The sequence below is a fragment of the Streptomyces sp. NPDC037126 genome (assembly GCF_055605965.1).
Window position 1 is genome coordinate 110,929 of the sequence record NZ_JBVJTD010000018.1, and the last position, 82,354, is coordinate 193,282.

Genomic DNA, 82,354 nt, shown 5'->3' on the forward strand with positions numbered 1-82,354 from the left:
TCAGGTCGCGCAGGTCGCTGAGGGTGAGGCGGCAGGCGATGTGGTCGGGGCGGGGGGCTAGGGAGACGATCCCGTGGCCGTACGGCAGGCTGAGCGTGCGCCGGTAGGCGCCCTCGCGCCACTCCTCGACGCCGGGTACGGCGGTGGCGGCGAGGTGGCCGAAGAGGTTGTCGGGGTTGAGCGGGGCGCGGAACGGCAGTCGCAGGCAGAGGGTCCCGGGGGTGCCGGCCGCACGCCCGGCGGGCACCCGGCCGCGCAGCTCGCTCGGGGACAGGGCGAAGACCTCGCGGACGGTGTCGTTGAAGGTGCGGATCGAGGAGAAGCCGGCCGCGAAGGCGATCTCCGCCATGGGCAGCGGGGTGGTCTCGATCAGCAGCCGCGCGGTCTGGGCGCGCTGGGCGCGGGCGAGCGCGAGGGGACCCGCGCCCAGTTCGGCGAGGAGCTGCCGCTCGACCTGCCGGGTGCTGTAGCCGAGCCGGGCGGCGAGTCCGGGCACGCCCTCGCGGTCCACGACGCCGTCGGCGATGAGGCGCATGGCGCGGGCCACGAGGTCGGCGCGCTGGTTCCACTCCGGGGAGCCGGGGCTGGTGTCCGGGCGGCATCGCTTGCAGGCCCGGAACCCGGCCTGCTGGCAGGCGGCCGCGCTCGGGTAGAACGTCATGTTCTCCGGCTTGGGCGGAACGACGGGGCAGCTGGGCCGGCAGTAGATCCGGGTGGTCAGGACCGCCGTGAAGAACCACCCGTCGAACCGTGCGTCCTTGGACTGCACGGCGCGTACGCAGTGCTCCCGGTCGATGTGCGTGGCTGTCTGCATACGTCCAGCATCGGCCACCCCCTGCCCCGCCCGCTGGCGAGAATCCGACACGTACCTGCCGGTGGCCAGGACCGCGGCCGGAGCCTTCGGCGTCAGCCGCGCGGGCGGAACCGGGTGATCCACTCCGACGTGGCCCGCAGTCCGCCGAAGGTGTAGAAGTGCACCTTCACCGCGCCGTGCCGGGCCGGGTCGTAGCGGTCTGCCAGGGCGTGCAGGAAGCGGTCCGGGCCGGTCGTACCCATCAGGTTGGTCAGCGAGAAGCCGTACTTGCGGGCCACGGAGGCGCTGGTGGCGACGCCGAACCGGGTGGCGTAGCCGAGCAGGCGGCGCACGCCGGCCGGGCCGGGCACGCCGATGCGGACGGGCAGGTGCACGCCCCGGGCACGGACCGCCTCCAGCCAGCCGAGCACGGCGTCGGCGTCGAAGCCGAACTGGGTGATGACGTCGCCGGTGAAGCGGCCGTCGCCGATGGCCGCCGCCTTGTCGGTGAGTGCCGACCACAGGACCTGGTCGGTTATCGCGGGATGGCCCTCCGGGTAGCCGCTGATGCCGATGTGGCGCACGCCGTGGTGCTGCAGCAGTCCGGTGCGGATGACGGCGAGGGCGTCCGCGTAGGGGCCCTCGGGCCGGGCGGGGTCGCCGCCGACGACGAAGACGTCACCCGCCGTGCCGTCTGCCGCGAGGCCGGAGAGGAACTCCTCCAGGGCCGCGCGGGAGGGCAGCCGACGCGCGGAGATGTGCGGTACGGGGACGAAGCCGAGCCGCTTGACCGCGCGGGCCGCCGCCAGCCGCACGGTGTGGTCCTCGCCGGCGAGGAAGGTGATGTTGATCCGGGTGCCCTGCGGGATGCCGTCGCGCGCCTCCTCCAGACCGGGCACGTCCTTGCCGGTCATCTCCAGCGAGAAGTCGTCCAGCAGGGCGGTGCCCACCGCGGCGGGTGCGGTGAGAGCGGGGTTCATCGTGCTCCTTGCGGCTGCGAACGGTGCGCCGGTGTACGGCTGGGGTCCTGGCCCCGGCCGATGATGTCACGGGCGCCCCGCGCACCGACCGCGGCCCCGGCGCGGTGCCGGGTTCACGGATCGCCGGGCCCGGGAGTCGGCGGCGGCCCCGGTGTGGGGGGTTCAGCGGATCGTCCACCGAGCCCGGAAGCCGGACGCGGCCCCGGCGCGGTGCCGGGTTCACGGATCGCCGGGCCCGGGAGTCGGCGGCGACCCCGGTGTGGGGGGTTCAGCGGATCGTCCACCAGGCCTGGGAGCCGGCCGCCTCGGCGGACGCGTCGAGGCCGGGGTCGAGTCCGCCGGCGGCGGCCGTGAGTGCGGTGAGGGCCGGGACGAGACCGGCGCGCTCCGGTGCGGGCAGCCGTTCGACCAGGGTGCGGATCTCGGCGCGGCGGTGGTTCAGGACACGGTCCACCAGGTCCTCTCCCGCGGTGGTCAGCCGCAGCACGACCTCGCGCCGGTTGTCGGGGTTGACCCGCCGGTCGGTGAGGCCGAGGGCCTCCAGTCGCTCGACCATGCGCAGCGCGGTGGACGGCGTGACGCCCAGCGTGGCGGCCATGGCGGCCAGCTTGATCGGGCCGCAGCTGTGCAGGGCGACCAGGGAGCGCAGTTGGGGCAGGGTCAGCGGCGCGTCGACGGAGGCGAGGGCGCGGGCGGAGAGGGCGACGATCAGCCGGGAGGCCGCCATCACGGCGAGGGTGACCTCCTCCGCCTCCCTGTCCAGCCCGTTCTCGTCGGCGCCGGACTCCGCCGGGCGGTGCTGCGGGCCGCTGTCCTGCTGGGCCATGGACTCCTCGTTCCCCTTGTCCTGTCCACCATGTGGATGCCCCCGGTCACCCGGGGTGACCATTGCAGACTGCAATGATAAGCTCCGGTCATGCCGGGCCGTGCGGGCGCGACGGCTCCGGTGCCGAGAGTGACGACGATACGCCGACGGTCGGTTGTCGACCGTTCGCCGTCGGCCGCTGACCACACCCTCCACCGACCGATCACCGGTGCCGACCGCCTGCCGTCCTCGGCGGTCGGCCGCCCTGCCCACGTACCCGTCTCAGACCCTTACGGAGCAGCCATGCGCTCGCAGACCTCCGCAAGCCGCCCCTCCCCCGCCCGGCATCTGCCACCCCTGAAGATCCCGCACCTCGGCGACTTCCACGTACCCCCGCGGGTCGTCCTGATCAGCGCGCTGGCGATACCCGTCGGAGCCGTGTCGGCACTGGTGGCCGCCGGGCTGCTGAAGCTGATCGCGCTGATCACCAACCTGTGCTTCCGCGGCCGGTTCGGGTTCGGTGCCGCCGTGCCCGCCGACTCCCCGCACCGCTGGCTGCTGCTGGTGATGCCGGTGGTGGGCGGCCTGGTCATCGGGGTGATGGCCCGCTACGGCTCGGAGAAGATCCGGGGCCACGGCATGCCCGAGGCCATCGAGTCGATCCTCGTGGGCGGCAGCCGGGTGCAGCCGCGCGTGGCCGTGTTCAAGCCGGCCTCGGCCGCGATATCCATAGGCACCGGCGGCCCGTTCGGCGCCGAGGGCCCGATCATCATGACCGGCGGGGCCGTCGGCTCCCTGCTCGCGCAGTTCCTGCGCGTGACGACGGACGAGCGCAAGGCGCTGCTGGTGGCGGGGTCCGCCGCCGGTATGGCGGCGACCTTCAACGCCCCTCTCGCCTCGATCCTGCTGGCGGTGGAGCTGCTGCTCTTCGAGTGGCGGCCCCGCTCCTACCTCCCGGTCGCCGTCGCCGCCGTGACCGCCACCCTGGTGCGCGGTCCGCTGCTCGGCACCGACCCGCTGTTCGGCGGCGCCCACGTGCCCTCCCGCATCGGCCTGCCCTCCTACGCGCTGTGCCTGGTCGCGGGCGCGGCGGCCGGTCTGCTCGCGCTCGGCGCCACCGCCCTCGTCTACTTCTCCGAGGACGCCTTCTCCCGGCTGCGCATCCACTGGATGTGGTGGCCCGCGATCGGCGGAGCGGTCATCGGCCTGGGCGGCCTGGTCGAGCCGCGCGCGCTCGGCGTCGGCTACGACGTCATCGGCGCCCTGCTGACCGGACACGCCACGACCGGGCTGATCATCGGCATCCTCGTGGTCAAGACCCTGATCTGGGGCCTGTCGCTGGGCTCGGGCACCTCCGGCGGCGTGCTGGCCCCCATGTTCATGGTCGGCGGCGCCCTCGGGGCGGCCGAGGCCATGGTCTTCCCGCACGTCAGCCCCGGCTTCTGGGCACTGGTCTCGCTCGCCGGGGTGCTGGGCGGTGTCATGCGCTCCCCGCTCACCGGCATCGTCTTCTGCCTGGAACTCACCCATGAGGTCAACGCGTTGATCCCCATGGTCATCACGGCGTCGACCGCCTATCTGCTCTCGGTGGTGCTGCTGAAGCGGTCGGTGCTCACCGAGAAGCTGGCGCGGCGGGGCCTGCACCTCACCCGCGAGTACTCCGTGGACCCGCTCGAGGTGCACCTCGTACGGCAGTTGGAGACACCCGTCGGGGTGTCCTTCGACGCGGGACGGGCGGCCGGCGAGATCACCGCGCTGCTGCGCGCCGCGCACGACGCGGGCGATCCGGAACGGCTGCTCGCCCAGCGCCTGTACCCGGTGCTGGGGCCGGACGGCGAGCTGAACGGCGTCGTGACGCGCGGCCAACTGGTCCACGCGGACGCCGCCGACCGCACCCCGCTCGGCGAACTGGCCCGGCCCGCGGTCGTCGCGCACCCCGACGAGACCCTGCGGGCGCTGGCCAACCGCATGGCGCGGCACGAGGTCACCCGGCTGCTGGTGGTCACGCGCGAGGCGGATCAGCGCGTCGAGGGCATCATCACCCTGCGCCATCTGCTGACGGCCCGCCGTATCGACCTGCACGAGGAGCACCACGCCGAGCGCGTCCTCACCCTGTGGCCCCGCCGCACCCCGGCCCCGGCGACGGCCACGAGCTGACCTGCCGGCGACCGGAACCCGGGCCGCCGCCGGGCAGGAGGCGATCACCTCGGTGCCGGCCGCCGCGGTGGAGCGGCTGGCCCGGGAGTTCGCGGACACGGCGGAGCGGAGCCGGGGCCGCTGCATGATCGTGATGGGCGCCGGCACCAACCACTGGTTCCATTCCGACACCATCTACCGCTCCTTCCTCACCCTGCTGCTGCTCACCGGCTGCCAGGGCGTCAACGGCGGCCGCTGGGCGCACTACGTCGGCCAGGAGAAGGTGCGCCCCTACGCCGGCTGGCAGCAGCTGCAGTCGGCCGCCGACTGGGTGCGCCCGTCCCGGCAGATGGCGGGGACGCCGTACTGGTACCTGCACACCGACCAGTGGCGCTACGACGCGCTGGGCGCCGACGCCCTCGCCGCGCCCACCGGCCGGGGCCTGTTCACCGGGCGGCACACGGCGGACCTGGTGGCCCAGTCGATGCGGCTCGGCTGGATGCCCACCGCCCCCGCCTTCTCGGCCAACCCCCTCGACCTCGGCGACGCCGTACGGCGCAGCGGGCACGAACCGGACGAGTGGGTGGCCTCCCAACTGGCGGCGGGTGAGCTGTCCTTCGCGTGCGAGGACCCCGACGACCCCGCCAACTGGCCCCGGGTGCTGACCGTCTGGCGGGCCAACCTGATCGGCTCCTCGGCCAAGGGCAACGAGTTCTTCCTGCGCCATCTGCTGGGCGCGAGCGACAACGCGCACGCCGAGGAGGCACCGCCCGGGGCCCGGCCGCGGGACGTCGCCTGGCGTCCCGAGGCGCCGCGCGGCAAGCTCGACCTGCTGCTCGCGCTGGACTTCCGGATGACGTCGACCACGCTGATGGCCGACCTGGTGCTGCCCGCCGCCACCTGGTACGAGAAGCACGACCTGTCCAGCACCGACATGCATCCCTATGTGCACGCGTTCTCCCCGGCGATCAGCCCGCCGTGGGAGGCCCGCACCGACTTCGAGGTCTTCCACGCGCTGGCCGCGAAGTTCAGCGAACTCGCCGCGGACCGGCTGGGCACGGCGTACGACCTGGTGGCCACGCCCCAGCAGCACGATACCCCCGGCGAGACCGCCCAGCCCGGCGGCACGGTGCGCGACTGGCGGGCCGGCTGGGCTCCCCGCCCCGGCGGCAACCTCCCGCACTTCACGGTGGTCGAGCGCGACTACGCGGCCGTCGCGGACAAGCTGGCGGCGCTCGGTCCGCTCGCCGAGGAGCACGGCATGACCGTGAAGGGCGTCACCGTACGGCCGGCCGCGGAGGCCCGCTGGCTGGCCGCCCGCTGCGGCACCGCGCACTCCGGGACCGCGCGCGGGCGCCCGCTGCTGGACTCCGACGTCAAGTTCTGCGAGGCGATCCTCGCGCTGTCCGGCACCACCAACGGGCGCCTGGCGGCCGAGGGGTTCGAGCGGCTCGCCGAACGCTGCGGCCCCGGCAGCGGCTTCGCCATGCTCGCCGAGGCGGTGCACGAACGGCGCGTGGTGTTCTCCGACACCCAGGACCGGCCGGTCCAGGTCGGCACCAGCTTCGAGTGGTCCGGCAAGGAGGCCCCCGACCGGCGCTACTCCCCCTTCACCGTCAACACCGAGCACCACAAGCCCTGGCACACCCTGACCGGCCGCCAGCACTTCTACCTGGACCACGACTGGATGGCCGAGCTGGGCGAGCAACTGCCCGTCTACCGGCCGCCGCTGGACCTGTCGGCGGGCGCGGACGCCGGTGAGCGCGAGGTGGAGGTGCGCTACCTCACCCCGCACTCCAAGTGGTCGATCCACTCGGAGTACCAGGAGAACCTGCTCATGCAGACCCTGGCCCGCGGCGGCCCGGTCATCTGGATGAGCGTCGCCGACGCGGAGACGATCGGCGCGGCCGACAACGACTGGGTGGAGGCGGTCAACCCCAACGGGGTGGTGGTGGCCCGCGCGGTGGTCTCCCACCGCATGCCGCCCGGCACGGTGTTCATGTACCACGTGCAGGAGCGGCTGGTGAACGTGCCGCGCTCGGCGGCCACCGGCAGGCGCGGCGGCGTCCACAACGCGCTCACCCGTGTGCTCGTCAAACCCACCCATCTCATCGGCGGCTACGGCCAGTTGTCGTTCGCCCCCAACTACTACGGCCCCACCGGAAACCAGCGCGACGCCCGTACCGTGATCCGCCGCCGCGCCCAGGAGGTGCAGTACTGACATGCGCTGTATGGCACAGGTCGCCATGGTCATGAACCTCGACAAGTGCATCGGCTGCCACACCTGCTCGGTCACCTGCAAGCAGACGTGGACCAACCGCAGGGGCACCGAGTACGCGTGGTTCAACAACGTCGAGACCCGGCCCGGACAGGGCTATCCGAGGGGACACGAGGACCAGGAGCGCTGGCGGGGCGGCTGGCGGCTGGACCCCCGGGGCCGGAGCACCTCGCCGGGGACCCGGTGCTGCGGCGGATGAACGAGCAGGTCCGCCTGGAGTACGAGCAGGCGTTCATGTTCCACCTGCCGCGCATCTGCGAGCACTGCCTCAACCCCAGCTGTGTGGCCGTGTGCCCGTCCGGGGCGCTGTACAAGCGGGTCGAGGACGGCATCGTGCTGGTCGACCAGGACCGGTGCCGCGGCTGGCGGATGTGCGTGAGCGGCTGCCCGTACAAGAAGGTGTACTTCAACCACGCCACCGGCAAGGCCGAGAAGTGCACCTTCTGCTACCCGCGGATCGAGGCCGGCGAGCCCACCGTGTGCTCGGAGACCTGCGTGGGCCGGCTGCGCTACCTCGGGGTCATGCTGTACGACGCCGACCGGGTGGGCGAGGCCGCCGCCGTGGCCGACGAACAGCAGTTGTACGAGGCCCAGTTGGACTGCTTCCTCGATCCGCACGACCCGGCCGTGGTGCGGGCCGCCGAGGAGGCCGGCATTCCGCACGACTGGATCACGGCGGCCCGTCGCTCCCCGGTCCGGGACCTCGTCATCACGTACCGGATCGCGCTCCCGCTGCACCCGGAGTACCGCACGATGCCGATGGTCTGGTACGTGCCCCCGCTCTCCCCCGTCGTCGAGGCGCTCACCCTCAGCGGCCACGACGGCGAGGAACCGGCGGCCCTGTTCGGTGCGATCGACGCCCTGCGCATCCCCCTCGGCTACCTCGCCGGGCTGTTCACCGCGGGCGACACCGCGCCCGTCGAGGCGGCCCTGTGCCGGCTGGCCGCGATGCGCGCGCACATGCGGCGCGTCAACCTCGGAGAGGAACGCGACCCCGCGATCGCCCGGGGCGTGGGCATGACGGAGGACGGCCTGGAGGCCATGTACCGGCTGCTGGCCCTCGCCAAGTACGAGGAGCGCTACGTCGTCCCGACCACCTACGTCGCCGGTGCCGGCACGGACGGCCCCGCCGGGGACGGCTGCAGCCTGGAGCACGCCGGGGGTCCCGGGATGTACGACGGGGCGGCCTTCCACGCGCCCCCCGTCCCCGCCGCGGCGGGCGCGGGGGCGGGCGGCGGTTCGCTGCGCGGCCGGGTCAACCTGCTCAACTGGAACGGCCGGGGCCGCCCGGGCGGTCTGTTCCCCGACCGGAAGGGCGAGGCCCGATGAGCCACTTGCACCGGGTGGTGCACCAGGCCGCCGCGCTGCTGCTCGACCACCCCGGCGAGGACTGGCCGGAACGCCGGGAGCGGGTCGCCGCCGCGCTCGGACGGCTGCCGGGCCCCGAGACGGAGCCCCTGCTGGCGTTCTGCCGGGCCACCGCCCACGTCCCGCCGCTGGACCTCTCGGCCCGCTACGTCACCACCTTCGACCGCAGCCGCCGCCGCACCCTCTACCTGACCCACTACACCGACGGCGACACCCGCCGCAGGGGCGCCTCCCTCGCCGCGCTCAAGGCCCGCTACCGGGAGCACGGCTGGGAACCGGCCCGGGGCGAACTGCCCGACTACCTGCCCGCGCTGCTGGAGTTCGCCGCGCGCTGCCCCGTGCCGGGCCGGGAGGTGCTGGCCGGGCACCGCGGCCCCCTCGACCTGCTCGCCCGGGGCCTCGCCGCCCACGGCAGCCCCTACCTCGACGTGGTCCGCTCGGTCCGGGCCACCCTGCCGGCCGCTCCGCAGGTCCGGGTCACGGTGCCGCCGCAGGAGGGCCCGGCGCCCGTGCCGTACCCGCTCGGACACGCCGAGGGCGACGAAGGAGTCCGCCGATGACGCATCTGCAGATCGCGCTGTGGGGCGTGCTGCCCTACCTCGCCCTGGCCGTACTGGTCGCCGGCACGGCCTGGCGCTACCGGTACGACCGCTTCGGCTTCACCACGCGCTCCAGCCAGCTCCACGAGTCCCGGCTGCTGCGGGTCGCCGGGCCGCTCTTCCACTACGCCCTGTTCCTCGTCGCGGGCGGGCACGTGATGGGGCTCATGGTCCCGGAGTCGCTGACCCGGTGGCTGCGGATCAGCGAGGCCCAGTACCACGCGGTCGCCCTGGCCATCGGCGGCGCGGCGGGCGTCGCCGCGGTCACCGGCCTCGGGCTGCTGCTGTACCGCCGGCTGCGGGTGCCCGCCGTACGCCGGGCGAGCAGCCGCGGCGACCGGGTGACGCTCCCGCTGCTCGCGCTCGTGCTGCTCGCGGGGCTGACCGCCACCGCCTCCTCGGTGACCAACCCCTACGACTACCGGCTGGGCGTCTCCGTGTGGTTCCGCAGTCTGTTCGCCCTCGACCCCGACGTCGGCGCCATGGCGCACGCGCCGCTCGTCTACCAGTGCCACGCGCTGCTCGCCCTGGCGCTGTTCGCGCTGTGGCCGTTCGGCCGCCTGGTGCACGCGTTCGCCGTCCCGCTGGGTTATGTCGTGCGGCCCTACGTCGTCTACCGCTCCCGGGGCCGGGCCGCGGTCACGGACCGGTGAGACGTCCCCGCTCCGGCCGCGGACCGGGGCCGGTCCTTCGGTGGTCGTCACCGAAGGGCCCGCCTCACCTGGCCGGGCGGCACAGGCCCAGTTGGGCCGTGAGGAGGTGGGCGTCGAGATGGGCGACATCGGCGGTGCGGGCGGCGCGGGTGTAGCCGGCCAGCATGCGCTTGGTGAGGACCAGTGCCTCGGGCGGCCGGCGCACGAGCGGCCTGACCCAGGCTTCGACCACCGCGTCCAGCCCGTCGCACGGCGCGACCTTGTGCAGCAGCCCGATCCGGTGGGCGGTGGCCGCGTCGAAGGTCTCGCAGGTGAGCATGAGTTCACGGATCCGGGCGGCCCCGGCCTCGGCGATCAGCCGGCCCATGGCGCCGCCCCAGGCGGGAGGCAGCCCCAGGCCGACCTCGGGCATGCGGAACCGGCAGTCGTCCGCCCCGGCGCGCAGGTCGCAGTAGGAGGCGAGCGCGAGCCCGGCGCCGATGACCCTGCCGTGCAGCCGCGCGACGGTGACCGCGTGGGTGTTCTCCAGGGCGTCGCAGACCCGGTACGCCTTGTCGGCGATCCGGCGCAGCGAGGCGCCGGAGGGGTCGTCCGCGAGCGCCGCCTGGTACTCGGTGCGCTCGGCGCCCAGGGAGAAGTCGTCACCGGCCGCCGTGAGGACCAGGACGCGGACGTCCGGGCGGTCGTGGAGGCCGTCGAGCAGGGCGAGGAGGTCGTCGAGGGCGGCGACGGTCAGGGTGTCGTCCTCGGGCGAGGCCCCGAGGCCGACGCGAAGGACGGGGCCGTCCAGGTCGGCGCGCAGCGCCTTGCAGGAGAACGGGCGGTAGGGGTCGGTCAGCTCGGTCATATGAGGGTGACGTCCAGGTTCAGCAGTCGTCGGAAGGCCACGCGCGGAGCCCAGGTCGGCCGGCGGACCAGAGTGAGGCGCGGGAAGCGCGTGACGAGGTGGTGGAGCAGGGTCTGGGCCTCCAGCCGGGCCAGGGGCGCGCCGAGGCAGTAGTGGATGCCGCCGCTGAAGGCGAGGTGGCCCGGCTTGCGGTGCAGGTTGAACAGCTCGGGGTCCGCGTGCCTGGCCGGGTCGCGGTTGGCCGCTCCCACCATCAGGTGCACCATCTCGTCCTTGCGGACCTCGACCCCGCCCAGCACGCGGTCCCGCGAGGAGACACGGCTGATCACATGGGTGGGCGGGTCGTAGCGCAACGTTTCCTCGACCGCGGCGGGCACCAGGTCGGGCTGGACGGCGAGCCGGTTCCACTGCCGGGGGTGCTCCAGGACCAGCAGGGTCATGGTGGACAGCAGCGTGGCCGTGGTCTCCAAGGCGGCCAGCAGCACGAAAAGGGCGAGGAAGTAGACCGCCTCGTCCGCCTTGTCGCGGTCGTTCTCCATGGTGTCCCACACCGTGATCCAGCGGGAGACGGGGTCGGCGCCGGGACGCGCGCGCCGCTCGCGCACCAGGTCGGTGAAGTAGCCGCGGAGTTCGGCGGTGGCCGCGTCGGAGAGTGCCAACTGGCTCGCGGACGGCAGCAGTTCCTGGGTGAAGACCTGGTCGTGCGTCAGCTCGCGCAGCCGTGGGAGGTCGGCGGTGGGCAGTCCCAGCCAGTGCCCGATGACGGCGACCGGCAGCTCCTCGCCGACCAGGGCGTTGAAGTCCGCCTCGCCGTCGTGCAGCCGCTCCGCGAGGCCGTCCAGGAGCCGGGAGGTGAACCGGGCGACCGTGCCCCGCAGTTGCTCCAGGGAGCCACGGTCGAACATGCCCGCCGAGCGGCGCGCCCAGGTGTGCTCCGGGGGGTTGAGCGCGGGCAGGGTACGGCTCATCTCCCGGGAGGAGGGCGCCGTCCAGCGGGTGCCGTCGCCCTGCCGCTCGCGCCAGCGCGTGTCCGGCTCCAGCCACTCCCTGCCGCGCAGCACCTGGTCGCAGAGGTCGAAGCCGGTGAGGAGGTGGCCGCCCCAGGGTGCGGCGGCGATGTCACCCCGGGAGCGCAGTTCCGCGTACACCGGGAACGGGTTGGTCTGACCTTTCGCCGTCCGCAGACGGGAGAAGAGGGAGACGGCGAAGCGTCTGTCGGCTGGCGTTGTCGCAGTCTCCACGACGGCCCTTTCTCGATCTAGGCATCAGCCGCCATGCATACCCTCCGCTTGACGCGTACATACAAGGTGTCGCTTCAACAAGAGAGTTGCCTTCGTCACTCTCCCCGGGTCCATGCCAGGAACCGGCTGAACAGGCCCGGCTTGTGCCTGGGGGCGCCGTGCGCGGCCGGCCTGGACGGGGCCGCCGCGGGGGTCGCGGGGCCCGCCGCCTGCGGTTCCGGTTGTGCCGCGGGCGCCGGAGCGACCGCGCGCGGGGTGAACCGGACCGGCAGCGCCACCAGGGAGCGGCTCCACGGGGCCGGGACCCAGCTCAGGTCCTTGAACGGCGCGCGGACCTCGACGTCGGGCAGCCGGTTCAGGAGGGACTCCACGGCGGTGACGGCGATCACGAACGCCGGGTCCTTGGCGGGGCACGCGTGCGGCCCGGCGCCGAAGGCCAAGTGGGCCTTGGCGCTGAGCTGTTCGCGGTGCTCGGCCAGCCGGGGGTCGGTGTTGGCCGCGGCGAAGGAGATCAGCACCGGGTCGTTCGCCCGCACGATCCGGCCGCCCAGCTCCACGTCGTGGGTGGGGTAGTGGGCGGCGTAGTTCGCGATGGGCGCGTAGTTCCACAGGACCTGGGTGACGGCGTCCTCCACCGGCAGCCCGGACTGCCACTCCTCGCCGAGGATCATCGCGCTGCTGGTGCCGATCACCGCGGACAGCGGCGCGGTACCCCCGGAGAGCAGGGTCACGAGCTGGTGCAGCACCTCCTCGTCGGTCAGCTGCGCCGAGTGCTGCATCAGCCGGGTCGTCAGGTCCTCACCGGGCGTACGGCGCTTGAGGGCGATCAGCTCGGCCAGCGCCTCGCCCAGCACCAGGTCCGCGCCGGCGGCGCCGGCGAAGATGCCGCTGATGCCGGCGATGACACGGTCGCCGATCTCCGGAGGGCAGCCGAAGAGGTCGCTGAAGACCAGCAGCGGCAGCGGCTGCGCGTACTCGGCCATCAACTCGGCCTGGCCGAGGCGCTCGGAGCTGAACCGGCTGATCAGGTAGTCGGCCGACGCCTGCGTCTGGCGCACCAGCTGCAGCTCGTTGACGGTGGCCAGGCTGTCGGTGACGGCCTGGCGCAGCCGGGCGTGCGCCGCTCCGTCGCTGAACAGCGCGTTGGGCCGGTACCCCATCATGGGCAGCGCGGGGCTGTCCTCGGGGACGCGGCCCTCGTTCAGCGCGTTCCAGCGCCGCGCGTCCCGGACGAACGACGCGGGGTTCTGCAGGATGTACAGGGCGGCGTCGTAGCTGGTGACCAGCTCGACCGGCACGCCCGGTGCGATGTCGACCGGCGCGCTCGGGCCGAGGGTGCGCAGGTACTCGTAGTGGCCGTCGGGGTCCGAGCCGTACTCGGGGCCGTAGAGCTGGACGTTGCCGTGCGCGGGGCAGCCGGGGGGTGGCCCTTGTATACCGGGTCGCTGCTGCATGGGCGGGGACTCCTAGTCGATGAGGGTGAGAAGGTGTCGCACGAGGGTGATGAGGGCGTGCGCCGCTGACTGCTGGTCGCGTACGTCGCAGGTGACGACGGGGGTGTCCGCGGACAGGTTCAGCGCCTCGCGCACCTCCTCGAGCGGGTAGCCGGGGGTGCCGTCGAAGTGGTTGACGCCGATGGCGTACGTCAGGCCGAACCGCTCGACCAGGTCAAGGACGGGGAACGACTCGGACAGCCGCTCGGGGTCGACGAGGACGAGCGCGCCGAGGGCGCCCCGGGACAGCTCCTCCCACATCTCCTTGAAGCGTTCCTGACCGGGCGTGCCGAAGAGGTACAGCACCACCTCGTCGTTGATGGTGAGGCGGCCGAAGTCCATGGCGACCGTGGTCGTGGTCTTGTCGGGGGTGCCCGACAGGTCGTCGAAGCCCTCGCTGGCCTCGGTGATCTCCTCCTCGGTCCGCAGCGGCTCGATCTCGGAGATGCTTCCGATGCACGTGGTCTTCCCGACCCCGAAGTGCCCCACCACGAGCACCTTCACGGCGGTGCGGACACCTGAATCCAGGTACACGAATCACGCTCCGAATCGGGCTCTGAGGCCGTCGAGCACGGCGCTCAGCACTTCTCGGTCGACACGTTCGGCGCGGGGAACGGGTTTCCGCGCGACGATCAGACCGCTCTCCTCCATCTGCGCCAGGAGAATCCGGACGACCCCCAGCGGCAGATGCGTGTGGGCGGCCACCTCGGCCACGGACAGGAAGCCGTCCATGACCAGTTCCAGAACCTGTCGGGCCTCCGGGGACAGCGTCCGCACCGCGGCCGAGGCGTGCTCGCTCGCGGACACCAGGGCCGTTCGCTCGTAGGCGTGTTCCGGGGGCAGGGACCGCCCGTTCGCGATCACGAAGAGCGGGACTAACGCGGAGGTCAGCTCAAATTCCTCTTCCGGCTCGTCGCTCACGTGCGGCTCGCCTCCCCGCGCGGGGCCGGCTCCGCGCTCAGCTGCGGCACGACCTGGTGCAGCCGGGTCGTGAACTCCTCGATGTCGGCGTCGTGCTGGGCCGCCGCGGCCAGGAAGGCACCGCGGCCGGCCGCGATCAGGAAGATCCAGCCGTGCTGGAACTCGATGACCGTCTGCCGCCAGCCCGCGTCCTGCTGCACGCCGGCGAACTGCGCGGTGGCCCGGCTGTACGCGTGGATGCCGGTCATGGCCGCGGAGATGGTGTCCGCGAGGTCCTGGCTCATGCCCGAGGTCGCGCCGCGCGGCAGCCCGTCGGCACCGAGCAGCACCGCGTGCCGGGCGCCGTGCACCTTGCCGATCACCTCGTCGAGGTCGGCGAGCGCGACCCCGGGACCCGCTCCGCCCGCCCCGCCGGCCCGGCCGCGCCCGGCGTGCTCGGCGGTGTCCTCGGCGTGCACCCGGGGCGGCGAGGTGAGGTTGTTGCCGAGCCGGGCGACGAGCCGGTGCATACGGAAGGAGATCTGCTGCATGTCGACGTCCGGCGCCGCGGCCGCCGCCAGGTAGGCCCCCTGCCCGGCGCCGATCAGGAAGATCCAGCCGTGCGAGAACTCGATGATCGTCTGGTTCCACTGCCTGTCCTTGCCCGGACCGGCGAAGTGGGACGTCGCCCGGCTGAGCGACTGCATGCCGGCCATGGCGGCGGAGATCGTCCGCACGTCCCCCCGGGCCATGCCCTCGGTCGCGCCGCGGGGCAGGCCGTCCGCGGACAGCAGGACCGCGTGGCGTGCCTTCGGCACGTTGGCCACGATGTCCTCGAGCATCCACGACAGGTCTGTGGTCATGCCTCATCCGACCCTTCGGACGGTGCCGCGGCGAGGTTGCGGCCCGAGAGCGTGCCGCGCTGGAAGGCGCCCAGGCTGCGGCCGGCCGCACGCCCGGCCTCCTCCGCCACCGGGGCGGGCGCGCCGGTGGCGTCCTGGTCGGGGACGCTGGCGATGGGCACCTGGCGCGCTCCGCGGCGCGGCAGGCCGCCCGCAGTGCGTGCCACGGGCTCGGGCCGGGCGGCGGCGCCGCGCACCGCGCCGGACTGGACTTCCTCCACCGGGGCCGTCTCCTCCTCGGTCCACAGCTCCTCCGGAAGGAGCACGACCGCGCGCACACCGCCGTAGCGGGACACGCCGGTCACGTCCACCCGGAACCCGTACTGCTGCGCCAGCAGGCCGATCACCGGGAAGCCGAACTTCGGCTGGTTGCCCAGCTGCGACAGCCGGGGGCGGTAGTCGCCGGAGAGCAGGGCGGTCGCCCGCTGCCGCTCCTCGTCGTTCATGCCGACGCCGGCGTCGTCGATGACGATGCACAGGTTCTTCTGCACCCGCTGGAACGTCACTTCGATGGGCGAGCCCTGCTGGGAGAAGCTGGCAGCGTTGTCCAGCAGCTCGGCGACGGCGAGCGCGACGGGCGAGACGGCCGACGCCTTCAGCGCGAGGCCGGTCTGCTGCATGATCTCCACGCGGCGGAAGTTGCGGATCTGCCCCTGCGCGCTGCGCACCACGTCGTACACGCTCGCGGCCATGCTGCGGCGGCCCAGCGGGGCGCCGCACATGACCGCGATGCCCTGCGCCTTGCGCGCCATCTGCGCGTTGGCGTGGCTGACTTCGAGCAGGTCGCCGAGCACGGAGTGGCCGCCGTACTTGCGCTGGATCTCCTCCAGCAGCGCCAGCTGTTCCGCGGCGAGGCTCTGCAGGAAGCGCGCCGAGCCCTTGAGGACGGCCTTGGTGCTGTCCTCCGCCGCCTCCTCGGCTTCCTGGATGGTCTTGGCGTGCTCGGTCCGGTGCTGGTGCAACTCAGCTCGTAAAATGGCCAGTTGACCGTCCGCCTCACCCAGCCGCTGGGTGAGGACGGCCTCGGTTTGGGCCTTCTTCGCCGCGATCGCCCTGGTGCGTCGACTGAGGACCAGGGCCACGGCGACGGCGATCGCCGCCACGGCAACCAGGCACCAGACAAGTGCGTCTTGAATCATGGAAACCTTTCCTGGCGTGTAGCCTGCGGCCGCTGGCGGAGGGGCACCGCTGGAACGGATCGACCTCGTCTTCCGCGATGCCCGAGCCGAGGGGACCAAGGTCACAGACGCGGGGATGCTATCACCCGCTTGAGGGAACCTTTGCACCCGAGATGAGCCCCAACAGCGCTGCTCACAGGGCGAATTGCCGTTGTTGTGCGCTGCTCGATCGGCAATTCCGGATTCGTGCCCGGCAGTTGCCCGGGCAAGCGACCGCAGACCGCCCGAAAAGCCCTCCGGATCAACCCGCCTGACGGGCGAACACCTCGTGGGCCCGCTCGTCGAAGAGCACGAAGCGGACCTCCTCGACGGCCGTCGGCGTACCGCGGACGGTGAACAGCGCGATCCTGGCGGCGTCCTCCATGGGCCAGCGGTAGACGCCGGTGGAGACGGCCGGGAACGCCACCGTGCGGGCGCCGAGTTCGTCGGCGACCCGCAGGGACTCGCGGTAGCAGGACGCGAGCAGGTCCGAGCGGTCCTCGTGCTCGCTGAAGACCGGGCCGACCGTGTGGATCACCCAGCGGGCGTCGAGTTCTCCGGCCGTGGTGGCGACGGCCTGGCCGGTGGGCAGGCCCTTGCCGTAGTGGGAGGCGCGCAGCCGGCGGCACTCCTCCAGGATGGCGGGGCCGCCGCGGCGGTGGATCGCGCCGTCCACCCCTCCGCCGCCGAGGAGGGAGGAGTTGGCCGCGTTGACGATCGCGTCGACGCTCTGCCGGGTGATGTCGCCCTGGACGAGGGTGATGGTGGTCATGTCTGTCTCAGTCTCCGCCAGACGGCCCTGGCCGCGTTGTGCCCCGACATGCCGTGCACACCGGGGCCCGGCGGGGTGGCCGAGGAGCAGATGAACACGGCTGGGTGGGGGGTGTGGTACGGGAACAGGGACAGTCTGGGGCGCAGCAGCAGCTGGAGTCCGGAGGCCGCGCCGCAGGCGATGTCGCCGCCGACGTAGTTGGCGTTGCGGGCGGCCATCTCGGCGGGGCCGGCGATCGCGCGGGCGAGCACGCGGTCGCGGAAGCCGGGGGCGAAGCGCTCCAGCTGGCGTTCCATCGCGTCGGTGAGGTCGCCGGACCAGCCGTTGGGCACATGGCCGTACGCCCAGAAGACGTGGCTGCCCTCGGGGGCCCGGGTGGGGTCGACCAGGCTGGGCTGCACGGTGATCATGAAGGGCCGGTCGGGGGCGCGTCCCTCGCGGGAGACCTGGCGCAGGGCGGTGCCGATCTCGGCCCGGCTCGCGCCGATCTGGACGGTGCCGGCGACGCGCGCCTCGGGCGCGGTCCAGGGCACGGGGCCGTCCAGCGCGTAGTCGATCTTGAAGACGCTCGGGCCGTAGCGGAAGCGGTCGTAGTACCCGCCGAAGCCGGCGATCCGGGCGAGCGCGGTGGGCGAGGTGTCGAAGACGTAGGCGCGCGCGGGCGGCAGGTCGTCCAGCCGCTTGACCTCGTAGTCCGTGTGCACGGCGCCGCCGAGGTCCTTCAGATAGGCGGCGAGGGCGTCGGAGACGGCCTGGGAGCCGCCGCGCGGCACCGGCCAGCCGCGGGCGTGCGCGGCCAGCGCGAAGACCAGGCCGATGGCGCCGGTCGCGAGCCCGTCGAGCGGGGCCATGACATGCGCGACCAGGCCGGCGAAGACGGTCCTGGCCCGGTCGTCCTTGAAGCGGCGCATCAGCCAGGTGGACGGCGGCAGCCCGGCCAGGCCGAAGCGGGCCAGGGTGACGGGGTCGCGCGGCAGCGCGGTCAGCGGCAGGGACATGAAGTCCCGTACGAGCGTGTCCCAGTGGGCGAGGAGCGGCTCGACCAGCCGGCGGTAGGCGCCCGCGTCGCGCGGTCCGAAGGAGGCCGCCGTCCGCGCCACCGACCGCGCCAGCACGGCCGCTGTGCCGTCCGGGAACGGGTGCGCCATGGGCAGTTCGGCGTGCAGCCACTCCAGGCCGTAGCGGTGCAGCGGAAGGGCGCGGAAGGCGGGTGAGTTGACGCCGAGGGGATGGGCGGCCGAGCACGGGTCGTGCCGGAAGCCCGGCAGGGTCAGTTCCTCGGTGCGCGCGCCGCCGCCCACGGTGGACTTCGCCTCGAACAGGGCCACGGAGAAGCCGCGCCGGGCCAGCTCCACGGCAGCGGTCAGCCCGTTCGGCCCCGCACCCACCACGACCGCATCGAGCATCGACGGCACCTTCGGACCCCCTCGTCAGCCGATGGCCACTCCGGGTCAGGATATGCCGGGGGACCGACACTCCCCGGGCCCGGGTGTCCGGACCGCGTGCGTCGCGCCCCGGGGCGCGTGCTCCCGGGTCAGGCGGACGGCGTCCGCAGCAGGCCGGCCACCCGGCGGGCGGTCGCGGCGTCGCGGGCGGCGGTGAACGGCAGTGCGTTACCCCCGGTCACCCGGAACGGCTCACCGCTGCGGGTGAGGTGCGCACCGCCCGCCTCCTCGACCAGCAGCAGACCGGCCGCGTGGTCCCATGCCGCCTCCCAGGAGAACGCGACCGCGTCCAACTCGCCCCGGGCGACGGCGAGATACTCCAGGCCGGCGGAGCCGCAGGGGCGCGGGGCGACACCGTCGGTCCACAGGGCGTGCAGCGCGCGCTTCTGCTCGTCGGTGGTGTAGTCGGGGTGGGAGGTGGCGACGACGAGGTCCCGGCCGGGTGCGGGCGGGCCCGCGAACAGCCGCTCGCCGTCGAGGTGGGCGCCCCGGCCGCGGACGGCGGTGGCGAACTGGTCGCGTGCCGCGGCGTAGGTCCAGGAGGCCAGGACGACGCCCCGGTGGGCGAGCGCGACCAGGGTGCAGAAGCCGTCGTCACCGTGCACGAACTGGCGGGTGCCGTCGACCGGGTCGACGATCCAGACCGGTGCGTCGCCCTGGAGCGCCCCGTACGTCGCCGGGTCGGCGTGCACCGCCTCCTCGCCGACCACCACGGAGCCGGGCAGCAGCGCGCCGAGCGCTTCGGTGAGCCGGAGCTCGGCGAGCCGGTCGGCGTCCGTCACCAGGTCGTGGGGGCCGCTCTTCTGGTCCACCTCGTGCTCGGCGAGACACCGGAAGCGGGGCAGGATCTCCGCCTCGGCCGCCTTGCGGACCGCTTCCTCCACGTCGGTGCCGCAACGGGTCAGAAACTCCTCGATGGTTTCCATCTGTTCGATCATGTGTCCATAAGAGCATGCCGCGCTGACATTCCCCGCCCGTCCGGTGCACACAGGGTGGAATCGGCATGAAGAACAGGGGCCGCCCGGTACGCCGCGACCGTGGGCGGACGTCAGCGGCCCACGGCGTACCCCTGCATGCCGCGCGGGTTCGCCGCCGCCGAGACCACACCGGTCTCCGGGTCCCGGGCCACCGCGCACAGGCGGCCCTCGGACCAGGCGGGACCGACGGTGACGTCGTGCCCGCGCCGGCGCAGCCCCTCGACCGCCTCCGGGTCGACGCGGGACTCCACGGTCACGCTGCCGGGGCGGCGGTCGCGCGGGTGGAAGGAGCTGGGGAAGCTGTCGTTGTGCCAGTTCGGGGCGTCGATGGCGCCCTGGAGGTCGAGACCGCCGCGGACGGGGGCGCGCCCGGCGGCGGCCAGGAAGAAGTGCAGCTGCCACTGGTCCTGCTGGTCGCCGCCGGGTGTGCCGAACGCCATGACCGGCGCCCCGCCGTGCAGCGCGAGGGACGGGGTGAGGGTGGTCCGGGGACGGCGGCCCGGGGTGAGGGAGTTGGGCAGCCCCTCCTCCAGCCAGGCCATCTGCAGGCGCGTGCCCAGCGGGAAGCCGAGTTCGGGCACGACCGGGTTGGACTGCAGCCAGCCGCCGCTCGGCGTGGCCGCGATCATGTTCCCCCAGCGGTCGACCACGTCGAGGTGACAGGTGTCGCCCCGGGTGCCGCCGTCGGCGGCCACCCGCGGCTCGTCCGGCAACCGGGCGACGGTCGGCTCGCCCGCGCCCATCGGGTCGAAGCCCCCGTCGCCGCTCCGCACGCGCGCGCGGGCCTGCGCGGGCAGCCGCGGGGCCCGCCCGGCGGGGCTGCCGGGGCGCAGCTCGTAGGAGGCCCTGTCCTCGACCAGGGCCCGCCGCCCGGCGTTGTACGCGTCCGACAGCAGCTCCGCGAGCGGCACGTCGGCGGCGTCCCCGTACCAGGCCTCCCGGTCGGCCATGGCGAGCTTGCAGCCCTCGATCAGCAGGTGCAGGTACTCGGCGGAGCCTTCGGCGGGCAGCTCCGGCGGGAGCAGTGCCAGCTGCTGGAGCAGGGCGGGGCCCTGGCTCCAGGGGCCGGCCTTGCACACCGTCCAGCCGTTCCAGTCGTACGTCACCGGGTTCTCGTAGGACGCCGACCAGCCCGCGAGGTCGGCCTCGGTGAGCGTGCCGGTGTGCCGCCGGCCGCTGGTGTCCAGGGTGGGCCGCCGGGACTGCCGTACCAGGGCCTCGGCGATGAAGCCGGAGCGCCACACCTCGCGCGCGGCGTCGATCCGGGCCTCCCGGTCGCCCGCCCGCGCGGTCTCGGCCAGCAGCCGCCGCCAGGTGGCGGCGAGGGCGGGGTTGCGCAGCAGCTCACCCGCCCGGGGCGCCCTGCCGCCCGGCAGGTACACCTGGGCCGACGACGTCCACTCCGTCTCGAACAGCTCCCGCACGCTCTCCACGGTCGCGCCGACCCTCTCCACGGGCGCGTGCCCGTGCTCGGCGTAGCCGATGGCGTACTTCAGGACGTCGTCGAGGGACTTGGTGCCGTGGTCGCGCAGGAGCAGCAGCCAGGCGTCGAAGGCGCCGGGCACGGCGGCCGCGAGCGGCCCGGTACCGGGCACGAGGTCGAGGCCGAGGGCCCGGTGGTGCGCGACGGTGGCGCCCGCCGGGGCCACGCCCTGCCCGCACAGCACACGCACCGCGCCGCCCGCGGGGGCCAGCAGGATCGGCACCTCGCCCGCGGGCCCGTTCAGGTGCGGCTCCACCACGTGCAGCACGAACGCGCCGGTCACGGCGGCGTCGAACGCGTTGCCGCCGGCCTCCAGCACCGCCATCGCCGACTGGGAGGCCAGCCAGTGGGTGGAGGACACCATGCCGAAGGTGCCCTGCAGCGTGGGCCGGGTGGTGAACACGGGCGGGCTCCCTCGGCTCGGTTACGTCGTCCGGGTGATCGTACGAACGTGATCGCAACCGGGGAACACCGTGCCGGTCCGCGCCGTTGATCTCCACAGGGGGAACGGAGGCCCTGACAGTGCACGGTGAGTACAAGGTGCCCGGCGGAAAGCTCGTGGTGGTGGACGTCGAGGCCGAGGACGGCGCACTGCGGCACGTGCGCGTGGCGGGCGACTTCTTCCTGGAGCCGGACGAGGCGCTGGACGCGGTGAACCGCGCGCTGGAGGGAGCCCCGGCGGACACCGACGCGGCCGCACTGGCCGCGCGGATCGAGGCGGCGCTGCCCCCGGGGACCGTGATGTACGGGCTGACCTCGGAGGGCGTCGGGATCGCGGTGCGCCGCGCCCTCGCGCACGCCACCGACTGGACCGACTACGACTGGCAGCTGATCCACGAGAGGCCGCAGCCCCCGGCCCTGCACATGGCGCTGGACGAGGTGCTGACGGCCGAGGTCGCCGCGGGCAGGCGGCCGCCGACGCTGCGGGTGTGGGAGTGGGGCGCCCCGGCGGTGATCATCGGCAGCTTCCAGTCGCTGCGCAACGAGGTGGACCCGGACGGCGCCGCCCGGCACGGCATCGCGGTGGTGCGGCGGATCTCCGGCGGCGGCGCGATGTTCGTGGAGCCCGGCAACACCATCACCTACTCGCTGTCGGTCCCCGAGTCCCTCGTGCACGGCCTGTCCTTCCAGGACAGTTACGCCTACCTGGACGACTGGGTGCTCGGCGCGCTCGGCGACATGGGGATCCGCGCCTGGTACCAGCCGCTGAACGACATCGCCACCGACCAGGGCAAGATCGCGGGCGCGGCGCAGAAGCGGATGGTCGGCCCGGACGGGGGCCCGGGCGCGGTGCTGCACCACGTGACGATGTCGTACGACATCGACGCCGACAAGATGGTCGAGGTGCTGCGCATCGGGCGGGAGAAGCTGTCCGACAAGGGGACGGGAAGCGCGAAGAAGCGGGTCGATCCGCTGCGGCGGCAGACGGGGCTGGCCCGTGAGGCCGTCATCGACCGGATGATCGAGTCGTTCCGCGCGCGGTACGGGCTGGTGCGGGGCGAGGTCACGGACGGGGAACTGGCACGCGCGCGGGAGCTGGCGCGGACCAAGTTCACCTCTCCGCAGTGGACGGCGCGGGTACCCTAGCCGCCGCCCGGGACGCGCGGTTCAGCATCAGGTCAAGGGATGCCCTCGCGTCGGCCGAACGGTCGTAATGGGTTCCGTGCACGTCCGGGCGTTCACCCTGGCACGGCCGGATTTGCACTCTTGCCCGCTGGCTACGGTGGTCGGGCCATGTCGGCCACGGAACCACGGGGAAGAGGTGGGGGCGCCGATACGTTCACGCCTGCTCGACTTCATGGAGCCCGAGGACCTGCCCGCCAAGGGCGCCTACCGGGACGCGCTCACCCAGGTCGACGACCTGGCGGCGACGTCGTACGACTGAAAGACGATGTGTGGCATGGCATCAAGAGCATCTTCTGAGGCCGCGGCCTCCCCGGCACCCGTCCGGATCCCCGAGCTGCCGGGGCTCGGCACGACCTGGTACGCACGCGGTCCGCGCTACTGGCTGCGCCGTACGGTCAACACGCTGTTCCTGCTGGCCGTCCTGGCGTTCCTCTGCTACATCGCGCTCGTGCTGTACTCGGGTGCCCCCCGCACCTATCTGCCGCCCGACGTGCGCCGGATCTGGGACGGCGCACAGATCGCCGCCTCGTGTGTGACGGTCGTCTGGGGCTGGGTGAGCCAACGCCGGAAGGTGCGCGGGCAACTGGCGGACCCGCCGGCACCCGGCGCGGTCCGTGCGGCAGGGCGTGCGGAGTCCCGTCGTGCGGTGTACTGGTCGCGGGCCGGCCTCATTCCGCTGCTGCTCGCGGCGCCGGTCCTGCCCCCGATCGTCGCGTGGTGCGTCGGCGCGATGGCGGCCATCCTCGCGGTCCGCGAATCCCCCAGCGAGGTCGGCGCCCGCCGCTGGCTGGAACAGCACGGCGGATGACCGGGCGAGGCGGTCGTCCGCCGCCTTCTGGAGGCGCATAAGGGGCGGAGCCGGTCACCGCGAGTGCCCCGCGGTGACCGGCCGCGCACGCAGCGCGGTGGCCCTTCCGCCCCACAGGCAGTCGTGTGAGACTGTCGTCCCCCGTCCACCATGCGGACCCCCTCCGCACCCTCCCCCACGAGAAGTGCGCCGTGCTTTCTCTGCCTCTGCCGCTCGCCCTCACCGCGCGTCTGACGCCGGTCGCGGTCCTCGCCTGCGCCGGCTGGGCCCTCACGTCCGGGCCCGCCGCACCGCCCGCGGCCGCCGGGCACCAGGCGCCCGGGAAGACGCCCACCCAGTCGTCCTCGGACCCGTCGTCCACCGTGGCGGCGAAGGCGTACACCGCCTCGCCCACCCCCTGCACCAGCGTGTCCGCCGCGAACATCAAGTCGCTCGTGCCCGGGGCGAGCACCCAGGGCAAGGAGATCCCCTCGACGGACACCAAACTGCGCCGCACCTGTTCCTGGAACGCGCTCAAGGGCTACGACTACCGCTGGCTGGACGTGTCCTTCGAGATCAGCGGCTCGGACCAGGAGGCGGAGCAGGAGTACCAGCAGAACGTCTCCGAGAAGACCGGCGGCGGGGCCGTCCCCGGGCTCGGCGACAGCGCCTACTCGGTGGTGAACCTGACCACGGAGGACAAGCAGCAGACCCGCGAGGGCGTGGTGGTGGTCCGCGTCTCCAACGCCCTGGTGGTCGTCACCTACAACGGCAGCGACTTCGAGACGAAGAAGGCGCCGAGCACGGACGAGATCAACACGGGGGCCATCAAGGCGGCGCGGAACGCGGTGTCCGCGCTGCAGGGCGGCCAGTCGGGCTGACGGTTCGGACCCACCCGCCGGGGCACTCGGCGGTGACGCAAGGCAGGTCGGAGGAGCAAGGGGGAGGCGCCCGCGGCCGTTCGCCGTCGTCCGGCCGGGGCCGGACCGGTGCCCAGGAGAGCTCTGGACGGCCGGACGGTCGTGGTGCCCGGGTGCGCGCTCAGCCGGACCTCGCGGCCGCCGGGGAGCTGCCGTCCTGGCTGGGTGACGAGGCCTTCCACCTGAGCCACCGGTCCGCCCTCGTCCGCAAGGACCCGGATACCTACGCCGACGCGTTCCCGGGCGTCCCGGCCGGCCTGCCCTGTGTCTGGCCGGCCTCGGACCGGGAACGCGACGGCGCCGCGGCTCCCCCGTGACGCGGCCGGTCACCCGGCGGCAGGCGCCGGCTCGCCCTCCTTCCGCCCGGTCAGCAGCGTCAGCGCCAGGTACAGCACCAGGGACGTTCCGAGGCCCACGGCCCAGCCGTAGTCGGCCAGGGAGGACAGGGCGGGGATGGGACGCCCGTCGATCAGGGGCTTGAAGCTGGCGCCGCCGATCGCGAGGACGCCGCCCACGAGGAACGCGGCGACCGCCCGCCAGTTCCAGCCGCCCGAGTACCAGTAGCGGCCGCCGGTGCGGTACAGGTCGGCGAGGTCGAGGCGGGTGCGGCGCAGGAGCCAGTAGTCGGCGATGAGGATGCCCGCGACGGTGCCGAGCAGACCGCCGACCAGGCCGAGCCAGGTGAAGATGTAGCCCTGCGGGTCGGAGTACAGCTTCCAGGGGAAGATGAGGACCGCGAGGACGGCGGTGATGAGCGCTCCGGTGCGGAAACTCACCTTCCGGGGCGCCACGTTGGAGAAGTCGAAGGCCGGGGAGACCAGGTTGGCCGCGATGTTCACCGAGAGGGTGGCCACCAGGACCGTGACGAGGGCGTAGATCAGACCCACCACGTTGTCCGTCTTCGCCGCCAGCTGTACCGGGTCCCAGACCGGCTTGCCGTAGACCGCCTGCGAGCCCGAGGTGACCAGCACCGACAGGAACGCGAACAGGGTCATCGTGGTCGGCAGGCCGAGGGCCTGGCCGCGGGTCTGCGCCTTCTGGCTCCTGCCGTAGCGGGTGAAGTCCGGGATGTTCAGCGACAGGGTGGACCAGAAGCCGATCATGCCCATGAGGGACGGCCAGAACAGCTTCCAGAACTGCCCGCCCCAGCCCAGCCTGGACGGCTGGTCGAACAGCGGGCCGACCCCGCCGGCCTTGCTGCTCATCCACCACAGCATCACGAACGCGCCGACGAGCACGAAAGGCGCGGCCCAGTTCTCGAAGCGGCGGATGGTGTCCATGCCCCGGTAGATGATGGCGACCTGGAGCACCCAGAAGATCGCGAACGACAGCCACATGGTCCAGGCGTAGCCGCCGATGTGCGAGGCGTTCGACCAGCTGTCGCCGATCAGTTTCCCGGCGAGGAAGTAGATGGCCTCGCCGCCGATCCAGGTCTGGATGCCGAACCAGCCGCACGCCACCAACGCCCTGACGACGGCGGGCAGGTTGGCGCCGCGCACGCCGAAGGAGGCGCGGGCGAAGACCGGGAAGGGGATGCCGTACTTGGGTCCCGCGTGCCCGGTGAGCAGCATCGGGACCAGGACGATCAGGTTGGCGAGGGCGATGGTGAACACCGCCTGTTTCCAGTCCATGCCGACGGCGATCAGGCCGGAGGCCAGCGTCCAGGAGGCCGTGTTGTGTGCCATGCCGACCCACAGCGCGGAGAAGTTGTACGTGGTCCACGTGCGCTTGCCGACCGGGACCGGCAGCAGGTCCTCGTTGGCGTAGGGGCCGCTGGGCTGCGGCGAACCGGGGGCGATCTCCACCCGGCCGTCGGCGAGGGTGACCTGGGCGGACGGGGGTATGGCCGTGGGAGCGGTGTCGGTCATGGGCAGGCCAATCAGGTGAGGTGGGTCGGGAGAGGCCGTGCGGTCACCAGCCCCTCCCCACGAGGACGGGGAGGGGTGACCAGAGGTGAGGGGGGTTGGGAGGGGCGGGAGGACGGTGAACGGGGGACGGAGGACGGGGAAGGGGAAGGGGAAGGGTCAGGCGTTGACGGCCGGGATCACCTGCGTGCCGTAGGCGTCGATGGTGGCCTCCTGCGCGTCGTGCATGTCGTACACCGCGAACTGGTCGACGCCCAGCGCGCGGAGCGCGTTCAGCTTCTCGATGTGCTTCTCGGCCGGTCCGACGAGGCAGAACCGGTCGACGATCTCGTCGGGCACGAACCGGGTGTCCGGGTTGCCGCTGCGCCCGTGGTGGGAGTAGTCGTAGCCCTCCCGTGCCCTGATGTAGTCGGTGAGTTCCTCGGGGACCTGCGAGGAGTGCTCGCCGTACTTGGAGACCAGGTCGGCCACGTGGTTGCCGACCATGCCGCCGAACCAGCGGCACTGCTCGCGGGCGTGGGCGAGGGCCTCGGGCGAGTCGTCGGCGGTGACGTACGCGGGCGCCGCCACGCAGACGGTGACCTCGGCGGGGTCGCGTCCGGCGGCCGCGGCCGCGTCCCTGACCGCCTTCACCATGTACTCGGTGAGGTACAGGTCGGCCAGCTGGAGGATGAACCCGTCGGCCTCCTCGCCGGTCATCTTCAGCGCCTTGGGCCCGTACGCGGCCATCCACACGGGGAGTTCGGCGCCCGGCCGGATCCACGGGAACTTCACGACCGTGCCCCCGCCGAGGTCGGCGGACTCGCCGCGGGCGAGCGCCCGGATGACCTTCATGGCCTCGCTGATCCGGGCCAGGGTGTTGGGGCTGCGGCCGGCGACCCGCATCGCGGAGTCGCCGCGGCCGATGCCGCAGACCGTGCGGTTGCCGAACATGTCGTTGAGGGTGGCGAAGGTGGAGGCGGTGACCTCCCAGGTGCGGGTGCCGGGGTTGGTGACCATCGGGCCGACCTTCAGCCTGGTGGTGTTCGCCAGGATCTGGCTGTAGATCACGAACGGCTCCTGCCAGAGCACGGCGGAGTCGAAGGTCCAGCCGTACGAGAAGCCGTTGCGCTCGGCCCGTTTCATCAGGCTGACGACGCGGGAGGCCGGCGGATCGGTCTGCAGGACGAGTCCGAAGTCCATGGCGCCACTCCTAGTTGAGGTACTGACAGGTGGAGCGCGGGGTGAAGACGCCGTGGCCGGCACGTCCGGCGTACTCCCGCTGGTCGATGACGAGTTCGCCGCGGGACAGGACCGTCTCGACCCGGCCGGTGACCCGCTTGCCCTCGTACGCCGAGTAGTCGACGTTCATGTGGTGCGTCCTCGCCGACATGACCTGTTCGGCGTGCGGGTCGTAGATCACGACGTCGGCGTCGGCGCCCGGGGCGATGGTGCCCTTCTTCGGGTACAGGCCGAACATCCGGGCCGGGGTGGCGCAGGCGATCTCGATCCAGCGGCGGCGGGAGATGTGCCCGTCGACGACGGCCTGGTGGAGCAGGTCCATGCGGTTCTCCACGCCCGGCAGCCCGTTGGGGATCTTGGAGAAGTCGCCGCGGCCCAGCTCCTTCTGGCCGGAGAAGCAGAACGGGCAGTGGTCGGTGGAGACCACCTGGAGGTCGTTGGTGCGCAGGCCCCGCCACAGCGCCGCCTGGTGGTCCTTCGGCCTGAGCGGGGTGCTGCACACGTACTTGGCGCCCTCGAAATCCGGCTCGGCGAGGTTGTCGGTGGACAGGAACAGGTACTGCGGGCAGGTCTCGCCGAAGACGTTCAGGCCCTCGTCCCGGGCGCGGGTCAGCTCGGCCACCGCCTGCGTGGCCGAGACGTGCACGACGTAGAGCGGGGCGCCGGCGACCTGGGCGAGCCGGATGGCGCGGTGGGTGGCCTCGGCCTCCAGCAGGGCCTTGCGGACCTCGCCGTGGAAGCGCGGGTCGGTCTCGCCCCGGGCGAGCGCCTGCTCCACCAGGACGTCGATGGCGATGCCGTTCTCGGCGTGCATCATGATCAGCCCGCCGTTCTCGGCGGCGCGCTGCATGGCCCGCAGGATCTGGCCGTCGTCCGAGTAGAAGACGCCCGGATAGGCCATGAACTGCTTGAACGAGGTCACCCCCTCCTCCACCAGGAGGTCCATCTCCTTGAGCGTCTCCTGGTTCACATCGGAGACGATCATGTGGAAGGCGTAGTCGATGGCGCAGTTGCCCTCGGCCTTGGCGTGCCAGGCGTCCAGGCCCTCGCGCAGGGTGCTGCCGACGCTCTGGATCGCGAAGTCCACGATCGTGGTCGTACCGCCCCAGGCGGCCGCGCGGGTGCCGGTCTCGAAGGTGTCGGCGGCGGTGGTGCCGCCGAACGGCATCTCCATGTGGGTGTGCCCGTCGACGCCGCCCGGGATGACGTACTTCCCGGTGGCGTCGATGACCCTGTCGGCGGTGAACGCCCCTGCGGCGGGGGTGCCCGCGGCGGCGAGGGCGGCGATGCGGCCGTCCTCGATCAGGACGTCGGCGTGGATCTCGTCGGACGCGGTGATGACGAGACCACCGCGGATGACGGTACGGCTGCTCATGGTCCCTCTCCTCCCAGGACGGACGGTGCGGTCAGGGCGCGGTCAGCGGCTCGTACGCCCCCGGCGCGCGGTCGCGGTAGAACTGCCAGCGGTCGCGGACCTCGCGGAGTTTCGCCAGGTCGAGGTCGCGGACGACGAGTTCGGTCTCCTTGTCGCTCGCCACCTCGCCGACGAACTGGGCCTCGGGGTCCACGAAGTAGGTGGTGCCGTAGAAGTCGTTGTCGCCCAGGTCCTCCACGCCGACCCGGTTGATCGCGCCGACGAAGTACTCGTTGGCGACGGCCGCCGCCGGCTGCTCCAGCTGCCACAGGTAGCGGGACAGTCCGCGGGAGGTGGCCGAGGGGTTGAAGACGATCTCGGCGCCCGCGAGGCCGAGCGCCCGCCAGCCCTCGGGGAAGTGGCGGTCGTAGCAGATGTACACGCCGATCTTCCCGACGGCCGTGTCGAACACGGGCCAGCCGCTGTTGCCCGGCCGGAAGTAGAACTTCTCCCAGAACCCCTGGACCTGGGGGATGTGGGTCTTGCGGTACTTGCCGAGGTAGGAGCCGTCCGCGTCGATCACGGCGGCGGTGTTGTAGAGGACCCCGGGCTGCTCCTCCTCGTACATCGGCAGCACCAGGACGATGCCCAGCTCGCGGGCGAGGGACTGGAAGCGGTGGACGGTCGGGCCCTCGGGGATCCGTTCGGCGTACTCGTAGAACGCCTTGTCCTGGACCTGGCAGAAGTAGGGGCCGTAGAACAGCTCCTGGAAGCAGAGGACTTGGGCGCCCTGCGCGGCCGCGTCGCGGGCCGCCTGCTCGTGGACCTGGATCATGGACTCCTTGTCGCCGGTCCAGGCCGTCTGGAAGAGGGCGGCACGGATCACTCGGCTCATCGGGACCTCCGGTAGCTCGGTGTGCGGTGAGCCTAGGAAGCCCGGAGGGCCGGTTCGACTGGCAGCGTGTCACGTCTGCGGGCGGTCGGCGTGCCACCGTGTCACGTGTTCGTCGGCCCATGTTTCACCGTCGTTTTCGCAGGTCGTCACAGGTTTCATCGTTGTTGCGCGTCGTGCGCGAGGAGCGCGATGTGCACGGAGGCCGCCTGTTCGAAATCGTCCAGGTCGACGCCGAGGCGGCCCTGTATGGCCTCCAGGCGGCGGTAGAGCGCGGGCCGGGAGACATGGTGGAGCTGGGCGGTGCGGGACTTGTTGCGGCCGGTGGCCAGATACGTCCGCAGGACGTTCAGCAGCTCCGGATCGGACTCGCACAGCAGCCCGTTCAGCTCCCGCTCGGCGAAGGACTGCACCTGGGGGTCGTCGCGCAGCAGCCGGATCAGGCCGCGCAGATGGACGTCCCGGAGGCGGACGACGGCCGGCAGGTCGAGGGCGGCCGCGGAGTCGGCGACGGCGTCGGCGACGTGCCGGGCCTCGCGCAGCCCGGCGGGCACGTCGTCCCAGACGGTGCGCGGGTCCGCGGCGGCGACCACGGTGGCGGGCCCCTCGGTCTCGGTGCGCAGCCGGGCCGCGAAGTGCTCGGTGAGCGCGTCGGCCCGCTGGTCCCGGGCGAGGCTGAGCAGCACGGCGGTGGCCCCCTCGGCCAGCTCGGCGACCAGCCCGGGCAGCCCGAGCACCCGCAGCAGCCGGTCGAGCCGGCCGGCGTCCACGCCGGGCACGACGAGCGGGACGAAGGTCCGCCGGTTGACCGGCAGTCCGGCCGCCCGGGCCCGCGGCAGCAGCTGCCGGGCCGGTACGACCCCGGAGACGAGGTCGGTCAGCAGTCCCTGCGCGGACTGCTCCTCCCAGCTGTGCGCGGAGCCGCCGCCGAGCATGCGGTGCAGGACGAGGGCCTCGGCGGCCCGGTCGGCGAGCAGGCCCCCGGTGGCCGCGTCGCCCCGGTAGCCGCACAGCAGCAGCCGGCCCCAGCGCTCCCCGCGCCCGCCCAGCTCGGCCCGGATCCAGCCGTCGCCGGCGCTGCCGCCGGCCTGCCGGGCGATCCGCTCCCAGTCGCGCAGCACGTCGTCGACCGCGGACCGCTCCCCCGCCGTGGCGAGGACCCGGTGGGCGAGGTTGGTGACGACGACCGGGCAGCCGCTGTGCTGGGCGACCTCGTCCAGCAGCCGCTGCAGCGGTGCCCCGGCCGTGATCAGGGCGGTGAGGGCGGTGCGCACCGCCTCCGACAGGCTGACGGCGGCGAACTTCCGCCGTACCAGCCGGGACTGGACCTCCTCGGTCAGCTCGGCGAAGGGAAAGGGCCGGTGCAACACGACCAGGGGCAGTCCGCAGCGCTCGGCGGCCCGGCGCATCACCTCGGGCGGCGCGGGGAAGGCCCGCCCGAGTCCCAGCACCACGGCGGCGGCCTCCGCGCGGTGCAGGGACTGGATGTACTCGGTCTGCTTGGCGGTGTCACCGGCGAGGAGCACGCCGGTGGTGAGCACCATCTCGCCGCCGGTGAGCATCACGCCGACGTCGGCGGCCTCGGCGACGTGCACCCAGCGCACCGGCCGGTCGAGGCCCCCGGCCCCGGCCACCACCTCGGGTTCCCCGGCGAGCACCCGCTCCAGGGTCAGCACCTGGCGGACCGAGAGGGCGGTTTCCGGTGGCTGCCAGGCGGTGTGCCGGGTCTGCGAGGTGGTGGCCATGGCCGTATCCCTTGCTCGGGCGGTGCTGGTCGGTGCTCCCGTGTTCCTGGAGGGCTAGTAGCTGCCGCGCAGGGCGCGTTCGAGGATCGCGGCGCCCTCCTCCGCCTCGGCGACGGTCAGCGACAGCGGCGGGGCGATGCGCAGCGCGCTGGTGTGGTGCCCGCCGCCCTTGCCGATGAGCAGGCCGCCCTCGCGGGCCGCCTCCAGTACGGCGGCGGCCGCCCGCGGGTCGGCCTCGTCGGTGCCCGGCTGCACCAGCTCGACGCCGATCATCAGGCCGCGCCCGCGCACCTCGCGCACCCCGGGCAGCTGGGCGGCGACGGCCCGCAGCCGCTCGATGAGCAGGCCGCCGACCCGGCGGGCGTTGCCCTGGAGGTCGTGCTCCAGCAGGTAGTTGAGGTTGGCGAGGGCGGCGGCCATGGTGATCTGGGTGCCGCCGAAGGTGGAGATGCTGTTGGCGTCCAGGCAGTTCATGATCTCGGCGCGGGCGATGACGCCGCCGACGGACATGCCGTTGCCGATGCCCTTGGCGAAGGTGACGATGTCCGGCGGACCGCCGGCCGCGTGGGCCTGCCAGCCCCAGAAGTGGTCGCCGGTGCGGCCCCAGCCGGTCTGCACCTCGTCGGCGATCCACAGGATGCCGTGCTCGTCCAGGACCTCGCGGAAGGCGGCGTAGAGGCCGTCGGGCGGGGAGGTGAACCCGCCGACGCCCTGGATGGGTTCGGCGATCAGCGCGGCGGGCGGCCGGGTGTGCCCGAGGATGTCTTTCAGGTCGGCGACACAGGCGTCGATGTACGCGCGGTCGTCCAGCTCGGCGAAGGGGCCGCGGGTGCGGACGCCGCCGTGGACGTACAGGGTCTGCAGCGGGGACAGCGAGGTCGGCGACCAGCTGCGGTTGCCGGTGATGCCGACGGTGCTGAAGGAACGGCCGTGGTAGCTGTTGCGCATGGCCAGGACGGTGTTGCTGCTCCGGTACATGGTGGCGAGCAGCAGGGCGGTGTCGTTGGCCTCGGTGCCGGAGGTGGTGAAGAAGACGCGGGGGTCGGGGATGCCGCTCATCTGGGCGATGCGCTCGGCGAGTTCGACCATCGGCCGGTTGAGGTAGAGCGTCGAGGAGTGCAGGATGCGGCCGGCCTGCTCGGTGACCGCCTTGGTCACCTCGGGCAGCGCGTGCGCGGTCATCGTGGTGAGGATGCCGCCGAAGAAGTCCAGGTACCTGTTGCCGGCGGAGTCCCAGACGTGGCGGCCCTCGCCGTGGGTGATCTCCATCGGGTCGTCGTAGTAGAGGGCGAGCCAGTCGGGCAGGACCCGGCGGTGGCGGGAGTAGAGGTCGTTCACGGCTGCACCAGCCCTTCGTAGGCGTCGGGACGGCGGTCGCGGTAGAAGGCCCACTGCTGCCGCACCTCCTCGATGAGGTCGAGGTCGAGGTCGCGGACGAGGAGCTCCTCGTCCTTGTCGCCGGCGACGTCGCCGACGAACTGCCCGCGTGGGTCGACGAAGTAGGAGGTCCCGTAGAAGTCGTTGTCGCCGTACTCCTCCCGGCCGACCCGGTTGATGGCGGCGATGAAGTACTCGTTGGCGACGGCGGCGGCGGGCTGCTCCAGCTGCCACAGGTGGGCGGAGAGGCCGCGGTGGGTGGCGGACGGGTTGTACACCAACTGGGCCCCGTTGAGTCCGAGTTGACGCCAGCCCTCGGGGAAGTGGCGGTCGTAGCAGATGTAGACGCCGACCTTGCCGACGGCGGTGTCGAAGACGGGCCAGCCCAGATTGCCGGGCTTGAAGTAGTACTTCTCCCAGAAGCCCTTGACCTGGGGAATGTGGTGCTTGCGGTACTTGCCGAGGTAGGTGCCGTCGGCGTCGATGACGGCGGCGGTGTTGTAGTAGAAGCCGGACTGCTCGACCTCGAACACCGGGACGACGATCACCATGCCGGTCTCGCGCGCCAGTTCCCGCATCCGGCGGACGGTCGGACCGTCGGGCACCGGTTCGGCCCAGCGGTAGTGCTCCGGCTCCTGGACCTGGCAGAAGTAGGGGGCGTTGAAGACTTCCTGGAACCCGATGATCCTCGCGCCCCGGCGGGCCGCCTCGCGGGCGTGCTCCTCGTGCTTCGCCACCATGGACTCGGTGTCGCCGGTCCAGGTGGCCTGGACCAGAGCGGCGCGGACGACGTTGGTCATGAGCTGCTCCTTCGACACGACGTCAGAGCCTCTACGCCCGTAGAGCAGGCCGTAGAGGCACGAACGTAAGCCTCTCGGAGGCCCTTGCCAAGACCATTGTCGTCAACCCGCTGAGTCGATCACGTTTCACACTCCTGTGGGTGATCGGACACGCCGGTGCGGGGACGGACCGCGCCCGGCGGCGGGGCGGCGGCAGGGCCGTGCCTCAGGCCACCACGAGAGCGCAGCGTGTGATCAGGTCGTCCATCGACAGGCCGAGGACCCGGGCGAGCGCGGCCACGGTGAAGAACGCGGGTGTCGGTGCCCGCCCCGTCTCGATCTTGCGGAGCGTCTCGGCCGAGACGCCCGCCTCGGCGGCGACCTCGGCCATGCTCCGGGTGCCGCGCGCCTCGCGCAGCAGCTGCCCGAGCCGCTCGCCGCGGTCGCGCTCTTCGGGGGTGAGTGGAGTGCGCACCATGCCCCCATTGTGCCCGCACCCCACCCCATTCAAATACCGCCACGGAACCGCACCCCGGCTCGACCCCATTCAAATACCGGTATAGTAATTGGCATGGTGGAGCTGAAGACGGACACGTCGATCGATGCGATGTACGCGGCGGGGCAGGTCGTCGGGCGGGCCCTGACGGCCGTACGGGAGGCCGCGGGCGTCGGCGTCTCGCTGCTGGAGCTGGACGAGGTGGCCCGGGAGGTGCTGCGCGCGGCCGGGGCGTCCTCGCCGTTCCTCGGCTACCGCCCCTCCTTCGCGCCGACCCCCTTCCCGGCGGTGGTGTGCGTCTCGGTCAACGACGCGATCGTGCACGGCATCCCCACCCGCCACCGGCTGCGCGACGGCGACCTCGTCTCCGTCGACTGCGGCGCCGAGCTGGACGGCTGGGTCGGCGACTCGGCGATCAGCTTCACGGTGGGCCGCCCCCGCCCCGAGGACCTCCGGCTGATCGACACCGCCGAGCGGGCCCTCACGGCCGGCATCGAGGCGGCCGTCGCCGGCAATCGCATCGGCGACATCGCCCACGCCGTCGGCCGGGTCTGCCGCACGGCCGGATACGGCGTCCCGCACGGCTTCGGCGGCCACGGCATCGGCCGCCGTATGCACGAGGACCCGGACGTCCCCAACGAGGGCCGCCCCGGCCGGGGCCTCCCGCTGCGCCCCGGCATGGTCCTCGCCATCGAGCCGATGCTGATCGCGAGCGGCCGGGACGACTACTACGAGGCGGCCGACGGCTGGACCCTGTGCACGAGCGACGGCTCGCGGGCGGCCCACGCCGAGCACACCGTGGCCATTACAGAGGAGGGCCCCCGGATCCTGACGGCACGCGCCACGGGCTGACGGCGCGCGGGAACCCCCGCGAGGAGCCACGACGGGCCCGTCGGGCGGACGGCGGGGCTCACCCCGGTGGGCGAACATGCCACCCCCAACGGATCGTGCCATCGTGGGCATGAGCAGGCTCCGATCCGGTTACCCGGCCGGGCCAGTCGTCAGCGAAGGAAAGCAACGCCATGACCAACGGCTACCCTCCTGACCCCTTCGGCGAATTCCTCGCCCGCTTCTTCAGCGGCGCCGCCGGCGGAGCCGCCGGCCCCCGCCACATCGACATCGGCCGGCTGCTCAGCCAGCCCGCCCGGGAGCTGGTCAGAGGAGCCGCCCGGTACGCCGCCGAGCACGGCAGCCGGGACCTGGACACGCAGCACCTGCTGCGCGCCGCGGCGGAGAACGAACCCACGCGGAGCCTGCTCAGCCGGGCGGGCGCGGACCCGGACTCGCTCGCGACGGAGATCGACGACCGCGCGGGCCCGGTGCAGCACCCGCCGGGCGAGGGACCACCGCCCACCTCGCTGTCGCTGACCCCGGCCGTGAAGCGCGCCCTGCTGGACGCGCACGACATGGCCCGGTCGAGCGGCGCCGGGTACATCGGCCCGGAGCACGTGCTGAGCGCGCTGGCCTCCAACCCGGACTCCGCGGCCGGGCACATCCTGCACGCGGCCCGGTTCTCGGCGGGCGGGCTGCCGCCGGAGACGACGGAGAGCCCGCAGACCCGCCCGGAGCGGCAGCGGTCCACCTCCACGCCCACGCTCGACAAGTACGGCCGTGACCTGACCGACATGGCCCGCCAGGGCCGGGTCGACCCGGTGATCGGCCGGGCCTCGGAGATCGAGCAGACCATCGAGGTGCTCTCGCGGCGCGGAAAGAACAACCCGGTGCTGATCGGTGACGCCGGGGTCGGCAAGACCGCCATCGTGGAGGGCCTCGCCCAGCGCATCGCCGACGGTGACGTCCCGGACGTCCTGGCGGGGCGCCGGGTGGTCGCGCTGGACCTCACCGGGGTCGTGGCCGGCACCCGCTACCGGGGCGACTTCGAGGAGCGCCTGAACAACATCGTGGACGAGATCCGCGCCAACTCCGACCGGCTGATCGTGTTCATCGACGAGCTGCACACCGTCGTCGGCGCGGGCTCCGGCGGCGAGGGCGGCGCGATGGACGCGGGCAACATCCTCAAGCCCGCGCTCGCCCGCGGCGAGCTGCACATCGTGGGCGCGACCACGCTGGAGGAGTTCCGCCGGATCGAGAAGGACGCGGCCCTGGCCCGCCGGTTCCAGCCGATCCTGGTGCCCGAGCCGACGGCCGAGGACACCATCGAGATCCTGCGCGGGCTGCGCGACCGGTACGAGGCCCACCACCAGGTCCGCTACTCCGACGAGGCGCTGGTCGCCGCCGTGGCACTGTCCGACCGGTACCTCACCGACCGCCGGCTGCCGGACAAGGCGATCGACCTGATCGACCAGGCGGGCGCCCGGGTACGGCTCGGCGCGCGCACCAAGGGCACCGACGTGCGCGCGATGGAGCGCGAGGTCGACCAGCTGGTGCGGGACAAGGACCAGGCGGTCGCCGACGAGGACTACGAGCAGGCCAAGCAGCTGCGCGACCGGATCGCCGAGCTGAAGGAGCGGATCTCCCAGGTCAGCGACGACGGCAAGGCCGACGAGGGGCAGCTGGAGGTGACCGCGGAGGCCATCGCCGAGGTGGTGTCCCGGCAGACCGGCATACCGGTCAGCCGGCTCACCCAGGAGGAGAAGGAGCGGCTGCTCGGCCTGGAGGAGCACCTGCACGAGCGGGTGGTCGGCCAGGAGGAGGCCGTCGCCGTGGTGGCCGAGGCGGTGCTGCGCTCCCGTGCGGGGCTGGCGAGCCCGCACCGGCCGATCGGCAGCTTCCTCTTCCTCGGCCCGACCGGGGTCGGCAAGACCGAGCTGGCCCGCGCGCTCGCCGAGGCGCTGTTCGGCAGCGAGGAGCGCATGGTCCGCCTGGACATGAGCGAGTACCAGGAGCGGCACACGGTCTCCCGGCTGGTGGGCGCCCCGCCCGGGTACGTGGGCCACGAGGAGGCCGGGCAGCTCACCGAGGTGGTGCGCCGGCACCCGTACTCGCTGCTCCTCCTCGACGAGGTGGAGAAGGCGCACCCGGACGTCTTCAACATCCTGCTGCAGGTGCTGGACGACGGCCGCCTCACGGACTCCCAGGGCCGGACCGTGGACTTCACCAACACGGTGATCGTGATGACCAGCAACCTGGGCTCGGAGGCGATCACCCGGCGCGGGGCCGGGATCGGGTTCGGGCCCGGTGGCGCGGATGCCGACGAGGAGGCGCGGCGCGAGCAGATCCTCAGGCCGCTGCGCGAGCACTTCCGGCCGGAGTTCCTCAACCGCATCGACGAGATCGTGGTCTTCCGGCAGCTGACCGGCGAGCAACTGCGGCGGATCACCGACCTGTTGCTGGAAGGCACCCGGCGGCTGGTGGACGGCCAGGGCGTCACCGTCACGTTCACCGACGCGGCCGTCGACTGGCTCGCGGAGCGCGGCTACCAGCCGGAGTACGGCGCCCGGCCGCTGCGCCGCACCATCCAGCGCGAGGTGGACAACCGGCTGTCCCGGCTGCTGCTGAACGGCACGATCTCCGAGGGCAGCCGGGTCACCGTGGACGTCGCGGACGGGCGGCTGGACTTCCGTGCCGAAAAAGCCCCGCCGCCCGCGCCCGCACCGTCCGGGCCGGCCGCACCGGCGCTCTGAGAGGCCGAGGGCCCGGCGCCGTGCGCCGCGTGCGCCTACGGTGCCGGGTCCACCACCATCGCCGAGCCGCCGCCCCGCCGTACCTTCTCGGCGGCGGCCAGCCACTTGCCACCGGGCAGCCGCTGCACGCCGGTCGCCGCGCCGATCTCCGGATTGAGCGAGAAGGAGTGGCCGATGGCCTCCAGCTTCTTGCGCATGTCGCTGTCGTAGAGGGCGGGTTCGAGTTCCGTCTTGGCCGCGTTGCGCTGGCTGGCGCGCGGTGCGGCGATCGCGTCGACCAGCGGCAGGTGCCGGTCGACGAACTCGGTCAGCGTCTGCAGCACGGTGGTGATGATGGTCGCGCCACCGGGCGAACCGAGCGCCACGACGGGCCGGTTGTGCTGGTCCAGCACGATCGTCGGGGAGATCGAGGAGCGCGGCCGCTTGCCCGGGCCGGGCAGGTTCGGGTCGGGCACGCCGGGGCTCGCCGGGGTGAAGGAGAAGTCGGTCAGCTCGTTGTTGAGCAGGAAGCCTCGGCCGGGCACGGTCATGGCGCTGCCGCCGGTCTGCTCGATGGTGAGCGTGTAGGAGACGACGTTGCCCCACCTGTCGGCCACCGTCAGATGGGTGGTGTTCTGGCCCTCGTACGTCGTGGGGGCCGCCTTTCCGCCCTTGGCGCAGGCGGCAGGGTGGCGCGGGTCACCGGGCGCGAGCGGGCTGGTGAGGACCGCGTCGTCCTTGATCAGGCAGGCGCGGGAGTCGGCGAACCGCTGCGACAGCAGCTGCCTGGTCGGCACGTCCTCGAAGGCGGGGTCGCCGACCCAGCGCCCGCGGTCGGCGAAGGCGATGCGGCTGGCCTCGATGAAGTGGTGCAGGTACTGCGCCTCGCTCGCCTTCGAAAGGTCCGTGTTCTCCAGGATGTTGAGGGCCTCGCCGACGGTGGTGCCGCCCGAGGAGGAGGGGGCGATGGAGTACACGTTCAGACCGCGGTACGACGTCCTGGTCGGCGCCTGGAGCTTGGCCCGGTAGACGGCGAGGTCCTTCTCGGCCAGCTTGCCGGGGCGGGCCTTCCAGCCGGAGGCGGGATCCACGGGCGGGTGTTCGGCGGTCCTGACGATGTCGTCGCCGATGTCCCCGTGGTAGAGGGCGCCGACGCCCCTGCGTCCCAGCTCCTCGTAGGTACGGGCCAGTTCGGGGTTCTTCAGCCGGGAGCCGACGACGGGCAGCCGTCCGTCGGGCAGGAACAGCTTCGCGGTGTCCGGGAAGTAGCGGAACCGGGTCTCGTTCGCCGCGGTCTGCGAGCGGAAGGTGTCGTCCACCGTGAAGCCGTCGCGGGCGATCCGCTCGGCGGGCTTGAGGACCGACGAGAGCCCTTCGCTGCCCCATTCGTCCAGCGCCTTCTGCCAGGTGGCGGCCGTGCCCGGGGTGCCGACGCTCAGCCCGCTGGTGACGGCGTCGGCGAAGGAGAGCGGCTTGCCGTTCTCCACGAACAGGTCGGAGTCGGCGCTGAGCGGCGCCGTCTCGCGGCCGTCGACGGTGTGCACCGTGCGGGTCCTGGCGTCGTAGTAGACGAAGTAGCCGCCTCCTCCGACGCCGGCCGAGTAGGGCTCGGTCACGCCGAGCGCGGCGGCGGTGGCGACGGCCGCGTCGACCGCGTTGCCGCCGTGTCTGAGCACCTCGATCCCCGCGGCGGAGGCGTCGGCGTCGACGCTGGACACGGCGCCCCCGTAGCCCACGGCCACGGGGACCTTGGTGGCCTTCACGCTCGTCGTCGCGCCGGGCGGCGCCGCCGCACCCACCGACACCAGAGCGGCCGAGACCGCCAGAACCGCCAGTTTCCGCGTGCCAGGACGACCCATACGAACCTCCCGTCGGGACAGTCCGCGCAGCGTAACGAGATTGCCGTACCACCGACAGTACGCCTGCCCCACCTGCCACACGAACGTCACAGATCGAACGCCGGTACGTATCCGTTCCGCGGGGCCCGCTAGCATGCGCGGCCATGAACGACGACGTCCGCAACATCGTCCTGGGGCTGGCCGCGACCGGCATCTCGGCCTCGCTGGGCTGGCTCGCCCGCACCCATCTGTGGCGCCGCAAACTGCGGCGCAAGCAGGCGTTCTTCGGGCTGCCGGAGAACTCCGAGTCGCTGCTGGTGGTGAACCGCGACGCGGGCGGCCCGGAACTGACGGTCACCCGGCACGACGTCTTCGCCCTGCTCGAACTGTCCGCCCTGATCAAGGACTGCGCCGCGCACGCCCAGGTGGTCGCGCACGACGCCGCCCAGCAGGGCTTCGGCGAGCGCACCGAGTTCTGCCTCGGCGGGCCCTCGTCCAACCGCCGCATGGCGGCACACCTTTCGTCGCTGCTGCCCGGTGTGCGGATGAACGCGGACGCCGAACCCGGCGAGGAGCGGGGCGCGTTCCGCATAGGCGGCGAGCAGTACCGGATGGACCGCGGGGTGGCCGAGTACGTGCTGCTCGCCCGGCTGACCGCGGACGGCCGGCGGGACACGCGGCCGGTGTTCCTGTTCTGCGGGCAGCGGGCGATCACCAATCAGGCGGCGACCCGCTACCTGGCCCGTGAACACGTCCGTCTGGCGCGCCGGTACGGCGGCGGCTCCTTCGTGCTGCTGCTGAAGGTGATCAACTCCCATGCCTACGGCCCCGACGTCGTCGAGCTGGTCGGGGACATCACCCGGGCGGCGCGCACACCCCTGCCGGAACCCGCTGCCACCAGCGCCGATTAGCGCTTCAACAATCTTTACTGGCACGTAACTTACCGACGGGTTACTTACGGTAAGGTCCCGCGGTTACCGTCGGGTCACTTTGCACTGACCAAGTGAAGGAGTGACCCTCATGGGACACGGTCGCACCACGCTGCGCACCTGCGCCGCCGGAGCCGTCTCGGCGGCACTGATCGCCGGCACCGTCGTCGGCCTGGCGCCCGCCGCCCAGGCCGCGCCGAGCGTCCGCTTCGTCGACATCACCGGCGACGGCGGCACCGTGCTGAAGGCCAACGTCGTCACGCCCGCTGGCGCCGACGGCGGCCACAGCTACCCGCTCATCGTGCTGCCCACGAGCTGGAGCCTGCCGCAGGTGGAGTACCTCGCCCAGGCGCAGAAGCTCGCCGACGCCGGCTACGTGGTGCTCACCTACAACGTGCGCGGCTTCTGGCAGTCCGGCGGCCAGATAGAAGTGGCGGGTCCGCCGGACGTCGCGGACGCTTCCAAGGTCATCGACTGGGCCCTCGCCCACACACCGGCGGATCCGCGCAACGTCGGCATGGCGGGCGTGTCGTACGGCGCCGGGATCAGCCTGCTCGCCGCCGCCCACGACCGGCGCATCAAGGCCGTGGCGGCGCTCAGCGGCTGGGCGGACCTGATCGAGTCCATCTACTCGGGCCGCACCCAGCACGTCCAGGCGGCGGCCGTCCTGGACGGCACCGCCACCCTCACCGGGCGCGAGAGCCCCGAGGTGCGCCAGATCTTCGACAACCTGTACTCCTCGAACCTGAGCAAGGAACAGGAGATGATCGACTGGGGGCGCAAACGCTCCGCCGCGACCTACCTCGACCAGCTGAACAGGAACGGCGCGGCCGTCATGCTCGCCAACGCCTGGGGCGACACGGTCTTCCCGGCCAACCAGATCGCCGACTTCTACCAGAAGCTGACCGTGCCCAAGCGGCTGGAGCTGCGCCCCGGCGACCACGCTACCCCGGAGATCACCGGCCTGTTCGGGCTGCCCAACGACGTGTGGACGGACACCGAGCGCTGGTTCGACCACTACCTCAAGGGATCCGACAACGGCATCGACCGCGAGCAGCCGGTCGAGCTGAAGTCCCGCAGCACGGGGGGATACGAGGGCTACCCGGACTGGAAGTCGGTCGCCGCGACCCGGCGGAAGATCGCACTGGCGGGCTCCACCACCATCCACGCCAACGTCGACTCCGGCGCGGACGGCGGGGTCGTCTTCCTCTCCAGCATCCTCGACCAGGTGGCCCAGCTGCCGCCGATGGCCGCGATCCCGCTGCTGCCGCGCCGCTGGGCGGCCGTGTGGCAGTCGGAGCGGTACGCGAACACCCAGCAGGTGCGCGGCACGGCCGCCCTGCACACCACGCTCACCCCGACCGCGGAGAGCGGCACCCTCGTCGCCTACCTCTACGACGTGGGCCCACTCGGCATCGGCAAACTGGTCACCAACGCGCCGTACACCTGGCACGGGCGGACACCCGGCGAACCGTTCGACGTCGACCTGGACCTGTTCTCCACGGCCTACGACGTCCCCGCCGGGCACCGCCTCGCGCTGGTGGTCGACACGGTCGACCCGCTGTACACCGAGCACAACCCGTCCGGCGCGCAGCTGACCTTCTCCTCGCCCTCGGACGACCCGTCGTACGTGTCCGTCCCACTGCGCGAGCAGTGATCTCCGGCTGCCGCCGGACGAGCCTGGCCCGTGTGAACTGCCGCCCCCCTTACGGTCTCGGGGCCGTGGGGGGCACCCCACCCGGCAGCAGCGCCCCCGGCCCGGCCGTGGCCACCGCCACGGCCCCGGTCCTGGGGCTGCGCTGCTCACGGCGGGACACCCGGCCGGCGAACCACGAGAGCAGCGTGCACATCCCGTTGCGGATCGGCGCGATCACCATCACCACGGGGATGAACCGCAAATCGTAGTCGAGGTTGGCGGCGATGGGCTTCCCCGCGTGCGGGAACTCCCGCGCCTCGCGCATGCCGAGCCCGAACGCGGGCTCCCCCCGGCCGAGTTCGAGGACCCCCACCCCAAAGCGGAGGACCTCGGCGGACACCGGGCCTTCGCGGAGGGCGAGTCCGGCGGCCGGCGGGGACGGAGGCCGCGCCTCCAGCGCCCCGAAGATGAAAAAGATCATAGTCAGGCCGGGCGGTGGACGCGGTGGCGCAGCCGGGCAGCGGGGCCGGCAGGGAGGAGTGAGCGGTCAGCTGGAGCGGACCGAGGAACCCGCGCGGTGGATCGGGGAGTTGTCCTTCCGTGCACTCACGCCGTCCTCGCCCGGCTCGCCGGACGGCGTGCGACGGCAGGCGGACCGTCCGGGGCACGCGGGTGGTACGGAACATCGGTCGCGCTCCCCCGCTTCTCCGCCGTGTCGTGCTCCGCCGTTTCATGCCTGCCGCAAGCTATCCAGACACCCGGGGAGTCGAGGAACGACACGCACCTTTCGGACATAAGCCGTATTTATGTCACGGGAGGTGCAGGAGCGTGCGGGCTCAGGTCTCGGCGATCTCGCCGTACAGCTGGGACAGTTCGGGGACGCCGCTCGCCGCCCAGTCCTGCCCCGCGCCCACGACCTCCACCTCACGGCCGGAGGCGAGGCGTACGACGGGTTCGCCGTCGGAGCGGATCTCCCAGGCGGCGCCGGTCACGGTGCGCACCACGACCGTGCCCAGGTACAGCCCCGCGTCGTTGCCCAGCCGAGGCAGCGTCTCGGCGTCGTCGCGCCAGCGCGGGACCATCTGGTCCAGGGCCTCCAGGGAGTCCGGGGTGTCGTCGAGGCGGACACCGGCCCGGGCCGCCTGCGACCGGAGCAGTTCGCACTCGGAGAGCAGCGCGGCGACCCCCTCGGGATCGGCGGGAGGCGCCGCCTCACCGTTCTTCTTGTGCCGGTGGCCCAGGAACGGAAGGTTCATGGACCCAGCGTGGCATCACACGTCGAGGTCGACCACCACCGGCGCGTGATCGGACGCGCCCTTGCCCTTGCGCTCCTCGCGGTCGACGTAGGCGTCCTTGACGGCCCTGGCGAACGGCTCGTTGCCGTACACCAGGTCGATGCGCATGCCGCGGTTCTTGGGGAAGCAGAGCTGGCGGTAGTCCCAGTACGTGAACGGGTGCTCGTACTTCAGCGGGCGCGGCACCACGTCGGCGAGGCCCGCCCCGCGCAGGGACGCGAGGGCGGCACGCTCGGCGGGGGTGACATGGGTGGAGCCCTCGAAGGCGGCCACGTCGTAGACGTCGTCGTCCGTGGGCGCCACGTTGTAGTCGCCCAGCACCGCGAACGGGCGGCTGCCCTGTGCGTCGCCCTGTACGGCCGCCCTCAGGGCCTCGAACCACTGGAGCTTGTAGGCGTAGTGGGGGTGCTCCACCTCGCGGCCGTTGGGCACGTACACCGACCAGACGCGGACCGGGCCGCAGGTCGCCGAGACGGCGCGGGGCTCGGTCACGCCCTCGTAGCCGGGGTCGCCGGGCAGGCCCTTGACGACGTCCTCCAGGCCGACGCGGGAGAGCACCGCCACGCCGTTCCACCGGCCGGTGGCGTGGACCGCCGCCTCGTAGCCCAGCTCCCGCAGCTGCTCGAACGGGAACTGCTCCTCGGCGATCTTGGCCTCCTGGAGGCAGAGCACATCGGTGCCGCTGCTCTCCAGCCAGGCCAGCAGCCGCGGGAGGCGGGCGGTGATCGAGTTCACGTTCCAGGTGGCGATGCGCATGTCTCACAACCTACCCGGAGGGTCCGACAACGGGCCTCAGACCTCCGCGGAGGCACCCGGTGCCAGCCGCTGGTGGTCCGTGCCGCCCAGGGCGCCGATCTGGCGGTCGTAGATCGGCCGGGCGAGATCGGTGAGCAGGGCGTCGTGGACGTCGTAGGCGCGCCGCGGCCGCACCTCGCGGACGTAGTCGATGACTTCGGCGATCTTGTTCCAAGGGGCCATCACCGGGAGCATCAGCGTCTCCACGGGGTGGTCGGGAACGGTGAGGGCGTCGCCCGGATGGAAGACCTGGCCGCCGTCGATCAGGTAGCCGACGTTGGTGATGCGCAGGATGTCCGGGTGGATCACCGCGTGCAGCTCGCCGTGGACCTGGACGTCGAAGCCGGCGGCCGTGAAGGTGTCGCCGTGGCCGACGGTCTGCACCCGGCCCGGGAAGGCCGAGGCGAGTTGCTCGGCGACCGACTTCAGCGTCCAGATCCGGGCCGCCGGGTTGTCCTCCATGGCGGCCCGGAGCCGGAACTCGTCGAAGTGGTCCGGGTGCTCGTGCGTGATCAGGATGGCGTCCGCGCCGAGCGCGGCGTCCTCCTCACTGAACCCACCGGGGTCGATGACGAGGGTCCGCCCGTCCTTGTCGAGCCGGACACAGGCGTGGGACTTCTTCGTGAGCCTCATGTCACACCATCCTGCCGCGTGGCCCGGCCCGGGGCTCACTCGGCGGGCGTGGTCTCCTCGCGCACGACCTGCTGGGCCACCCGGAAGGCGCTGTTCGCGGCCGGCACTCCGCAGTAGACGGCGGCCTGCAGCAGCACCTCCCTGATCTCGTCCGGGGTCAGGCCGTTGCGCAGGGCGGCCCGGGTGTGGCAGGCCAGCTCCTCCAGGTGGCCGCCCGCGACCAGCGCGGTGAGGGTGATGCAGCTGCGGGTGCGGCGGTCCAGGCCCGGCCGGTCCCAGATCTCGCCCCAGGAGTAGCGGGTGAGGAAGTCCTGGAAGTCCCCGGAGAAGTCGTCGGCCTCGGCCAGCGCGCGGTCCACGTGGGCGTCGCCGAGCACCTCCCGGCGGATCTTGAGCCCGGTCCCGTACCGGTCGGGCGCCGCGGCGAGCTGTGCGGGCACGGGGGTCGGGGCGATCTCGGCGACCGGCGCGGGCTGCGGGGGCATGGCCGGCAGCGCGGCGGCCTGGACGGCGGGCAGGGCCGTCTGACCGGTGTCGAAGGGCTGCTGCCAGGCGGTGGAGAAATGGCGGACCAGCAGGTCGGTGACGGCGGCGGGCTGCTCGACCGGGACCAGGTGGGAGGCACCCGGCACGACCGCGAGCCGGGCGTCCGGGATGCCGGCGACCAGGGTGCGGGCCTCGGCCGGGCCGGTGACCTGGTCCTCGGAGCCCACCAGCACGAGCGTGGGCGCGCCGACCCGGCCCAGCTCCGGCCGTACGTCGAAGGCGGCCAGTGCCTCGCAGGCCGCGATGTAGCAGCCCGGGTCGGTGGTGCGCACCATCTGCACCGCCCACTCCGTGATGGCGGGCTGTGCGGCGGCGAACCCGCCGGTGAACCAGCGGTCGGGCGCGGTCCGGGCGATCGGGTCGAGCCCGTTCGTGCGGACGATCACCCCGCGCTGCCGGAACTCGTCGGGCGTGCCGAACCGGGGCGAGGATGCGACCACCGCGAGCGAGGCGAGCCGCTCCGGGTGGCGCAGGGCCAGTTCGATGCCGATCGCGCCGCCCAGCGCGCAGCCCGCGTACCCGAACCGCTGCACGCCGAGCGCGTCCAGCGTCGCCAGCAGCCGGGCCGTCAGCTCCGACACCGAGCCGGCCGGGTGGGCGGGCGCCCCGCCGTGGCCGGGCAGGTCGAAGCGGAACACCCGCCACTGCTTGGTCAGCTCCGGGACCTGCCGGTCCCACATGTGCCATGTGGTACCCAGTGAGGGACCCAAGATCAGGACCGGAGCGTCTTCTGGCCCGTCAAAGCGGTATTGCAGGGTGTTCATCGGTGTCTCACTCACCCGACTGACCCTCTCATCTGTCACGGACGCCCCTATAACGGGGGGTTGGTAGGCGCCGTCCGGACCAGGTTGAAGACCTCGCGGGCGGCATATCGCTTGAGGCAACGGATGATCTCACGACGGGTTTTGCCCTCCTGGGTGCGGCGTTCGTAGTACGCCTGAGTACGCGGGTCGTGGCGCAGCCGGGTGAACACGATGCGGTGCAGAGCGGCATTCGCCTGCCGGTCGCCGCCACGGTCCAGGCGACGCGAGTTCTGCCGGCCCGAGGAGTACTCGACGGGACTGACCCCGCACAAGGCGGCGAAGGACGCCTCAGTGCTCAGCCGCTCAGGGTTGTCGCCCATAGTGATCAGGAGCGTGGCAGCGGACCGTGCGGTCGGGCCGGTTCGCTTCGTACGGTACGGTGCGCCGGGCCGGCGTGGAGGGCACCGGCACCTTCGAAGCGGTCCTGTCCCGCCACCTTCTCGCTCAGCACGTCCAGGTTGACCACGGCGTACGCCGCCACCTGGCGAGGCCGGAGTGACCAAGCCGGTCAACGCTCTGTCGAGGTCTGAGGCGGCCCGAGGAGGAAGGGCTGACTGTGCCTCCGCCCTGCCCCCGCCGGGCCCATGCTCGTGGCACCGGCAAGGGAGGCCGTCATGCACAACGGCCCCCAGCCCATGCCCTGATCATCAATGCTTCGGCCAGGCTGAGCCCGTCATCGCGGGCACGGGCCCTCTGGCAGGGATGGGGCGGGCTGGACCGGCCCTCACGTCATTCGGGTCCGCGGCCACCATGCGGCCTCCCCGAGAGCGCCCGCGGTCACGGATGCTTCGTACGGGCTGCTGAGGCTTGCCGGGTGTCCGCGCCGGAGCTGACCTTTCGCTGGGTGTGCTGGGGGCCGTGCCAGTCCAGGCACATCACGGTGGCGTCGTCCTCGAGGCGGCCGCCTGCCGCGCCGAGGACTGCGGAGGTCAACATCAGCGCGGTCTCCCGCGGGTGCAGATCCCGGGTCCTCTCCACCAGGTCGGCAAGGTCGACCTTGGCTCCGTGATGTTCGAGCATGCCGTCGGTCAGCATGAGCAGACGGTCACCGGGGCGCAGATCGATGTCCTGGACGCGGTAGGGGTGGGGTAGGCGCACGGACAGCCCGAAGGGATGGTCCACCTCGCAGGTGATCGTCTCCGCGATCCCGTCGCGCATGCGCAGGGGCCAGGGGTGGCCGGCGTTGACGAGCTGGGCCCGCCCGGTGTGGAGGTTGATGCGCAGCAGCTGCCCGGTGGCGTGGCCGCGGTTGTGGTCGGCCAGGGCCTGGTCGGCCAGGTGGGCCTGCTCCGCGAGACCGGCTCCTGCGCGGCGGGCGCCGCGCAGGGCGCCCACCAGGACCGTGGCGGCCAGGGCGGCGTCGATGTCGTGGCCCATGGGATCGGTCACCGAAATGTGCAGGGTGTCCCGGTCCAGGGCGTAGTCGAAGGTGTCGCCGCTGAGGGCTGCGGAGGGCTCCAGACTCCCGCACAGAGTGAACTGGGCGGCCTCGCACGAGAGCGACGGCGGCAGCAGCTGGTACTGGATCTCCGCTGCCAGGGTGGGTGGCCGGGAACGTTTGCCCCAGGTGTACAGATCGGTGAAGCGCCCGTTGGCGATCACGACGTACGCCAGCACGTGGGCGGCTTCCCCGACCGCTTCCAGGACGTCCGGGTCGGGGGCGGCCGGCAGGAGCAGTTCCAGCAGTCCGATGGCGTCTCCGCGGTTGGTGACCGGCACGATCACCCGCTGCCCCTGGTCTGTCGCCTTTTGATACGGCCGCTGGGTGCGGATCACGACCTCGTAGACGCTGCCGAAGAGAGGGATCCGCTCCGCCTCCCGCCCGTCCTCCACCGCCCCGGCTGTGGAGAGCCGCGCCACTGCCTTCCCCGTCAGATCGACGATGAGGAATGAGACCTTCGTCGCGCCGAAGCGCCGCAGCAGCTCCTCCGCGAACACGTCGACGGCCTCCACCGGCGCCGCCGTCTCCGCAGCCGTCAGCAGCTCGGGATACCCACTGCGCCCACCACTCACGACCGCGGTCCTTTCACCCCCCCTAACAGGGTGGAAGCTGCCACGCCGAGCGTCAACCGCGGCCGATCACGGGCCATGCTTCGACTGCACCGCCGCGATCAGGCGACGGCCTCGTTCGCTGACGGACAGCATTCGACCGACGGCCGGCGTGCTCGAGTCAGGCTGAGGTCTCCGGCTGCGCCCCGCCCTGGGTGCGCATTTGCTCGTTGATGCGCTGGGTTTCTTCGAGCCGGTCTTCGAGAACGACGATGCGGCAGGCGGCTTCTATGATCGACCTTGACGGACAGCCGAGTGGCCCGCCGCACCGCACCGGCTGTCCTACGTCGACGCCCACACGAACGGCTTCGAATCTCCGTTTTGCACTCCTGCAGTTGCTGCGCGAGTTCCGCCTCGACCTGCAGAGGTCTCCACTGCGGTGCAGGGGCGCGAAGGCGGCATGCCGACTGAACGCCGCTTGTCGAGAGAGCCCGCGGTGCGCTCGATGGCGTGCTGGCGATCACCGACGCCGGGCAGGCTGACGATGCGGATGTGGTCGGCTCGGGCCGTGCCCCGCCACGTGGTGTAGCGGATCAAGCGCTCCGCATTCCGGTTCGAGGCCCGTGGCGATCTCCGTCAAGGCGGCCGTCCGCGACGCGCCCCGCGGGAGCAGGGCGAACGCCCGAACCCGCGTAGCCACCGTCTCCGACCTGCGGATTCCGGCGCCTTGATCCCCTACACCACTTGGCGGGACGCCACCTCGGCTCGGGCCAGTTGAAGCGGGTTCCGGCCGAACCGATGCTCAACCTGACTGAGCGGGCCGACAAGGCGTTGGCTCTCGTCCACCCCTGACCGGCATTGACAGGGAGACATTACGCAAGGAGGTGGTGCTCACCGGCTGCGGCTCCTCCCCCGTAGAGTGTGAGCAGGACACTCTGGTGAGGCATCTCAGGAGTCAGACCCCGCCGCAGGACAGCACCCACCTACCGTTCTGCGTCTATCCGGCTTGCATCCACGTCAGCTCGCTCGTTCGGACGAATCGAGTCGAAGCGCCGGTCGCCTGCCAACGGAACTGACACCGTGCCGCCGTCGTACGTCACTGCAAGTCGAAGGCGGACCATTGGAACGGCGGGTCAACGAGCGGCAGCTCTCGGTGTTGCAGTGGGTGGAAGCCGGGTGCTCTGCCGGCGTATGGGAGACCAACTCCCACAAGACCACCTGTCAGGCACTGCACAACCCGGGCCCACGGCACGTACCCTCCCCGCGGATCACGCCCGCGGAAGCCCCAGGCCGCCGCTCCACGACTTAGGTCCACCCGAGCGCAGGAAACTCCGGCCACCCAGCGGAAGCCAGACCCTCCATCACAGCCTCGCGTAACGTTCCCGGAGCAGCTGTTACAGGAGCTCGCGGAGGCCGGCGGCCGAATCGTCAAGAGCGGCAGCGGTCCCGACTTGGAGAAGTGGCCGTCCCGCGTCGCCGCCGCACGTAGATCCGGAAGGATGCCGGAGACGAAGGAGCTGTACGGAAGCTGGTGCCGTGACGGGTACGAGATCAAGCTCGTCGACATCCCCGCCTGGCGTCTTGCTGTCCTCGAACCCGTCCCTGTGCCCTCGCGGCTCACTCGGCCGCACGCCGTGGTCCGGGCCATGCAGAACGAGCGCCAGCCGCTCGGCCTGACCAAGCCCGTCCAAGGACGCGCTCTCCGACTCATCCAGGCGCTGATCACCACCGCCGAGGCCGACGGACACACCTGCGCGGCCGGGCACACCGGCTTCGCACCCCCGTCTCATCGCCGCCGCAGGGCACATCCTCACTTCACCATCACCGCACAGGGCCAGACCGTGGGGTTTCTCATCCTCCAGAAACAGGACCGGGCCGAGCACGTCGCCACCGAGAAGGAACTCGCCGAGGCCGAGAAGCACTCCTGGGTCAGAATCCCCCGCTTCGACCACACCCCGTCCGAACGCCTCCGTATCATCCTCAGCGGCGGCCAGCCACACCGGGCGAGCGAATGGGCCGACACGCCCCGGCCAACTCCCGCTCAGTCGCGACCGGGTGTGGCTGGTCGTGCGAGACGCGGGCCTGACGGATCGGCAGGTGGGCGACTCGTGGTGGAACGCTCCCTGTCAGCCGACCTGCTGCACCCTGATCGCGTCGCTCACCCGAACCGTCCCGGCTGCAAGGACGTCCAGGTAGACACCGAGCACGATGCCGGGATCCTCCGGGAGTTCGTGGACGGTCGAAGTACGCGTCAACTGGCCCGAAGACCGACCGCCAGCGTCAGTTCAAGGACCCGGTGTGGCGATGCGAGATCCGGAAACAGCTCCCGCAGCTGCGACATCCGGTACCGGACTGTCTGGGGATGGACGAACAAAGCCGCCGCCACCTCGTCCCGCCTGCCCTGGTGCAGCAGCCACGCCCGCAATGTCTCCTCCAGCCGCCGTGCGGTCGCGACAGGCAAGGTGCGCAACGGTGCGAGGGCTCGGGCACGCAGGTCTGCGAACGCGTCCACGTCGGCGCTCAGCACCAGCTCGGGCAGGTGGTCCTCGGTGTCGCGGATATCAGAGGAGAGGGAGCGCGCGCGTACGGCTCGTGCGTACGAGGCGGACGCACGAGTCCATGGCCGGGCCGGGCCGACCACGGCGGTGCGGTCGGTCAGCTGCCGCAAGAGATGTGATCGGTCGGCATCGGGGACGAGCAGCACACCGGTGGCGTCCGGCAGATCGTCGAGGACGAGGGTGCTCGGGTCGAGCGCGCGGTAGGCAGGCCGGGCCTGGGCGGCGGGCAGCAGGACCGCCGTCAGCGTAACCGGAGGCTGCCATCCGGCCCGTTGAGCAGAGGCCAGCAGCACGTCCGGGCTCGCGCCGGCGAGGAGGTCGCGGGCCAGGTGTTCCAGGTGGCGCTCGTGGGCCCGGCCCTGGGCGGCCAGTTCGTCGGCGTGGCCCGCGGCGCTCGCGGCGGAGAGCTCGTCGATGTAGGCGAAGGTCAGCTCGGCGAACTTGGCGACCTCGGCGGCGGGCAGACCTGCGGACACGGCGCCTGCTGCCAGGCATCGCCAAGCCACGCGGGCGCCGACGCGGTAGGCGCTGAGCAGGGCGTCCATCGAACGGCCGTCGCGCACCTCGCCGCGGCCCAGCTCGTAGGCCGCGTCACCGCCGTCGCCGCCCGTGGCGTTCCCGCTCGCGAGGTCCAGGTAGTGCCCGAGGGCGGTGCGAACGGCTCGGCGGATGGTGCCGCCCATGCTGCCCGAAAGGGCGTTGGCGTAGGGAGGGACCTCGTCGATGATCGCCTGGACGACCTCGTCGGCGGTGGTCTTCAGCGCGGCCCGAAGTGCGGTGACCGTCGTCTCATCCAGGGCCAGTTCGCTGGCCCTCTGGGTTACACGACTCACGTTTTTATTCCCTGCGAACAATTCCACCCACCAGATTCACGTCCTACGGTCAGGACTTTACGCCCTGAGACGCAGCAAGCTGGAGTCATGACGAGTGCAGCCCTTCGCAGCAGGGCGTGGAAACTGCTGGAGATGGTCACGACGCCGCTGCTGCCGTCGGACTACCTCGACCTGGTCAGCCCACTGCGTGCGGGCGCTGACCTGCGGGGGCGCATCGAGGCCGTGCACCCCGAGACGGATGACGCCGCGACCATCGTGATCAGGCCGGGACGGGGCTGGCGCGGCCACACGGCCGGTCAGTACGTGCGGATCGGGGTCGACGTCGACGGGGTGCGCCTGTGGCGTGCCTACTCCATCACCTCGCCGACGAACCGCCAGGACGGCCGCGTCACGATCACCGTGAAGGCGATCCCGGACGGCAAGGTCAGCAACCACCTGGTCCACAGGGCGAAACCGGGCACGCTGATCCAGCTCGACCAGGCGACCGGTGACTTCGTGCTGCTGCAGGCCAAGCCCGCCAAGGTTCTCTACCTGACGGCCGGCAGCGGCATCACGCCCGTGATGGGCATGCTGCGCGACACCGAGTTCGACGACGTCGTCATGGTCCACTGCGCGCCACGGCCGCAAGACGTGATCTTCCGCAGCGAACTGCATGAACTGGTCGCGGACAAGAAGCTGCGGCTCACTGAGGTGCACACCGACACCGACGGCATGCTCGACATCGCCCGTCTCGACGAACTCGTGCCCGACTGGGCCGAGCGCGAGACCTGGGCCTGCGGGCCCGCGGGCCTGCTCGACGCCGCCGAGAAGCACTGGAGCGAGCACGGCGTACCGGAGCGACTGCACACCGAACGCTTCCGCCCCAGCATCGTCGTCGCCGGCGACGGCGGCGAGGTCACGTTCAGCGCCACCGGCAAGACCGTCGACGCGGACGGCGCTACGGCGTTGCTGGACGTCGGCGAGGAGGCCGGCGTGCTCATGCCCTCCGGGTGCCGTATGGGCATCTGCTTCGGCTGCGTCACGCCGCTCAAGGCGGGCGCCGTCCGCGACCTGCGCAGCGGCGAGATCACCGAGGCCGAGCCGGGCGTCCTCATCCAGACCTGTGTGTCCGCCGCCGCGGGCCCCTGCGACATCGAACGGTAGGAGTACTTTGACCGCCATCGACCCCACCGCCCACCTGACGGCGGAGCAGATCGAGGAGCTCGGCCGTGAGCTGGACGCGATCCGCGACGAGGTGATCGCCGGCCGCGGGGAGAAAGACGCCGCCTACATCCGTAGGGTCATCTCGGTGCAGCGCAAGCTCGAGCTGGTCAGCAGGGGCGTGCTGCTGTTCTCGATGTTCCCGCCGGCGTGGCTGCTCGGCACCGCCGGTCTGTCCGTGGCGAAGATCATGGACAACATGGAGATCGGCCACAACATCCTGCACGGCCAGTGGGACTGGATGCGGGACCCGAAGATCCACTCCACCACCTGGGAGTGGGACCACGTCTCGCCGGCCGACCAGTGGAAGCACTCGCACAACGAGCTGCACCACACGTACACCAACGTGATCGGCAAGGACAACGACCTCGGCTACGGCATCATGCGCGTCGACGAGGACCAGAAGTGGCACCCGTTCCACCTCGGCCAGCCGCTGTGGAACTTCATCAACGCCTGCTTCTTCGAGTACGGCATCGCCGCCTACGACCTGGAGCTCGGCAAGAACCTGCACAAGCGCCGCCGCAAGAACCCCGAGTTCCGCGCGCGGGCCAAGGCCGTGGGTCGCAAGATCCGCAAGCAGGTCCTCAAGGACTACGTGATCCACCCGCTGCTGTCGGGCCCGTCGTTCCTCCCCACGCTCGCCGCCACGTTCACCGCGAACCTGGTCCGCAACATCTGGTCCCACTCGGTGATCATGTGCGGGCACTTCCCCGAGGGCGTGCAGGTCTTCGAGCGTCGGTCGATCAACGGCGAGACGCGCGGCCAGTGGTACCTGCGCCAGATGATGGGCTCGGCGAACATCAGCGGCAGCAGGGCCATGCACTTCATGACCGGCAACCTGTCGCACCAGATCGAGCACCACCTGTTCCCGGACCTGCCGAGCAACCGGTACGCCGAGGTCGCGGTGAAGGTGCGCGCGCTGTTCGAGAAGTACGAGCTGGAGTACGTCACCGGCCCGCTGCCCAAGCAGGTGTTCTCCGCATGGCGCAAGGTCGTCCGACTCTCGCTGCCGAACAAGAAACCCGAGGTCAAGATGCCGGACCGTGAGCAGGAGCTCGTCGCCGCCTGATCGTTACAAGCGCCTGGCTCACGAACCCGAGGTCAGGCGCCCTTGTCCGTAGGCTCCAGAATCGCCACGCACTCCACGTGATGCGTCATCGCAAACATGTCCGGATTCCCCAGCTGGAGAAAACGGCAGGTAAGAGGGCCTTTTCCGGGCACCGGAACGGCCTGCCCCGGGCCGGAGCGTCATATGAGCGTCACGGGCGTGCCCCTCTGACGCCGTCATTCGCCCGGCCCCGGCTGCTGCCCTTGATCAGCCCGCTTCGGTCAAGGCTGCGTGCGCGGCGGCGAGGATCTCCCCGGAGAGCGGGGAGCCCTTGGTGGCACGGGACAGGACCAGCGCACCGAACAGCGTGCAGAGTCGGACGATGCCGTCCTGGTCGTCACTGGCCAGGAAATCGGCGAAGTCGGCCACCCCCTCGGCGTAGACGCGACGGGCCTCGCGCCCCCCGCCCTCGCGCGCGATGTCGGTGGCGAGCGCGGCGACCGGACAGCCGTCCGCCGGGTCATCGCGGTGCTCGACGGAGAGGTAGGTGTCGATCAGCGCCTGCTGGGCGGCGGCGCGCTCCCCGTCGTGCCGCTCCAGCCCGGCGCTGTGGCGTTGGGCGAGCTCGGCGAAGGCGTGGGCGGTGGCCTCGTCGACGAGCGCTTCCTTGGAGGCGAACTGCTTGTAGAAGGCGCCGTGAGTCAGACCGGCCGCCTTCATCAGGTCGGCGACGCTGACCTGCATGCCCTGCTCCCGGAACAGCCGGGACGCGGTGTCCACCACCCGCCTGCGATTCTCCTCCGCCTGCGCCTGTGATGCGCGACCCATGACCACCTCACATTTGGATGTCGATTGGCATCTATCATAGACCCGTGTTTAGATTGCGGTCATCATCTAATCCTTTGCGGGTGGCCGACGGCGCCCGCCACAGCCAGGAGTGAGCATGGAACTGGAGAACGCGGTCGCGGTCGTCACCGGCGCCAACCGGGGCTTGGGACGGCACCTGGCCGCCCAGCTCGTCGAGCGCGGCGCGAAGGTGTACGGCGCGGCCCGACGCCCCGAGACGGTCGACGTGCCGGGCGTCATCCCGCTGCGGCTGGACGTCACGGACGAGGCGTCGATACGGGAGGCCGCGCGCGTGGCGTCCGACGCGACACTGCTGATCAACAACGCGGGCATCTCCACCGGCGCGTCGCTGATCGGGGGCGAGGTGGCCGAGGTGCGCCGGGAGATGGAGACCAACTTCTTCGGCCCGCTCGCCGCGACCCGATCCTTCGCCCCCGTCATCGAGGGCAACGGCGGCGGCGCCGTACTCAACGTCCTGTCCGTCCTGTCCTAGTTCCACCCGGCGGGACTCGGCTCCTACGCCGCGTCCAAGGCCGCCGCCTGGGCGCTGACCGGTGCCACCCGCGACGAGCTGGCGCCCCGCGGCATCGCTGTCTCGGCGCTGCACGTCGGCTACATGGACACCGACATGGCCGCCGGTGTGCCCGCCGATCAGAAGGTCGCCGCCGCCGACGTCGCGGCCCAGGCCCTGCACGGCATCGAGACCGGCCTGCCCGAGATCCTCGCCGACGAGACCAGCCGGTACGTCAAGCAGAGCCTGTCCGCGGCACCTCAGCCGAACGCGGACTGACGCTCACCCCTCCACCCCAGCGCAACCACCTTCACACCCCTTCATGCGAGGACATCTCATGCGTTACACGACCTTCGGCCACCGGACCGGACTGCGCGTCTCCGAGTACGCGCTCGGCACCGCGAACTTCGGCACCGGCTGGGGCGCAGGCGCCGAGCCGGACGAGGCACGCCGGATCTTCGACCGGTTCGCCGAGGCCGGCGGCACCTTTCTCGACAGCGCGGACGGCTACCAGTTCGGCGAGGCGGAGGAACTGACCGGAAAGCTGATCTCCGCCGACCGCGACCACTTCGTCCTGGCCACGAAGTTCGCCCTCGGCGCCGCCCCGCAGCCGGACATCTCCAGAACCGGCAACAGCCGCAAGAACATGGTCGCCTCGGTCGAGGCCAGCCTGAAGCGCCTGAGCACCGACCACATCGACCTGCTGTGGGTGCACTTCCCCGACCAGCTCACTCCGATGGAAGAACTCCTGCGCGGACTCGACGACCTGGTGAGCGCCGGCAAGATCCACCACGCCGCGCTGTCCAACTTCCCCGCCTGGCGCGTCTCGCGCGCGGCAACCCTCGCGGACCTGAAGAACTGGGCCCCGATCGTGGGCATCCAGCACGAGTACAGCCTCGTCGAGCGCACCGCCGACCGTGAGCTCCTGCCCATGGCCGAGAGCCTCGGGCTCGGGGCCGCCCTGTGGTCTCCGCTCGGCGGCGGACTGCTCACCGGCAAATACCGCAGCTCCTCCGAGGGGCGCCTGCGCGACCTGGGCATGGTCATCCACACCGAGAGCACCGACCAGAAGACCGCCGTCGTCGACACCGTTCTGGCGATCGCCGAGGAGACCGGCATGACGCCCGCCCAGGTGGCGGTGGCCTGGGTGCGCGAGCGCGCCGCCCGTTCCGTGGCCACGCTCGTCCCGATCATCGGCCCGCGCAACCTCTCCCAGCTCGACAGCTACCTCGGCGCCCTGGACGTCCACCTGACCGATGAGCAGTACACCCGCCTGACCGAGGTCAGCGCGGTGCCGCTCGGTATGCCCCACGAGGGGATCGCCGCCTCCCTGGACCGCCTCCAGGGAGGCGCCGCCGACCGCGTCACCGCCCCGGTCGTGCCGGTGGCCTGATGGGTGAACGCGGCTGAGGACCCGGTGCGCCAGCGCGCGGCCAGAAAAACAACACGAACTATCTCGTACTGGGAAGAGCCCGGGGCGAACGGAGACCCCGACCTTTCACGGACGGGAACGGAACGGAGACGACGATGAAGGCTTTCATGGTCGAGAACTACGGCGACCAAGCCGGGATGCGCGCCGCCGAAATACCCGACCCCCAGATAGGTGCCGACGACGTCCTGGTCAAGATCCACGCGGCGGGCATCAACCCGCTGGACCTCAGGATCCGCAACGGAGACTTCAAGGCGTTCATGCCCTACCGTCTCCCGCTCGTTCTGGGCAACGACCTCGCAGGGACCGTCGTCCGGGTCGGCCCGTCGGTCACCCGCTTCGCGGTGGGCGACGAGGTCTACGCCCGGCCCGACAAGGACCGCATCGGCACCTTCGCCGAACTCATCGCCGTCCACCAGGACGACCTGGCACCCAAACCGGCCACCCTCACCATGGCCGAGGCCGCCTCCCTCCCCCTGGTCGCCCTGACCTCATGGCAGGCACTGGTCGAGCGGGCACGCGTGCAGCCAGGCCAGAAAGTCCTCATCCACGCGGGCGCCGGCGGCCTCGGCTCCATCGCCGTCCAGCTGGCCAAGGTGCTGGGCGCGCATGTGGCCACCACCGTGAGCACCGCCAAGGTCGACTTGGCCAAGGACCTCGGCGCGGACGTCGTCGTCGACTACCGCATCCAGGACTTCGAAGAGGTCCTCGACGGCTACGACGTCGTCCTCGACAGCCTCGGCGGCGAGAACCTCGCCAAGTCCCTGCGCGTTCTCAAGCCCGGCGGCATAGCCATCAGCGTCGCGGGCCCGCCCGACCCTGCCTTCGCCCGCGAACTGGGCGCGAACCCGATCCTCCGCCTGGCCATGACAGCCCTCAGCTTCACAGCCCGGCGCAACGCCAAGCGCCACGGTGTGTCGTACTCGTTCCTGTTCATGAAGGCCAGCGGCAACCAACTGCGCGAACTCACCCCCCTCATCGACACGGGGAAGGTCCGTCCCGTCATTGACCGCGTCTTCCCGTTCGAGCAAACCCTCCAGGCCATGGAATACGTGGAAAAGGGACGGGCAAAGGCAGGCAAAGTCGTCGTCGCAATGACGTAAGGGCGGTGACGAGTCGCAGGCGCCCGTCACCTCCGGCAACAAGAAGTCCCTGAACACCCCGCTCCCCGCCACACCACCTGAGGACCCGGCCATGAGCACGCCGCCCAGCTCCCCCACCCCGACGTCGTACAAGAACATCCCGAACCGCTCCGTTTCCGTGCGTGGCGTGAGCTTCGTCTACCGGCAACTCGGCCCGGACGACGGCGTACCACTGATCCTCCTCAACCACCTGTCCGCAGTCCTGGACAACTGGGATCCCCGCGTCGTCGACGGACTCGCCGCCCGGCGCCCGGTGGTCACCTTCGACAACCGCGGCGTCGGCGCGTCCGGCGGCACCACACCCGACACGATCGAGGCGATGGCCCGCGACACCGTGCTGTTCATCCGGGCCCTCGGGTACGACAGGGTCGACCTGCTCGGCCTGTCGATGGGCGGCTTCATCGCCCAGGTCATCGCGGCAGAAGAACCCGATCTTGTACGCAAACTCATCCTCGCCGGCACGGGACCCGCCGGAGGCCCCGGCATCGACAAGGTCACCAGCCTCACCATCAAGGACACCATCAAGGCCGTCCTGACCCGCAAAGACCCCAAGCAGTACCTCTTCTTCACCGACACCGCGGATGGCCGCCGAGCGGCACACGCCTTCCTGGCCCGGCTGAAGGAACGCACGGACGACCGCGACAAAGCCATCTCGCTCTCATCATTCCGCGCCCAGCTCACGGCCATCCACCACTGGGGCCGCCAGGCACCGGCCGACCTGTCGCGCATCCACCAACCGGTCCTGGTGGCCAACGGTGAGAGCGATCGCATGGTCCCGAGCGTCAACTCAGTCGACCTGGCGGCCCGGCTGCCCCAGGGCGAACTCGAACCCCTCTACCCCGACGCCGGACACGGCGGGATCTTCCAGCATCACGACAGATTCCTCCCGCGGGCGCTTGAATTCCTGGAACCGTAGCCAGCCGCCTGGCAGGTCCAGGCCCCTGCCCCGCACCCACGAGGTCGGCACCAGGAAATCCGTCCTCGCACATCGCCACCATGAACAGTTACCTCGGCTCCAGCCGGCAGCCCATTCGCTGCTTCGCCGCGCCCGCGGCCCGGCCGCCCCGTCTGCAGTGCGCCGGGGCGGGCCTGTAGACGGCGGAACCATCGTCTACGTGACCGCCCCTCTGGGCGGTGAGGAGCCAACGAGTGTGGTCTCATCGCGCACTGCCCGCAAGACAGCAAGCTGATGCGCCTGGTCAACGATGTCCTGCATCGCTGAACGCACATCCCCGCGACTCACAGCCTGCTGATGACTATGCCGATGCGTGCAAGGCCGATGAGCATCAACGCAACCCGGCTGATTGCAGTGAGTAAACCCGCGCGGCCCAGAACCGGATCTGGCTGGAGATCGTGCAGACCGCCCTCGACCTGCCGGCCTGAATGCCGGTGCTTGTCCTGACGGCCAGGCCAGGCTCTGGGAGCTCCGCCGACTGCCACTCCGCCTTTTCAAACCACGGCCGTACAGCAGCGCCGTCGCGTTGCCGTGATGGATCACCCGCAGCACACCAGCGTGTTTCTCGGCGTCGCCGGTATCGATCCAGGTGATGCGGCCGCGTCCGATGCTCGCGTCGACGATGACGGCGTCCACCACACCCTCGACGTCGTGCTCGGCGGCGTACAGCGCGGGTCCGAGACCCTCGGCGAGCTGTCTGGCCGGATGAGTGGTGACCCGTCGAACCCCGGCGTCCTGATCACCGTGGCCAAGTAGCCGCGCCTCCTCTGCAAGGAATCTCTTGTGGAGGTCGGATCCCAGAGGGCCGGACAGCAGATCCACACGGAGGGGTACGAAGTCCTCAAGGCGCTGCGGGAGACCTTTCGAGGCCAACGCCTGGTCGCCAGGTCGGTGGCAGCCGGACGAGGTGGCGAGCAGCGCCCCACTCCTTGGGGAGTACGCGGGAGGAAAGTACAAGAGCAGTAGAGTGAGGGAGGAGCGAGGGAGGAGTAGTGAGAGCGCCGCGCGTACTGCCGACCCTGGACGAGGTCGACACTGGCGATCATGTCTGCCACCTGTTGGATCGTACCGATGACGTCATCGACCGCAGCCGGGCTTTCGTCGCGGACGGTGCGTTGCACGGCGACAAGGTCGTGATCGTCGGTCCCGCCCCGCGGGCGGAATGCGAGTTCGCACCGCATGTACTGGACCCTGCGCGGTTGCGGGGTTCTCTTCTCTCCGCGGTGCGTCGGGAGGCGGCCGCTGCTCACCGGGAGGGGTTCCGCTCCCTTCGAGTGCTGCACCATGTCGTGCCGGGCCCTCGCGCGGACCGGAACGGGGAGTGGCTGCGCAGCGAGCTCGATCTCGAGGAGTTCGCCGCCGACACCGGAGCCATGGTGGTCTGCGCCTACAGCGGTGCCGACTGGGACCTGCCGGCTCTGCAGCAGATCAGTTGTGTGCATCCGCATCATCTGGGCAGCCGTCCGGTCTCACCCGCGTTCCGGGCGTACCGAACCGAGCAGGAAGGCTGGACGGTGACCGGGACCGTCGACAGCGACGGCGCGGTGGCCTTCGGCACCATCCTGTGCACCCTCCTCGCTCACTCGCCGACGGTGCGTCTGCTCTGTCAGACCCTGGAATTTTTCGATGCCGCCGGGATGAGCGCGCTGGCCGATGCCGCCAGGCACCTTCCGGATCGCAAGGTCATCCTGGAAGGCACCAACGAGACCGTGCGGCTCGCCTGGAAGCTGTCCGGCTTCGCAGTCGCCGACGTTCCGGTGGTGATGGCACCGTGACCTCCTCTTCGTCCACCCCCCTCGAAGGCACTGGATACCGGCATGAGCTGTATCCGTACTCGGGCAGCGACGAATTCGTCGCGGGCGCTGTGGGTTTCATCCAGGAAGCGCTCGACGGGGACGAGGCCGTCGTCGTGGCCGTGCCGCAGGAAAAGGCGTCATTGCTGCGTGCGGAGATCCGTGAGACCGACACCGTCCGCTATGTCGACACCAGCCGGGTGGCACATCATCCGGGGCGGCTCATCGCTGCCTGGCAAGGATGGATCAAGGAACACGTCGCGGAGGGTCGGCCCGTCCGCGGGATCGGCGAATCCCCCTGGGACAAGGCCCGCAATGCTGCTGAGGCCGAGGAACTGCGCTACCACGAATGGCTGCTCAACAGGGCGTTCGCCCAGGGCCCGGCCTGGTGGCTGCTGTGCCCCTACGACGTCGCACGCGACCAGGCCGCCCTGGCCGGCATGGCACGCTGCCACCCCCACATCCGCACAGACGGCCGGACGGTGCTGAGCGAGGACTACGACGCGCGGGCACCCTATGCGTTCGTTGCCCTCACCGACCCCTGTGACCCGTACGACGAGTTCGTCTACACCAGCGGCGACCTGCCCGCCCTCCGGGAGAAGATCGCTGCCTGCGCCGAACAGCACGGCCTGACCGGTGGGCGCCTGCGCGAACTGCATCTGGCCGCGACCGAGGTGGCCACCAACAGCATCCGCCACGGCGGCGGACAAGGCGTGCTGCGCACCTGGAGCGAGGAACGACGGCTCGTCTGCGAGTTCCGCGACGCCGGCTACCTGGAGGACCCACTGGCCGGACGTACGATGCCGACCGCCGGGCAGGTGGGTGGACGCGGGCTGTGGCTCGTCCACCAGCTCTGCGATCTCGTCGAGATCCGGTCCACACCGGACGAAGGGACCACGATCCGCCTGCACACCGAACTGCGCGACTGAGCCCGCCGGTGCCAACGGTCCGCTGACCGCCCCCAGCGCTGAAAGGCACGCGTGACCGACGTCGCCCCAGGGTAGGCGCGGTGGTGTCACCGGGCGGCGACAAGCAGAAAGGCGCCGGTGGCACAGGCATGAACCATCTGGATGGGAGTCGGTTCTCGATGCTGAGAGTGCTCGTACGGCACGCGGACCCGACGGTCGTCCGACTGCCGGCCGAGGTCGACTACGACAACGCCTCCGACATCGGCGCCCGGTGCCAGGACCTGATCAAGGAGGGCTGCGCCACCCTCGTACTCGACGCCTCCGACGTGCACTACCTCGACTCCTCGGGCGTCAGCATGATCATCACGCTGTCGCGCGCGCTCGACAACCATGCGGGCACGCTGCGCCTCGCCGCCCTCAGCGACCATTACCAGCAGGTGTGGCGCCTCCTCGGCCTCGACACGCTGCTCCCCGTCTTCCCCACAGTGCACGCTGCGCTCGACAGGCTCGGCACAGGCGCCCGTGCCGAGCCCTCGGAGTCACTCGACCACGCCTGAAACCAAGACCCGGGCCAACGGCATGCGGGCGAGCTGCCAACCTCGCTCATCTCGTCCGCGAGCCGCTCAGATCCCGGTGGGCGGCGGTGGGGAAGCTGATGCCGTCGCCGACGGTGACCAGCAGCGTGGCGGCGGTCCTGACCGCGATCCCCGGCATCGAGGTCACATGCAAACCCAGCTCGCCGACGACTACCTCGCCACGCTGGGCACTCGCAACGGCAGCTACCTGATCGCCTTCTTCCCCACCGACCAGTGGACGGCGAAGGAACGCAAGCGGCCAGCTGCGGGGCAGGCACCTGCCGGCCTGAAGGAGACCTGTGATGCCCAGGCCGCTCAGCTCAACGAGAGCAGGAACCTGAACGTCCGAGCGTTCGTCCTCGACTGCACCATCCGCAGCTCAACACAACGGAACGCCTGACGAAACCGGCTTCTTGGGCGCATAGGCGAGTGCAATCGCAAAGTAGACGCACCCCAAAAGCGTCACAAGGGACAGGCCGCATGAGGCACCGAACACATCGCGCCCGACAGCGCAGCCGCACTCACTACGAAGCCGCACCGGAGAGCTCCGGTGCGGCTTCGCCGTCTCACGTCTCCCCTCAACGTCCCGTCAGGACGGACGCCGCGGTGCCTCGCCGTATCACCCGTCTATCACAGACGCCCCTATAACTCGGGTGTGCGGGCAACCGGTCTGACCAGGTTGAATACCTCGCGGGCGGCATATCGTTTGAGGCATCGGATGATCTCGCGTCGGGTCTTGCCCTCCTGGGTGCGGCGTTCGTAGTACGCCTGGGTGCGCGGGTCGTGGCGCAGGCGGGTGAAGACGATGCGGTGCAGGGCCGCGTTGGCCTGGCGGTCGCCGCCGTGGTTGAGCCGACGCGTGCGCCGCCGACCGGAGGAGTACTCGATGGGGCTGACTCCGCAAAGGGCAGCAAAGGACGCCTCGGTGTTCAGTCGCTCGGGATTGTCCCCCATGGTGATCAGGAGAGTGACGGCACTGTCCGGACCGATGCCCACCGGTACGAGCAGCTGTGGTGCGTGGTGTTCGACGAGCCGGGTCAGGCGTTGGTTCAGCTCGTCGATCTGAGCGGTGAGCTGTTCGATGCGCTCGGCGAGCATGCGCAACGTCAGGTGGGTGGCCTGGGCCACCGCGTCCTCGTCTCCCCCACCGCCGGATAGGCCGAGGCGTGCGCAGGTGCGGATCAGCTCGCGGTTGCCCAGGCTGGACATCTGTTCCCGCAGTGCGGGGTCGACGATGACTAGGACGGCTTTGAGCTGGTGATCGCCTGGGTACGGGCCTTGACCGCGGAGTCCTTGGCGAGTTTCCACATCCGGGCGCTGTGCACCGGACCGTCGCCGGACTTGGCCCGGGCCCGGGCGCGACCGCTGAGCACGGCCCGCGCGGCGGCCTGCGCGTCGAGCGGGTCCGACTTCCCCCACAGACGGCGGGCCGAGCGGTCGGGCCGGTTCACCTCGTACACCTGGACCCGCTGAGCCAGCAGGTAGCGGGACAAGCCCGCCCCGAAGGTGCCAGTGCCCTCCACACCCGCCCGGCGCACCGTCCCCCGCTTACGGGCCCACGCGAGCAGCTGCCGGTAGCCGGCCGCCGTCGCCGGGAAGGACTCGGTCCCCAAGATCTTCCCGAGCGGGGAGACCACGGCGGCGACATGCACCTCGCCGTGCGTGTCCACGCCCAGGGCGACCTCACCCCGAACGGGAGGATCCGTGCTGGAGGAGGTGCTGCGCTCTCTGGTCGTCATGGTGGTTTGCCTCTCCGCGCGTGACGTGCTGGTGGATGGCACCGGCCCTGCTCGGGCGGTCTGAACCGTGATGGCGCCGGAAACTCGGCAAGGCCCCTGACTTATTCTTCGCCCACTCGTGACCGGAATTGACGGACAGCCTTGTGGCCCGCCTTGCCAGGGGTCCTTCGTCGACCATGGCCCGAACGGTCAGACGAACGCTCGACAGGGCTGACCCCGAACAGCGCGGCGAAGAACGCCTCGCCGGCCAGGCGCTCCGGGTTGTCCCCCACCGTGTTGATGGCCTCAGGCGGCGATCGTGGTCGGACGGGCGGCGGCGAGATCCTGCGGCTGTGTCCGTACGTCGTTGACCGCGGCGGTCTGGTACGGGCGAGCCGTGTCCAGCAGGGTGTTGAAGCCGAGAGGCCACGAGAGTGGAGTCGACGTGGGCGGCGGCGCCGAGGTGCGTCTCAGCCTGGCGCTCGTTGCACCCGGCCGTCTGGGTTCGTCGCGGGCATCGCGGCCTTGGCGGCGACGCCGAGGAGACCGAGGGGCGTCCTGGGGGTGCCGAGGTGTGCGGATGAACTGGGCTCAGTCCTCGTCCTGGGCTCGTCGGTAGAGCTTGGCGATGTCGTCGTCGAAGTACGCGGCGTAGGACACGTCGTCCTGGTCTCCGCCGCCTTCATGGCCGCCCAGGACGCCGATGACCGTGCCGGTGTGACTCCTGGGGTCGTAGTCGGCGAGCCAGGGGCTACCGCTGGTCCCGTCCTCGAGACCGGTGCACTGGATGCGCAGCTGGGTGTCACTGAACTTCGTGGTGCGGTTCTGGCACGAGACCGGGGTGTCACGGCTGCTGGGATAGCCGGTGATCTTGACCTTGTTGTCGAAGCCACGATCCATGCCGAGGGTGTTGCCACCCAGGACGTCCTGGATGTCCTTGCCGTCCTTCTGGTCGAGGACCAGGAAGGCGACGTCGAGGTCCTCGTCCTGCGACTTGGCCCAGCGGTCGTCGACGACCACCTTGCTGACCTTCCACAGGCCGGTGGGTTCGTCGCCGTTGCGGTAGCCGGGCGCGAAGACCAGGTCGTTCAGCGGCTGTCCGGAGTCGGCGTCGAAGGCGCAGTGGGCCGCGGTGATCAGCATGTTCCGGCCACGACTCTGCACCACGCTCGCCGTGCAGAAATGGGCGCCCTGGTCGTCCTTCTCGAAGACCGCGCCGATCCGGGCGTTCTCCTCGGTCCTGCGGGGGGTGTACGCGTTGCCGTCCTCGGCGGGGGCCGTCGCGGAGAGGGGCTGGTCCTGGTCCTGCGCGGACTGGCCCGGCTCGCCAGACTTGCCGAAACCGCTGCGCCCGCTGCTTCTGGCCGCATGGGTTTCCCCCGCGGCGTCGCCCACCACTGCGGCTGTCCCGACGATGACCAGCGTCAGGGGCAGGACGGCATTCCTGGCTAGCGAGCGCACAAGGTCATTATCGACGCGGGTCGGGAGTCCGGGAGGTGCTCCACGGGGAGGTTCCCGTCACAATCCGCCGTCCCGAAGACACCGGCCTGACAGCCCACACCCGCAAGGACCTGCCGTCCGATTGCCCCGGCAGCACTGCTGAACCAGGCGTCGCCAACCAAGCCGCACATGACTGGCCGTTCATATGGACATGGATTTCATTTCCATCTACGGTGGAGCGTGCCGACCCGGCACGAGCCACAGGGGGTGATGCGCCATGGGCGGCCGGACGACCCGACAACGCAAGGCCGTCACGCACGCACTCGCGGGCTGCCAGGACTTCGTGTCGGCCCAGGACTTGTACGCCCTGCTGGTGGCCGGCGACCACGCGATCGGCCTGACCACCGTCTACCGCGCCCTGCGCGAGCTGGAGGCGGACGGCGGTGTGGACGTCGTACGCGACGAGATCGGTGGGCGGCTCTACCGGCTGCGCCCGGCCGACGGGCACCGCCACTACCTGATGTGCCGCGGCTGCGGCCGCAGCCTCCCGGTGGACTCCGAGGTCGTGGAGGAGTGGGCGGGCCGGATCGCCGCCGCGACCGGCTTCACCGCGGTCGAGCACACCGTCGAACTCACCGGCGTCTGCGCCGACTGTCTGCCCCACACCGACGGAGGCCGGCCGTCCGGGGACGGAGAGGGAGGAGAGGAACAGCCATGCCACTGGGATCGCGGCCCGGGCCTCCGGGACCCAGTCCGCAGCTGCGCGAGCTGAAGGAGGCCGTGCGTACCCTGCTCGATCTCGACGACGACACCGCCGTCCTGATCCGCCAGCTCGCCTGCACCGAACCGGGCTGCCCACCGCTGGAGACGGTCGTCGTCGCGCTGCCCATGGAGGGCGACGCCCGCCGCTGGACCCTGCACCGACCCGCCGACCAGATCACCGAGGACGACCTGCGGGCCGCCCTCCTCGCCACACCTGAACAGCACGACAGGAGACCGACTTGACCACCCCCGAACCCGGCGAGCCGCGCGACGAGCGGGTGCCCGTCACCGTCCTGACCGGCTTCCTCGGCTCCGGCAAGACCACCCTCCTCAACCGCATCCTCACCGAGAACCACGGCATGCGGATCGCGGTCATCGAGAACGAGTTCGGCGAGGTCGGCATCGACGACGCCCTCGTCCTCGACGCCGAGGAAGAGATCTTCGAGATGAACAACGGCTGCATCTGCTGCACCGTGCGCGGAGATCTGATCCGCATCCTGGGCGCGCTGATGCGGCGCCGCGAGAAGTTCGACCACATCCTCATCGAGACCACCGGACTGGCCGACCCCGCACCGGTCGCGCAGACCTTCTTCATGGACGACGAGATCGCCGCCCAGCTGCGGCTGGACGCCATCGTCACCCTCGTCGACGCCGCCCATGTGCTCCAGCACCTGGACGAGGTCAAGCCGGAGGGCGTGGAGAACGAGGCCGTCGAGCAGATCGCCTTCGCCGACCGGGTCGTCCTCAACAAGACCGACCTGGCCGACGAGGAGACCATCGGACAGGTCGTGCGCCGTATCCGGGCCATCAACGGCGGAGTGCGGATCATCCCGGCACAGCACGCGCGCATCAATCTCCACGAAGTGCTGGACGTGGGCGCGTTCGACCTGGAGCGGGTGCTCGCCGACGACCCCGCCTTCCTCACCGAGACCGAGCACCAGCACGACACCACCGTCACCTCGGTCGGCATCGAGCTGACGGGCGAACTCGACGAGGACCGGCTCAACGCCTGGCTCGGCCAGTTGCTCCGCACCAAGGGCGTCGACCTCTTCCGCTCCAAGGGCATCCTCGCCATCGCCGGAGCGCCCAAGCAGTACGTCTTCCAGGGCGTGCACATGCTGCTGGACGGCACCTTCGGACGCGACTGGCGCGAAGGCGAAACCCGCACGAACAAGCTGGTGTTCATCGGCCGCAACCTCGACCGCGAGGGGCTCGAACGCGGCTTCGTCGACTGCCTGACCACGGCGGGAGCGGCCGCGTGAGTACGACGGTTCAGTCCCCGCTCGCCTGGGAGGCCGGCGTCGACGACGCACCCGTCGCGCTGAGTGCGCGGGGTGATCTGGTCGCCGTCGCCGGGGCCGAGGGGACGGTGAAGCTCCTCGACGCGGCGATGGGCGCCGAGATCGGCGCGTTCGACCTTCCCGGAGGCGCACTCGCGGTCGCGCTCTCCCCGGATGCCCGGCACGTGGTGGCGACCGGCCCCCTGGGATACGCCCTGTGGCGCCGCTCCGACGGGCGTACGACGGTGCGGGAGTCGGGTGCCTGGTCGGCCGCCGCCGCCTGGGCCGACAACACTCGGGTCGCGGTCGCCTCCGGCCGTCGCGCGCTCGTACTCGACACGGACGGAGGCGAGTTGTGGCGCACGGAGCCAGCCGCGTCCACCGTCACCGACCTCGCCTGGATGCGGCAGGGGCGGCGCCTGGCTGTGGCGGCGTACGGCGCCGTGCGCTGCCACGAGCGGCACACTGAGGAGCCGGTCGCCACCTACCCCTACGTCGGCTCCCACCTCGCACTCGCCGTCGCGCCCACCGGGCGGTGGATCTGCAGCGGCAACCAGGACGCCTCCATCCATATCTGGCGTGCCCGCGACGGCGGCGAGCTGACCATGTCCGGCTACCCGGAGAAGGTCTCCCGCCTCGCCTTCGACGACACCGGCTTCTGGCTGGCCGCCGACGGCGCACCCGACGTGACCGTGTGGGACTTCTCCGGCAAGGGCCCGGAGGGCACGGCACCGCGCTCCCTGCGCTGCCACGAGACGGTCACCGCGCTCGCCTGGCGGCCGGGCGCGGCCGGGCATCTGGCCAGCGGCGGTGCCGACGGCACCGTAGCCCTGTGGCACGCCACGGCCGGGCGGCCGCAGGCACGCCTGCGCCCGGTGCGCGAACTGGACGGCACCGGTGCGGCGGTCGGGGCGCTGGCCTGGGCAGGCCCTCACCTGCTGGCCGTCGCCTGGCGGGACGGCCGGATCCAGACGTACTGCGTGCCGTCCCGGACCGCGCTGTGAACCGGTCTGTGATCCGGGCGGCCGCTCCCCGCCCCTGCACGCTCGTCGTGTGCCGGGGCTGCTGCTGCGGCAACCCCCGCAAGCACCCGAGCACCGACCACGCCTGGCAACTGGAACGCCTGCGCGCCGGCGCGGCACAGCACGGCTTTCAGGTCCGCACGACGGACTGCCTCGGCCCCTGCGACCAGGCCAACGTCATCGTCGTCCAGCCCTCCACCGCCGGGCGCCGGGCCGGAGGCCGCGCGGTCTGGGTCGGCTTCGCCATGGACGACGACAGCACCGACGACCTGCTGAGCTGGGCAGCGCAGGGCGGACCCGGCATCGCCGAACCGCCAGCCGCCCTGGCACTCCAGCTCATCCGCCCACCGCGCGAGGCCCGCGCCCGTGCCCGCCGATGACCTCGACGCCGGGCGGCCGCGACGTCCTCGCGGCCGCCCGGCTCGACGAAGCCACGGCCTCCTCCGTCGCCACAACGCTCCAGGCCCTGGCCACACCGTCCCGCCTGCTGATCCTCACCGCCCTGCGGGAACGGCCCTACCCGGTCGGCGAACTCGCCGCCGCCGTCGGCATGGAACAGTCCGCCGTCTCCCACCAACTGCGCCTGCTGCGCGCCCTCGGCCTGGTCACCGGCCGCCGCGACGGCCGCCGCATCGTCTACAGCCTCTACGACGACCACGTCGCCCAGCTTCTCGACCAGGCCGTCCACCACATCGAGCACCTGCGCCTCGGTGTGCGCGACCAGCCCGTCAGTTGAGGTGGGCGACCTGCTGGGGCGCGGGGGCCGTGCGGAGCCGGTCGGGCAGCGTGCCGTCGTCGGGCATTCCGACCCGCAGCCACGTCCCGACCGCCTCGGCGTCGGCTTCTGTCACCAGCGGACCGAGGCGTACGACGATCCCGGCGGGAGTGCGGTCGACCCCGCACGGCTGCACGGCGGCGTAGAGCCCGCGGCCCCTGCGGCAGTGCAGCACCTTCCCGAGGCAACCGGTGGAGACCATCACCCCGAGGGGGCACTGCTGGCCCGCACGGCGCAGCTCGTCCATCGCCCGCCCTCTCGCGGCGGCACGGCATGAGCCGCAGACCACGAGGGTGAAAGGGCGACTCCGACGGCCGCCTGCGCTATCGCTCATCTCCGTGTCTCCTCCGTATGAGTGAAAGGGATCCCCTGTTCGCCGCCAGGGAAGCTCCAACACGCCGTACCCGACAGCAAGTTGAGGCTCAGGTGATTTGACAGCATCCGGCCGCACCACCAGCCTATGCTCATGACATCCATTTTCAATACGGAGGGTGGCTAGCCATGCGTGTTGCCTTCGTCGGCAAGGGCGGCAGCGGCAAGACGACCCTGTCGGCCCTCTTCTCCCGCCACCTGGCGCACTCGGGGGCGCCGGTCGTCGCGATCGACGGCGACATCAACCAGCACCTGGCCCACGCCCTCGGCCTCAACGAGGACGAGGTCTTCGCCGCGCCGCCGCTCAGCGCGCGCACCGGCGAGATCAAGGACTACCTGCGGGGCGCCAATCCGCGGATCCCGTCCCGCGACGCCATGGTCAAGACAACCCCGCCCGGACGCGGCTCCGTGCTGCTGCGGCCGCTCGGCGACGACGAGATCCACGGCCACCACGTCCAGGAGGTCGGCGGCGTACCACTCATGGCGACCGGCACCTTCGACGAGAGCGATCTGGGTGTGGCCTGCTACCACTCCAAGCTCGGCGCGGTCGAGCTGTACCTGAACCACCTCGTGGACGGCCCCGGAGAGTACGTCGTCGTCGACATGACCGCCGGCGCCGACGCCTTCGCCTCCGGCCTGTTCACCCGCTTCGACATGACGTTCCTGGTCGTCGAGCCGACCCGCAAGAGCGTCTCGGTGTACCGCCAGTACCGCGATCACGCGGCCGAGTTCGGCATCCCGATCGCCGTCGTCGGCAACAAGGTCACCGGCGAGGACGACCTACTCTTCCTCAAGGAGCACGTCGGCGACGATCTGCTCGCGCACTGCGAGCAGTCCTCCTACGTGCGCGCGCAGGAACAGGGCCGCGGCCACGGCGAGCTGGAGCCGCACAACACCCGCACCCTGGACCTGCTGCGCGCGGCCGTGGACGCCCGCCCCAAGGACTGGGCGGCCTTCCAGAAGCACGCCGTTCAGTTCCACCTGCGCAACGCCGCCGCCTGGGCCAACGAGGCCACCGGCCAGGACCTCGCCACTCAGGTCGACCCGGACTTCCGGCACGGCCCCGCATCACTGACCGCCTTCACCTGATCCCACTCCCAAGACCAGAACCCAGAGCAAGAGAACAGGACAGCCCTTCATGTCACTCGACGTCTCCCCGCAGCTCCTCGCCGAAGCCGAGAACGGCGAGGTACGGGAGGAGGACTTCGTGGAAACGGTGCGCACCTCCCTGCCGTACGCCTACGACCTCATCGCCCGCCTCGCAGAAGAACTGCGTTCCGGTACCACGGAGTTCGCCGACAACCAGACCCCGCCACACTCCGAGAAGGAGCGCGGCCAACTGCTGCGCGCCCTGTCCAGCGACGCCATCCGCGGCAGCCTGGAACGCCACTTCGGCATCGCCCTCGCCTTCCAGAACTGCCACCGCGTCGCCGCCTTCCACCCCGAGGCGCGCGGCGGCGACACCCACACCCGCTTCACCTCGCTGCGGGCGCAGATCCTCAACCAGTCGCCGGAGTTCCGCGACTGCTGAACCACTGCCGCTCGCGACCGCCGACTGCCGGAACCGGCGTTCGGCAATCAGGTCGGCCACTTTGCCCCTTGGCGGCCGTCGCCCACCAGGACACCCGGTCTTCGTGAGCGACGGCCGCCAACGCTCGTCCCGGCGGCATCCGCCGTACCCCCTACCTGTGCAGCTCCCGAGCAGTCGTACGCGCGGTCAAAAGATGGCAACGGTTTCCATCTCCCATTGATCTGAAAATCATTTTCATCTAGCGTCGAAGATGTCGCCACACGGTGGGCGCGCGTCCGCCGCGCGCCCGGCATCGCCCGAAGGAGCTTCCCGCATGTCCACCGCCCCCGCCTCCCGTTCCGCCCGGCCGACCGCGAGGATCGCACTGGTCACCGCGACGGCCGCCCTGACGGCCGTGACGGCGACCGCCTGCTCGACCTCCTCCCCGCACACCACAGACACCGCCGCGACCGGCAGCGACAGCGGCTCGGGCAAGACGATCCAGGTGGTGGCGGCGGAGAACTTCTGGGGCAGCATCGCCTCCCAGCTCGGCGGCAGCCACGTGAAGGTGACCAGCATCATCAATAACCCGGACACCGACCCGCACGACTACGAGCCGACCGCCGCCGACGCCCGTACCGTGGCCGGCGCCCAGTACACGATCGTGAACGGCATCGGCTACGACGCCTGGGCCGACAAGCTGCTCGCCGCCAACCCCGGCAGCGGACGCACCCAGCTCAAGGTCGGCGACCTGGTCGGTATCAAGCCGGGCGGCAACCCGCACCGGTGGTACTCCCCTGACAACGTGCACCAGGTCATCGAGAAGATCACCGCCGACTACAAGAAGATCGACCCGGCCGACGCGGCCTACTTCGACCAGCAGAAGACGACCTTCGAGACGAAGACGCTCGCCGGTTACAACAAGCTCATCGCCGACATCAAGGCGAAGTACGCCGGAACCCCGATCGGTGCCTCCGAGTCCATCGTCACGCCGCTCGCCGAGGGCCTGGGGCTGAAGATGCTCACCCCGGAGACGTTCCTGGACGCGATGAGCGAGGGCTCCGACCCCACGGCCAAGGACAAGGCCACCATCGACCAGCAGATCAAGAACAAGAAGATCAAGATCTACGTCTACAACTCCCAGAACTCCACGCCGGACGTGCAGGCGCAGGTCAAGGAGGCCAAGGCCCAGGGCATCCCGGTCGCCACGGTGACCGAGACCCTCGCCCCGGCCGGGGCCTCCTTCCAGCAGTGGCAGACCACCGAACTGCAGGGCATCGAGCAGGCCCTGGCCAAGGCCACCGGGAAGTGAACTGAAGCCATGAACCCGATAGCGAAGGCCCGCGAGGCCGTCACACACGCGGTGCCCACTGCGCCCACCCAGCGCAGCGGCGGTCACGAGGCGATCGCGGGAGAGGGAAGCAGCCCGGTGGTCGCCCTGCGCGGGGCCGCCGTGCAGGTCGGCGGCCGGACGTTGTGGTCGGGGGTGGACCTTCGCATCGGGACCGGCGAATTCACTGCCGTGCTCGGCCCCAACGGCGTCGGCAAGTCCACCATGATCAAGGTCCTGCTGGGCGCGCTGCCCGCGGCGGCCGGTGAGGTCCGGGTGCTCGGCGCCCGGCCCGGGCAGGCCAACGAGCGCATCGGCTATCTGCCGCAGCGCCGCAGCTTCGACGCCAATCTGCGGATCCGCGGCGTGGACGTGGTGCGCATGGGCCTGGACGGTGACCGGTGGGGGGTCCCGCTGCCCATCCCGAGTGTGCATCGGCGGGCCGCCCGCGCGCGGGTGGATGAGGTGATCGAACTGGTCGGAGCCTCGGCGTACGCGCACCGGCCGATCGGGCAGTGTTCCGGCGGTGAGCAGCAGCGGCTGCTGATCGCCCAGGCACTGGTCCGCCGCCCCGAACTGCTCCTGCTCGACGAGCCATTGGACAGCCTCGATCTACCCAACCAGAGTGCCGTCGCAGCACTCATTGGGCGCATCTGCCACCAGGAGGGCGTCTCGGTGGTCATGGTCGCCCACGACGTGAACCCGATACTCCACCACCTGGACCGGGTGGTGTACCTGGCCGAGGGCGGCGCAGCCGCAGGCACACCGGCCGAGGTCATCACCTCCGAGACGCTGACCCGGCTCTACGGCACACCGGTCGAGGTACTGCGGACCTCGGACAGCCGGCTGGTCGTCGTGGGACAGCCGGAGGCGCCCGCGGTGCACACCGACCGGCACGACACCCCGGGGAGCGGTCATGATGCTCGCTGAGACAGGGGCACCAACCTGGTCGTGGAACCTCCTGGCCGACTTCCAGGACATGTGGTCCTACCCCTTCATGGTCAACGCGTTCCGCGCCGGCGCGGTCGTCGCCGTGGTCTCCGCGGTCGTGGGCTGGTTCGTGGTGCTGCGGCGGCAGACGTTCGCCGCACACACCGTCTCCGCCGTCGCCTTCCCCGGCGCTGCCGGAGCGCTCCTGCTCGGGTTCAGCGCGGTCTACGGCTACTTCACGCTCTGCGTGGCCGCCGCGCTGGTCATCGCCGCCCTGCGGGGTGGCGGCGAGCATGAGGAGTCGGCGCTGACCGGGACCGTGCAGGCGTTCCTGCTCGCGTCCGGGTTCCTGTTCACCGCCCTGTACAGAGGGCTGCTGGAGGGACCGCAGACCATCCTCTTCGGCACCTTCCTGGGAATCACCTCCTCCCAGGTGACCGTGCTGACGGTGGTCGGCGCGGTGGTGCTCGCGGTGCTCGCGCTGATCGGACGGCCGCTGCTGTTCGCCTCGGTCGACCCGCAGGTCGCCGCCGGGCGCGGTGTCCCGGTCCGCACCCTGTCGGTGGTCTTCCTCGTCCTGCTCGGTGCGGCCACCGCCGAGGCGAGCCAGATCACCGGGACCCTCCTGGTCTTCGCCCTCATGGTGATCCCGGCCGCCACCGCTCAAGTCCTCACCGCCCGCCCGGCGTTGAGCTTGTCCCTGGCCGTCCTGCTGGCCTTCGCCGCGACCTGGCTCGGGCTGACCGCCGCCTACTACTCGCCCTACCCACTGGGCTTCTTCGTGACGACCATCGCCTTCGCCGGATACCTGCTCGCGCTGGGCCGACGCTCGCTGCGCGAGGCACTCGCCCGCACCCGGGCCGGCGCCGCGCCCACTGCCAAGGAGGTGGTCGCATGACCGTCCTGCTCGCCGCCTCCCCGTTGTCCCACCCGTTCTTCCTGCACGCCTTCCTCGCGGGTACCGCCATCGCCGCGGCCTGCGGACTGGTCGGCTACTTCCTGGTGCTGCGGGCCCAGGTCTTCACCGGGGACGCGCTCAGCCACGTCGCCTTCACCGGCGCGATGGCCGCCCTCGCCTTCGGTGCCGACCTCCGCCTCGGGCTGTTCGCTGCCACCATCGCCATGGCGCTGCTCTTCGGCACCCTCGGCCGCAAGGCCCGGCCCGACGACGTGGTCATCGGGAGCGTCTTCTCCTGGATCCTTGGCCTGGGCGCCTTCTTCATCACCCTCTACACGACCTCCCGGAGCACCGCCAACGGCACCGCCGGAATCAGCGTGCTGTTCGGCTCCGTCTTCGGCATCTCCGCCGGCAGCGCGGCCATCGCCGCCCTGGTGGCCGCCGCGGTCGGCCTGCTGGTGGTCCTCATCGCCCGGCCGCTGCTGTTCGCCACGCTCGACGAGGCCGTGGCCGCCGCCCGCGGGGTACCGGTACGGCTGCTCGGCTACGGCTTCCTCGCCCTGGCCGGGATCAGCGCCGCCGAGGCCACCCAGGCCGTCGGCTCCCTCCTCCTGCTCGGCCTGCTCGCCGCCCCCGCCGGTGCCGCGATCAGGCTCACCGACCGCCCCTACCGTGCGCTCGCCCTCTCCGCCGGCCTGGCGGTGCTGGAGATGTGGGCGGGGCTGTTCGCCTCGTACTGGGTGCCGAAGATGCCGCCGAGCTTCGCCATCATGGCCGCCGCCACAGCTGTCTACGCCGCGACGTTCCTGATACGACGGCCCGCCTCCGATCCTCGTACGGCTGGTACGCACACCGCCGCCCCCACCGGCACATGAGCGAAGGCACCCGATGGCACCCCACCAGTGCACCCCCACCTCGTCACACGACGTCACGCTGATCGGCCGCCTCACCCAGCAACGCACCGTCGTGGTCGAGGCACTCATCCGGGCCGACGGCTTCGTCGGCGCCCAAGCCCTCCACAACCAGCTCGCCGCCGCCGGCTCACCGGTCGGCCTCTCCACGGTCTACCGCACGCTGACCGCCCTGGCCTCCGTCGGCCGGGCCGACATGGTGCGCGACACCGGCGGCGAACGCCTCTTCCGCTACCGCCCGGGACCCGAACACCGCCACTACCTCATCTGCACCGACTGCGGCCTGAGCCGGCCTGTCGACTCCGGCCCGGTGGAGGAATGGGCCGACACCATCGCGCAGACCTCCGGGTTCGCGAACGTCCGGCACACGGTGGAGTTGTCCGGGGTGTGCCCGGACTGCGGCCGACGGCAGGCGGCGGACGAGCGCCGGTGAATGCCGGCACCCTCCCTTGCCCGGAGTCTCCGTCAAGGGCAGCAGTCGCACCCCGGAGCGCAGCCGCAGGCATCCACCTCCGTCCGGCCGGCGCCCGGCGCGACGGCCGCCGGCGTTGCGCAGCATCCCTCCCCACGCCACGCGTCGCGCCCCTCCTTCACCGCGACCGCGGCGATGACCAGGGCAGCGAGCGGATCGGCCCACGACCAGCCGAACACGGCGTTGACGAGGAGGCCCACCAGCAGGACCCCCGACAAATAGGTGCACAGCAGGGTCTGCTTGGAGTCGGCCACGGCCGATGCGGAGCCGAGTTCCCGTCCGGCGCGGCGCTGGGCCGCCGACAGGACCGGCATGACCACGAGCGAGAGGGCGGCCAGCACGATCCCGGCCGGGGAGCGCGTGGCCTCACCTGTGCCGGTCAGGGCCCGTACGGCATCGACGGTGACATAGGCGGCGAGCGCGAAGAACGACAGCGCGATGATCCGCAACGCAGTCTTCTCGCGGGCCTCGCGCACCGCGTGCTCACGGGCGGAGAACTGCCAGGCGACGGTGGCGGCTGAGGAGACCTCGATGACGGAGTCGAGGCCGAAGCCGATCAGCGCGGTGGACGAAGCCAGGGTCCCGGCCGTGAGGGCGACGGCCGCCTCGACGGCGTTGTAGGTGATGGTCGCGGCGACCAGCAGCCGTATCCGCCGGGCGAGCACGCCGCTCCTGGCCGGGTCGGGGCCGAGGGAGATGGATGTCTCTGCGCTCATGGTCAGCAGCACCCCTTGTCGTCGGCATCGACGCACGTGCGGTCGCCCTCGACGGCGACCACGGCGGTGCGCAGGTCGTCGAGCGCGTGGCCGAGGCGCTCGTCGGCGAGTTCGTAGCGGGTGCGGCGGCCGTCGGGGACGGTCACGACCAGGCCGCAGTCGCGCAGGCAGGCGAGGTGGTTGGACAGCCTGGTGCGCGAGATGTCCAGCGCGTCGGCGAGGTCCGCGGGATAGGCGGGTGCCTCCCGCAGGGCGAGCAGGATGCGGCAGCGGATCGGATCGGCGAGCGCCCGGCCGAACCGGACCAGGACCTCGATGTCGGAGGCAACAGTCAGCACCCCGCCAACGATACACAGATTCCTGAATTCAGGGAACCGTGAACTATAGCCATTGCGTAATGGTGTTCATTTTCATGTAGTCTTTAACCGCCATCCCAACCAGGAGGACTCCCATGGCCGTTCCCAAGCGGAAGATGTCCCGCAGCAACACCCGCCACCGCCGCGCCCAGTGGAAGGCGACCACGCCGGCGCTCGTGCCGGTCACCGTCGACGGAGTGTCATACCTGGTGCCGCAGCGGCTGGTGAAGGCGTACGAGCGCAGGCTGCTCCGCCCCGAGGGCTGAGCGTCGATGCCGTCCGACCCCTCCGGCCGACTGCCCGTCACCCTCCTGTTCGGGTTCCTCGGCGCGGGCAAGACCACTCTCCTCAACCACGTCCTCGGCAACCGCGAGGGACTGTGGGTCGCGGTGATCGTCAATGACATGAGCGAGGTCAACATCGACGCCGCCCTGGTGCGGGGCGGCGAGGCGGCCCTGTCGCGTACCGAGGAACGCCTGGTCGAGATGACCAACGGCTGCATCTGCTGCACCCTGCGCGACGACCTGCTTCAGGAGGTCGACCGGCTGGCCCGCGAGGGCCGCTTCGACTACCTGCTCATCGAGTCGTCCGGCATATCCGAACCCATGCCGGTCGCCGCGACCTTCGCCTTATCCCGCGACGACGGCGCCACCCTCGGCGAGATCGCCCGCCTGGACACCATGGTCACGGTCGTGGACGCCGCGAACTTCCTGCCCGAGCTGGCAAGCGGCGACGAACTCGTCGAGCGCGGCCTGGACCAGTACGAGGACGACGAACGCACCGTCAGCGACCTGCTGATGGACCAGATCGAGTTCGCCGACGTCATCGTCCTGAACAAGCTCGACCTCGTGGACAAGGAGTCGGCCGACCGGCTGCGGGCGACGCTCACCCGCCTCAACCCGGCCGCGCGTCTCGTCCCGGCCGTCCACGGCCGCGTGAAGGTGAGCGACGTGCTGGGCACCCGGCTGTTCGACCTGGAACGCGCCCAACAGGCCCCCGGCTGGGCGCGGGAGCTCAACGGTGACCACGTCCCCGAGACGGAGGAGTACGGCATCTCCTCCACCGTCTTCCGCTCCGGACTGCCGTTCCATCCGGGCCGGTTGTGGACGTTCGTGACGGAGGAACTCGACAGCGGCGCATACGGACAGATCCTGCGCTCCAAGGGCTTCTTCACCCTCGCCAGCCGTCCGCACGTGACGGGCCTGTGGTCACAGGCCGGCTCCGTCGCGCGCTTCGAACCGTCTGCCGCACGCGACGCCGACAGCCCCGAGTGCCAGGAACTGGTCTTCATCGGCACGAACCTGCACACGGATGCGCTGCACGCGGCCATGACCGACTGCCTCATGGCCGACGGCGAGAGCCTGCCGCCCAGGGACCCGTTCCCCGCCTGGGACACCTACGGCATCGACGACACCTGCGAGCATGAGCATCCCGAACTCGTCGCGGGCCCCTGAGGGACCCGGGCCGGGCGGCGAACACAGCCACGGCGCCGCCCGGCCCGGTATGGACACCAAGAGCTCCGGATAAATGCGTTGGGCTGACCGGCCCCCGCTGATAGCGTCTGGGCAGCCGTGAGAGAACGCGAGGAGGTGAGACCCATGAAGGCTGTATCCATGTGGGTGCTCCCCCATGTCGTCACGGTGGGCGATTGACGTAGGTGTCGCCGGGAGCGCCTCCAACAAGGCACTCCTGAGAGGCATCACCTATGAACTTTGTGCATCCCACTCCGGGCACTCGCGTCGGCCCGACGGGCGGCTTTTCGTATGCATCGACGCGTGGCACGGCGCGGTCTTCGACCGCATCGCCGACGCGATGCCGGCGGACCTGCCGACATCGCTGTACACGGTCGTCGACGAGGCCGACCACGACTCGAGGTCCGCCTGGGAGCGGGCCGGCTTCGCCACCGCACGCCGCGAGTGGGGCTATCTCGTGCCCACCGACCCGCACATCACCGGTCTCGGCTCGGTGCGGCCACCGTCCGGCGTGACGATCATGTCCGCCGGTGAGGCGGAGGAGGGCCCGCTGCGCGCCCTGGACCGCCCGCGACGAGGTCGAGGCCACCGTCGGATGGCAGACGATGCCGGCCGAGGTGCTGCCCCGCCCAGCGGGCACCACCCTGCTCAACCCATCGAAGTACGCGGTGGCGCGGCACGTGGATCAGTACGTGGGACTCATCCGGGTGGCACCGCTGACCCGCCAGCCACGGATCGGGTTGATCGCCGTCCGAGCTGACAGACACCGCCGCGGCATCGCCCGGACGCTGCTGGCCCACGCGCTGGGTTCGCTGCACCACTCCGGGACCGCTTCGGCATGGGCCGAGGTGAGCGAGACCAACGCGGCGGCCACCGCCCTCTTCGAGAGCATCGGTGCCCGCCGCGCGGCCAGCACCTTGGAACTCGCCCGCCACTGACGCGCCGCCACATCAAACCGAGCGACCGTTTCCTACCGAATTCGCCGTAACAGAACAAGAGAAGTGAGAGACCATGACAAAGGCAGCAGGGGGCGTAGAAGCCGAAGGCACCGTCGTCGAGTGCCTGCGCAACGCCACCTTCAAGGTGGAGCTCCACAACGGGCACACGGTGCTCGCCCACATCAGCGGGAAGATCCGGAAGAACCGCATCAAGATCCTCCCGTACGACCGGGTTCTCGTGGAACTCAGCCCCTACGACCTCACCCGCGGCCGGATCCGCTACCGGTACAGGGCGTAACGGAAGGTGCCGGCGCCTGCGAGACCACCCGGTAGGGCCATTAGAAGCCGCGGTGGTTCTGCTGCCTCCCGCACAGGGCCATCGCCCTACCGGGAGCCGTAGGGCAGGAGCGCCATCTCGCGCGCGTTCTTGATGGCCTGCGCTATCTGCCGCTGCTGCTGACGCGACACGTGGGTCACCCGACGACTGCGGATCTTTCCGCGGTCGGAGATGAACTTCCGCAGCAGATCGGTGTCCTTGTAGTCGATGTAGGTGATGCCGGCGGCGTCCAGCGGGTTGGTGCGCTGACGCTTGGCAGTCTGACGCCGGATGCTTGTGCGTCGGGTCATGGTGAGGCCGGTCCTCTCTTTCAGGTCACGGGGTCGAGCAAGTCGTCAAAGGCGTGCGGGAGTTGCTTCCAGCGGTCCCTGCCCGCCGCGTACTCGTCGTCGGTGAGCAGACATGAGTCGAGCAGGGCCTGTAGGCCGTCGCGGTCCAGGCCGGGCGAGGTGAAGGTGAGGTACTGGCAGCGGTCACCGTGTTCCGGGTGCCAGTCCACGGAGGCGGCGAGGCGGCGCTCGGCGGGCACCATCTCCCAGGCGGCGTCGGGCAGAGCTGCCAGCCAGGGCCCGGCCGACTCCACGCACAGCGCGCCGCCGGCGGCGTCCCAGGACAGCAGGGTGTCGGGGCGGTCCGCCAGCCAGAACCGCCCCCGGCTGCGCGCGGCGGCGCAGGTAAGGTCCTCAAGCGCCGCGTACAGGCGCTGCGGGTGGAAGGGCCGTTCGCGCCGCCAGACGAAGGTGCTCACCCCGTGCTCGTCGCACGACTGCGGCAGCAGCGCGCACGCAGGATGCACGCGGGCGGCGGCCGCTGCCACGTCGAAGCCCGCCAACAGCGCTGCCCCCAGGGCGCCGTCGCTCTCCACCCGTACGCTTCGTGCGCCTGGTGTGAGCTGGGCGAGCAGCGCGTGGTCAGTACCGTCGGCGACCTCGTCGCAAGAATCGTCCTCGCCGAGGGCGATCACCGTGGGGTACTCCAGCTGCCGGGCGAAGGTGTCGGCGACCGTGCGCTGGTCGGCCGGCGCGGCGGCGAGGCCGACGTCGGCCAGGTCGTCGCCGTTGGACAGGTACGGCAGGACGAGTGCGGGGTCGACCGCGGTGGCGACCCCGGTCAGGGCCAGCGGTGCGCCCGCGGCGGCGATGACTCCGGCCATGGCCTGGGGCTCGACGGAGTCCCACAGTTCCACGACGGCCAGCCGGTACGTTCCCTCCGCTGCGAGCCGCAGCAGTTCGGGGACGAGATCCTCGCGAAGTGCGCAGCACGCGCAGTCATTCACCAGGGGTGCGTCGCCACTGCCCAGCAGACCGTCCACGTCGCGCAGCGTCCGGCGCACCGCGCTGTCGACGGCGGACGTCAGGTCGTGGTGCAGCGAGACCGACCCGGGGACCGTACGCAGGATCTCCTCGACGGCGGCCCGGCGGGCGTCCGCGTGCAACCCGCCGACGATCGCCACCGGCAGCCGCGCCTCGTCCCGGTTCACGGCTCGCTCCGTCCGCGTCCATACCGCCGCTCGAAGCGCTCGACGCGCCCCGCGGTGTCCAGGACTCGCTGGGTGCCGGTGTAGGAGGGGTGGCTCGCCGAGGAGATCTCGACGTCGATGACCGGGTAGGTGTTGCCGTCCTCCCATTCGACGGTCTTGTCGCTCGTGGCCGTGGACCGGGTGAGGAAGGCGTAGTCGGCGGCCCGGTCACGGAAGACGACCGGGCGGTACGCGGGGTGGATTCCGGGCTTCACGGCTCTCAGCGCTCCTCACGGAAGTCGACGTGGCGGCCGACGACCGGGTCGTACTTGCGCAGCGTCAGCCGGTCGGGGTTGTTACGGCGGTTCTTGCGGGTCACGTAGGTGTAGCCGGTGCCGGCGGTGGACCTCAGCTTGATGATCGGGCGCAGTTCGTTACGGGCCATGGACAGCACCATACAAGAGATTGGTTTTCATTTTCATCTGGCGCTAGTGTGCTGCTGCATCCACCCCAAGGAGGAACAGCCATGTCCGCCCACTGCCAACTCACCGGCCGGCAGCCCGGCTTCGGCCATCACATCTCCCGCTCGCACCGGCGCAGCAAGCGCCGCTTCGACCCCAACATCCAGAGCAAGCGCTACTGGCTGCCGAGCGAAGGCCGGCACGTCCGGCTCGCGCTTTCCGCCAAGGGCATCAAGACGGTCGACACGATCGGCATCGAGGCCGCGGTGGCCCGCATCCGCGCTCGTGGAGGGAAGGTCTGATGGCGAAGAAGAGCAAGATCGCGAAGAACGACCAGCGGCGCCTCGTCGTGGCCCGATACGCCGCGCGCCGCGCCGCATTGAAGGCGATCATCGCGTTCCCCGGAAGCTCCGACGAGGACCGCGCCGCCGCCCAGCGGGAACTACGCCGGCATCCCCGCGACGCCAGCGCCACCCGCCTGCGCAATCGCGCCTCCGTGGACGGCCGCCCCCGCGGCTACCTGCGCGCCTTCGGCCTGTCCCGCATCCGCGTACGCGAGATGGCCCACGCGGGCGAACTCCCTGGCGTGACCAACAGCAGTTGGTGACCCGGCACGCCAGGGGCTCACAACGGGCGCGTCAGCGACGCAGCCCGAATCTGTGCCCGGTTGCGAACACGCCTTCCGCCACTCTGAACGGCGGGCGGGCGGCGGCACCGGCTCGTGGCGTTCTGCCACGAGCAGGTGGGTATAGCCCACCCCGCACGCGGACGGCTTCCACGTGCGGGACCCTTGTCACAGGATGCGGATCAGCTGGTCGTCAGGGCGGTGTCGTCGACGACGAAGCTGGTCTGCAGCGAGGAGTCCTCCACGCCGTTGAACTTCAGGGTGACCGTCTGGCCCGCCAGCGAGGACAGGTCGAAGGTGTTCTGCGCGTACCCGGAGTTGTGATTGAGATTCGAGTACGTCGCCAGGGTGGTCGAACCGGCGGTGACCGTCAGCTTGTCGTACGCGGTGCTGCCGGTCTCGGCGGTGTCGATGTGCAGGTAGAAGGTGAGCGTGGCCTTGCAGCCGGCCGGGATCGTCACCGACTGGGACAGCGTGTCGGTGTGCGAGGTGCCGTAGCCGTCGAGCCAGGCCTTGTAGGAGCCGCTGTGCGCGGCCTCACCGGTGTCGTTGGTGATGACGCCACTGGTCGCGCTCCAGCCGGTGTTGCCCGACTCGAAGCCCGGGTTGGCCAGCAGCTGGGAGGACGTGCAGCCGCCGCCACCGGAGCCGACGGTCCAGGTGAAGGAGGTCGAGCCGGAGGCGCCGGTGGAGTCGGTCGCGGTGACGGTGACCTGGTAGGTGCCCGCGGTGGACGCCGTACCGGAGATCAGACCGCTGGAGCTGTTGATGGACAGGCCGGTCGGCAGGCCGGAGGCGCTGTAGGTCAGGGACGCGCCCGCGCTGTCGCTGGCCTGGATCTGCAGGCTGACCGA

At 71.3% G+C, this 82,354-nt stretch carries 80 protein-coding genes and 8 pseudogenes (1 of these 88 cut by a window edge); 44 read left to right on the forward strand and 44 right to left on the reverse strand.

Features of this window, described 5'->3' with window-relative positions; translation table 11 throughout:
* The 3 genes from ACZ7FF_RS32420 to ACZ7FF_RS32430 all read right to left on the reverse strand — a co-directional run.
* A protein-coding gene (locus ACZ7FF_RS32420; RefSeq protein WP_470816711.1) for an AlkA N-terminal domain-containing protein crosses the window boundary here: on the reverse strand, positions 1-814 show its 5' portion. The gene continues 668 nt to the left of window position 1, outside the view; only the first 814 of its 1,482 coding nucleotides appear in the window; its start codon is at positions 812-814; its stop codon lies off the left edge, out of view.
* A gap of 92 nt (positions 815-906) precedes the next feature.
* A complete protein-coding gene (locus ACZ7FF_RS32425) occupies positions 907-1,773 on the reverse strand; it encodes a methylenetetrahydrofolate reductase (RefSeq protein ID WP_470816712.1) in 867 nt (288 codons plus the stop codon).
* 268 nt (positions 1,774-2,041) lie between these two features.
* Positions 2,042-2,599 (reverse strand): MarR family winged helix-turn-helix transcriptional regulator, encoded by a 558-nt coding sequence (locus tag ACZ7FF_RS32430; protein ID WP_470816713.1) that lies wholly within the window; start codon positions 2,597-2,599, stop codon positions 2,042-2,044.
* A 282-nt stretch (positions 2,600-2,881) separates the two neighbouring features.
* Between ACZ7FF_RS32430 and ACZ7FF_RS32435 the strand changes: the two genes are divergently transcribed.
* From ACZ7FF_RS32435 to narI, 5 genes and pseudogenes are all read left to right on the forward strand, one after another.
* The gene (locus ACZ7FF_RS32435; RefSeq protein ID WP_470816715.1) at positions 2,882-4,735 is read left to right on the forward strand and encodes a chloride channel protein; all 1,854 of its coding nucleotides are present in this window, start codon (positions 2,882-2,884) and stop codon (positions 4,733-4,735) included.
* A gap of 28 nt (positions 4,736-4,763) precedes the next feature.
* Positions 4,764-6,935, forward strand: a pseudogene (locus ACZ7FF_RS32440) (molybdopterin-dependent oxidoreductase); the annotation flags it as partial.
* Position 6,936: 1 nt separating this feature from the next.
* Positions 6,937-8,321 (forward strand): annotated as a pseudogene (locus ACZ7FF_RS32445) (4Fe-4S dicluster domain-containing protein).
* On the forward strand, positions 8,318-8,920 hold the full coding sequence (gene narJ / locus ACZ7FF_RS32450; RefSeq protein WP_470816717.1) for a nitrate reductase molybdenum cofactor assembly chaperone: 603 nt from the start codon (positions 8,318-8,320) through the stop codon (positions 8,918-8,920). The pseudogene ACZ7FF_RS32445 and the gene narJ overlap by 4 nt, the downstream one beginning before the upstream one ends.
* Positions 8,917-9,612 carry a respiratory nitrate reductase subunit gamma gene (narI, locus tag ACZ7FF_RS32455; protein WP_470816719.1) on the forward strand — a complete coding sequence of 232 codons (696 nt, stop codon included), beginning with the start codon at positions 8,917-8,919 and terminating at the stop codon, positions 9,610-9,612. Before narJ ends, narI begins: the two co-directional genes overlap by 4 nt.
* 64 nt (positions 9,613-9,676) lie before the next feature.
* Here the strand turns inward: narI and ACZ7FF_RS32460 are convergent, their stop codons facing one another.
* The 11 genes from ACZ7FF_RS32460 to ACZ7FF_RS32510 all read right to left on the reverse strand — a co-directional run bounded on the left by ACZ7FF_RS32460 (position 9,677) and on the right by ACZ7FF_RS32510 (position 21,232).
* Positions 9,677-10,459: an enoyl-CoA hydratase/isomerase family protein gene (locus ACZ7FF_RS32460; protein WP_470816720.1), complete on the reverse strand. Its 783-nt coding sequence runs from the start codon at positions 10,457-10,459 to the stop codon at positions 9,677-9,679.
* Entirely contained in the window at positions 10,456-11,700 is a 1,245-nt protein-coding gene (locus ACZ7FF_RS32465; protein WP_470816721.1) for a cytochrome P450, read from the reverse strand. The genes ACZ7FF_RS32460 and ACZ7FF_RS32465 overlap by 4 nt, the downstream gene beginning before the upstream one ends.
* Positions 11,701-11,795: 95 nt before the next feature.
* A complete protein-coding gene (locus tag ACZ7FF_RS32470; protein ID WP_470816723.1) occupies positions 11,796-13,154 on the reverse strand; it encodes a cytochrome P450 family protein in 1,359 nt (452 codons plus the stop codon).
* Positions 13,155-13,166: 12 nt separating this feature from the next.
* Positions 13,167-13,727 carry a GTP-binding protein gene (locus ACZ7FF_RS32475; protein WP_470816724.1) on the reverse strand — a complete coding sequence of 187 codons (561 nt, stop codon included), beginning with the start codon at positions 13,725-13,727 and terminating at the stop codon, positions 13,167-13,169.
* 3 nt (positions 13,728-13,730) lie between these two features.
* A complete protein-coding gene (locus ACZ7FF_RS32480; protein WP_470816726.1) occupies positions 13,731-14,114 on the reverse strand; it encodes a DUF742 domain-containing protein in 384 nt (127 codons plus the stop codon).
* Positions 14,111-14,956, reverse strand: coding sequence for a roadblock/LC7 domain-containing protein (locus tag ACZ7FF_RS32485; protein ID WP_470816727.1), 846 nt, complete (start codon positions 14,954-14,956; stop codon positions 14,111-14,113). The genes ACZ7FF_RS32480 and ACZ7FF_RS32485 overlap by 4 nt, the downstream gene beginning before the upstream one ends.
* The gene (locus ACZ7FF_RS32490) at positions 14,953-16,134 is read right to left on the reverse strand and encodes an ATP-binding protein (protein ID WP_470816729.1); all 1,182 of its coding nucleotides are present in this window, start codon (positions 16,132-16,134) and stop codon (positions 14,953-14,955) included. The genes ACZ7FF_RS32485 and ACZ7FF_RS32490 overlap by 4 nt, the downstream gene beginning before the upstream one ends.
* A gap of 280 nt (positions 16,135-16,414) precedes the next feature.
* Positions 16,415-16,924 carry an O-acetyl-ADP-ribose deacetylase gene (locus ACZ7FF_RS32495; protein WP_470816731.1) on the reverse strand — a complete coding sequence of 170 codons (510 nt, stop codon included), beginning with the start codon at positions 16,922-16,924 and terminating at the stop codon, positions 16,415-16,417.
* Entirely contained in the window at positions 16,921-18,339 is a 1,419-nt protein-coding gene (locus ACZ7FF_RS32500) for a phytoene desaturase family protein (RefSeq protein WP_470816733.1), read from the reverse strand. Before ACZ7FF_RS32500 ends, ACZ7FF_RS32495 begins: the two co-directional genes overlap by 4 nt.
* A gap of 119 nt (positions 18,340-18,458) precedes the next feature.
* Complete coding sequence (locus tag ACZ7FF_RS32505) at positions 18,459-19,307, reverse strand: inositol monophosphatase family protein (protein ID WP_470816734.1); 849 nt, start codon at positions 19,305-19,307, stop codon at positions 18,459-18,461.
* 110 nt (positions 19,308-19,417) lie between these two features.
* Positions 19,418-21,232: a gamma-glutamyltransferase family protein gene (locus ACZ7FF_RS32510; protein ID WP_470816736.1), complete on the reverse strand. Its 1,815-nt coding sequence runs from the start codon at positions 21,230-21,232 to the stop codon at positions 19,418-19,420.
* Positions 21,233-21,351: 119 nt separating this feature from the next.
* On the opposite strand from ACZ7FF_RS32510, the gene ACZ7FF_RS32515 reads away from it, so the two are divergent.
* The 5 genes and pseudogenes from ACZ7FF_RS32515 to ACZ7FF_RS32535 form a co-directional block, all read left to right on the forward strand.
* Positions 21,352-22,416, forward strand: coding sequence for a lipoate--protein ligase family protein (locus ACZ7FF_RS32515; protein ID WP_470816738.1), 1,065 nt, complete (start codon positions 21,352-21,354; stop codon positions 22,414-22,416).
* Positions 22,417-22,591: 175 nt separating this feature from the next.
* On the forward strand, positions 22,592-22,714 hold the full coding sequence (locus ACZ7FF_RS32520; RefSeq protein ID WP_470816739.1) for a hypothetical protein: 123 nt from the start codon (positions 22,592-22,594) through the stop codon (positions 22,712-22,714).
* Between the two features lie 15 nt (positions 22,715-22,729).
* Positions 22,730-23,263 (forward strand): hypothetical protein, encoded by a 534-nt coding sequence (locus ACZ7FF_RS32525; RefSeq protein ID WP_470816741.1) that lies wholly within the window; start codon positions 22,730-22,732, stop codon positions 23,261-23,263.
* 191 nt (positions 23,264-23,454) lie between these two features.
* Positions 23,455-24,123, forward strand: a complete 669-nt coding sequence (locus ACZ7FF_RS32530; RefSeq protein ID WP_470816743.1) for a hypothetical protein — start codon at positions 23,455-23,457, stop codon at positions 24,121-24,123.
* A gap of 143 nt (positions 24,124-24,266) precedes the next feature.
* Positions 24,267-24,479: pseudogene (locus tag ACZ7FF_RS32535) on the forward strand (MSMEG_6728 family protein); the annotation flags it as partial.
* Positions 24,480-24,488: 9 nt separating this feature from the next.
* Here the strand turns inward: ACZ7FF_RS32535 and ACZ7FF_RS32540 are convergent.
* From ACZ7FF_RS32540 to ACZ7FF_RS32575, 8 genes are all read right to left on the reverse strand, one after another.
* Entirely contained in the window at positions 24,489-26,030 is a 1,542-nt protein-coding gene (locus ACZ7FF_RS32540) for an NCS1 family nucleobase:cation symporter-1 (RefSeq protein WP_470816744.1), read from the reverse strand.
* Positions 26,031-26,186: 156 nt separating this feature from the next.
* A complete protein-coding gene (locus ACZ7FF_RS32545) occupies positions 26,187-27,209 on the reverse strand; it encodes a TIGR03842 family LLM class F420-dependent oxidoreductase (protein ID WP_470816745.1) in 1,023 nt (340 codons plus the stop codon).
* A gap of 10 nt (positions 27,210-27,219) precedes the next feature.
* Entirely contained in the window at positions 27,220-28,623 is a 1,404-nt protein-coding gene (gene hydA, locus ACZ7FF_RS32550; RefSeq protein WP_470816746.1) for a dihydropyrimidinase, read from the reverse strand.
* Between the two features lie 31 nt (positions 28,624-28,654).
* Positions 28,655-29,497 (reverse strand): nitrilase-related carbon-nitrogen hydrolase, encoded by an 843-nt coding sequence (locus ACZ7FF_RS32555; RefSeq protein ID WP_470816747.1) that lies wholly within the window; start codon positions 29,495-29,497, stop codon positions 28,655-28,657.
* A 155-nt stretch (positions 29,498-29,652) separates the two neighbouring features.
* A complete protein-coding gene (locus ACZ7FF_RS32560) occupies positions 29,653-31,239 on the reverse strand; it encodes a PucR family transcriptional regulator (protein ID WP_470816748.1) in 1,587 nt (528 codons plus the stop codon).
* A 54-nt stretch (positions 31,240-31,293) separates the two neighbouring features.
* Complete coding sequence (locus ACZ7FF_RS32565; RefSeq protein ID WP_470816749.1) at positions 31,294-32,577, reverse strand: aspartate aminotransferase family protein; 1,284 nt, start codon at positions 32,575-32,577, stop codon at positions 31,294-31,296.
* Positions 32,574-33,416 carry a nitrilase-related carbon-nitrogen hydrolase gene (locus ACZ7FF_RS32570; RefSeq protein WP_470816750.1) on the reverse strand — a complete coding sequence of 281 codons (843 nt, stop codon included), beginning with the start codon at positions 33,414-33,416 and terminating at the stop codon, positions 32,574-32,576. The genes ACZ7FF_RS32565 and ACZ7FF_RS32570 overlap by 4 nt, the downstream gene beginning before the upstream one ends.
* A 205-nt stretch (positions 33,417-33,621) precedes the next feature.
* Positions 33,622-33,873, reverse strand: coding sequence for a helix-turn-helix domain-containing protein (locus tag ACZ7FF_RS32575; RefSeq protein ID WP_470816752.1), 252 nt, complete (start codon positions 33,871-33,873; stop codon positions 33,622-33,624).
* A 93-nt stretch (positions 33,874-33,966) separates the two neighbouring features.
* Here ACZ7FF_RS32575 and map point away from each other — a divergent pair, with 93 nt between their 5' ends.
* A complete protein-coding gene (map, locus tag ACZ7FF_RS32580) occupies positions 33,967-34,743 on the forward strand; it encodes a type I methionyl aminopeptidase (protein WP_470816754.1) in 777 nt (258 codons plus the stop codon).
* A 170-nt stretch (positions 34,744-34,913) separates the two neighbouring features.
* Positions 34,914-37,475: an ATP-dependent Clp protease ATP-binding subunit gene (locus ACZ7FF_RS32585; protein WP_470816756.1), complete on the forward strand. Its 2,562-nt coding sequence runs from the start codon at positions 34,914-34,916 to the stop codon at positions 37,473-37,475.
* A gap of 35 nt (positions 37,476-37,510) precedes the next feature.
* Here the strand turns inward: ACZ7FF_RS32585 and ggt are convergent, their stop codons facing one another.
* A complete protein-coding gene (ggt, locus tag ACZ7FF_RS32590) occupies positions 37,511-39,313 on the reverse strand; it encodes a gamma-glutamyltransferase (protein WP_470816757.1) in 1,803 nt (600 codons plus the stop codon).
* Positions 39,314-39,456: 143 nt separating this feature from the next.
* Here ggt and ACZ7FF_RS32595 point away from each other — a divergent pair, with 143 nt between their 5' ends.
* Together ACZ7FF_RS32595 and ACZ7FF_RS32600 are read left to right on the forward strand one after the other, a co-directional pair.
* Positions 39,457-40,203: a hypothetical protein gene (locus ACZ7FF_RS32595; RefSeq protein ID WP_470816759.1), complete on the forward strand. Its 747-nt coding sequence runs from the start codon at positions 39,457-39,459 to the stop codon at positions 40,201-40,203.
* 109 nt (positions 40,204-40,312) lie between these two features.
* A complete protein-coding gene (locus tag ACZ7FF_RS32600) occupies positions 40,313-41,878 on the forward strand; it encodes a CocE/NonD family hydrolase (protein ID WP_470816760.1) in 1,566 nt (521 codons plus the stop codon).
* Positions 41,879-41,927: 49 nt separating this feature from the next.
* Here the strand turns inward: ACZ7FF_RS32600 and ACZ7FF_RS32605 are convergent, their stop codons facing one another.
* The 9 genes and pseudogenes from ACZ7FF_RS32605 to ACZ7FF_RS32645 all read right to left on the reverse strand — a co-directional run bounded on the left by ACZ7FF_RS32605 (position 41,928) and on the right by ACZ7FF_RS32645 (position 51,309).
* Positions 41,928-42,338, reverse strand: coding sequence for a hypothetical protein (locus tag ACZ7FF_RS32605; protein WP_470816762.1), 411 nt, complete (start codon positions 42,336-42,338; stop codon positions 41,928-41,930).
* A gap of 355 nt (positions 42,339-42,693) precedes the next feature.
* Positions 42,694-43,113 carry a DUF6278 family protein gene (locus tag ACZ7FF_RS32610; RefSeq protein ID WP_470816763.1) on the reverse strand — a complete coding sequence of 140 codons (420 nt, stop codon included), beginning with the start codon at positions 43,111-43,113 and terminating at the stop codon, positions 42,694-42,696.
* Positions 43,114-43,128: 15 nt separating this feature from the next.
* The gene (locus ACZ7FF_RS32615; protein WP_470816765.1) at positions 43,129-43,908 is read right to left on the reverse strand and encodes an exodeoxyribonuclease III; all 780 of its coding nucleotides are present in this window, start codon (positions 43,906-43,908) and stop codon (positions 43,129-43,131) included.
* Positions 43,909-43,944: 36 nt separating this feature from the next.
* The gene (locus tag ACZ7FF_RS32620) at positions 43,945-44,580 is read right to left on the reverse strand and encodes an MBL fold metallo-hydrolase (protein ID WP_470816767.1); all 636 of its coding nucleotides are present in this window, start codon (positions 44,578-44,580) and stop codon (positions 43,945-43,947) included.
* 35 nt (positions 44,581-44,615) lie between these two features.
* On the reverse strand, positions 44,616-45,905 hold the full coding sequence (gene pcaDC, locus ACZ7FF_RS32625; protein ID WP_470816769.1) for a bifunctional 3-oxoadipate enol-lactonase/4-carboxymuconolactone decarboxylase PcaDC: 1,290 nt from the start codon (positions 45,903-45,905) through the stop codon (positions 44,616-44,618).
* 32 nt (positions 45,906-45,937) lie between these two features.
* Positions 45,938-46,312 (reverse strand): annotated as a pseudogene (locus tag ACZ7FF_RS32630) (transposase); the annotation flags it as partial.
* A gap of 394 nt (positions 46,313-46,706) precedes the next feature.
* Positions 46,707-47,882 (reverse strand): PP2C family protein-serine/threonine phosphatase, encoded by a 1,176-nt coding sequence (locus tag ACZ7FF_RS32635; RefSeq protein WP_470816859.1) that lies wholly within the window; start codon positions 47,880-47,882, stop codon positions 46,707-46,709.
* Positions 47,883-50,044: 2,162 nt separating this feature from the next.
* A complete protein-coding gene (locus ACZ7FF_RS32640) occupies positions 50,045-50,173 on the reverse strand; it encodes a hypothetical protein (protein ID WP_470816771.1) in 129 nt (42 codons plus the stop codon).
* Complete coding sequence (locus tag ACZ7FF_RS32645) at positions 50,170-51,309, reverse strand: PucR family transcriptional regulator (RefSeq protein WP_470816773.1); 1,140 nt, start codon at positions 51,307-51,309, stop codon at positions 50,170-50,172. Before ACZ7FF_RS32645 ends, ACZ7FF_RS32640 begins: the two co-directional genes overlap by 4 nt.
* 87 nt (positions 51,310-51,396) lie before the next feature.
* Here ACZ7FF_RS32645 and ACZ7FF_RS32650 point away from each other — a divergent pair, with 87 nt between their 5' ends.
* Complete coding sequence (locus ACZ7FF_RS32650) at positions 51,397-52,452, forward strand: ferredoxin reductase (RefSeq protein ID WP_470816775.1); 1,056 nt, start codon at positions 51,397-51,399, stop codon at positions 52,450-52,452.
* Between the two features lie 7 nt (positions 52,453-52,459).
* Positions 52,460-53,578, forward strand: coding sequence for a fatty acid desaturase family protein (locus tag ACZ7FF_RS32655; protein WP_470816777.1), 1,119 nt, complete (start codon positions 52,460-52,462; stop codon positions 53,576-53,578).
* Positions 53,579-53,824: 246 nt separating this feature from the next.
* On the opposite strand, the gene ACZ7FF_RS32660 is transcribed toward ACZ7FF_RS32655, so the two are convergent.
* Positions 53,825-54,385, reverse strand: a complete 561-nt coding sequence (locus ACZ7FF_RS32660; protein WP_412823288.1) for a TetR/AcrR family transcriptional regulator — start codon at positions 54,383-54,385, stop codon at positions 53,825-53,827.
* A gap of 115 nt (positions 54,386-54,500) precedes the next feature.
* Between ACZ7FF_RS32660 and ACZ7FF_RS32665 the strand changes: the two are divergent.
* The 8 genes and pseudogenes from ACZ7FF_RS32665 to ACZ7FF_RS32700 all read left to right on the forward strand — a co-directional run bounded on the left by ACZ7FF_RS32665 (position 54,501) and on the right by ACZ7FF_RS32700 (position 61,698).
* Positions 54,501-55,193: pseudogene (locus ACZ7FF_RS32665) on the forward strand (SDR family oxidoreductase).
* A gap of 58 nt (positions 55,194-55,251) precedes the next feature.
* A complete protein-coding gene (locus ACZ7FF_RS32670; protein ID WP_470816779.1) occupies positions 55,252-56,307 on the forward strand; it encodes an aldo/keto reductase in 1,056 nt (351 codons plus the stop codon).
* A 134-nt stretch (positions 56,308-56,441) separates the two neighbouring features.
* Entirely contained in the window at positions 56,442-57,446 is a 1,005-nt protein-coding gene (locus ACZ7FF_RS32675; RefSeq protein WP_470816781.1) for an NADP-dependent oxidoreductase, read from the forward strand.
* Positions 57,447-57,537: 91 nt separating this feature from the next.
* Complete coding sequence (locus tag ACZ7FF_RS32680; RefSeq protein WP_470816783.1) at positions 57,538-58,401, forward strand: alpha/beta fold hydrolase; 864 nt, start codon at positions 57,538-57,540, stop codon at positions 58,399-58,401.
* A gap of 573 nt (positions 58,402-58,974) precedes the next feature.
* Positions 58,975-59,196, forward strand: coding sequence for a hypothetical protein (locus tag ACZ7FF_RS32685; protein WP_470816784.1), 222 nt, complete (start codon positions 58,975-58,977; stop codon positions 59,194-59,196).
* A gap of 236 nt (positions 59,197-59,432) precedes the next feature.
* Positions 59,433-60,215 carry an MEDS domain-containing protein gene (locus tag ACZ7FF_RS32690; protein ID WP_470816786.1) on the forward strand — a complete coding sequence of 261 codons (783 nt, stop codon included), beginning with the start codon at positions 59,433-59,435 and terminating at the stop codon, positions 60,213-60,215.
* On the forward strand, positions 60,212-61,162 hold the full coding sequence (locus ACZ7FF_RS32695; RefSeq protein ID WP_470816787.1) for an anti-sigma factor RsbA family regulatory protein: 951 nt from the start codon (positions 60,212-60,214) through the stop codon (positions 61,160-61,162). Before ACZ7FF_RS32690 ends, ACZ7FF_RS32695 begins: the two co-directional genes overlap by 4 nt.
* Before the next feature lie 158 nt (positions 61,163-61,320).
* Positions 61,321-61,698, forward strand: coding sequence for an STAS domain-containing protein (locus ACZ7FF_RS32700; protein ID WP_470816789.1), 378 nt, complete (start codon positions 61,321-61,323; stop codon positions 61,696-61,698).
* Between the two features lie 76 nt (positions 61,699-61,774).
* On the opposite strand, the pseudogene ACZ7FF_RS32705 reads toward ACZ7FF_RS32700, so the two are convergent.
* A pseudogene (locus tag ACZ7FF_RS32705) lies at positions 61,775-61,864 on the reverse strand (transposase); the annotation flags it as partial.
* On the opposite strand from ACZ7FF_RS32705, the gene ACZ7FF_RS32710 reads away from it, so the two are divergent.
* A complete protein-coding gene (locus tag ACZ7FF_RS32710; protein ID WP_470816791.1) occupies positions 61,865-62,116 on the forward strand; it encodes a hypothetical protein in 252 nt (83 codons plus the stop codon).
* Between the two features lie 242 nt (positions 62,117-62,358).
* Here ACZ7FF_RS32710 and ACZ7FF_RS32715 read toward each other — a convergent pair.
* Together ACZ7FF_RS32715 and ACZ7FF_RS32720 are read right to left on the reverse strand one after the other, a co-directional pair.
* Positions 62,359-63,455, reverse strand: a pseudogene (locus tag ACZ7FF_RS32715) (IS110 family RNA-guided transposase).
* Positions 63,456-64,025: 570 nt separating this feature from the next.
* Positions 64,026-64,895, reverse strand: coding sequence for a trypsin-like serine peptidase (locus ACZ7FF_RS32720; RefSeq protein WP_470816794.1), 870 nt, complete (start codon positions 64,893-64,895; stop codon positions 64,026-64,028).
* A gap of 256 nt (positions 64,896-65,151) precedes the next feature.
* On the opposite strand from ACZ7FF_RS32720, the gene ACZ7FF_RS32725 reads away from it, so the two are divergent.
* The 6 genes from ACZ7FF_RS32725 to ACZ7FF_RS32750 are packed head-to-tail and all read left to right on the forward strand — an operon-like array spanning position 65,152 to position 68,674.
* Positions 65,152-65,646 (forward strand): Fur family transcriptional regulator, encoded by a 495-nt coding sequence (locus ACZ7FF_RS32725; protein WP_470816796.1) that lies wholly within the window; start codon positions 65,152-65,154, stop codon positions 65,644-65,646.
* A gap of 8 nt (positions 65,647-65,654) precedes the next feature.
* Positions 65,655-65,879, forward strand: coding sequence for a hypothetical protein (locus ACZ7FF_RS32730; protein ID WP_470816798.1), 225 nt, complete (start codon positions 65,655-65,657; stop codon positions 65,877-65,879).
* Entirely contained in the window at positions 65,876-66,898 is a 1,023-nt protein-coding gene (locus tag ACZ7FF_RS32735; RefSeq protein WP_470816799.1) for a CobW family GTP-binding protein, read from the forward strand. The genes ACZ7FF_RS32730 and ACZ7FF_RS32735 overlap by 4 nt, the downstream gene beginning before the upstream one ends.
* Positions 66,895-67,920, forward strand: coding sequence for a WD40 repeat domain-containing protein (locus ACZ7FF_RS32740; RefSeq protein ID WP_470816801.1), 1,026 nt, complete (start codon positions 66,895-66,897; stop codon positions 67,918-67,920). The genes ACZ7FF_RS32735 and ACZ7FF_RS32740 overlap by 4 nt, the downstream gene beginning before the upstream one ends.
* Positions 67,917-68,318 (forward strand): (2Fe-2S) ferredoxin domain-containing protein, encoded by a 402-nt coding sequence (locus ACZ7FF_RS32745; RefSeq protein WP_470816803.1) that lies wholly within the window; start codon positions 67,917-67,919, stop codon positions 68,316-68,318. The genes ACZ7FF_RS32740 and ACZ7FF_RS32745 overlap by 4 nt, the downstream gene beginning before the upstream one ends.
* Positions 68,315-68,674: an ArsR/SmtB family transcription factor gene (locus ACZ7FF_RS32750; protein ID WP_470816805.1), complete on the forward strand. Its 360-nt coding sequence runs from the start codon at positions 68,315-68,317 to the stop codon at positions 68,672-68,674. The genes ACZ7FF_RS32745 and ACZ7FF_RS32750 overlap by 4 nt, the downstream gene beginning before the upstream one ends.
* Here ACZ7FF_RS32750 and ACZ7FF_RS32755 read toward each other — a convergent pair.
* Positions 68,667-68,960, reverse strand: coding sequence for a hypothetical protein (locus ACZ7FF_RS32755; RefSeq protein WP_470816807.1), 294 nt, complete (start codon positions 68,958-68,960; stop codon positions 68,667-68,669). The two genes, ACZ7FF_RS32750 and ACZ7FF_RS32755, sit on opposite strands and share 8 nt — an antisense overlap.
* 254 nt (positions 68,961-69,214) lie before the next feature.
* Between ACZ7FF_RS32755 and ACZ7FF_RS32760 the strand changes: the two genes are divergently transcribed.
* From ACZ7FF_RS32760 to ACZ7FF_RS32790, 7 genes are all read left to right on the forward strand, one after another.
* Complete coding sequence (locus ACZ7FF_RS32760; RefSeq protein WP_470816809.1) at positions 69,215-70,174, forward strand: ATP-binding protein; 960 nt, start codon at positions 69,215-69,217, stop codon at positions 70,172-70,174.
* Between the two features lie 49 nt (positions 70,175-70,223).
* Positions 70,224-70,616: an SCO5389 family protein gene (locus ACZ7FF_RS32765; protein WP_470816811.1), complete on the forward strand. Its 393-nt coding sequence runs from the start codon at positions 70,224-70,226 to the stop codon at positions 70,614-70,616.
* Between the two features lie 313 nt (positions 70,617-70,929).
* Positions 70,930-71,907, forward strand: a complete 978-nt coding sequence (locus tag ACZ7FF_RS32770) for a metal ABC transporter solute-binding protein, Zn/Mn family (RefSeq protein ID WP_470816812.1) — start codon at positions 70,930-70,932, stop codon at positions 71,905-71,907.
* A 9-nt stretch (positions 71,908-71,916) separates the two neighbouring features.
* Complete coding sequence (locus ACZ7FF_RS32775; RefSeq protein ID WP_470816814.1) at positions 71,917-72,855, forward strand: metal ABC transporter ATP-binding protein; 939 nt, start codon at positions 71,917-71,919, stop codon at positions 72,853-72,855.
* Positions 72,842-73,753 (forward strand): metal ABC transporter permease, encoded by a 912-nt coding sequence (locus ACZ7FF_RS32780; protein ID WP_470816816.1) that lies wholly within the window; start codon positions 72,842-72,844, stop codon positions 73,751-73,753. Before ACZ7FF_RS32775 ends, ACZ7FF_RS32780 begins: the two co-directional genes overlap by 14 nt.
* Complete coding sequence (locus tag ACZ7FF_RS32785) at positions 73,750-74,628, forward strand: metal ABC transporter permease (protein ID WP_470816818.1); 879 nt, start codon at positions 73,750-73,752, stop codon at positions 74,626-74,628. The genes ACZ7FF_RS32780 and ACZ7FF_RS32785 overlap by 4 nt, the downstream gene beginning before the upstream one ends.
* 13 nt (positions 74,629-74,641) lie before the next feature.
* Entirely contained in the window at positions 74,642-75,097 is a 456-nt protein-coding gene (locus tag ACZ7FF_RS32790; protein ID WP_470816823.1) for a Fur family transcriptional regulator, read from the forward strand.
* 32 nt (positions 75,098-75,129) lie between these two features.
* On the opposite strand, the gene ACZ7FF_RS32795 is transcribed toward ACZ7FF_RS32790, so the two are convergent.
* Positions 75,130-75,852 carry a cation efflux transmembrane domain-containing protein gene (locus ACZ7FF_RS32795; RefSeq protein WP_470816827.1) on the reverse strand — a complete coding sequence of 241 codons (723 nt, stop codon included), beginning with the start codon at positions 75,850-75,852 and terminating at the stop codon, positions 75,130-75,132.
* A 2-nt stretch (positions 75,853-75,854) separates the two neighbouring features.
* On the reverse strand, positions 75,855-76,190 hold the full coding sequence (locus tag ACZ7FF_RS32800) for an ArsR/SmtB family transcription factor (RefSeq protein ID WP_470816829.1): 336 nt from the start codon (positions 76,188-76,190) through the stop codon (positions 75,855-75,857).
* 113 nt (positions 76,191-76,303) lie between these two features.
* On the opposite strand from ACZ7FF_RS32800, the gene rpmF reads away from it, so the two are divergent.
* The 4 genes and pseudogenes from rpmF (at position 76,304) to infA (ending at position 78,916) form a co-directional block, all read left to right on the forward strand.
* Positions 76,304-76,474, forward strand: coding sequence for a 50S ribosomal protein L32 (gene rpmF / locus ACZ7FF_RS32805; protein ID WP_470816831.1), 171 nt, complete (start codon positions 76,304-76,306; stop codon positions 76,472-76,474).
* Positions 76,475-76,480: 6 nt separating this feature from the next.
* Positions 76,481-77,662 (forward strand): GTP-binding protein, encoded by a 1,182-nt coding sequence (locus ACZ7FF_RS32810; RefSeq protein ID WP_470816833.1) that lies wholly within the window; start codon positions 76,481-76,483, stop codon positions 77,660-77,662.
* 235 nt (positions 77,663-77,897) lie between these two features.
* A pseudogene (locus ACZ7FF_RS32815) lies at positions 77,898-78,618 on the forward strand (GNAT family N-acetyltransferase).
* Between the two features lie 73 nt (positions 78,619-78,691).
* Complete coding sequence (infA, locus tag ACZ7FF_RS32820; RefSeq protein WP_470816834.1) at positions 78,692-78,916, forward strand: translation initiation factor IF-1; 225 nt, start codon at positions 78,692-78,694, stop codon at positions 78,914-78,916.
* Between the two features lie 86 nt (positions 78,917-79,002).
* Here infA and rpsR read toward each other — a convergent pair whose 3' ends face one another.
* Genes rpsR through rpmG form a run of 4 tightly spaced genes read right to left on the reverse strand, consistent with a single transcriptional unit; the run spans position 79,003 to position 80,859 of the window.
* Positions 79,003-79,245, reverse strand: coding sequence for a 30S ribosomal protein S18 (gene rpsR, locus ACZ7FF_RS32825; RefSeq protein WP_470816836.1), 243 nt, complete (start codon positions 79,243-79,245; stop codon positions 79,003-79,005).
* Positions 79,246-79,265: 20 nt separating this feature from the next.
* Positions 79,266-80,435, reverse strand: coding sequence for a CobW family GTP-binding protein (locus ACZ7FF_RS32830; protein WP_470816839.1), 1,170 nt, complete (start codon positions 80,433-80,435; stop codon positions 79,266-79,268).
* Positions 80,432-80,689 (reverse strand): type B 50S ribosomal protein L31, encoded by a 258-nt coding sequence (locus ACZ7FF_RS32835; protein ID WP_470816843.1) that lies wholly within the window; start codon positions 80,687-80,689, stop codon positions 80,432-80,434. Before ACZ7FF_RS32835 ends, ACZ7FF_RS32830 begins: the two co-directional genes overlap by 4 nt.
* Positions 80,690-80,694: 5 nt before the next feature.
* Complete coding sequence (rpmG, locus tag ACZ7FF_RS32840) at positions 80,695-80,859, reverse strand: 50S ribosomal protein L33 (RefSeq protein WP_269856678.1); 165 nt, start codon at positions 80,857-80,859, stop codon at positions 80,695-80,697.
* A gap of 81 nt (positions 80,860-80,940) precedes the next feature.
* Between rpmG and rpmB the strand changes: the two genes are divergently transcribed.
* Together rpmB and rpsN are read left to right on the forward strand one after the other, a co-directional pair.
* Positions 80,941-81,177, forward strand: a complete 237-nt coding sequence (gene rpmB, locus ACZ7FF_RS32845; RefSeq protein ID WP_189816001.1) for a 50S ribosomal protein L28 — start codon at positions 80,941-80,943, stop codon at positions 81,175-81,177.
* Complete coding sequence (gene rpsN, locus ACZ7FF_RS32850) at positions 81,177-81,482, forward strand: 30S ribosomal protein S14 (RefSeq protein WP_470816846.1); 306 nt, start codon at positions 81,177-81,179, stop codon at positions 81,480-81,482. The genes rpmB and rpsN overlap by 1 nt, the downstream gene beginning before the upstream one ends.
* Positions 81,483-81,682: 200 nt before the next feature.
* Here rpsN and ACZ7FF_RS32855 read toward each other — a convergent pair.
* Positions 81,683-82,354 (reverse strand): Ig domain-containing protein (locus ACZ7FF_RS32855; RefSeq protein ID WP_470816847.1); only part of this gene is annotated, 672 nt, incomplete at its 5' end.

Bases quoted from the DNA above. Each gene is read 5' to 3' on its own strand.
- ACZ7FF_RS32425 (WP_470816712.1), bottom strand. From the start codon at position 1,773: ATGAACCCCGCTCTCACCGCACCCGCCGCGGTGGGCACCGCCCTGCTG.
- ACZ7FF_RS32430 (WP_470816713.1), bottom strand. From the start codon at position 2,599: ATGGCCCAGCAGGACAGCGGCCCGCAGCACCGCCCGGCGGAGTCCGGC.
- ACZ7FF_RS32435 (WP_470816715.1), top strand. From the start codon at position 2,882: ATGCGCTCGCAGACCTCCGCAAGCCGCCCCTCCCCCGCCCGGCATCTG.
- narJ (WP_470816717.1), top strand. From the start codon at position 8,318: ATGAGCCACTTGCACCGGGTGGTGCACCAGGCCGCCGCGCTGCTGCTC.
- narI (WP_470816719.1), top strand. From the start codon at position 8,917: ATGACGCATCTGCAGATCGCGCTGTGGGGCGTGCTGCCCTACCTCGCC.
- ACZ7FF_RS32460 (WP_470816720.1), bottom strand. From the start codon at position 10,459: ATGACCGAGCTGACCGACCCCTACCGCCCGTTCTCCTGCAAGGCGCTG.
- ACZ7FF_RS32470 (WP_470816723.1), bottom strand. From the start codon at position 13,154: ATGCAGCAGCGACCCGGTATACAAGGGCCACCCCCCGGCTGCCCCGCG.
- ACZ7FF_RS32485 (WP_470816727.1), bottom strand. From the start codon at position 14,956: ATGACCACAGACCTGTCGTGGATGCTCGAGGACATCGTGGCCAACGTG.
- ACZ7FF_RS32490 (WP_470816729.1), bottom strand. From the start codon at position 16,134: ATGATTCAAGACGCACTTGTCTGGTGCCTGGTTGCCGTGGCGGCGATC.
- ACZ7FF_RS32495 (WP_470816731.1), bottom strand. From the start codon at position 16,924: ATGACCACCATCACCCTCGTCCAGGGCGACATCACCCGGCAGAGCGTC.
- ACZ7FF_RS32505 (WP_470816734.1), bottom strand. From the start codon at position 19,307: ATGATCGAACAGATGGAAACCATCGAGGAGTTTCTGACCCGTTGCGGC.
- ACZ7FF_RS32525 (WP_470816741.1), top strand. From the start codon at position 22,730: ATGGCATCAAGAGCATCTTCTGAGGCCGCGGCCTCCCCGGCACCCGTC.
- ACZ7FF_RS32540 (WP_470816744.1), bottom strand. From the start codon at position 26,030: ATGACCGACACCGCTCCCACGGCCATACCCCCGTCCGCCCAGGTCACC.
- ACZ7FF_RS32545 (WP_470816745.1), bottom strand. From the start codon at position 27,209: ATGGACTTCGGACTCGTCCTGCAGACCGATCCGCCGGCCTCCCGCGTC.
- hydA (WP_470816746.1), bottom strand. From the start codon at position 28,623: ATGAGCAGCCGTACCGTCATCCGCGGTGGTCTCGTCATCACCGCGTCC.
- ACZ7FF_RS32555 (WP_470816747.1), bottom strand. From the start codon at position 29,497: ATGAGCCGAGTGATCCGTGCCGCCCTCTTCCAGACGGCCTGGACCGGC.
- ACZ7FF_RS32560 (WP_470816748.1), bottom strand. From the start codon at position 31,239: ATGGCCACCACCTCGCAGACCCGGCACACCGCCTGGCAGCCACCGGAA.
- ACZ7FF_RS32570 (WP_470816750.1), bottom strand. From the start codon at position 33,416: ATGACCAACGTCGTCCGCGCCGCTCTGGTCCAGGCCACCTGGACCGGC.
- ACZ7FF_RS32575 (WP_470816752.1), bottom strand. From the start codon at position 33,873: ATGGTGCGCACTCCACTCACCCCCGAAGAGCGCGACCGCGGCGAGCGG.
- map (WP_470816754.1), top strand. From the start codon at position 33,967: ATGGTGGAGCTGAAGACGGACACGTCGATCGATGCGATGTACGCGGCG.
- ACZ7FF_RS32585 (WP_470816756.1), top strand. From the start codon at position 34,914: ATGACCAACGGCTACCCTCCTGACCCCTTCGGCGAATTCCTCGCCCGC.
- ggt (WP_470816757.1), bottom strand. From the start codon at position 39,313: ATGGGTCGTCCTGGCACGCGGAAACTGGCGGTTCTGGCGGTCTCGGCC.
- ACZ7FF_RS32595 (WP_470816759.1), top strand. From the start codon at position 39,457: ATGAACGACGACGTCCGCAACATCGTCCTGGGGCTGGCCGCGACCGGC.
- ACZ7FF_RS32600 (WP_470816760.1), top strand. From the start codon at position 40,313: ATGGGACACGGTCGCACCACGCTGCGCACCTGCGCCGCCGGAGCCGTC.
- ACZ7FF_RS32605 (WP_470816762.1), bottom strand. From the start codon at position 42,338: ATGATCTTTTTCATCTTCGGGGCGCTGGAGGCGCGGCCTCCGTCCCCG.
- ACZ7FF_RS32610 (WP_470816763.1), bottom strand. From the start codon at position 43,113: ATGAACCTTCCGTTCCTGGGCCACCGGCACAAGAAGAACGGTGAGGCG.
- ACZ7FF_RS32615 (WP_470816765.1), bottom strand. From the start codon at position 43,908: ATGCGCATCGCCACCTGGAACGTGAACTCGATCACCGCCCGCCTCCCG.
- ACZ7FF_RS32620 (WP_470816767.1), bottom strand. From the start codon at position 44,580: ATGAGGCTCACGAAGAAGTCCCACGCCTGTGTCCGGCTCGACAAGGAC.
- ACZ7FF_RS32650 (WP_470816775.1), top strand. From the start codon at position 51,397: ATGACGAGTGCAGCCCTTCGCAGCAGGGCGTGGAAACTGCTGGAGATG.
- ACZ7FF_RS32660 (WP_412823288.1), bottom strand. From the start codon at position 54,385: ATGGGTCGCGCATCACAGGCGCAGGCGGAGGAGAATCGCAGGCGGGTG.
- ACZ7FF_RS32670 (WP_470816779.1), top strand. From the start codon at position 55,252: ATGCGTTACACGACCTTCGGCCACCGGACCGGACTGCGCGTCTCCGAG.
- ACZ7FF_RS32675 (WP_470816781.1), top strand. From the start codon at position 56,442: ATGAAGGCTTTCATGGTCGAGAACTACGGCGACCAAGCCGGGATGCGC.
- ACZ7FF_RS32680 (WP_470816783.1), top strand. From the start codon at position 57,538: ATGAGCACGCCGCCCAGCTCCCCCACCCCGACGTCGTACAAGAACATC.
- ACZ7FF_RS32685 (WP_470816784.1), top strand. From the start codon at position 58,975: ATGGATCACCCGCAGCACACCAGCGTGTTTCTCGGCGTCGCCGGTATC.
- ACZ7FF_RS32700 (WP_470816789.1), top strand. From the start codon at position 61,321: ATGCTGAGAGTGCTCGTACGGCACGCGGACCCGACGGTCGTCCGACTG.
- ACZ7FF_RS32710 (WP_470816791.1), top strand. From the start codon at position 61,865: ATGCAAACCCAGCTCGCCGACGACTACCTCGCCACGCTGGGCACTCGC.
- ACZ7FF_RS32725 (WP_470816796.1), top strand. From the start codon at position 65,152: ATGGGCGGCCGGACGACCCGACAACGCAAGGCCGTCACGCACGCACTC.
- ACZ7FF_RS32750 (WP_470816805.1), top strand. From the start codon at position 68,315: ATGACCTCGACGCCGGGCGGCCGCGACGTCCTCGCGGCCGCCCGGCTC.
- ACZ7FF_RS32755 (WP_470816807.1), bottom strand. From the start codon at position 68,960: ATGGACGAGCTGCGCCGTGCGGGCCAGCAGTGCCCCCTCGGGGTGATG.
- ACZ7FF_RS32760 (WP_470816809.1), top strand. From the start codon at position 69,215: ATGCGTGTTGCCTTCGTCGGCAAGGGCGGCAGCGGCAAGACGACCCTG.
- ACZ7FF_RS32765 (WP_470816811.1), top strand. From the start codon at position 70,224: ATGTCACTCGACGTCTCCCCGCAGCTCCTCGCCGAAGCCGAGAACGGC.
- ACZ7FF_RS32770 (WP_470816812.1), top strand. From the start codon at position 70,930: ATGTCCACCGCCCCCGCCTCCCGTTCCGCCCGGCCGACCGCGAGGATC.
- ACZ7FF_RS32775 (WP_470816814.1), top strand. From the start codon at position 71,917: ATGAACCCGATAGCGAAGGCCCGCGAGGCCGTCACACACGCGGTGCCC.
- ACZ7FF_RS32780 (WP_470816816.1), top strand. From the start codon at position 72,842: ATGATGCTCGCTGAGACAGGGGCACCAACCTGGTCGTGGAACCTCCTG.
- ACZ7FF_RS32785 (WP_470816818.1), top strand. From the start codon at position 73,750: ATGACCGTCCTGCTCGCCGCCTCCCCGTTGTCCCACCCGTTCTTCCTG.
- ACZ7FF_RS32790 (WP_470816823.1), top strand. From the start codon at position 74,642: ATGGCACCCCACCAGTGCACCCCCACCTCGTCACACGACGTCACGCTG.
- ACZ7FF_RS32795 (WP_470816827.1), bottom strand. From the start codon at position 75,852: ATGAGCGCAGAGACATCCATCTCCCTCGGCCCCGACCCGGCCAGGAGC.
- rpmF (WP_470816831.1), top strand. From the start codon at position 76,304: ATGGCCGTTCCCAAGCGGAAGATGTCCCGCAGCAACACCCGCCACCGC.
- ACZ7FF_RS32810 (WP_470816833.1), top strand. From the start codon at position 76,481: ATGCCGTCCGACCCCTCCGGCCGACTGCCCGTCACCCTCCTGTTCGGG.
- infA (WP_470816834.1), top strand. From the start codon at position 78,692: ATGACAAAGGCAGCAGGGGGCGTAGAAGCCGAAGGCACCGTCGTCGAG.
- rpsR (WP_470816836.1), bottom strand. From the start codon at position 79,245: ATGACCCGACGCACAAGCATCCGGCGTCAGACTGCCAAGCGTCAGCGC.
- rpmG (WP_269856678.1), bottom strand. From the start codon at position 80,859: ATGGCCCGTAACGAACTGCGCCCGATCATCAAGCTGAGGTCCACCGCC.
- rpmB (WP_189816001.1), top strand. From the start codon at position 80,941: ATGTCCGCCCACTGCCAACTCACCGGCCGGCAGCCCGGCTTCGGCCAT.
- rpsN (WP_470816846.1), top strand. From the start codon at position 81,177: ATGGCGAAGAAGAGCAAGATCGCGAAGAACGACCAGCGGCGCCTCGTC.